This window comes from Brevibacterium antiquum CNRZ 918 (assembly GCF_900169145.1).
GTDB classification, from domain to species: Bacteria; Actinomycetota; Actinomycetes; order Actinomycetales; family Brevibacteriaceae; genus Brevibacterium; species Brevibacterium koreense.
Window position 1 is genome coordinate 1 of sequence record NZ_FXZD01000002.1, and the last position, 115,343, is coordinate 115,343.

The following is a 115,343-nucleotide window of genomic DNA, read 5'->3' on the forward strand; positions in this document are numbered from 1 at the left end:
CGTGTCTCAGTCCCAGTGTGGCCGGTCGCCCTCTCAGGCCGGCTACCCGTCGTCGTCTTGGTGAGCCATTACCTCACCAACAAACTGATAGGCCGCGAGCCCATCCCCAACCGAAAAAACTTTCCACAACCAAAGATGCCTTCGGTCGTCATATCCGGTATTAGACCCAGTTTCCCGGGCTTATCCCGAAGTCGGGGGCAGGTTACTCACGTGTTACTCACCCGTTCGCCACTCATCCACCCCGGTGCAAGCACCAGGGCTTCAGCGTTCGACTTGCATGTGTTAAGCACGCAGCCAGCGTTCGTCCTGAGCCAGGATCAAACTCTCCATAAAAAAATTATGTTACGAATGAATCCCAGCAAGACAGCCAACCAACGATCACGGGGTGACCGAGGCTGACCAATTAATCATGTCCACACATGCTGGCGTGACCACCCGGCGAGGGGAGGCCACAAATGTGTGAACATGTGATTGTCTTACCAGAAATAGTTAATGTTTCTGGCATCACTATTTGTTCAAACAAACACGCTATTGGATTCTCAAACCACAAACACTCACCCATCACCACAGACCCAATTATTGGGGCGTGTTCACTGGGGGTGTCAGTTTCAATTGTTGGCTGCCACCAGCTTTTCCGTGTGGACCAGATCCAAACTGTGTTTGTGCTGGTCACACCCGGTGAAAACTGTTCTCGAAGAGTTCGTTTTCTGCGGGGCAACGAGATACAACTCTAGACCAGGCCAGCCTCTGCGTGCAACTCGAAACCGGAAATCTGATCGTGACGCCCACCACACCCCTTGGATTGGCCGAAATTCCCCCGCCCGGACCCCTCTATTCCGCAGGGCTCCGGCCCTTGGATCCGCAGGCCGGTCTCGTTGCTAGACGTTGAACCCTCCGAGCCATAGGAGTTGCCCAGTATCCGGTGGCTCTGCCGGTGCGACCCTCTCGTTGTGGGACTGCCTCAGTGTGCCGCTGCGTCCCTCTTATTGCAGACCTCTCTGCACCGGCTCATGGCGCAACACTGTGCACTGGGCTAGGTAGGTTCGGCCAAGTCAGGGCCGTCCACTAGCCTTGGTCTCATGACTTCGGCTCCCACAACCTCTCCGCTCGACGTCCTCCATGATGTCTTCGGCTATGACGAATTCCGGGGCCAGCAGCAAGCGGTCGTCGATCAGATCGTCGGTGGTGGAGACGCGGTCGTCCTCATGCCCACCGGTGGAGGAAAGTCCCTCTGCTATCAGATTCCAAGTCTCGTCAGGCCCGGGACAGGCGTCGTCATCTCACCACTCATCGCGCTCATGGCCGATCAGGTCGCCGCACTGGAGAATCTGGGTGTCAGGGCGGCATACCTCAACTCGACACTCGACTTCGAGGAGGCGCAGAACGTCGAACGCGCACTCCTGGCCGGCGAGCTGGATCTGCTCTACCTGGCACCGGAGCGCCTAGTCCTGCCGCGCACAATGTCTCTGCTCGAACGAGCCCAGGTCGCACTGTTCGCGATCGATGAGGCTCACTGCGTATCTCAGTGGGGCCATGATTTCCGCAGCGACTACCTCGGCCTGGGAGTGCTGGCCGAACGCTTCCCCGATGTGCCGCGCATTGCGTTGACTGCCACGGCCACACCTGCCACCCACGCAGAGCTCACTGATCGTCTTCACCTCGGCGAGGCCCAGCATTTCGTCGCCAGCTTCGACCGGCCCAACATCACCTACCGCATCGAACCGAAGCAATCCGGTCGCTCCCAGCTCATCAGCTTCATCACCACAGAACACCCCGGCGACTCCGGCATCGTCTACTGCCTGTCCCGCCGCGGTGTCGAACAGCTCGCCGACGCTCTCGTGGCCCGGGGGATCAACGCTCTGCCCTATCACGCGGGCCTGCCCTCTGAAGTGCGTGCCGAGCACCAGGCACGGTTCCTCCGCGAGGACGGTCTGGTCATGGTCGCGACGATCGCCTTCGGCATGGGCATCGACAAACCCGATGTCCGCTTCGTCGCCCACCTCGACCTGCCGCGCAGTGTGGAGGGCTACTACCAGGAGACCGGCCGTGCCGGACGTGACGGACTGCCCGCTGACGCGTGGATGGTCTACGGCCTCGGCGATGTCGTCTCCCAACGTCGCCTCATCGAATCCGGAGACGGCGATCGAACCTACCAACGCCGAGCGATGTCGCACCTTGATTCGATGCTGGCTCTGTGCGAAACCGTCGACTGCCGACGCGTGCAGCTCCTGCGCTACTTCGATGAGGAATCCGAACCCTGCGGCAACTGCGACACCTGCATCACTCCCCCGGTGACCTGGGACGCAACAGTGGCCGTGCAGAAACTGCTGTCGGCAGTCATCCGCCTCGACCGAGAACGCGGCCAGAAATTCGGCTCTGGACAGGTCATCGATGTGCTGCGCGGCAACGACAATGAGCGGTCCCGCTCCGCCGACCATGAGAGCCTCAGTGTTTGGGGCGTCGGCAGCGATCTCAGTGAAACCCAATGGAAGACCGTGGTTCGCCAGGTTCTTGCCCGCGGTCTGCTCGAATCGCATGGCGACTACGGTGTCCTCGTCGTCGGCGAGGCCGCCGGACCCGTCCTGCGCAGCGAGGTCGAGATCTCACTGCGCGTGGATCCCGTGAAGAAATCCGGATCGAAGAAGGCAGCGGCCAAGCGCCGAGGTGGCCCCGAGGTCGAACTCGGCACCGCAGACACAGCCCTGTTCGAGGCTCTGCGTGCTTGGCGTGCCGAGCAGGCGAAGGAACAAGGGGTCCCCGCCTATGTCGTGTTCCCCGATGCCACCTTGTACGGAATCGTCGAGGCCAAACCGAGCACCATCGGCGAGCTGGGCCAGGTCAGTGGCGTGGGTCTGAAGAAGCTCGACCGCTATGGTCCCGGCGTCCTCGAGGTCCTTGAGTCCAGCGCCGCCTGAACTTGACCCACTGATCGTGGGCCCAGTCGCTCATTCCTGACCTGCGGCGAATGCCTCGGGTCCTTGTTCCACTGCAGCGGGATCCATCCACATGAACTCGATGATGTTGCCGTCTGGGTCGGCCATGCTGATCGAGTACATGAATCCGAAGTCCTGCGGCTCTTTGTTCTCCGATCCGCCGGCGTCGAGAATCTTCGCTCGTGTTGCGTCAACGTCATCACGGGAATCCCGACTCAGAGCGGTGAGCACCTGTGCGGTCGAATGCGGATCGGCGATCGGCTTGTCGGTAAACGTCCCCAGGTACTCCCGCGTCAGAATCATGAAGAAGATGCCTTCGTCCCATTTGAGACAGGCGGCGTTCTCATCGGTGAACTCGGGAACAACCTCGGCGCCTAGATTGGCGTAGAACTCTTTTGATCGATTGAGATCGGTGGTCGGGTAGTTGACGAAGATCTGGGTCATGACTGCTCCCTCGCAGCTGGTGTCCAGCAATGGGCTCAATATCCTCGTCTTCGCTCACCGGCATGTCAATAGACCGACGAGACTCATCAGTTCGTCTTCGTCACGGTGACGTCGATGGGCGTCTGATTCGTGAAGATGTCGAAGACCGGGCAGTGAGCATCGACGGTCCTCTGCAGCTCCTGGTAGGCCTCGTCACTGTCTGGGCCCGTGATGTTCACGGTGACACGGACCGCGGAAAGCCCCGGTCGTACCGAATCGTCGGCACCGAAGAGTCCCCGAACGTCGAGGTCGCCCTCTGCGCTGACGTCGAGGTTCTCGATCGTCAGTCCCAGGTTGTGAGCATAGAGACGGTAGACGACGATCTGGCAGGAGATCAGGGCACCGAGCGCGTATTCCACGGGGTTCGGTGCAACATCGTCGCCGGCCAAAGGGGCCGGCTCGTCGACGGTGAAGGTGTGCTTGCCGGCAGTGATGACCGAAGAAACCGAGCCCTGGGCACTGCCCTTGGCAGAGAAGACCAGCTGCGCGTTCTTCACCGAGGCGACGATCCGGTCGTTCCATGCCTGCCCCGCCGAGGAGAGGCGTGCGGCGCGATCCTCGGCACTGATGGCAATGGTCGAACCAGCGTCGGTGGTGGATCCTGTGGTGGTTTCAGCTGTGGCGGTCATGAGCGTCTCCTCGGTGTGGGTGGTAATCGTCTGAGTGATCCCCAGACTAGGAACACAGGCCTCCCACGAGCGGGCTGCTCGTCAGATTCCGACGCGCTCCGTCACACTCACGAAATGCGCCGACGCATACCGACATAACCCAGTTGCCTGCTCGGCGAGGCTGACGCTCGTCAAAAGCTCGTTCCCGTGTCCCATCGGGGGAACCGAATCTCATACTTCTGACGGACAACACGCCTGATCAACGACTCATAGTGTTGAGGCATGAGCGAAGCCCCATCTCGAAGTCGACTCTCGACGATGACCCTTCTCATCGCGGCAGGAGCCGTCCTCGGCATCGCTGCTCTCGTCTTCGGAACTGCCGTCGTCATCGGGCTCACCGTTCCAGGTGTCCGGGCACATTTCGATAGCCTCATCGTCGCTGTGCTGCTCGTGCAGAGCGCAGGGACTCTATGGGCGCTGACGTTCATCCTGCGCCACCGCGGTCACCGACTCTCGGACATCGGCTTCGCCCGCCCCTCTCTGCGCCTCTTCCATCTGCTGTGGCAGATTCCCACAGCGGTGATCGTGGTGATCCTCACGCAGGCCCTCGTCTTCGCAATCACCGGCTCGGACCCTGTCAGCGACTCGTCGACCGATTCGCTGGCAGGAAACGCCGGCGCTGCCGGTGCGATCGTGATGTTCGCGGCCGTCGCAGTCATCACCCCGTCCTGGGAAGAGCTGTTCTTCCGCGGCCTGATCTTCGGCTACGTTCGTGGCCGCCTAGGCACAACATGCGCGGTTGTCATCAGCGCCGTCATCTTCGCGCTGTGTCATGGCGTGCCGATTCTCCTGCCCTACATGCTTGCGCTCGGCCTCTGCCTAGCACTGCTGCGGGTGTTCCACGGCAATCTGTGGGGTTCACTGGGTCTGCACATCACGATCAATTCGACGGCGTCGCTGGTTCTGCTGCAAGCCGTCTTCGCGTGAGGAAGCTCAGGCGGGCCGTCTTCGCCTGAGTTCCTTTCGGCATGGCCGTCCTCTCACTCACGGGCGGTGATGTCCGAACACCAGACTGGTCTGCGTGTGGGCGATCATCGGATCCGAGAGGTGCTCGTCGATGAAGTCGTTGAGTCCCGTCGGATGGGCGGCGGCGATGTGCACGAGCAGGTCCCGCTCCCCCGACACCTGGAAGACATCAAGGGTCTCAGGTGCCCGGAGCAGCCCCGCGATGACATCGCTCATCTTTGACCTCCCCACCGGTGACATCCGCACGGAGATCATGCCGAACACGTGCAGGCCGAGCGCTTCGAAATCGATGTCGGCATGAAATCCCTTGATGATGCCGCGCGATCTCAGTGCACTGACTCTGCCCGAGCAGGTCGACGGGGCAAGCCCCACCCGACCGGCGAGGTCCTTGTTGGAGATCCGAGCATCGGAACCGAGCTCACGCAGGATCGCCAGGTCCACCTCGGCGAGGTGGACATTGTTCGATTCAGCATGATGATCGACGATCAATTCCGAATTCACCACAGAAATCACTTCCAATTCTCGCCATCTGTTCGGATTGCCTCGATGCTATCCGTGATCTGAATAGTCTGTGAGGTGAACCGGATCAACCGACCCAATGAAGGTGAGTCATGACGACCCTCGAGCGATCAGCCTGCGAACTCCTCGACCGCGACGATCCTCTGCGCAAGCTCAGAGACGAGTTCATCCTCCCCTCCGACACGATCTACCTCGACGGGAACTCGCTGGGTGCCCGAACAAAGGGCGCGGCCGAACGTGCCCAGGAGGTCATCGAGGACGAATGGGGCACCGGCCTCATCCGCTCCTGGAACACTGCCGGTTGGTTCGATCTGCCAGCGAAGCTGGGCGATAAGGTCGCCGGCGTCGTCGGTGGTGGGACCGGCAGCACCGTCGTCACGGACACCACCTCGATCAACCTGTTCAAAGCCGCATCGGCCGCACTGAAGATGCAGGCTGCCGATGCGCCGGGGCGTCGCGTCATCCTCACTCAACGGGAGAATTTCCCTTCCGACATCTACATGCTGCAGGGCCTGGCCGAGCAGCTCGACGACGGCTACGAGGTGCGCCTCGTCGATGACGCCGAGGTGACCGCTGGGTTCCCGAGCACAATGACCGACGAGGTGGCTCTCGTCGTCCTGACCCACGTGAACTACCGCACGGGCCGGCTCTTCGACATGACCACTACCACCTCGGCAGTCCATGACGGTGGGGCCATGGTGATCTGGGACCTGTGCCATTCGGCGGGTGCCCTGGAGATCGACCTGGCCGGGTCGGGTGCGGACATGGCCATCGGGTGCACGTACAAGTTCCTCAACGGAGGGCCAGGCTCTCCCGCTTTCATCTGGGTCTGTGAGGCACTGCAGAACCGTTTCACCCAGCCGCTCTCTGGCTGGTGGGGTCATGCGAAGCCCTTCGAGATGTCGCCGGACTATGCTCCGGCCGAAGGCATTCGCCGGTATCTGACCGGGACGCAGGGCGTCATCTCAATGTCGGTGGCCGAGCTGGGCCTCGACATCGCCAACAGGGTCGACATGGCCGCGGTGCGGCGGAAGTCCCTGCAGCTGTCCGATTTCTTCATCGAGCTCGTCGAATCTCGCCTGGCCGAGCACCCTGTCGAGCTCGTCACCCCACGTGAGCACTCCCATCGCGGCTCACAGGTCTCGATCACGCACCCCGAGGGCTTCGCGATCATGAGTGCGCTCATCGAACGTGGAATCATCGGCGACTACCGCGAGCCTGAAGTTCTGCGCTTCGGTCTAACCCCGCTCTACATCGGCTTCACCGATGTCTGGGACACCGTCGAGGCCCTGCGCGACATCCTCGACAACCGCATCTGGGATGCCCCTGCGCACAAGGTCCGCGGCGCGGTCACCTGAGCGTCGTGGCCCAAAGTCCTATTGCTGAGCACCCGGCAGGTTGCTCAGCACACCGCTGACGCTCACCCGAAGCGTCGCCCGCGTCCGGCTACCGCATATGCTCCGATTCCCACAGCACCGATCGCCAGGACCGTGCCGCCGATCGTCACGGCCTGCGGGATCGTCGCGATCGTGCCGAGCACGCCGACGGTGACACCGGAGAAGGTCTGCATGCCGGGGCCGAACGTCGCATAGGATCCGATGACCCGTCCGCGGATCTCGGAGGGCGCTTCAAGCTGAATGATCGCCATCTCCGTCGCCTCGGCGGTGATCTTGCAGACACCGGCGAGGACGAGCACGCTCAGCGCCAGCCACAGATGCGAGGTGAAGGCGAAGACGACAGAGCTCGCTCCCAAACCGGCCGCAGCGACCGCGGCCGCAGCAGGCGTTGGTCTGACCCACCCTGTGGCCTCGAGGAAGAACCCGCCGAGCACTCCGCCGGCGCCCAGCGCGAAGAGCAGCAACCCGTACGTGAAGTCGCTGTCGCCGCCGGGGCCGGTCAGCAGTCCTCCGAATACCGGCATCGCGGTCTGCAGGACTGCACCGATCGTGATCGAGGCGAGCGCTGCCAGCAGCAGCATGCCGATGATCGACTTGTTGTGGCGAACCTCGGCGAGGACCTTGAGCGACTGCACCAGTGTGGTCCTGGCCGTGCGGACGCCGCCGCTGCGCGTGTGGCCGGTGAATGGTGTGCGCATGAGGAAGATCGTCAGCGGCAGGTAGAAGACGATGTTGATGAAGATGCCCCATGTCGGGCCGAAGGCGAGCAGCAGTGCCGAACCGACGACTGGCCCGAACAGGATGCCGAGGCTGCGGAAGGTCGCATTCATCCGCACCGCGCTCGGCAGTTCTTCACGATCGACGAAGTCATGCAGCATCATCTGCTCGGCCGGACCCCACAGACATCCGGCCAGCCCATGGAGGACGAGCAGCACGCAGGCCTGCCACAGCTGCAGGGAATCGGTGAGGAAGAGGATGCCCCAGCACAGGGACACGAACATGAACAGAACCTGCCCGATCTGAATCAGGCGCCTGCAGTCGAAGCGCTCAGCCAGGGATCCAGCGTAGACCGAGAGCAGGAGGAACGGCAGCCAGTGGCTGATGAGCTGGAACCCGACAAGGGCCGGGGATTCGAACTTCTGCCACAGCACCCAATAGGTGATGACGTGTTCGATGTTGTCGCCCATCATCGCCATCCCGGACCCGACCAGGTACGGTGCCGTCGCCCAGCTGCGCAGCACGCCGAAGCGGCGTGGATTCGGGGAACTCTCCGCAGGTTCGTCTCGACGCTCACTCACCCGACCTATTCTGGCATCACCGGCACGAATTCGAGCCCGAAGCACCGAAACGTGGAACCCGTTATCGCCGAGGTGGCACTGCCGTTCGGTGCGCAGGTTGCCTTGATCCTGTCCGAACGGGTTCCCAGACTGCTGTCTGAACAAGTCATCTGGCTCTTGCCTTGCCACGTCGCTTGGGATGAGGATTGAGATGATCGAGGAGGATCAGATGTCAACGAGCACATCCACCGCAGAAACGTCCTTTGCAAGTGCCCCGCGGCCAGCACTCGCCGCCGAACGAGAGAACACCGCGCTCATCGTCGTCGACGTCCAGAACGGCGTCTTCGCCGAGTCCTGGCATGCCGGCGAGGTGATCGCAACGATCTCCGATCTCGTTCAGCGCGCCCGCGACACAGAGACCGTAGTCATCTGGGTCAGACACTCTTCAGGGGAACTGCCACCGGATTCGCCGCAATGGCAGATCGTCGACGCGCTCACGCCGCAGGACGGTGAGGCGATTGTCGAGAAGACCCATGGCAGCACCTTCGAGGACACGGACTTCGAGGAGGTCCTCGCGGCCAAGGACATCGGGCACCTCGTTGTCACCGGTGCGCAGTCCGACGCGTGCATCCGTTCGACGATCCACGGCGGATTCGCCCGCGGCTATGACGTCACCCTGGTCTCGGACGCCCACACGACCGAAGATCTCAGTGACTGGGGTGCCCCGACGCCGGACAAGGTCGTCTCGCACACGAATCTCTACTGGGGATTCGAATCCGGGCCCGGACGAAGCGCCCGAGTGCAGGAATCAGCAGAGGTCGACTTCGTCGCACCACGCTCGGATTCCTGACATCATGGGTCCATGAGCAAAGACACCCGCAGCATCGAACTGACCAGAATCGCAGAGAACCACTACCGAGCCACCGCGCCGAGCGGAGCGAGCATCGAATTCGGCCGCGGTGAGGGCCTGATGACTCCTGTCGAGCTGCTGCTCGCAGCCGTCGCAGGGTGTTCGTCCATTGACGTCGACACCGTAACCAGCAGGCACACCGAGCCGACGCGCTTCGATGTCTCGGCCACGGCCGACAAGATCGACGAGGACGGTGCTTCCCGAGTGGACAACGTCCACCTCGACTTCGACCTCGCCTTCCCCGATGACGAGGATGGTCGCAAGGCCGATGCCCGCATCGAGAAGCTCGTCGGGCTCTCCCACGACAAGTACTGCACGGTCTCCCGCACCGTCGAGCAGGAGACTAAGGTCGACTTCACCACCGGCCACGGCTGAACTCCACCGTCGCCGGGGCGGTAACTCAGCTTTCGGCCAGTCGTTCCCGTTCGATTTCGATGTCGAAGTCTGCGCCCGGCCACTGCGGGTCGATGGTCCGCAGCGCATTCAGCAGAAGTCGCTGGATCGCCAGACGCGCATACCATTTCCTGTTCCCGGGCACGACGTACCAGGGTGCGATCTCGGTCGAGGTGGCCTCGAACACCGCCTGATACGCCTTCATGTAGTCGGGCCACAGGAGGCGTTCGTCGACATCACTCGGGTTGTACTTCCAGTACTTGTCGGGGCGGTCCAAGCGCTCCATGAGCCTGTCCTTCTGCTCATCGGGGGAGATGTGGAGCATAACCTTGATGATGCGCACACCCGCCTCGGCGAGTTCTGCCTCGAAGGCGTTGATGGCTTTGCAACGACGTCCGATCTCTTTGCCGTCGGCAAGCCCGCGGACTTTAGCGATGAGCACATCTTCGTAGTGGGAGCGATCGAAGACGCCGATCATGCCGGGACCAGGCACGCGTGGCCGGATACGCCACAGGAAATCGTGGGCGAGCTCCTTCTTCGTCGGCGCTTTGAACGATGCGAGCTCAACACCCTGCGGATCGACGGAGCCGACGACGTGGCGCACGATTCCGCCCTTGCCCGCTGTGTCCATCGCTTGGAGGACGAGGAGGACCGCTGGCCCCGACTCCTCATCATGGTGGGCCGCGAACAGTCGCTCCTGGAGGTCAGCGAGCTCGGGAACGCTGGTTTTCAGGTCCTGACGTCCGGATTTCTTGTTGCCGTCGTAGCCAGGGGTCGACTTCGGATCAACATCGTCGAGTCGAAATCCTTCCCCTGCCCGCAGCAGCGGTTGAGGATCGTCGGTCCAACTCTGCGTTGTCTTTTCGCTCATGCGTACATCTTTGCAGGCAGGAGGGCCAGCGTCTATATCTTTGGTGGCCGCTGCAGGCTCTGCGTCCTCAGTCGGGCTTCCTGAACACGGACGGCAGCCTCTTCATCCTCTTCGGCGTCTCCCGGTACGACCACTGCCGCATCGGCTGCGGTACCCGCCACTGCAGCTTCCAGGCCAGCATGCGAAAGACGAATGCCAGTGCGGCGATGATCAGCGAGACCACTCCGCCCAGGAAGTTCGTCGCATCGGCGATGAGCGTGACTCCCGCTCCGAAGAGAGCGGGAATGAGGTAGAGGTCTGTACCGCGGAAGATCGCCGGATCCTCACTGGCCACGGCATCACGCATGAGGCCCCCGCCGCAGGCCGTGAGTGCACCCATGAGCAGCGCTGCAGGATAGTTCGCACCCGCACCGAGGGCGATCGTTGTGCCGGTGACGCTGAAGATGGCGAGCCCGATCGCATCGAAGGTGACAATCCAGATCCGAGCACGCGAAATGTGCTTGCCGATGAGGTAGATCAGCAGTGTGGCGATGAGCGGCGGCGCCAGATAGATCGGCTGACCGAGAGCGTTCGGAACTCGATCGAGGAGGACGTCGCGGATCATGCCTCCGCCGATGCCCGTCATCAGTCCAAGCACCAGACCACCGGTGATGTCGAAGCCCCGGCGAGCGGCCAAGAGGACGCCGGAGACCGCGAAGACGAAGGTGCCTGTGAGGTCGAGTGCGAGGAAGACTGCTTCCTGAACGACCACGACTGTTCCCCTTCCGGCCCATCAACGACTCGCCGCACACCACACGATGCCTGGTCAGCACTGCGGAGACCAGGCACGCACTCGGTGCGCGGTCACTGCTGCGGCAACGGTCACTACTGTTATATCAGGGCGCCGAGGCGGCGGCGAGCGCCGCGTTCAGCTGAGCTGGAAGTTGTCGGGGTTCTTGTAGTCCTCGATCTCGACAATCGGGCTGCCCTGCCCCTTGAGCAGCTTCGAGATGGGGCATCTGGCGTGAGCTCGGCCCGCGTATTTCTCCGCATCGTCGGCGGAGACGCCTTCGATGGAGATGTAGGCTCGGGGCTCGAAATAGAATCCCCCGGCGGCATCCCCGTGCAGGTCGACCTCGACGCGGACGCGGGACAGGGTTTCGACCTCATTGACGGACAGCACCACTTTGAGGGTCTCGCCGAGGCAGGTGCTCCACGCCATGGCGAGGAACTGCTCCGGGTTGTTCCCCCGATCAGCGTGTGAGGTGGGCGCCGTCGCGAGCGTCTTTCCGTCTTCGACTCGAACTTCGCCCGAGGTCCCGCCGAGGTTCTCGACCTTGGCCGTATAGATGGGGGCACTTGCACTTCTTGGTTCGTCCGAGTCTCCGCTTGGCGCCTGCGGCTCGGCGTATCCTGGGTTCTCAGTCATTGCACTATGCTACGTCAGCTTGATGACAAGTTCACTGGCAAATTCGTGAATACGATGAGGCGCAGGAGCGAATCTTCGCGCTCGGGCCACCCATCCGAATCGCCTCCTGCTCCGAATATCTGGCATGAGAAGACCATTTCGCGCCGCCCTTGCTGGGATCGTTGCCACCCTTGTCCTGTTCGGTGCCGCTGATCTGATTGCCCGCGCGTTCGGTCCGCAGTCGGCGCCTCTGCTGGCGCTGGGTCAGACGATCATTCCGCTCACCCCCACCGAAATCGTCAAACCTGTCATCGACCTCTTCGGCACCAATGACAAGCTCTTCCTCATCCTCACCACAGGTTTGGCAGCGTTGGTCCTCGGCGGGCTCATCGGCTGGCTGGCCTCCCACCGACCTCGCCTGGCAACCGTGCTCCTGTTCGCGGCCGGACTGGCTCCCATCCTCGCCATTCTCATCCGCCCCGAGTCCAGTGTCCTCGACATCATCCCGACGCTCATCGGACTCGTCCTGGGCATGGCCGTCTTCCGTGTCCTCATCAGCTCCGGAACGAGCCGGACTGTGACCGGAGCGGAGCCCGCAGCTGCCAGGAAGTTCCCTGCAGCGGCCCGTCCCGCTCGCTCGTCCGCACCCGGCCCCTCCCCGTCTGACACGACCGAGACGCCGACTGCAGAGCCATCTCGACGCCGCTTCTTCGTCATCACCGGCATCATCGGGGCGGCGGGGGCCGCTGCCGTAGCGGCAGGACAGACCGTTGCCTCATTGACTCTGGATGCCGGTGCGGCAGTGGCCAAACTGGTGCTGCCAACACCCGCCAAGAAGGCTCCACCGATTCCCGCCGCAGCACATCCTGACGTCGAGGGCTTGGCCCCCTTCGTCACGGATCCCAAGGACTTCTACCGCATCGACACGGCGCTGGCTCCCCCTGTCATCGACCCTCAGGAATGGTCTCTGCGGATCCACGGCATGGTCGAGTCGGAGGTGACTCTGACGATGGACGATCTGCTCGACCTTCCTCTCGACGAGCATCACATCACCCTCACCTGCGTCTCCAACCCGGTCGGGGGCGAGCTCGTCGGCAATGCCACTTGGTTGGGCTACCCGGTGCGTGAGCTGCTGCGCCAAGCACAACCCCACAAGGACGCAGACATGGTCCTCTCCCATTCCATCGACGGCTTCTCGGCCTCGACCCCGATCGAGGCCCTGACAGATGACCGCGATTCCCTGTTGGCCGTGGGAATGAACGGCAGCCCGCTTCCTCCCGCGCACGGCTTTCCAGCCCGTCTCGTCGTTCCCGGACTGTACGGATTCGTCTCAGCCACGAAATGGGTCACCGAACTCGAGGTCACCCGCTTCGATGAGAAGACCGCCTATTGGACCGATCGAGGGTGGGATGCCAAGGCACCCATCCTGGTCGCGTCCAGAGTCGAAGTGCCGAAGCCGCTGGCCAAGGTGCCTGCGGGCGATGTGGCCATCGCTGGCACTGCATGGGCACAGCAGAGCGGTATCAAGCGAGTTGATGTGAAACTCGACGATGGGGAGTGGACTTCGTCCGAACTCGGCGATGAGGTCAATATCGATACCTGGCGCCAGTGGAAGACGGGGTTCAGCGACGTCGATGCGGGATTGCACACCGTCACGGTCCGTGCGATCGACCAGGACGGAAACGTCCAGACCCCGGAGCGCAGGAAGTCCATTCCCAATTCCGCGACCGGTCACCACCACATCCAGTTCAGTGTCGAGTAGAGCGATCCCGGTTCCGGCCACAGGAGAAACGTTCTCGCCGCACTCGCGGCCAGGCAGAGGCCCCAGCACCGTGGCCCCAGACTCCCCATGTAGGCGGAGTCTGGGGCCGCTCCAGTCGAACCGGCCGACACTGTGAAAAGAATTTCGAAGAAAATCTGAGTTTCACCCATCCAGGACCACTGGGGCTGCGAATACCAGGTACACAGCGAGCAATGAAGGCAACTTCAGAGCTGTGCGCTGATACGCACCACCGTTGATGCACCACCTCAATTAGGAGAAGAACGATGAAAACGCTGCTTCGCAATCGCACCACCACCATCCTCGCCGCCGGCGCTATCGGCCTCATGGCTCTGAGCGGCTGCTCAGACATGGGCTCCGACTCCAAGTCCGGAGATACCGAGACCCAGTCCAGCGATACCGCCGAAAGCGGCGACGCACCTGAGGAGTCAGGCGACGCCGCCATGGCCGGCGGAGATCTCGTCGGACCCGATTGCGCGGCCTACGCCGAAGCCAATCCTGACGGCGGCGGATCTGTCGAGGGAATGGCCCAGGACCCGGTCGCCACAGCGGCATCGAACAACCCGATGCTCAAGACCCTGACCAAGGCTGTTTCGGGCGAGCTCAATCCCGATGTCGACCTGGTCGACACCCTCAACGGTGACGAGTTCACCGTCATCGCACCCACCGATGATGCCTTTGCCGACGTGCCCAAGGATGACCTGGACGCACTGGCCAAGGACTCGGACATGCTGACCAAGGTTCTGACGTACCACGTCATCCCAGGACAGCTGTCCCCCGACGAGATCGCCGGTGAGCACGAGACCGTCGAAGGCTCGAAGGTGACGATCTCCGGCGAGGGCGACGACCTCAAGTTCGACGATGCCGGCTTGGTCTGCGGCGGAGTCGCAACCTCGAACGCCACCGTGTACATGGTCGACAGCGTGATGATGCCCTCTAAGTGACATTGAGGCTTCACGGGGCAGTGGCCAAGGACCGACTCCGAGGACTCGGATCGGGCCTTGGCCACCACCTTTTTCATACGATGTATGGACAACTGAAGAATAGAAGCCGATCGAATGACATGATTGGTCAATGAGTTCAGATGATCCTTCGGCTCCAGGCCATGGACCCCCGGGAAATGATGCCCGAACATCAGACGGCATCGTCACCACAGCAGCAGACCCGAGCAGCGACCAGCTGCTCAGGATCGCCACCGGTGACAGGTCCGCTTTCGAAGAACTCTTCGTGGCACAATCCCGAATCCTCATGGCCGTGATCCTGCGGATCGTGAGAAGTCAGTCGCTCGCCGAGGAGGTGCTCCAGGAATGCTTCACCGAAGTGTGGACTCGGTGCTCCGGGTTCGACCCACAACTCGGGACAGGCAGGGCATGGCTGATCACACTGTGCCGCAGGAGGGCCATCGACTGCGTACGCAGTGTGCAGGCCCAGCAGAATCGCGACTACGCCGACGGCCTGAGATCGTCGGCGGAAGAGGGCGAGCAGGTCGAGCAGACTGTCATCGATCGATCCGAGTCGGACAGAACCGTCATGGCGTTGAAGATCCTTCACGAGGACCAGGCACAACCCATCGTCATGGCCTTCTACCAGGGCCTGACCCACGCTGAGATTTCACAGAATCTCAAGGTGCCCCTCGGTACCATCAAGTCACGAATCAGAGACGGAATGAAGAAGCTGCGAGAAGAGTTGGAGGCAAGTCGATGAACACCGATCGTGACTATCTTGCTGCCGGCCTGGCACTGGGCGGCCTCAGCGACTCGGAGCTGTCCGAGGCACAGACTCTCGCAGACACCGACGCCGATTTCCGGTCCGAGGTCGCCGCATATGCCGACACCATGGCACTCATGGCCGAATCCGACGCAACGGCGGCCGATATGTCGGCTGCGGATGCACCACAGCCCGTCAGCGCGGCTACCCGGGATGCCATCCTCGGCATCCCGAGCATGTATGCGCAGGAAGACACTACGCCCCAGCCGCACGCTGACTCAGTCGCTCATTTGCACAGCCGAGCACACGAAGAATCACCACCTCCTCCAGCTGACCTTGCTGAGCACCGCAGGAAGCGCCGCCCCTGGATTTCGATGGCCGCCGCCGCTGCCGCAGTCGTGGTCGCTGCCGGCGTCGGAGTGAATTCCTGGCAGAAGCAGAACGAGCTGGAAGACGATCTGGCGGCAACACAGCAGCAGCTCGATGAGACATCGAAGCTGATGCAGGCAAGCGATCTGCGCACTGACACTGCCGAACTTCCCGACGGCGGCTCAGTCACAGTGGTGTCGTCCGAGAGCGAGCAGCTCATCCACGTCAGCTCCACAGGCGTCGAGGCCGAGTCGGGCAAGTCCCTGCAGATGTGGGTGATCGGCGACGAGGGCCCCGAGAGCGCAGGACTGATGACCGAAGCTACGGCGAATATCGACGACCGACGCTTCGCTGCCGGCAACCTGTTCGGCATCACTGTCGAGCCGGAAGGCGGATCCGAACAGCCGACGAGCGACCCAGTGGTGGCCCTCGACCTGTAGAGACGTCCACTGCTGCTCTGCAAGGAATGACCGGCTCCAGGCAGACTGTCTGCCTGGAGCCGGTCACATCTCGGTACGCTCACGGTTCGTCCGCCCCCGGTCGGAGACATCACATCTTCCGCTCCCCACACGGACGGATGCCGAAGACCCGTCCGAGTGTCTAAGCTTGAGGAATGGCAGAGAAATCGGCATCGCTGAGACCCAGGCGCGGCGATGTGTATCTGGTGCTCGCGCTGGCCGGGGCTTCGATGGTCTTTGCGGTCCTGTACAACACGACGGGCTACTGGCCGTTCAAGGGTCCGCTGTGGCTGATCTGCCTGGCATCCGTGCTTGTCACCATGCCGCTGCTCTACCGACGACGCTATCCCAGCCAAGTCGCCTGGATTCAGGCCACTATCTTCGTCACTGCGCAGTTCTTGGCCATCATGGAGCCCGGGGTGACTCAGATCATCTTGTTCATGGGCCTCTATTCGATCGGCGCGTGGCAGAGCAATCGCAGAGCGGCATTCGTCTCTCGTCTCCTTCTGTGCGTGGGGATCTTCGTCTACCTGCTCATATCGATGGCCCTGCAGTTCGAGGCGATCGGAGACATGACCGTCCTGCAGTTCGCGGCGGCCTCTGCAGTCTCCTTCCTCATCAACGTCGCATTCTTCGGCGGCGCCTGGCTCTTCGGCAACCGCGCCTGGAACCAACGCCGGCTCATGGACGAGCTGCGCACCGCCAACGCCGAGGTCCGCTGCCAGGAACAGAAGCTGACCCGGCAGGCACTCGACCTCGAGCGGGTGCGCATCGCCCGCGAACTCCATGACGGCATCGCCCACCACATCACCGGCGTAGGCATCCATGCCGCCGCCGCTCGGCGCAGTCTTGAGAAGAATCCCGACAGGGCACGAGAGTCGCTGAAAACCATAGAATCCTCGACCCGAGAAACCGTCGACGAACTGCGCGCTCTCGTCTACACGCTTCGAGACACCGACGATTCGAGCACTGCCGAGCACAATGCAAAGGGCAACCCCAGCCTCGGCGACGTTCCCGAACTCGTCGATGTCTCACGTCGATCGGGGCAACGGATCGAAGTCCTCACAATCGGCCAGCCGCGCCCGCTGACACCGATTACGGAGATGTCGATCTACCGCGTGATCCAGGAATCCCTGACTAACTGTCGACGCTATGCGGGCTCGAACGCCGAGGTGGAGGTGCGTCTGCGTTACGGGGCGTCCGAACTCGAGATCGAGATCAGTGACTCCCGATCCCCCGGACCGCCTCGCAAGGAACCGCAGTTTGATCCCGAACCTCCAGCCGACTCAGCACCCGAGCCGGCCCTCGAGTCAGATGACGAGCGTTCTGGGGACATTCGAACCCCGAAACACACTGGCCTGGGCCTGGGAATCGTCGGCATGCGCGAACGGATGAGCGCCTTGGGCGGTACCCTCGACGCCGGCCCGAAATCCCGTGGCGGATGGCTCGTTCGGGCACAGATTCCATACCCTCAGAACATCGCAGACTCGGAGAGTGACGCTCTCCCCGGCGCTGACGCCGAAGCCGACAGCAGTACCGCTCCGAGTGCACCCACCACGCCAAGCACCACCGCTTACTCCGCCACCGAGTCCACAGCAAAGGCCTGAACAGTGATCCGAGTCCTCCTCGTCGACGACCAGTCGATGGTCCGCACAGGCTTTCGCACGATTCTCGAAAGCGAGGACGGGATCACCGTCGTCGGTGGGGCGGAGAACGGACAGGTCGCGATCGACCGTGCGCTCGATCTCGCCCCCGACGTCATCTGCATGGACGTTCAGATGCCCGTCATGGACGGACTCGAGGCCACTGCAGAGATCGTTCGCCGAGGTGCGGCCGGAGCGGTCCTCATGCTCACCACCTTCGACCGTGACGACTTCCTGTTCCAAGCGCTGGCAGCGGGCGCCAGCGGGTTCCTGCTCAAGACCGCCGAGGCGGAGCAGCTCATCGAGGCGGTCACCGCACTGGCGGGCGGCGACGGACTCCTCTCCCCCGAGGTGACCCGACGCGTCATCGAACGCTCCGTCCGCAGTCCCGAGACCACGACAGCCACAGCCCCCGCGCTCGAACTCCTCACCGACCGAGAACTCGAAGTCCTCCACCTCGTTGCAGCCGGGCTGAGCAATGCCGAGATCGCGGGCACGCTCTTCGTCGGCGAGGCCACCGTGAAGACTCATGTCTCCAATCTGCTGACCAAGCTCGACATCCGCGACCGCATCCACGTCGTCATCTTCGCCTACGAGAATGGGATCGTCGAGAAGTGAGCTGGCCAGCATCTCGGTTTGCCGAAAGCTCGCACGAACTAATGGCCAACTTTCAACACATTTCGAAAATTCCCTTACAACGGGTGTAGCCTATTTGCAGGCTGTGAGACGACCCCCGGTCTCACTGCCCGCTGCCCCACCCTCGTTGCACGTTCGATCCTCCAGCACTGCCGATTCAGCTATCGCGGGCACGTCCCGCCGCTGATTGAAAGGGTTGCGTCTGAATGCACAGCACAGAAGACCCCTCACCCACCCACCGTGAGTACGACCATCTCGTCCACCTGACGGCCACCCGTCGTCGCGAATCCCAACAGATCGTTGACTTCCTGCACACCGGAAGGTCCGTCATCGTCGTCTGTCTGACCGGCGATGGTGCCCTGGACTCCGCCAGGTCGCTGGCGACCACACTCGGACAACCACAGCACTCCATGCTGCGTGTGACCGCCCACACCACCGTTGCCGAGGTCGAGGAATTCACCGACCCTGCGAAACTGGACGGGGGGCCCCGCATCATCTGCGGTGCCCACCTGCTCCCGCCCGAGGCCGGACCGATCATCGACCATGCTCTTCACATCTCGCGAGTGCCCATCGCCTACCTCGTCGACGGCGACAGACTGCGCACCGTCAACCGAGACGGCAACGGACCACTGACTCAGATCGCGGCGAGTTGGAGCAGCGGTGAACTCGAGCGGGTCGACCTGGCACGATTGACCGGCAGTGAATCGCTGGCGCTGGTGACCGGACTGGCGGGCACCGTACCGTTGGATGGCCTTCAGCTGCGCATCCTGGCGGCGCTGTCCGCCGGGCGTCCACTGATTGCCGTCGATCTCGTTACGTGGGCAGCGGAGTCTCCGCACAAAGTCCCACAGCGTTATCCCCACGACAGCGTCGACACCCCGCCGTTCGGTCACCGAACACTGTCGCGGCTGGCGGCCCGGTATCCGCACATGCACACGGACACACTCGTCGCTGCTCGCCGGCTCGGTGCCATCAGCCCCCTGCCCGTGAACACCGCCAAGCTGCTCTTCGGCGACACGGTCATCGCTCGCCTCATCGACCTGAGACTGGCACGAGAGCTCGAAGTCACCGGCCAACCTTCGGTCGCGGTATCGCCGCTTCACGTCTCGGCGATCGACGGCGCGCGCCTCGGCGAAGCGAACGAAGAAGAGGACAGGAACTTTCGCGCCAAGCTGGAGACGATGTGGCGGGCGGGCTATCCCGTCGGTGAGGTCGCCGCCATCAGCCTGGCCCGAGACGTCATCAACGATGGTCGCGAGCTCAACTTGCCTCGAGTTCGACTGCTGCTCGCAGCGGCCCGATCGCTCAACCGCCTCGGCGATCCGATGGAAGCCGCGGTGATGCTCCTGACAGTCGAGGACGCGGTCGGGGACGATCCCACTTTGCTCATCGAGTGGGAGCTGCAATCGATCACGGTCCGACTGGTCAGCGGCGACCGTGAGGGCGCAGTGAAACTGATCCGGGCCGGCATCGACCACGGTCCCATGGGATGTGAACACAGACCGGACTACCTCGAGCTGCTCTTCGTCGCGGCCGCGGCACTCGCTTCGGACGTCGAACTCCCACAGTGGTGGACGGATTTCCTGCAGGACGTGATCGACCCGCTGATACCGGGAATTGCGAACCTCGTCTCCTCCTTCACCGGCAGCGTGATGACTCGAGTCGAGGACGTCGGATCGGTCCTCGAGTCTCCGCGGGCATCACCGGCACTTCGGCTGGCTGCTCTGGCAGCCATGTGTCAGCATCACCTGAAGAACGATGACGCCGACGGTCTGATCTCCGCCGCCGCGTCGGGATTCGACCTCATCACCGAGATCACCGCAAGCCGGTCATGGGCCCTGGATGACTTCACCTTCACAATGGCCTGGTACTTCACCGTCGGAGCCACCGTCAACTGCCTCCTCGCCGGAGTCGAACACGAACGATCTGAGCTCACCGTACGCCAGTTGCTGGACACGGCGTGTGGTGCATCGGCTCACAGCGGATGGCAGCTGACGGCCATGGCCGCCTGGTGCATCGGAATTCTGCGCTTGTTCGAAGGCGAGGTCGACAGTGCGGCACGTGATTACGAGGCATTTTCGGCAGCGGTCAATCCGGCGCTGTTGGCCGTCGGCTGGGGCTTGCGCGACACGGTCGGCCGGTGGCAGCGCAGTCGTGCCCCATATTTTCACCTGTCTGCCGACGACGACAGGTCAAGGGCACAGGGATACCGCCTCCACGATGGTCTGACGGCGTTCCTCCTCGGCCCGGGATCGACGTCCGCCGGCGAGTCACCAATATGGCTGCGCACCATCCTCACGCATGCTCGGCTCCTCGACGGCACCATCACCGCAGCAGAGGCGAGCGAGTCTCTGCGCGGGGATCCGGATATCGATCTTCCGGGACCACGAGCAGCCCGCAGGCATATTGACGCGGCGGCCGGGGAGGAGCCCGAGGCGCTCCTTGCTGCTGGCCGCGAACTGCAGCAGACCGGATACTTGGGAGCCGCTCGTCACGCCTTCAGACAGGCTCGTGCTCTGTTCCTCGGCGAGCGGATGAGCGCCCGCGCCAGAGTCGCCGGGGAGGCACTGGACGCCCTGCAGACCAGAGCCTCGATGACACCTGAGGACCCACGACCCACGACCGACCCATCGGTGACATCGACAGAGGCCTCGCCCGTCGTGACGCTGACGGAACGCGAGCTCGAGATCTGCCGGCTGGTTGCCGAGGGGCTGACGAACGTGCAGATCAGCCAGAGGCTCGTCCTGTCGGTGCGCACGGTCGAATCCCATGTCCTCCAGGCAAGGGCGAAGCTCGGGGCAGAACGCAGGCGCGACATCCCCATGAAGATGCTCAAGCTCCGCGATGCCGGCCGGATCAATGCCGCGCACCGCCCGAAGAGGTGAGTCTCACCGGTCTCCCGGACCACCACACGTAGACACCCGCTGCGATCAGCCCCGCTGCCATGATGACGATCCACCAGGGGAAGCCAGGAAGATCGGGTTCGGCTGTGCCGGACTCAAGATCGGCTGCCGGAGTCGGGAACACGCGTTCTGCTGTGATGAGGATGCGCTGCGAATTGATGCCCAACGGTGTGCAGGTGACGAGTGTGACGAGGTCCTTCCCTATGACCGGCTGCAGTGATTCGGTCTCATCGGGCTCGACGACCTGAGTGCGCACCACCTGGTAGGCGAGCACCTGCCCGAAGGTCGTCAACGTGAACATGTCGCCCTTGGTCACCTTGTCCAGGTGGGTGAACATGGTGGCATCCGCCAGGCCGCGGTGGCCGGTGATGACCGAATGGGTGTCTTCTCCCCCGACCGGCAGGCTTGTGCCCTCGAGGTGCCCCAGGCCCTTGAGCAGGGTCTCATCACTCGTGCCGTGGTAGACGGGCAGATCGAGTTTGATCGACTGAATCCGCAGCCGGGTCATGACTCCCGTGCTGCCGTCGTCGAGCACCTCATCGTAGGCCGGGGCGCCGTTGGACGCAGTGCCGCTGCCCGAGGGCAGGCGATGGTTCGATTCGAGCTGTGCTCCCGACTGCAGAGCGTCGTTGTACTCATGTGCGAGTTCGAGCTGTTCGGCGTCCTCGCCTCGATCGGGCTCAGCGACGCTCGCCGAGTCACCGATGATCCTCGACTGGTCCAGCTGGGAGAACCAGGCCGCGGCGCTGGGATAGGTCCAGATGCCCAGCCCTGTCAGGGCGATCAGCGCGATGACCAACGCGAACACGGGGACGCGCCAGCGGCGCCCGTCTGCCGACGGGCGCCGCGTGCGTTCAGGCGAGTGTGTCACACCTGGTTCTTGCGGCGGTTGGCCACAACGATGGCTGCACCACCGGCGATGAGCATCAGTCCGATGCCGGCGATCATCGCGAGCATCTTTCCATCAGCACCGGTCAGCGGCAGGTCCGGGTGACCCTGCTGAGTGTTCTCGAAGTCGAAGCCGACGGCTGCAGCGGTCGAACCTGCCTCGACGGTGACAGGGTTGACCGAATCGTCGAGGACGTAACCTGCAGGAGCCTTGGTCTCCTTGATCCAGTACTCCTGGGTCGTGTCGTCATTATTACCGACCCAGAGGGTGATCGAGGCGGTGCCGTCGGCCTCGGTCGTCAGATTTCCAACGAGTTTGGTGGCATCGGCATCCGAGTAGATCGCGAACTCCGCACCGGAAAGGGTGTTCGACTTGTCGCCCTTGGCAGACTTGTGGATCGTCAGCGAGCCCCAGTTCGAACTGACCGCTGGCGTCTCGGCACCGGAGTCGTTGACGTTGACCAGCGCCGTGTTCTCGATCGTTCCGTCACCCTGACTTGTCACCTTCGTGGTGATCGTGGCGACGACGTCGTTGCCTGCCTTGAGCTTCTTCAGCCCGGCGGCGGTGAAGGTGATCTTCACTGTGCCATTGGATTCGGTGACCTGGTAGTCAGTGTCAGGGGTGAAGCCGGCCAACGAAGCCGACTGGTATGTCAGTCGAGGGTCCAGCTTGTCTGTGATGACGAAGGACGTGTAGCGGTGGTTGGCACGAGGAACGGGTGCTGTGATCGTCCAGTCGACGATCGAGTCGAGCACGGGCGCTGACGGGTTCGCAACGGTCTTGGTGGGCGTCGTGTCGTTGACCGAGTTCTTCGGGTAGACGTTGACGTCGTAGATCCACTTGCCGTTGTCCTGCGAAAGCGGCAGGGTGACGAGGAACGGAGCGGTCGTCGAGGTGGCGTTGGCCGGCGGGCTCGACTCTGTGACGAGGTAGAGGCCCAGCGGCAGTCCGCCGAAGGTCGCCAGTCCGTTGCCGTCGGCCGTCTTCGTTGCCTTGTCAGCTGTGGTGAAGCCGCCATCGGTGATGTCCGAGGCCTGCAACCCGGAGATCGCGTCCCAGCCTTCGGGCGTGGTCAGGTCGATCGCCTGTCCGCCCTTCTCTGTGACCTGCTCGACCGTGAATCCGGCGCCGGCCAGCGGCTTGCCCAGTCCCGAGGTGTCGCTGATGACGGATCCGTCACCGCCGTCCGTTCCTTCGCTGCCATCGAACTTGTGGACGATGATCGATCCGGACTTGCTCGCATCGATGTTGCCCACGTTGTCAGTGGCCTGCGCCGTGCCGGCCACCCCAAGGAGGCTCAGTGCCGATACTGCCGCCACAGCGGTCAGACGCCGCCACAGACCCAGTTTCCTGCTTTTCATGTTTTCCCTTTCAGTTCTTCCGGTTCCTGCGGCGCAGGCCCTTGAGAAGTGCTCCCACACCACCTGCGGTCAGCAATGCTGCTCCGCCGACGATGAAAATCTGGCTTCCGGTTCCACCTGTGAGCGGCAATGCCACGGGCGGCTTCTGCTCATTGGTGAACGATCCGATCGACTGCCTGAGCTCATCGTCAGACCCCGACACGGTGAACGTGTGTGGTGTGTCGTCGAGGATGTAGCCAGCTGGTGCCGACTTCTCGACGAGCGTGTAGTCGCCCCATTTGAGACCGCTGACAGCGAACTTGCCCTCTGTCGGATCCTGGTCGGGGCCCGCGCATTTGTCCGCCGAGGCGGCCGTGCAGTCCTCGACCTCAACTGCTGTTCCGTCGGGGCCGGTCATCGTCCACACGGATCCCTTGAGTGCGTTTCCGCCTTCGTCGGTCTTCTTCCAGGTGACGTTTCCGGTCTTCGCGGTGTTGGTGATCGTGCAGGTCACCGAGTCACCGGCCTTGAGCGTCACCGAGTCGGCCTTGACCGTGTTCTTCGGTCCGCAGTCCCAATCCGAGGCTTTGTAGCCTTCCGGTCCATCGAGCTCCGAGAGCTTAAAGTCACCGGCCTTGACCTTGACGTCGGTGACGGCTTTAGTGCCGGTCTTGCCTGTGACGGTTTTGTCGCCGGTAGCCTTGTCGCCGACAGCCTTCAGTGTCCAGTCGGTGTCCTTTGCCGTACCGGCGGCTTCCTTGTTGTCGACCTTCTTGACCAGCGTCAGCGAGGTGTCCTCGACCTTGTTGAGGTAGGTGCAGTCGACGGCGTCACCAGGCTTGATGCCGGTGAGACTGCTTGCCTTGTCGCTGCTCAGGTTCTTCGTAGCTGTGGTTCCGTCGAGGCCGGTGATCTCACAAGAGCCGGAGGAGAATTCGAACCCGTCCTGCTGAGTCTCCGAGACTGCGATGGTGGCGCGGCCCGTGGTCTTATTGAACCTCAGGGCCCACTTGGCATCGCCGCTGGTGTTGGTCTTCTGCGTCGCTGCGGTGGGTGCCTGAGTGATGCTATCGGTCGTGGCTGTCGTCTTTGCGCCGACGGTCCAGTCCTCGCCCGGCTTGACGTTCTTGCCGTCTTCGTCGGCGACGTCCTTGTGGATGCTGACGTTGGCGGTCAAAGGCGAGTTCGTGATCGTACAGACGACCTCTTCGCCGGAGTTCGGGATGGTCACCGACCCTGAGGTGCCGGTTCCCGAAGTCCCGCTCATCGGCTTGTCATCAACCGTGCACGAGTAGGCACTGGCGTAGTCACCGAGGTCGGCCCCATTGGCTTCGGATTCGGAGAACTTGATAGCCGCTCCGCGCTTGGCCGGCTGCGGCCCGACGATCTCTTCCTGCACACCAGTGGCGCTGCCCGTTGTGGTGGCGGTTCCCAGGTCAGCGGTGCCCTGCTTGAGGGACAGCTCGAATTGGTCAGATGCCTTGGCGCGTCCGCCGACAACTTCCTTCTGGAGTGTGATGGTGGCCGGCGAAGAGCACGAAGCAAGGTCGCTGCTCGACCAATTGCCGGAGGCGAAATCTGCAGAGTTCGACCAATCAGGCATGTCATAGGTCTTGACCGTCGAACCGGTTCCCAGATAGGCACGCCCACTGGCGTCAAACGCCACGCCGTTGACATCGGTATTGGTCGTGAAGGTTCCCGAAGGAGAAGCCTTCATCTCTCCTCCGGTGCCTGCAGTCAGGTCTGCCTTCGTGACAGAGAAGACGGTGGTCGTATTGCCAGTACCGCGAACAACGTAGAGATTGCCTTGCGAATCGAATGCCATGTCCCCGTTGGCCGTTCCGCCTGGGCCCATACGGGTGTCGACCGAACCCTTGAACGAAGTGCTGTTCGAGCCTGGGTTGTAGACATAGACGTTGAACCTCGAACCGGAGTTGGTGAACCCGCCGAAGTAGTAGCGGCTGCTGTCGAGATCGACAGCTCCCCCGATGAATTGGATGCTGCTGTCTGAGCGTTCTGCACCCGTCGTGGACCATGTTCCCCGCGACACGTCGAACCGATAGATCTCGACGCTCCTGGCGCTGTTGGTACGTTCATAGGCGTAGATCGGAGAGCCCTCTTTACCGATCCCAAGACCGTTGAATGACTCCACACCGGTCTGACTACCAAACCAGCCTCGCTTGGTGGCCCGATCGCCGACTGGGGCTCCAGAGCCGTTCGTCACCTTCCGCATCTGTCCCGAACTCGACACCGAGTACACATTTCCCGGTTCACAGGTCATCGAGACAGGACCCGCGGCGGCACGTGCTGCTGCCGGAGCCTTCGTTTCAGGTGCCGAAGCGGCGGGGGCCTTTGTGGCGGGAGTCTTCGTTTCCGGTACCGAGGTAGCAGGTGCCGAGGTAGCAGGAGCCGAGGTAGCGGCATGCGCGGGCTCAGCCGGCAGCAGCACGATACCCATACCTGCCAGGACCATGACCAATGCGGTCAACGCAGCCCATACAGAGCGCACACGCAATCGTGCCAGCGGCATACATTCCTCATTCCGGTTCCAAACGATCTCGCTCGCGTTGCCTCACATTCCTGTCCGCACTCACGGCAGCATGCGGGCTGCAGACAGGCAGAGGAATTGAAGAGCAGAGCTTGACGAACTTCTCCAGATTAGAAAGTTGAATACGCAAAGACATTGCTGAGAACCGCCTCTTCAGCAATAGACCAGTAGTCGGGCACGGCTTCGACTACCCCGCCGCCTACTACTCAGTAATTGCTACTTCAACTACCGGGGTTTCCGGATACATACGTACGTTCTGCTGGCTGCGCTCGTCCGCCTCCTCCCCCACACCGCCGAGGCGGAAATCGCCCGAACGGCTGATCCGCATAGCCTCGGCACCGCATAGCGTTGAACCATGATCACCTTGGACTCAATTTCGCGCAGCTTCGGCGACAAACAGGTTCTCCACGACCTCAGCTTCAGCATCGGTGAGGGCCGGATGACAGGTTTCGTCGGCTCCAACGGTTCCGGCAAGACGACGACCATGCGCATCCTCCTCGGCGTCCTGGCCACGGACTCCGGTCGCATCACCGTCGACGGAGAAGACATCACACCTGCACACCGCAGTGCGATCGGGTACATGCCCGAAGAGCGCGGCCTCTACCCGAAGATGCCGATCATCGACCAGCTCATCTACCTTGCCCGCTTCCACGGCCTCAGCCGCCATTCGGCCCGTCGCCGCGGGCTCGAACTCCTTGACCAGCTCGATCTGGGCGGCAAACCCAGCGACAACCTCGAAGCCGTCAGCCTGGGCAATCAGCAGAAGGTGCAGATCGCGGCCGCACTCATCCACCGTCCGCGGGCCCTCGTCCTCGACGAACCCTTCTCCGGACTCGACCCGGTTGCCGTCGAACGCACCCTCGAGGTGCTCAAGGACTTCGCCGATACCGGGGCGCCCGTCCTCTTCTCCAGTCACCAGCTCGACCTGGTCGAACGCCTCGTCGACGACCTCGTCATCATCAAGGGCGGTCGGCTCGTGGCCAACGGCACCGCCGCTGAGCTGCGCAGTCAACGCAGCAGTCCCGAGTGGATTCTGGAGACCGACGCGGACATGGGTTGGGTGCGCAAGATCCCCGACATCACCGTCGTCGAGTTCGACGGCAACTGGGTGCGCTTCGCGGCACCGAACCCCGATATCGCCGAGGCTGTGCTGCACCAGGCCATCACCGTGTCCTCCGTGAAATCCTTCGCCCCGCACACCGTCGCTCTCAACCGACTCTTCCAGGAGGTCACGCAGGCATGAGCACCCAACAGGATTTGAACTCTCCCGACACGGACGCCCCGAAGAAGTCCGGGTTGGCAACGACTGCTCAGACACGGCGCGCGAGTTTCACCACGGCCATCGGTCTCGTCATCGAACGAGAGATCATGGTCCGCCTGAAGTCGAAGGCGTTCATGGTCTCGACGTTGCTGAGCATCGTCCTCTTCGGGGCGCTCGTGGCAGTGTCGGGGGCGTTGCCCTCACTGTTCTCCTCCACGGACGAGGTGGCGGTCACCTCGGCGGGGGCGAAGGCCGTTCAGGGAATCGACGGCATCGAACTCGTCTCCGTGGACAGCGTGGATGAGGCTAAGGCCCTGGTGACGTCCGAGGAGGTCGCGGCCGCAGTCGTCGACGACCCTCAGTCCCCGGTCGGTGTCACCGTCATCGCCGAACGCTCCGCACCCGATTCGCTGACGGGCGCGCTCAGCCAGGTGCCGACCGTTGAACTTCTCGACCCGGATGCCCCGGATCCGGGACTGACGTACCTCATCGGGCTGGGGCTCGGGCTCGTGTTCTTCATGTCGGCAGTGACCTTCGGGACAACCATCGCCTCTTCGGTGGTGGAGGAGAAGCAATCAAGGATCGTCGAGATCCTGCTCGCATCCACCTCGGCGAAGGTGCTGATGTTCGGCAAGGTTCTCGCGTGTTCGATCCTCGCCTTCGCACAGATCGGCCTGACCGCGCTGTCCGTCCTCATCGGTGCCGCCATCAGTGGAAACGACCTGGTCCTCGGCAAGGTCACGGAACCGATCGCCTGGTTCATCCCGCTCTTCATCGTCGGCTTCGTCATGATCGCCTCCCTCTACGCCGCGGCCGCCTCGATGGTCTCCAGGGCTGAGGATCTGGGCTCGACGAGCTCTCCGATCATGATGCTCATCTTCCTGCCCTATATGGCGGTCATCCTCTTCTCGTCCAACGAGACGGTGATGGCAGTGATGTCCTATATTCCGTTCTCCGCTGCGGTCGCGGTTCCGATGCGCGTCTTCCTCGGCACCATCGAATGGTGGGAGCCGTTGGTGTCGCTGCTCATTCTCGCGGTCACCACCGTTTTGGCGCTCCTGTTGGCCACCCGCATCTTCGAGCGCTCCATCCTGCGGTCAGGGCCGAAGTTGACGTGGAGGCAAGCACTGAGTCGCTCGAAGGGCTGAGGCCGCCCGCCACCGGCTAGCCGAAGAGTCACAGCCAGCCGTTGTCGCGGGCAATGCGCGCGGCATCGGCGCGGTTGCGGGCGTCGGTCTTGCCGATCGCTGCTGACAGCCGGTTACGCACGGTGCCCGTCGAGAGGAAGAGCGCGGAGGCGAGCTCCTCGACGCTGCCCCCGTCGGCTGCCGCTCGGAGGACGTCGGTCTCCCGCTCGGTCAGCGGGGACCGGCCGCGCACGGTTGATTCGACGACGAGTTCGGGGTCAATGTCATCGACTGCGGTGAGGTTGTCACCGTCGTTCCCGGCAGAAAGGCACACAGTGCCCCTTGCACACGTCCGTGACCCGTGATTGCGTTGTCCACATGAACCCGCAGGAGCTGTCTCTGCCGTTGACCACCGATCGCCTGCGCCTACGCACGTATCAAGAGTCCGACGCGCAGGCCCACCTTCCGATCCTCTCCCGCGAAGACGTCTCCCAGTTCCTCCTCGAGGATCCATGGACCGCCGAGGTGGCTCGGACCGAAATCGCCAAACGCATCCCCAGGACCGGGCTCGAGACCGAATCCCGCGCTTTGGCCCTGGTCATCGAGACCGCCGATGGGCTCGACTCGATCGCGGGATCACGAGTTCTCGGCGACATCGCACTCTGGTTCGACGGCGACAACGATTCGAAGGCCGAGATCGGCTGGATACTCGACCCCGCCGCCAGCGGGCATGGTTTCGCCACCGAAGCAGCCATCGCCGTGCTCAACGTCGCCTTCGACCATTACGGTCTGCACCGCGTCTTCGCGCAGATGGATGCCCGGAACACCGCCTCAGCGAAGATGGCCGTACGACTGGGCATGCGACAGGAAGCCCACCTGCGCCAAGACTGGTGGTCGAAGAACGAGTGGACGGACACACTCATCTTCGGAATGCTGCGCAGCGACCGTCAGCCGACCTGAACTACGGCGTCCTGCGTCGCAGCGTCAGGGAACCGACGACGACGGCGCAGACGATCCAGCAGCAGATGAAGAGTATCCGCAACCAGATGTACTCCGTGTCCTCGCCGCCCGTCGACACCGCAGTCAGAGCGTCGATGGCATGCGACAACGGCAACCAGTCACCAATCACCCCGAGTACGTTCGGCAGCTGGTCGCGGGGAAGGAAGATGCCGCCGAGCAGGATCTGCGGGAACACGAACACTGGCATGAACTGCACAACCTGGAACTCGGTGCGAGCGAAGGCACTGGCCAAAAGCCCCAGCGCTGTGCCGAGCAGCGCATCGGCAATGGCGACGACGAAGAGCAGCAGGATCGACTCTTCGATCTCAAGGCCACAGACCCACGTGGCGTAGCCCACCGCGATCGCGGTCTGGAGCACTGCCAGCAGGCCGAAGGCCAGGGTGTATCCGAGAATGAAGTCCCCGCGGCCCATCGGCATCGAGAGCAGCCGTTCCAGTGTGCCGCTGCGGCGCTCGCGCAGTGTCGCGATGCTCGTGACGAGGAACATCACGATGAATGGGAACAGTGCGAGCATTGCCGGACCGATCCTGTCGAAGACCGACGTTTCGTCGAAGATCCAGGCGACGAGACCGATGAGCAGGCTGGGTACGACGAGCAGCAGTGCGATGGTCCGGGGATCATTGCGGATCTGCATCAGCACCCGTGCCGCCGTTGCCAGTGTGCGCGTGGGAGTCATCTCGCGTCTATCGAATCGCCTCGACCTCGCGAGCGCGGCGAGGTCGACGTCAGTATCCTGTTCGCACCCGCCTTCGTCCGCTTGGCCGACCGCGGCTTCTTCGGTCCGTTCGTCGTCCTCGTCGAACGCGTCCGGGCGGTGTCAGACTCGATGATGCGCAAGAAGGCGTCCTCAGCGGAGGTGGCACCTGTGGTTGTGAGAAGCTCGTCCGGCGTGATGTCGGCGATCACCGCACCCTCACGCATGAGAAGCAGGCGGTCGCACCGCGTGGCCTCGTCCATGACGTGGCTCGAGACCAGCAGGGTAGTGCCATCATCGGCCAGCTGCCGGAAGATGCCCCACAGCTCGGCTCTCAGCACCGGGTCGAGACCGACTGTGGGCTCATCGAGGACCAGCAACTCCGGAGAACCGAGCATCGCGGCCGCCAGCGACACACGATTCGCTTGGCCGCCGGAGAGTGTACGGGCAAGCTGATCGGCCTGCCCGCCCAGGTCGGTGCGCTTGATGACTCCATCGACATCCGACCTCGGCACCCCTTGTACCCGTGCGAAGTAGGCCAGATTCGCGCGCACCGAAAGGTCGTCGTAGATGCTGGCCATCTGAGTCATGTAGCCGACCCGACGACGCAGAGGAGCGGAGCCTGCGGGCTCTCCGAGCACACTGATAGTGCCGCCACTGACGATCTGGACCCCGACGATCGCCCGCATGAGCGTCGTCTTCCCGCTTCCGCTGGGCCCGAGCAGCCCGACAATTGCGCCACGGCGCAGAGTCAGGTCGAGCCCGTCGATCACGGTCCTGCGCCCGCGGCGGATCGTCAGTCCCCGAGCCTCGATCGCATTGCCCGTCATATATGGAATGAGACGCCTGATCGCACAGTTCGTCAAGAGGTTCCCGAGCAAAGCCGCGGACAGCTCAGACGCCAAAGGTCTGGGAAACAATCCGAAAACCAGGCCAAAGGTTCACGAAACGGGCCTCTGTTTGGTCAGAACCCCCTCGGCGAGGGTCATAGCCTGGGTAGAGCAATCGTCGTAGTGAAAGGTTCACATGTACAGGCAGTCGTCGAAATTGGCCAACGTCCTCTATGACATTCGGGGACCCGTCCTCGAAGAGGCCGAGGCGATGGAAGCCAAGGGCCACACCATCCTCAAGCTCAACATCGGCAACCCTGCCCCCTTCGGATTCGAAGCGCCCGAGGCGATCGTCCACGACATGGTCAAGCAGCTTCCCGTCGCGCAGGGCTATTCCGATTCGCGCGGAATCCTGTCCGGGCGCCGGGCCGTGGTCCAGTATTACGAGACTTGTGGCATCCACAATCTGGACACCCCCGAGGTGTTCCTGGGCAACGGAGTCAGCGAACTCATCACCTTGTCCCTGCAGGCACTGTGCAATCCCGGCGACGAGATCCTCGTGCCCAGCCCGGACTACCCACTGTGGACGGCCTCGGTAGCCCTAGCTGGTGGCACGCCGAAACACTACGTCTGCGACGAAGCCACCGCCTGGCAGCCCGACCTCGACGATCTCGAGTCGAAGATCACCGAGAACACCCGCGGCATCGTCGTCATCAACCCGAACAATCCCACCGGGGCCGTCTATTCTCATGAGACCCTGAAGAAGATCGTCGACATCGCCCGTCGCCACGGCCTCATCATCTTCGCTGACGAGATCTACGAGAAGATCACCTACGACGACGTCGAGATGGTCAATATGGCCACGCTCACCGGCGATGATGTGCTGTGCCTGACCTACTCGGGCCTGTCGAAGGCCTACCGGATCGCCGGCTACCGCGCCGGCTGGCTGGCCATCACCGGACCGCTGACCGAGGCGAAGAGCTACCTCGAGGGCATCAAACTCCTGGCCAATATGCGCATGTGTGCGAACGTGCCCGCTCAGCACGCGATCCAAGCGGCCCTGGGAGGAAAGCAGTCGATCGAGGACCTTGTGCTTCCGCAGGGCCGACTGGGCGCCCAGATGGACGTCGCCCACAAGGGGCTGAACTCCATCGACGGTGTCTCCGCGCACCGGGCCAGCGGCGCGCTCTACATGTTCGCAAAGCTCGACATCGAAAAGTTCGGGATCACCGACGACGAACAGTTCGCGCTCGATCTGCTGCGCGAGCAGAAGATCCTCGTCTCCCACGGCTCGGCCTTCAACTGGTCACGCCCCGACCACTTCCGGCTCGTCACCCTGCCCTCAGTCGAGGTCTTGGACGAATCGATCAACCGCCTCGGCGAGTTCCTCTCCGGATACGAACAGAAGGCCAGCAGCACCTGCGAACTGCCGACCGTCAAGGAGATGTCCCCAGCAGCGGGGTGAGTCGGCAGTGGCCTGGTCGGGGCTGAGAAAGGACCTCATGACGGAACCGCCGAGGTGACCGAGAAGACCGCGGACTTCGACTACGGCGCCTGGCACCGGAACTGAACAGTTTCAACCACCGACCGATCGTCACCGCCACTGCGCGGTGACGGTCCGGACGTCGGCGACCACCTCGGCGATGGCGGCATGGTGGGCGGCGATGATCGGGTCGTGCCGAGAGACCTTGGCCCTCGACTCGGACGTACGCGAGCGGGACACGAGGAGCACATCGCGACGGCAGGCGTCCATCGGCATCGGAATGACCTCGACCGTCGGGTCTTCCGGGACCGAAGAATCGGGGATCACCGCGACTGCCAGCCCCGCGGCGATCATGCGAATGATCGCCGCATAGTCATCCATTCTCATCCCCACTCGTGGTTCGAAGCCGGCCGCGACACAGAACGACCTGACCACCTCATCGATGGCGTCACCGGGGTCGATGCTGAATGCCCAGGTCTGGGACACGAGTGCCGTCAGATCGGGCATGCCCTTCTCATCGAGGGTGACTGGACCAACGAACTTCGGCACGCAGAGGAAGAGCTGTTCCGAGTACAGGTGCTTCGCGGTCAAGGTCGAGGGAATCCAGGTTTTGTCGATATCGGTCGAGACGAGCAGCGCCAAGTCAAGATCCCCGGCTTCCAGCCTGGCGACGAGCTTCGCATGCTCATCCATGGTCACGTCAAGGGCCGCGGTGGTCATCTCCCCTGCCGCGGGATTCGCGGCGGCCATTTCGTCGTGGGCCTGCCAGCGCGGTCGCCTCTGCAGCTGATTGTGCAGCTTGGGGATCACCCTGGCACCGACCGTCGGCACGGCGCCGATCTTCACCGGCACCGCCTGAGCCTCGCGCCACAGAGCCACCTCGGCGCCGAGGCGGTCACAGAGGCCCAGGATCTCGATCGCTCGAGAGACGACGAGGCTGCCTACGACAGTTGGCTGCGAGCCCCGAGGGCTCTTCTCGACCAGGGTCGACCCCAGGGTCCTCTCCAGGTTGCGCAGGTGATGGTTGATCGTGGGCTGGCTCCAGCCCAGTGCGGTCGCCGCTGCTGCGACCGAACCGAATTCGGCAATCGCACGCAATGCCGAGAGTCCACGAGTATCCAGAACTTCCACTGTCCTCCAACCATCAGCTCAATAGTGTGTATTCAACAGTTTAGGAAACTTGGTGTTCTCTCGGCAAGGGTTCATTCCTTAATCTGAATCTATGACCGTGCACCAAGCCTCCTCCATGACCTCCGTCTCAGACCTTTCGGCATTCCCGGGGACCGTGACAACTCACGCGCCCTATGCCGATGCACTGCAGGCGGCGGCAGAACGTGACTCGCTGTTCCTGTCCACACCCGGACACGGCGGCACCACCACGGGTATCTCTGCAGGTCAGGCCGAATACTTCGGCGAGCACATCCTCTCCCTGGACATCCCCCCGCTCTTCGACGGCATCGACCTCGGCGTCGATACCCCGAAGGACGAAGCTCTGCAGTTGGCCGCCGAGGCCTGGGGCGCGCGGCGCACCTGGTTCCTCACCAACGGCTCCTCGCAGGGCAACCGCATGGCAGCACTGGCGATCGGCACCCTGGGCACGGGTGTCGTCACCCAGCGCAGCGCCCATTCGAGCTTCATCGACGGCATCGTGCTGGCCGGCCTCAACCCGGGCTTCGTCTACCCCAACGTCGACGAGGTCAACGGCATCGCCCACGGAGTCACCCCGGACTCCTTGCGTCATGCCATCGCCTCCCACCCGGAGAAGGTCACTGCCGTCTACCTTGTGACCCCCAGCTACTTCGGTGCCGTCGCCGATGTCAGGGCACTGGCCGATGTCGCCCACGAAGCCGGTGCAGCCCTCATCATCGATGCCGCATGGGGAGCCCACTTCGGCTTCCACCCCGATCTGCCGGAATCCCCGGTCACGCTGGGCGCCGACATCGTCATCATGAGCACACACAAGCTCGCCGGGTCATTCACCCAGTCGGCGCTGCTCCACCTCGGCGACACCGAATTCGCGAACCGTCTCGAACCCGCCCTGGCCCGCGCCTTCATGATGACGGCGTCGACGAGCGAGAACGCCCACCTCCTGGCATCGATCGACATCGCCCGCCGGGACCTCGTGAACTCACGCGACGCAATCTCTGACTCGCTGGAGAACATCCGCCAGATCCGGGCCCGCATCGAGGGGTCACAGCATTACCATCTGCTCTCCGGGGACTTCATGAACCACGCCGATGTCGTCGACATCGACCCCTTCCGCCTGCCCATCGACATCACCTCGACCGGGCTCGACGGTCACACCGTGCGTAAGCGCCTGACCGAGGATTTCGACATCTTCGCTGAGATGGCGACGGCCACCACGATCGTCGCCCTCATCGGCCTGGGCAAGTCCCCGGACCTCAGCGGGCTGTTCGAAGCGCTCGACCAGATGCGTCTCGAGAACGAGGATGCCGGCTCTGCCAGTTCCGGACCTGCCGAGGCGGTGACGGCTTCGGCAGGGATCCCGTCGCTGCCGAGCGCCGGGAAGCTGGTTGCCCTGCCGCGCGATGCGTATTTCGCGGACTCCGAGCTCGTTCCCGCCGCCGAGGCCATCGGCCGCACCAGCGTCAGCTCCCTGGCCGCGTACCCACCCGGCATCCCGAATGTCCTCCCCGGTGAGGAGATCACTGCGGAGACCGTTGAGTTCCTGCAGGCCGTGGCGGCGAGCCCCTCGGGCCATGTCCGGGGCGGCGTCGACCCGAAGCTGAGCGCCTTCTGGGTTCTCAAGGACTGACGCGCGACCTTCACCGCTGCTCAGATCGGCCTCTGGGTCATCATCCCCCTCTATCTGCTCAAAATGATCCAGGGCTTCTCCACCGGCGGCGAGTACGCTGGTGCGACCACTTACGTCTCCGAGTTCGCCCCAGACAAGTCCCGTGGATTCTGGGCCTCCTGGCTCGACGTCGGCTCCTACATCGGCTTCGCGGCCGGCGCGGGCACCGTCGCCATCACCACCGTCATCTCAACAAGCGTCGCAGGCGAGACTGCGATGGTCGACGGCGGCTGGAGGATCCCATTCCTCAGTGCCATCCCGCTCGGCGCGGTCGCCATCTGGTTCCGTTTGAAGATCCCAGAAACCCCCAGTTTCGAAGCTACCGTGGCCGAGGGACTCGACGTCAAGGTCAAGGACGACAAGTATGTCCCTCTGCCTACCGCTGATCGGCCGACTCTCCGACGAACTGGGCCGCAAGTTCGTCTTCCTGGTGGCGGCGGGAGCGACGATCGTCCTCATGGTCCCCGCCTTCGCAATCATGCAGATCGGCGAGATGTGGGCAGTCGTCCTTGCCCTGTTCATGGTTGCTGTGCCGGCTGGCTTCTACATCGCCTGCCTCGCATCGACACTGCCAGCGCTGTTCCCGACCGCGTCACGCTATGGAGCCATGGGCCTGACGTTCAACCTCGGCGTCTCACTGTTCGGCGGCACCACTCCGCTGTTCAGCCAGGCGCTCATCGACCTCACCGGCAACTCGTACATGCCGGCGTTCTACATCATGTTCTTCTCGATCATCGCCTTCGTGGCGGTGCTGTTCATGAAGGAGTCTGCCCACAGACCTCTCCTCGGCTCGTTCCCGACCGTCGGTTCGCGAGAGGAAGCCGTCGAACTCGTGCGCACCCAGGACGACAATCCCGACCTCGATCCGGACACCATGCCGATCCCGGTCGTGAGCCAGGTCTGATCCCGATTCCCGTTGCGGAACAGGCACAGTCCCGGCCGTGACCAGCAATGAGGCGGCCGCTCCCGATCCAGGAGCGGCCGCCTCATCATCTGCCTGCAGCAGGATGCCCTGTACGCCTAGTGATCGGCAGCGCGTTTGAAGTAGAAGAGGTTGTCGACGACGAGGGCACGCGCCTCGTCAGAGTGGCCAGCCTCGATGAGTCCGACGAGGTCGACGATCTGCTGCGCCGACTCACTGTCGACGACGGCCGCGATTGAATGCGCCGCGAAGACTCGCGACTGATCCCGCAGGCGCAGGCTGATCTCCGCAGCCCTCCTGCCGAGCCCGTATTCGAGAAGATGTTCGTGGAACAGACGGTCGGCAGTCATGAAGCCGATCGTGTCATCATTCGCGGCTGCGGCAAGAGCGTCCTCGGCATTCCTGCGCAGATCACCGAGCGCAGCCTCGGTTGAGGCCGGATCATCCGCGACTCTGGCACACAGAGCCTCAACCGCGGGACCGGCAAGCAGGGCTCTGATCCGGATGATCTCCTCCAGATCCTCTCTCGTCACCGGCACCAGACGGAAGCCGCGGTTCGGCACCGCTTCGACAGTGCCCTCAGTGACCAGAGACATCATGGCCTCCCTGACGGGGCTCAACGAGATTCCCAGCTGCTTCGCCAGTCCCGCCGCCGAGTAGATTGTGCCCTCGTCAAGGTCACCGGTCGTGATCGCATGGCGGATGACGAGGAGCGCATGCTCCCGCAGCGACGGAGCCGAATCGCGCCGGGCCGGTGCCTGTGTCGGGGTCGGTGCCTGTGTCGGGGTCGGTGCCTGTGTCGGTGCTGGTCGCTTCACAGCAGCTTCGGCTGACTCGTCACTGATCACGATTCTCCTTCGATGGCTATTGACAGCATAACCACGACCACCCACGATTGAGAGAAGTAATCGGTAATCGACTACCACTCTACGGGTGACGTCGATGCCACGGTGTGGTTCCTGCGAAGTGACCACCCTCGTTCCTGCGAAGAAGGAGGAACCATGTCCCACGATCCGCTGCTCCAACCGTTCACACTGGGGCCGGTCCAGCTCAAGAACCGCATCGTCTCCACTGCGCATGAGCCGGCCTACACCGAACTCGGCATGCCCAAGGACCGCTACCGTCTCTACCACCGGGAGAAGGCCCGCGGTGGTGTGGGACTGACGATGACGGCGGGCTCGGCCATCGTGTCCAAGGACTCCCCGGCCGCCTTCGGCAATGTCGACCTCTCCACCGACGAGGTGATTCCTTGGCTGTCCGCCATCGCCGAGGACTGCCATGCCGAGGGTGCCGCAGTGATGATCCAGCTGACCCACCTGGGCCCGCGCAATTCGAACTTCACCGCCGATTGGCTGCCCCTCATCTCCTCCGGTCGCCACCGTGAACCCACTCACCGGTCCTTCACGAAGGGCATGGAGGACTTCGACATCGAACGGGTGGTGAACGACTTCGCGGCGGCCACCGCACGGGTCAAGGCTGCCGGCTTCGACGGTCTGGAGTTCCTCCACACCGGCCACCTCATCGACTACTTCTTCGCCTCCCGCTTCAATGAGCGCACCGACGAGTACAACGGAGAGCTCGCGGCCCGCATGCGCTTCCCCCTGCAGATCATCGACGCGATGCGCAGTACCTCGGAGGGACTCGCCCTCGGCGTTCGCATGTCGGTGCTCGAACAGGTCGAGGATGGCATCACCGAGGACCTCGCCATCGATGCGCTGAGGGAATATGCCGCCCACGGAATCGACTTCCTCAACCTCAACGTCGGCAGCATCAGTTCAGACAAGGAGCTCGCCGAAGCGATCCCGGGCATGGGCACACCCTCGGCACCGTGGCTGGACACCTGCCGTCGGATTCGGAAGGCGATCGACATCCCCGTTCTCCACGCCGCCCGAATCGCCGACGCGCCCACCGCCCGCTTCGCCATCGAGGACGGCTGCGTCGACCTCGTGGGCATGACCAGGGCACAGCTGGCCGACCCCTACCTGGTGAAGAAGATCGTGGAGCACAGGGAGGACGACATCCGTCCGTGCGTGGGCGCGAACATGTGCCTCGACAGCATCTACACCTCCGGGGCGGCGACCTGCATCCACAATCCGGCAAGCGGCCGCGAGGCCGATCTCCCCCAGGAGGTCACCCGCGATGTCGGTGCCCGGCCCAAGCACGTCGTCATCGTCGGAGCCGGTCCTGCCGGCCTCGAAGCCGCCCGCGTGGCCGCAGTCCGCGGACACCGGGTGAGTCTGCTCGAAGCCGACTCCACGGTGGGCGGACAGGTGAGGATCGCCGCCCGCTCGCAGCGCCGCCGCGATCTCATCGGCATCATCGACTGGAGGCTGCAGCAGTGCAAGAAGCACAGGGTCGACATCAGGCTGGACACCTTCGCCGAGGCCGACGACATCCTCGCCCTTTCACCCGATGTCGTCATCGTCGCCACCGGAGGCGTCCCCGACGCCAGCTATCCCTTCCGTGAGGAGGGACCCTCCTTCGATGTCTGGGACGTCATGAATGACGCGCTGCGCAACAAGGCCAGGGTCCTTGTCTTCGACGACCACGGCTTCTATCCGGCCCTCGATGCCGTGGAGCACCTGGCCCGCAATGGTCAGGAGGTCACCTACGTCAGTCCCGAACGCACCATCGGCGTCGACGTCGGATCCATGAACTCCCCCGCCTATCTGCAGGTGTTCTCCGAATTCGGGGTCAAGGTCCACCTCGGCGAAAGGCTCGCAGCCAAACCCCAGCAGAAGGACACACTGGTCACCGCGCGCCTGCGCAATGACTATTCGGGCATCGAGACCGAGATCGAGACCGACGCCGTGGTCGTCGATTACGGGACGACACCCAACGACGAGGTCTACTTCGCACTCAAGCCGCATTCGAGCAACCTCGGCGAAATCGAACTCGAGGCCTGGATCCATGGACAGCCTCAGTCCGTCCAGAGCACCGCCGCCGAGGCGAGCGCCCCCTTCGCGCTCTACCGGATCGGTGATGCGGTCGCCTCGCGCAACGTCCATGCCGCCGTCCTCGAGGGACTGCGCGTCGGGATGGGGCTGTAGCCCGATGCCACTGGAAAAACGTGAGGTCACCACGGTCGACTACCACACGGCGGGGGAGCCGTTCAGGATTGTCGCCGCTCCCCCGATCCCGATCCCTGGGGCGACCGTCGCCGAGAAGCGGATGAATGCGATCGCAAGTGCGCAGATCGACGGTCTGCGCCGGCTTCTGTGCTTCGAACCGCGTGGCCATGCCGATATGTACGGCGGATTCATCACGCAGGCAGATGACGAAGGCGCCGACTTCGGCGTCCTGTTCTGGCACAAGGACGGCTTCTCGACAGCCTGCGGTCATGGGACGATCGCGCTGGGCACCTGGGCCGTCGAATCCGGCCTGGTGGCCCCCGCTGCCTCGGGGGTCACGAATGTCATCATCGACGTCCCTTCGGGCAGGGTGAGGGCAACTGTCCATACGGACTCGGAGGGTGGCGTCACCTCGGTCGACTTCGTCAATGTCCCGTGTCGTCTCATCGCCACAGACGTGGAGATCGACGACGATGCCTCCGTCGACCTGGTCTGGGGCGGGGCCATCTACGCCTGCGTCGACGCAGATCGATTCGGTCTCGCCATCACACCGGAGAATCTCAATGAGCTCATTGCCCTCGGACGGCAGGTGAAAGCGGCACTGGCCGAGCATCCGCTGACCAGACATCACGCCGACGACAGGCTGAGCGGCGTCTACGGGACCATCATCGTCAACCGGCTCGGTACCCTGCCCACCGGCGAACTCCACCAGCGCAACGTCACCGTCTTCGCCGATGGCCAGGTCGACCGCTCGCCGTGTGGGTCCGGGACGGCCGCACGCCTCGGTGCCCTGCACGCCACGGGCGAGTTGGGCGCCGGCCAGACGCTGGTCCACGAGTCGATCATCGGCACTCGGTTTCGAGCCCGCGTACTCGCCGAGGCTGACGAGGTCGGCAGTGTCATCCCGGTCATCGAATCGACGGCGCACAAGGTCGCCACCTGCACGTTCACCGTCGACCCCCGTGATGACCTGGTGCCGGGCTTCGTCTTACGCTGAACATGCCCGCTGGAGAGCAGAGCGAACTCGCTGTCACCGCTCGGTGTCGAGATCGTTCATCTTTCCACGACGAGGTCGGTCAGCGGGGTCGAGCAGCAGGGTAGGAACTTGCCGGCGGCAATCTCCTTGGGTCGGATGCCTCCGGCATGATTCATCTCGACTTCGCCGCTGACCAGCACGGACTTGCAGGTCCCGCACATTCCCTCTTCGCATGAGGAGGGGAAAACCATTCCTGCTTCGACGGCCGCGTCGAGGACCGTGGTCCCAGGATCGCAGTCGACGTGCCTGCCGCTGCTCGTGAACTCGATGCCAAAACTCTGCAGCGCCGCGCCGCCGCATACGGGCGCTGAAGCACTCGCCGCAGATGTGCCTGCTGTCTTAGCCACACGCCCCGTCCGCGCCAGACGCTCAGCCGGGGACGTCGCGAAGACGAAGGATTCCTCATGCACTCGGCTGCCCAGCACACCGAGCTCGTTCAGCATGAGCCGCACCGCGGCCATGTAGTCACCGGGACCGCAGACGAAGGTCTCGCGATCTGCCAGGTCGGGGACCACCTCGGCGAGGGTCTCGCGGGTGATGCGACCACGGTGTCCGGCCCACACCTCGCAGGCACTGTCGTGGGAGCACATCGTGACTACGCTCACGCCGGGGACCTCAGCCAGCTGCTCGAGCTCGGGCCGGAAGATGATGTCTGCCGGAGTGGCCGCATTGTGGATGAGCACGATATCGGTCGGGTTTCTGGCCGGTCGGGCCAGCAGGGACCTCACCATTGACATGATCGGGGAGATACCCGAGCCGCCGGAGACGAACAGGTGCTTGTCTGCCGGGTGGAAGCTGGTGCTGAACAGACCGTAGGGGCCGTCGACGTGAACGCGGAATCCGACCCGCAGCACATCGTGGAAGTAGGTCGAGACCGCCCCGCCGTCGACGCGTTTGACGGTGAGAGTGAACGTGTTCGTCCCGAACGGCGCCGAGGCGATCGAGTAGCAGCGTTCGAGTTCCAGCTCGGGGATGCGCACTGTGACGTACTGGCCAGGTTCGAAGTCGATCCGGGCCATCCAGGGGGCGAAGAGCTCGAAGCTCTTGACGTTGTGAGTGACCTCGGAGATGGACACGCATTCGACCATGCCGGTCAGTTCCGTATCGAGCTGAGCGAGGTCAGCGCCAGTGCCCGCGCCTCCCTGAGGCGAATCTGCTGCCGCGACGATTCCCACCCCTGCTTCGAGGTAGGTGTCGACTGTCTTCTGATCGATCGTCATCAGCGCTGCCCTCCCTGGTCAGCTCGTTGCTGGTCAGCCAGCGCCCGGTGGGCCTGCAGTCGTTCGATGTACCACGTGCAGAACTCTTCGAGGTGGCTCTCCGTGGGCGCGTAGGGGCCGGGCAGATAGGCAGGTGAGGAGATTCCGCGGTGGGCCTTCGCGCACAGTGCCGCATCCTGCTCGTTCGTCTTCACCCACACGGTCGTGAGGTGCTCGACGTCGTAGTCGACGCCTTCGACCGCGTCTTCGTGGACAAGCCAGGTCGAGCGCACCCGTGTGGTGTCGGGGCCCAGCGGGACGAGGGAGAAGGTGACCGCGTGGTCGCCCATGAAGTGGAACCAGGCGTTGGGCTGGGTGTGCATCGACAGTCGCCCCAGCTCCGGGGTATCGAGTTCACCGAGGAGCTTCGCCGAGGCGGCCGAACCGTCCATCGTGTACGACTCCCCCAAGCCATCGAGGGCGGCCCGTTCGATGCGGAACCCGGTGGGCCGACCGCTGAGCTCCTCGATGAGCTGTGTGGGCAGATGGTTGCGTTCGCTGTTGGTCCGCAGCCGCTCGTCGGCATCGAGGTAGCGCTGGTAGGCCGGCTTGAGACGCTTGGGAATGTCCTCCGGCGCGTAACCGTAGGTTGGGAAGAAGGTGCAGGTCAGCTCCGGGTGACCGGCCTCGCAGTGGTAGCACTCGCGGTTGTTCTCCATGACGAGCTTCCAGTTGGCGTGCTCGATGAGGTCGACCTGAGCGGCGACCTTGGTCTTGCCCAGGGCGTGCGGTTCGATATAGGGCGAGATCCGGTCGGCCACCTCGGCGAAGTCCTCCGGAGGATTCTGCGCCAGGCAGATGAAGACGAGTCCAGCGACAACTCGGACATTGACCGAGCGCAGGGAGAAGCAGGTCCGGTCGAAGCCGGGGGCCTGGACGCCCGCGGACATGAGGTTCCCCTCGGGCGAGTAGGTCCACTGGTGATAGCTGCAGACGATGTTGCCCACGGACCCGTTGGTCTCGGACAGGAGGCGAGCGCCGCGGTGGCGGCAGACATTGTGGTGGGCGCGAATCTCCTCATCGTCATCGCGGATGATGATGACCGAATAGTCGCCGATGTCGAAGGTGACGAAATCGCCGGGCTCGGGCACCTCGGCGGCTGCAGCGGCGAAGATCCACGTCGCAGCGAATACCGCGTCGATGTCCCTGCGATAGAACTCATCGGAGAGATAGAAGGGGGCCTGAAGACAGTAGCCGGGCCGGCGTTCGTCGATGAGTCGATCCGGGTCGTCTGCTCGAGTTCCGCCGGTGCTGACGGTGCTGCTGCCGACGCCGATGTCGGCGTGGGTGTTTCGGGGATCGACTTCGGGTGCCAAAGTCATCGGTGTCACCGCCTCGCTGCGATTGCTGTTGCCTAAGGCCAGTGTCCGCCGGAAGACCTGCGAAGAAAAGCGAATCTTTTTCCACTCGATCATGCAACAATATTGCATGATCGATCAGCGTCTCCAGGTGCTTCGAGTCCTCGCCGAGGTCGGGACTCTCACCGAGGCTGCGCACCGCCTCGGCTACACCCCTTCGGCCGTATCCCATCAATTGCGGTCTTTGTCCAAAGACCTCGGTCTGACCATCCTTGAACAGCGCGGCAGAGGCCTCATCCTCACTCCTGTGGGCCAGCTCCTGCTCGAACGAACACAGGAGCTCTTCACCAGGTGGGAGGAGATTCGCGGCGAACTCGCCGAGGCGGAAACAGGCAGTCCTCTGCGGCAGCGACGCCTGCGCCTGTGCGGCTTCTCGACGGCCGCGGCGGCGTTGCTGCCACCGACCGCGGAGAGGGTGAAGGAACTCTTCCCCGATTCGCGGGTCACCATCATCGAGGCCGAGCCGGAGGAGTGCTTCGAACTCCTCGTCACCGAACAGGCCGATATCGCCGTCGTCGTGGCCACAGACCCACTGCCGCCGCGCAGCGACATCCGATTTGAGCAGAATGCTCTGGTCAGCGACCGACTCGATCTCCTCGTCCGCAGTGATCACCGCCTAGCGACCCGCTCCGCGGTGTCGCTGAGTGAAGCTGCTGCGGAGAGCTGGATCCTCGACCGCCCGGGGTCGCCCTACTACCGGCTCGTGCGAACGGCGTGCGCGGCGGCCGGATTCTTCCCCGAGAACGCCCATCAGTCGCGGGAGTGGGAGACCGGGGCGGCCCTGGTCTCCGCCGGCTTGGGCGTGGCACTCATCCCCCGTCTGGCCAGACTGCCCGAGGGCTACGATGTGGCCCGCGTCCCGTTGCGCGGCGATCCGGTCCCTTCCCGGACGATCCTCACCGGGGTGCGCAGCGGATCTGCAGGCCAGCCGATCATCACCGCCGCGCTCAAGATCCTCCACGAGGTCGCAGCCTCGGTGGCTCAGCGCGATGTGTGAACCTCACCTGCACATGAACCTCACCTGGGCATCGGCCACCCCATGGCCGCGTGCCTGATGTGACGGCGCTTCTTTGCGGTGCGGACCGTGAGGACGATTCCCGTCACGAGGGCCGCCAGGGACACGACGCCCACGATGACTGCGGTGATGACGAAACCAGAGGCGAAGTCGTTGAAAGCATCGACGTTGCCGCCACCGCCGAACAGGAACAGCACGCCGGGGATCATGATGATTCCGATCGCCAGCAGCAGGCCGAGGGCTCCCGCCACGATGAGCAGGATCCCCGGCACCACCGAAGGCAGCCGCGGCATCGGGTGCTGCGGGGCAGCATTCGGCGGCATCGGGGGCTGCGGCATTCCGAAATTCTGCTGAGCCATCATCACATTCGCCCTTCGACCTCAACCGGCTGACCGCTAACCTCTGACTTTTGACCACTGTCGCTGTCCATCGTAGCCGCGCCTCGGCGCCGGACAGGCGTGCTCATATCACGGGACTGCGACGCGCTCACCCGGACTTTCGCAACCCGAAGAGCATTCACACGCCGACCGGAGGTGGCATAAGGTCGATTGCACGAGGCCAGTTCCCAGGCCGAATCACAAAGGATGTGCACACCAATGGACGAAGTGAAGAACCTCGATGCTGATGCTGTCTTCGCCGCACTCTCCCCCGCCGAGGCGGTCGCCGCCCTGCGTGCAGCGCTGGCAAGCGAATTCGATCCCGCCGACGACATCCCCCGCACGATCACCGACATCTCGGCCGGGAACATGATCTTCATGCCCTCGGAGATCGGTGATTGGGTCGGGGTCAAGCTCGCCGGCGTCTCCGTCGGCAACCCCGAACGCGGCCTCCCCCGGATCATGGCCCAGTACCTCATGTACGACAGCACGACCCTCGAGCTGCGCACCGTCATCGATGGTGCCGCGCTGACGACTCTGCGCACCCCGGCGGTCTCTGTCGCTGCGATCGAACCTGCACTGAACAGGTTCACTCAGCCGGTCAATGTCATGGTCTTCGGTGCCGGCCCGCAGGGTGTGGGCCATGCGGACACGATCGCCGATGTCCTCGATGTTGAGATCGCCGATGTCACCTTCGTCGTCCGCTTCCCCGATCAGGTCACCGCCGATGTCCGGGACCACGGCAGGGTGCTAGAAGCACAGACCGCCGAGGTGGAGGCAGCACTGCGCGCCGCCGACATCATCATCACCGCCACCACCGCGAGCGAACCGCTGTTCTCAGCAGACCTCGTCAGGCCTGGGGCCGTCGTCATGGCGTGCGGCTCCCACGATCGCCACTCCCGTGAGCTGCCAGCCGAGCTCTTCACCTCGGCGCTGGTCGTGGTCGAAGACCTCAGCACTGTGCTGAGGGAAGGCGGTGACGTCGTCCTCGCGATCTCCGACGGGACCCTGGACGCGGATTCGCTCGTGACGATGAAGCAATTCAGCAACGGCGAGGTCACCGCCGATGCGGACCAGACGGTCATCTTCAAGGGCTCAGGCATGTCATGGGAGGACCTGGCCGTGGCCACGAAGTTGGTCGGCAAAGTATGAGCTCGTCTGCTGCGGGAGGCTCTTCGACCACGGGAGCCTAGGAGCCGCAGGGGCAGCCGGCGAACTTCCCCACAGCATCGGACTGACCGAACTTGCCTCCATCGGTCTGGTGCTCATCGGGCCGGCAGCTGCAATCGGCGTATTCGGCACACTCGACGCGAATGCGGGTGGGGCGGTCGCGCTCGTCTATGTCGCGGCCACGATCGTCGTGTCGTTCACCGCGGTCAGCTCGATGCCGAGGTCGTGGGAGATTCCGCGGGCACTGACTCCAGGGGTCGGGCGTGACCGTATGCCGAGGACTGGCTCGGGGTCGGAATCACACGAGATGGTCGGACCTCGGCCGGGGAGAGTCGAGGTCAGTCCTGGAGTCGGGTTGTGCCATCAATCCCACCCGAAGTGTTGAGCTGCTTGGCATAGCAGTAGTCGGCGCCCAGACCGTGGGAAGAGCACCAGGACAGCGCCTGTTCTGGATCGTCATACCCGATACCCACAACAGTGACCCAGAAGTCGTCTTCTTTGAAGCTGGCGAAATCACCTGACCACACCAACTGCACGCGAGGGAACTCCTCCCGCAGCTCCTGGTGTTCGGCCAGGATGTCCTTTTCCTTCCAGGTCTTCCCTTCTGCTTCCAGACCCAGCTTCTTCGAGCTCAGCTGCGGCACCCATTTTCCGTTGAGGTCGGCCTTGACGCTGGGCCTGTCACTCTCGATCAGTTGGTCAAGGGCCTTGGCGGGGTCATCCGACAATGCTGGTGATTCCGAGGGGTCGGGGCTCTCTGAGGGGCCCTGGCTGGGCGAGGCCTCGCCTCCCGGACTCTTCGCCTCAGATGAGGTGGGTGCGGCGACGGTGTCACCGTCGGAATCCTTGCCGAACAGAGTAGCTGCACCCCACCCGATTCCGAGTGCGATGACCACGATGAGAACCACACCCATCGCGATAAGCCCCTTCCGGCTGCGGGGCTTCTCAGACGGTGTGACGGCGTAGGGGCCTTGCGCATATTGTGCATTGGCGTTCTGTGCCGGCACCTGCTGGTACTGGCCCTGCCCGCCCTGTGCCGAAGCGAACTCACTCTGTGGGCGCTTCGGCCTGGGGTACGGATGATCAGGTGGTGCAGGAGGCGCAGGAGGTTGAGGTGGCGCAGGAGGTTGAGGAGGAGGTGGGGGAGCCGCGGCAGACTCGCTGCCCCAGCCGGTGTTGGCCTGCTGACCTGGCTGGCCCCAGCCGGTGTTGGCCTGCTGATCCCACCCGGATTCCGACTGCTGATTCCACCCTGTGTTGGGTTGCTGTTCCGCAGGATTCGGTCCGTGGCCTTGCCAGCCGTTGCCGTTCCATTCAGGGTCGCGGCCACTCCCGGACGGAGGTGGGTTCTCACTCATCGGCGGCTCTCGATCCTTCTTTGCAAAATAAGTCCATGAGGACAACTTCGATGGTGTCACAAGCCTAATATAGGATTGTCACTACAGAATGAATATCCGGTCGCATATTGACTTATATCCAACTACAAATCCCTCGCCTGCATCGAAGCAGACCCACACAGATGAAGGACCACCCATGAGCGACTCATCTCACGACGCCAAAGACACCGGAGCCGCGGACGAGTCGAACAGCACTGCCGCTGAAGACCCGGAGAGCACAGAGACACCGCCCGTCCCGAAGAAACCCGAGTCCTCCCCTTCAGCAGCGCCTGGTTCAGCTGCCTCTTCCGCTGACTCGGGAGCCGAGGATCCGAACCCCACAGCGCGATTCGCACCCGGCTGGAACCAGGACAACCAGCCGCAGTCCCAGGTCTACGGTTCAGGACCACAGACCGGATCACCGCACCCGGGCCAGGCACCAAGCAATCCAGGACTGGGTTCAACCCACCCGAGCCAAGGCCCCCTGTCTCCGGGCCACGGCTCGCCATATCCCGCGTACGGATCTCGAATTGGACAGCAGAATTCGGGACAGCCGATTTCAAGGCCGAACGCGAATTACCCTCACGCGGGCAGTCAACCAGGTGAATATTCGGGCAGCCAGCCCAGCGGACATCTCGGCGGTCAGCCGCAGGGAATTCCCTATCCTCAGCCACCCCAGTCGCCCCAGGCGTCTCATCCTCCCCAGCCAACTCAGTATTCTCAGTCACAGATGTCGCCGTCCGCCGCAAAGTACTTGCCCGCCTTCGGCCAGGGAACTACGTGGCGCAGCGCCCTGATCCCGCCGGGACTAGCGCTTCTGGCCGGCATCATTGTCTCGATCATCGTTTCTGCCCTGCTCACCTCGATGGGAGACTTCACTTCTCTCGCTGAAAACACTGGCTTCAACACCGACGGAATCAGCTATGCGCTGCCCTTCGTTCTGCTGGCAATGTCTCTGTTCGGTTCGGCCGTGTTTCGGTTCAGCGTGCAGGCCGGAGACATGGGTCAGGCGTCCGGAAGCCTCTTCGCCTCCGGCGCTCCGCTGCTCATCACCATCATCGTCATCGGCGTGCTGTGGTGGTTCACGAAGCGCAGCGAGCTGAAATCACCGTCACCCAATCGCGGCGTCACCTGGATCCGCATCGGGATCACAACCTTGTCGATGGCCCTCGTTCTGCTTCTGCTCGAACTGATCTTTGCTGCGCGCTTCTCCATCACCGACAGCGGCGGCGTGGCCGATCTCGAGTTCTCCGCCGTGACCGTCCGTTCGTTCTTCCTGCCCTTGCTCGTCATCTTCGTCACCAGCATCTGTGCAAGGATCGCCGGGCACTTCAAGGGCAGCGAGGCCATCGGTGCACCCTTCCTGCGGTGGCTCGTCCCGTCTGTACTCGTGACATGGACCCACCTCGTCGTCACCACTCTTGCTTTGTCAGTCGTCGCGATCTTCCTGATTCCACTGTCCTTCGACATGCCCTGGCAGACGATTCCTGCGATCTTCATCAATGTGGGCCTGATCCTCACGATGCTCGTGCACTTCGGCGGGGTCAGCGCCTCGGCGCAGGGCGACATGATGGGATACGACTCGGGCGGCTTCTCGGAGTCGCTGACCATTTTCAGCCGGGAGGCGCCAGGGCAGCTGTGGATCGGGCTGCTTGCCGTCGTGGCCGCTGTTCTCGCTGCAACCCTGGTCGCCACCGTGACTCGCCGCCCGTACTGGACAGTCGTCGGCGAGGACAAGCAGCAATGGACCGCTGCGTGGAAGCTTCCGCTGGCGTTCTGCGCTGTCTGGGGTCTGCTGTCGGTGCTGGCTGTTCCTCTTCGCGTTCATCTGGAGGGTTCGGCCGCGGCGGCGTCGATGCTCGATGCCTTCGGCACCGCTCGTGCTGGTGTCGGCCCTCTGGCCTGGTCGTTCCTCATCTTTGCCCTCTGGGGCGCCGTCATCGAGGTGCTGTCGAGGACCCTCGGTCCGCGACTTGTCCTGACCGTTCCGGCCCTCGCAAAATTCTTCGCCGGACGAGCCGTTCACCCGCACTGGGGCCAAGCCCTGAGCATGAGCGAACCACACCATCCCCTCATCCATCCCGACGCCGTCACTGGCCGAGGTTCTGGTGCTGGTGTTGGTGCTGCTGGTGTTGCTGCTGGTGGTGCCGGCGCTGGTTCTGCGACCTACTCAAGCGACCCGCGATCAGACTCCCCCGCTCACGCAGAGCCTGGCGCGTACCCACCTGCGGGCGCTCCCTACCCGATGTCTGCTCCCCCAACCGGCGCCGATTCCGGAGCTGGCTCACCCCCACCTCCCGGGACAGCACCGGCCAAGCCCTTCGACAAAAAGAAAGCCACTCTGGTCGGTGTCATCAGCGGCTCGGCGATCCTCGCGATCGTTGCCGCACTCATCGTCGTCACCCAGGTCAACGGGCACATGTTCGGCCCCGAAGCCACCGTTGAGAAGTACTTCTCGGAACTCTCCGATGGGGACGCCGAGGATGCGCTGAAGATGGCCGATGTCGACGTGCCCTCCGAGCAGCGGCAGCTGCTGGCGAACGACATCCTCGGTGCCGCGAAGGCCCTGCCGAAAGACGTCACCGTCGAAGACGCCGAGATCAACGGCAACTCGGCGACAGTGTCCGCGACATACGACGTCGGCGGAAGCAAGAGCACGACGAGCTTCTCGTTGCACAAAGCGGGTAAGAAAGCGCTGTTCTTCGACGACTGGAAGCTGCAGGCGCCCGAACTCTTCTACCTCTCCGTCGAGACTCCCGGTTTGAGCAAGGTCAAGGTCAACGGCATCGATATCGACACAGTTGATTCCGGCCTCGCGCTTCCTGCATTCCCGGGAATGTATTCGATCGGGCTGGCGGAGGAGACCGACCTGGTATCCGCAGACGAGATCGAGACCCGAGCGTTCTTCGCCAACGATGCTGACATGGAAGGGTATGAGCCCGCTCTGCTCGCAGCCCAACCCACCGATGCCTTCCGTGCCGAGGTGAACAAGCAGGTCAAGACACTCATCGACAGCTGTGCGAAGAAGACCGTCGCTCAGCCAGATGGCTGCCCCTTCGGTTCCTACAGCGCCGAGAGCTACGACGCAACGAACATCAAATGGTCGATCTCCTCGTATCCGACAGCCAAGGTGGGTGATTCCTCAGGCGAAGGGTACTTCGATCCCGAGGATTCCACTGGGCCCAACGGCGGCCCCGCCTGGCCGATCTCGACGGAAACGACTGGTGAGGCGTTCGTGACCGGAAAATACGACTCGTTCTTCGATGAGTCGGACACCTTCGACGACACGGTGACGTTCTCGGTCGACGGCACCGCCGAGATCGTCGACGGCAAGGTCGTGATCAACATCGAGGGTGATCCGTACGGCTTCTGATCAGGAGCTGAGACTCGGCAGCAGGTCCAGCCCCTCGGCCACATAGAGTTCGCGATCCTCGGCAGGCACCATGGCCCCGCCCGTCACCCAGACCAGGTGTGTGGCATTGCCTGGGCACGGGCCCTCGCCGAGGTGGCCGATCGTTCGCCACGGAATGGTCAGTCCTGCAGTCGCCGAGGGCTCGACATCGAGGCCCTCGATCTGGTGAAGTACGCCGACGCCTGCCTTGATGACATCGTCGGAGACCGTGGCGAATCCTGAGATCAGCGGGCCGATCACCGGACCGATGAAACGCGAGGGTCGCGCTACGGCCAGACCGTCGGCGGCCGTGGCTCCGCTGAGACCGATGTCCTGGACAGAGATCGCGCTGTGCAGACCGGTGCGCACGCCGAGGAACATGGCAGGCGCCTGGCTCGGCTCAACGAAGATGCAGTGCACTGCGTCGCCGAAGACGCGTTTGAGTCCGTAGGTCACTCCGCCTGGTCCGCCGCCGATCCCGCACGGCAGGTACACGACGAGAGGGTGATCAGCGTCGATTGACACCTGGGCGGCCGCGAACTGTTCTCTGAGACGCAGCGCGGCCACCGAATAGCCGGCGAAGAGACTGCGCGAGTCTTCGTCATCGACGAAATGAGTGCGCGCTGCGCCCTCGGCTGAGGCTCTGCCGGCCGCTACTGCTGCGACGAAATCTCCAGAGTGCTCGATGACGTCGACACCGTGACTGCGCAAGAGCTCTTTCTTCCACTCGCGGGCGTCGGCCGACATGTGCACCGAGGCGGCGAAGCCGAGGGCCGCACTGAGGATGCCGATCGACAGCCCCAGATTTCCGGTGGAACCGACGACGATCCGGTGAGTTTCGGCGAGCGCGCGAAACTCCTCGGAACTAAAGGTGGCGAGGTCGCTCGGGCTCAGTCCGTGTTCGGCGGCGACCGCCTCGGCGTACTCCAGGACCTCGTGGAAACCTCCACGAGCCTTGATCGATCCGCTGATCGGAAGAGCATCATCGCGTTTGAGCCACAGCCTGCCGGGCAGTTCGTCGCCGAGGCGCTCGTTGAGATCCGCCCGCACTGCATCGGCAGGGGCGAGCGGAGACTCAATGATCCCCTGTGCCACGGCAGTCTCCGGGAAGTTTTCAGCGAACCACGGAGCGAATCGTTCGAAGCGCTCAGCCGCCCGATCCATGATGTCGGGATCCACACTGGCTTCGGGATCCACACTGGCCTCGGGGTTCGCGGCCATGTCCTGAAGCACTGAGTCGGTGGAATCGAGCTCGGATCGAAACCAGGAAGCTGCCAGGCCGGTCGCCAGAGACCGGATCACCGGGTCGTCTGCATCAAATTCGATCGCAGGCTGCGGTTGTGGCTGTGATTGAGCAGTCATGTGGGCAGACTCCGATTCTTAGCGGTGCCAAAGGACTCATCGTGATGATCCTAGCCGTGGAATTCGGCTGCGCTCCACAAGGCGCAAGCCGAAGCAGTTCTCGCCTCGGCGGCCTCAGTCCTTCTGGATGTCCTGCGCGCCCTCCAGCACATCCGCGAGTTCGCCGAGCCACTGAGTGTACCCGTCGTAGGTGTAGGCGCGCTTATCGTCCCAGGTCCCGAGCTGTTTGTGCTTGACCGGGAGCAGACTTGTGAAGATGGGGTTGTCCTCGTAGTCAGTCGAGGCGTCGTGGATGAGCATGACGTCTGCCGGGTAGTCGCTGATCTTCTCCCAGGAGACTTCGGCCCAACTTGTGTCCGCTCCTGACTCGGGGCCGACGAGGTTCAGTCCGTCATCGGTGAGCATCTTCGCAACTCCCAGTTCCTTGGCTGTGTAGTTGATCTCGGCGCTGAAGTTCGCGAGCAGCACGGTCAGCCAGTCCTTGTCGGCGGTGATGTCGCGAATTCTCTGCCGAGCGGCATCGAATGCTTTGCGCTGCTGTGCAATCTCTCCCGTCTTGGTGTCCTTGCCGAGCGCTTGTGCGACCGCGGCGTACTGGGCGAACATGTCGTCCGGCGTTCCTCCGGCGAGCTTGACTGGCACAAATGGAACGAGCGCGCTCACTTGGTCGCTGAGCTTGTCCTCCCACCACGTCCAGCCGTCGCCCTTGTCGTTGCCATAAGCGATGATGATGTCGGGATTCGTCGCCGCGAGGGCTTCGAGGTCCAACTCCATATCGGTGCCGACAACCTCCACTCCCGTCTGATCGAACGACTTCCCCGGGGACTCATTCTGACCGAAGCCGTAGACGGCCACCGGTTTGATTCCATACGGGGCGAGCGCCGCGGCGGAGTAGAAGTCCATCGCGATCCGTTCAACCGGACGGTCAAGTTCAATGGTGACTGCGTCATAACCGTCCGGACTGTAGGAGAAACCCTTTGTCCCGGTCGTCGTTACGGCTTCGCTCTCGGGGCTGCCGCATGCGGCAAGGGCGAATGGGGCGAGTACGGATAGTGCGAGCAGTTGACGGCGGCGCATGGATGACCTTCCGGTGTTCGTCTGTGTTGAGATCGTTGGAATCGAATGAGGCTTGGATCATGAGTCGTTCGGGCCGCTCACCGCCGGCACAGGCGCTGAGCAGAATCGCAGTTCGGTGACGGCACTGTTATGTGACACCTCTGCTGAGCGACGGCACGGTTGAGCGACGGCACGGTTGAACGACAGCACGATTGGGCGACGGCGCATGACCACGTGTTTCGGCCTCAGCCCGAAGCTGATCACTTCGCCTGACGCGCAGCTGATCGTCACCGAGCTGCGCCCCTGGCGCCTGTCGAGAACACCGTAGCACTATTTGGACAGGCTATCCTTACTAAGTTGACGTAGACTCGTCCGAGAACGTTGCACCACATCGCCTGCAGAGAGTATTTTTATGCAGCGACCGTACCGAGTTCCCCGTCACGACGAGGACACAAGGAGCACCTGTGTCACAAGCACCCATCACCGCCTTCGAAGCCACCGTCATCGGCATCGAAGATCTCAGTCCCATTTACCGTCGCGTCACCTTCGGCGGTGAGGGTCTCAGAGACTTCGGATGCAGCGGTCACCCGCGTGACCTGCGGTTCAAACTCATCATCCCCTCGGCCGGCGCCACGAAGCCGACGCTCGACCTGCTCCGCTTCCTTGATGAGCAGGACCCCGATTCCGGCATGTCCTGGTATCAGGCATGGCTGCAGCTCGATCCGGATGTGCGCGGTGAAATGCGCACCTACACTGTGCGCGAATGGCGAGACGCAGCCTGTGAGCTCGTCGTCGACATGGTTCTCCACACCGATGATCAGGGCCACTCGGGTCCAGCTGCTGCCTGGGCGCAGAACGCCGAGGTCGGCCACAGTCTGCACATCATCGGTCCATCACGTCATGCCGAAGGGCCAACTCCCGGCATCGAGTTCGCACCGGCGGACGCTGACACCATCCTTCTCGCCGGCGACGAGACCGCGGTGCCCGCGATCGCTTCGATTCTTGAGTCACTCAAGGGCGCCGAGGTGCAGGGCAAAGCGATTCTCGAGGTGCCGACCGCCGAGGATGTTCTTGAGCTGGACGCTCCCGCAGGGTTCGATATCCAGTGGCTGCCCCGTGGCAATGCTGACTATGGTCAACTGCTTGAGCCGGCCGTCCGTGACGCCGTCCGCGTCGAGAACCGGGCCCTCGCCGAGGTGGGCGCGGGTGGTCCAAGTGGCCGGCCCGTTGAGCTCGACGACGTCAACATCGACAAAGAGATCCTCTGGGACGTGCCGGCTGCACTGACACAGGCCGCACAGGGCAGTTCGAGTGGCACCGAAAGGAATGCCCGTCCGTTCTACGCATGGATCGCGGGTGAAGCTGGCCCGGTCAAACGCCTGCGTCGCTACCTCGTCCAGGAGGTCGGCGTCGATCGTCATCAGATCGCGTTCATGGGCTATTGGCGTCAGGGCAAAGCCGAGGGCTGAACACGTTCACCATGCGCCGGCTCACTGTTTCCGTGCAGAGCACAACGCCTGCGGGACATTGCCCTCGAATCGTCTAGTCGATTGCAGCAGCGCATCTCAGACCTGAAGGACAATCGAGTCGCCCCCCTGTCGATCGGATATTCCAGCACCGCAGGTAATCGTTGGGTGCCAGAGCTGGTCCTCTTCCTCGATCAGTCATCGAAGAGCGTGTCGATGACTTCTTGAGCCACGAATCTCGCGTGCAGTATCGGTCTTCTGGCTGGGTCGATAGATGCTGGAGGCACCCATGCAGGTCTTCCGTCTTTGAGCATCACTGTCTCCCAATCCGATCTGTCCAGCAAGTGGTGATGGGCGGAGCAACTGAGCATCATATTGTTGATGTCGGTCTTGCCCTGTTGCGCCCATTCGACAATATGGTGGGCATCGCACCACCCCGGCGGAGAATCACATCCAGGGAAGGTGCATCCCTGGTCACGGGCGGTGAGAATCGCGATCTGCTTTGCATTCGCGAACCGATTCTCTGTCGCTACCTGCATTGTCTTGGCCTTTTCGGATATGAGTTCAAAGAAGACTGCGCCGTTGAGACCATTTCGGGCAAGTTCGCTGATGGGGATCGGGTTTTCGCTGCCGGTTGAACCGGCGCCCGTCCCTTTCGCGAGGTCTTCGGCCTTCGCGGTGACGACCAGAGCATATTGAGAGCCTTGGCCGGTACGTGTCATGTCGATTCTGCCGATCAGAGTAGCGAAGCGTTCGTAGATCCACTCTTGGGCGGTCAGCTTCTGCCCCGTCATATCGACGAGGGTTCCGTCGTCGAGGACACCGAACTCGTTCGCGTCTGTTCCGTTGACAGAGGAAGGGTTCCCACCTTCACTCGAATCTGAGCTGCCAGTATCGTTCTTGACGATCTTGGTTCTCGCGGTCAATAGCCCGTTGAGCTGACCACCAGTAACCGGATCGAGCAGGCCGGCTATTTCCCAGTCTCCACTCTCACGAACATGCATATTGATTTTGTACATCGAGCGATCCGAGGGGTCGGTCGGAGGCTTTCCGTCCGGATCGATGTGGGCCAGAATGCGCGTGAAGATGGCGCGCAGGTCGTAGACCCTTACGCTCGGAGCTTTTTCGATGAGCGTCGTTTCGGCGTAATCACGATCTTTTTCACTGACCCAGGTCGGCAGCTTCTTCAAGCAGTCTTTGATGACTGTGGCCTGGTCGGCTGAGAGGCTGCCCTCGTTGAAGGCATCTGCGACCTTTGGGTACAGCGGTGGCTGCGCCTGCCCAGTGATCGTGACTCTGCCACCAAGATTCTTGGCCATATCGGTGCGACGGTTCGCTTCTCGGCTGGTGATGTTCAGCCTGTCCTGGATGAGTGCCTTCGTCGATTTCGCACCGTAGTCGGCGGGTGTTCCGATTCGTTCGCACACCGCCAGAGCCAAAGTGGATAGGGCCTCGTTGACTCTGCCAAGGGCTTCGAGTCCGTCGATGAGCTTGATCGCATCAGCTGGTCCCATCGCACGGTCGAAGGTTCGCAGTCCGTCTCGGAGCCCGCCCAACGCGGTGAGACTGTTCGTGACTTCGGGAGCGAATCGTGAAAGATCTGTCCACTCTTCATTCGACAGCAATGGATGAGGGCTGGGGCTACCGGAGCCGGAACCAGAGGGATCTGAGTCGTCGACCGAGGCATCGACAGCTGGAGCCGTACTGGCCGCAGCGGGGCCATCGCAGGCTTCCGGATCGCTGACTTCGCCGCCATCACTGGCCGCAGCAGGGCCATCACCGGCCTCCGACTCGACGCTGTCCCCCGACTCGCTCGGCTCGCCCGTCGGTACGGCCGCGAGGGATTCGAATTTCTCTGCAAGAGGGTGGCCGGTCAGGTCGAGGTTGGAGTCTTTGAGCTGGTCGAACAAGGAAGGCGGTGCGTCCGACGAAGACGAAGCACCTGAGCCCGTTGCGGCATCACTGGAACCGGGGCGTGGGTCACGCTCTTCCGAGTTCTCTGGGGTGCGGTCGGGGGTGAGAGTCATGGTAATGAAGTCCATTCGCCAACATCGTCGTTGCTCTTCTCTCAATTATACATTCATTTCACCTCTTTGCACCCTTAGTTTCGATTTCTGTTCGCTCATTCTTTCATTACCGTATCAATTGATCACTGAAATACTTGATGCTACCCACAACACCCCAGGTCAGAGAGTAGAACGACAATCGACCCCCGATAGCCGGTCCTCTCCGCGGGCCTAGCCGGACCCCCAGGAAGGCTGAGCACACGAAAACGAGCCGGGACATTGTGTGATCACAATGTCCCGGCTCCAAACCGAACGCAGAACCCCTCAGATCGCGCTGAGCATCTTCCCCGGGTTGAGGAGTCCCTGCGGGTCAAGGGCATTCTTCACAGCGATCTGGATTCGTCTCGAGCCCTCGTCGAGTTCGTTGTTCAGCCAATCGCGCTTGAGGTAGCCGACGCCATGTTCACCGGTGATCGTGCCGCCGAGCTCCAAGCCGATGCGCATGATCTCGCCGAAGATCTCCTGCGCCTGCGCGGTCTGCTCCGCATCGTTGGCGTCGAAGAACACCGAGGGGTGGGTATTGCCGTCGCCGGCATGGGCCACCAAGGCGATCATCAGGCCCGATGACTCCTGCAGCTCCTTCAGCCGGTCGCAGAACTCAGGCATCGCCACTCGTGGCAAACACACATCGTCGAGCAGCTGGCCGCCACCATGAGCATTGGCGAACTTCTCGTAGGCGGGCTGGATCATCCTCCTGGCGGTGATGAGTGCGGCCGAGTCGGTCGGGTCATCGGAGTACGCGACGTCGAGTGCACCGCAGGACTCGGCCACCTCGGCGAATTGGGCCATGATCGCTGCGGAATCTGCAGGATTCTGGTCGACCTGCATGATGAGCATCGAACCCGCATCACCATCGAGCCCGAAGTCGCCGAACTCGTTGAGCATCTTCAAGCTGGAGGAGTCGAGGAACTCCAACAGGCTGGGCGCGCCACCGGCGGCCATGAAGTCCGCGACGGTCTGGAGGCCCGAGCGTTCATCGGGGAAGGTCGCGACGGCGGTGAACGGATCCGGCAGCTTCGGGATCAAGCGCAGGGTCGCCTCGACGACGATGCCCAGCGTGCCCTCGGAACCGACGAACAGGTGGCGCATGTCGAGCCCGGCGACGCCCTTGGCCGTTTGTGGACCCAGCTTCGTGAGTGTGCCATCGGCCAAAACAACGGTCAGGCTGCGAACGTAGTCCCTGGTCACACCGTATTTCACGCAGCACAGGCCACCCGCGTTGGTAGCGATGTTGCCGCCGATCGATGATAGTCCGACCGATCCCGGATCGGGTGGGTAGGACAGACCGAAGGGTGCAAGATGATCCTTGAGGTCCTGATTGATGATGCCGGGCTGGACGGTGACGAGTCTTTCCGCCTCGTTGACCGAGATGACGTCCCTCATGCGCGAGACGTTGAGCAGGATCGCTCCGGGCGAGCCGTTCGCCCCACCTGAGATCCCCGACCGGGCACCCTGCGGGACGACGGGAACGCCGTGTTCCGAGGCGAACCGCATGACCTCCTGGACATCCGTCGCCGAGGTGGCCCTGACCAGAGCGATCGCTCCTTCGTGAGGGCAGAACAGAGCTTCGTCACGGGCGTGGGCTTCGATGACGTCGGGATCCGTCGTCAGCGCCCCTATACTCAACCGCGCCGCAAGCACATCGAGTTCGGCCGCACCCACTGTGGTCTGGTCCTGCACTGTCATGACAACCTTTCCGAACGCAACTGCCGGGGTGGTCACGACCGCCTCGGCGACTGTCTTTCTGCGACGATTCAACACGCATCCGCACCTACTTCGTCTCCTCCGGATTCACCTTATCGGGCGCGGGAGCGGCCTTGAGGATGAGGGTGACGATGCCGGCTGCGACCATCGCTGCGCCGACGACCCACATGCCCGCGTTCTGGGTTCCGGTGAGCTCGGCGAGCCCGCCGGTGATGTAGGGCGCGAAGAATCCAGCTGAGTTGCCCAGCGAATTGATCAGTGCGAGTCCGGCGGCGGCTCCGGCACCGGCGAGGAAGGTCTGCGGCAGGGGCCAGAAGGTCGGCAGGGCCGCGCAGATGGCCATGCAGGTGATGGTCACGGCGATCATCGTGGTGAAGGGCGAACTCAGGTACAGAGCGATCGGGATCGTCACACCACCGATGAAGAGTGGGATCGCGACGTGCCACACGCGTTCGTTGGTCTTATCCCCGTGCCGGGACCAGAAGTACATCGCGAACGCTCCGAAGACAAAGGGGATCGCTGTGATGAAGCCGATCTCGACGATCGAATATTCGACGCCGAAGGTCTCCTGGAAGCCCGAGATGATCGTCGGCAAGAAGAAACTCAGTGCATAGAGGCCGTAGACCATGCCGAAGTAGACGAAGGACAGGGCCCACACCCGCGGCTGCAGAAGAGTCCGGCGAACCGGGTAGTGGAAGGTGTCGGACTTGCCCTTCTCCTCCGCGTCCATCCGTGACTGCAGCCAGTTCCGCTCCTCCGGAGTCAGCCATTTGGCGTCGCGTGGGCGGTCGGTGAGGTAGAAGATGCACATGATGCCGAGCAGGATCGCGGGCACACCTTCGATGATGAACATAAAACGCCAGCCGGCGAAGTTGGCAAAGACCGAGTCACCGCTAGAGATCAGCCACGAGGACAGCGGCGAACCGATGACGCTGGAGAGTGGAATCGCGAGCATGAACAACGCGGTGGCCCGTGCCCGCATGGACGAGGGGAACCAGTACGTGAGGTAGAGGATGATGCCCGGGAAGAAGCCCGCCTCGGCGACACCCAGAAGGAACCGCAGCACATAGAGCCATCCGTGGCTGGGCACGAACGCCATCGCCGCGGCCACAATGCCCCAGCTGATGAGAATCCGGGCGAGCCAGATCCGGGCACCGAACTTGTGCAGCGCAAGGTTCGAGGGCACCTCGAGGAGGAGGTAGCCGAAGAAGAAGATGCCCGCTGCGAACCCGAACTGGGTGGCGGTCATCGCGAGGTCTTCGTTCATTCCACCCGGGCCCGCGATGCCGAGATTCGTGCGGTCGAGGTAGTTGATGAAGTACATCGCGATGATGAACGGGATCAGCCGGACGGTGACCTTCCTCAGGGTCCGTTTCTCCATTGCTGAATCGCTCGGCGGTTGCTGGCGCACAGGTGGGTTCACCTCGGATGACATGTGATCTCCCTCGATCAGATTGACGCCGCAGATGACGGCTCTCGGCACACTACGTCGAACACACTACGTCAGCGCTTGTTCAGGTTCCTAGAGATCGGCCCCGAAGTACCGAATACCAGGACTCAGGTGCTGACGGTGAGGCCCTCGCGCTGACGGGACCACACGGACAGAGCTACGAAGTGCTCTGACCGCCGAGGCGGACGCGCATTCTGCGGCTGGCGTTGTTGAGTCCCACAATCTCTACGTGCTTGCCGTAGTGCTCGTACTTGTCGGTCACGGAGTCCAGGGCTGCGATCGTGGAGGCGTCCCAGAGGTGGGATCGGTGCATGTCGATGATGACGTGCTCCGGGTCTTCGGCGTAGTCGAACATCGTGTACAGGTCATTGGAGGAGGCGAAGAACAGTTCACCGTCGACGGTGTAACAGGCACTCTCACGCCCGTCGGCCTCAACGATCTTCCGGTCGACGCTGACGAAGTGGGCCACGCGGTTGGCGAAGGCGATCATCGCGACAAGCACGCCGAGAATGACTCCGATGGCCAGGTTGTTCGTCCACACGGTCGCGATCACCGTGACCAGCATGACCGTGGTCTCCGACTTCGGCATCCTCGCCAGAGTACTGGGCCGGATGGAGTGCCAGTCGAATGTCGCCCAGGACACGAAGATCATGATCGCCACAAGCGCGGCCATGGGGATCAGCGCGACGATGTCGCCGAGTACGACGACGAGGATGAGCAGGAAGACGCCGGCGCAGAACGTCGAGATCCGCGTCCGAGCTCCGGAGGCACGCACGTTGATCATGGTCTGACCGATCATGGCGCAGCCGCCCATGCCGCCGAAGAAGCCGGTGACGATGTTGGCCACGCCCTGCGCCCAGGACTCTCGGGTCTTGTTCGAGTGGGTATCGGTGACATCGTCGACGAGTTTGGCCGTCATCAGGGATTCGAGCAGTCCGACGAGGGCCATCGCCAACGCATAGGGGGCGATGATCTGCAGCGTCTCAAGCGTCAGCGGCACCTGCGGAATGAGAAGCGTGGGCAGCGACTCGGGCAGTTGGCCCTTGTCGCCGACATTGGGCACATCCCAGGCGAAGAGGACGACGAGGAGCGTCAGCACGATGATGGCGACCAACGGTGCCGGCACGATGGAGGTGAACTTCGGGAGGACGAAGACGATGAGCAGGGCGAGCAGGCACAGTGGATACACCAGCCACGGGACGTCGAAGAGCTCGGGCACCTGCGCCATGAAGATGAGAATGGCCAGTGCATTGACGAAGCCGACCATGACCTGGCGCGGAATGAACCGCATGAGACGGGCGACTCCGACCAGTGCCAGAATCACCTGGAAGATGCCTGCCAGGATGACGGTGGCGATGAAATAGTCGGTGCCATGCGAGGCCACCAAGGGTGCGATGACGAGTGCAACCGCACCGGTCGCCGCGGAGATCATTGCTGGACGTCCACCAAGGAACGCCACAGTCACGGCCATCGTGAATGACGCGAAGAGCCCGACCCTCGGATCCACGCCGGCAATGACGGAGAAGGCAATCGCCTCTGGGATGAGCGCCAGCCCGACGACCAGCCCGCCCAGGATCTCGGTCTTGAGCCAGCGGGGCCGTTTCAGAGTCAGAAGCACACTCTGACGTTCTTCCGGTGTCGGAGAGCGCCGTGCACTGTCTGGAGGCAGGGTGGTTGACACAGGGGTCTCCTAGGAGCAGGAAGTGGGGTGGTGCCGTGAACCTTCACGGCATGTCAGAGTTCGTGATCAACATTAACGTTGCGTTAGGGTTGGTGCAAACCAGCCCACCAACCGGTCGGCAGCTGCGAGCAACGAAAGGGTGCCTGGCATGCACATCGGCGAGATGACGGAGAAGTCGGGCCTGTCCTCACGGACTCTGCGTCACTATGAAGACATCGGGCTCATTCCCGCCACGGGCAGGACCGAGGGCGGTTTCCGCGTCTACACCGACGAGGACTTCCGCCGCCTGATGACGATCCGCCGCATGAAGGCGCTCAGCTATTCCACCGCCGAGATGGGTGAACTGCTGGCCCACCTGGACATCCTGGAAAGCGACTCCCCCGCGGAGGAACGCGGCGAAGCCCGCCGCAAACTCCTGGCACTGCTCGACGACGCCGATTCCAGACGCGAGAAACTCGCCCGCCAGGTCGAGCGCGCCGATGAGTTCCTCGGCATCCTCCGCGACCGCCTCGGCTAGCTGCCGCCTCGCCTAGCGGCACCGACCACGCGGCCACCCCCACCACTTCCCAACTCACACCCCCACCACCCCTCAGCTCACGCCCACCCGACAACGAGCCGGGCCGCCTCGGCGGGGATCATCGGGTCCACCCCGGTCAGGTCGGCGAACCGGCGCAGACGGTTGGCCACGGTGTTGCGGTGGCAGAACAGCTCGGCGGCACTCGCTCCGATGCTGCCCGAGCGAAGATAGGTGTGCACGGCCTCGACGAGGCGCTCACGCTCGCCCGCCCCGCAGACGGCCAGCGCCCGCTCGACGTCGGTGACGATGGAGTTCCCCGCCGCGTTCAGCGCCTGAGCGGCCAGTCTGGCCCAGCCGCGCTCCCAGGTCATCGCGCCCACCTCGGCGGTTGTGAGCACCTGCGCCAGATCCCGAGCGGTCAGCGCTGACCTGCGCAGGGACCCGATTCCCGCGGCATTGACCAGACCCACCCGCGCCTCGGCGAGACGACGTTCGATCGTTGCCAGTCGTGGGCCGGAGAGCTCGGAGGATCGGGTGAAGGCAATGAGGACATCGCCGAGGTGGTGCGTGAACATGGTCCCGCCCGCGCGCTCATGGTCGGAGATGAGAACCCGCAGCGCCGAGGTGTCCTCACCGCGCGCGGCCACGACCAGCAGTGGACCTTCCGGATCGAGGCCCAGCGCCGAGGCGATCGTGGACAGGCGTTCGACCGTCGGATTGAGATCGTCGAACAGTCCCGCGATGAGCCCCTGCCGAACCGAGGACTCCTCTTCCCGCATCCGCTGCTGCTCAGCCGTGTAGGCCTGCTGGACCTGGGAGACGTATTCGTCGACGGTGGAGAGCACAATCCCGGTGTGCCGGATGACGAGTTCCGCGTCGTCCTGCGTAGCGACCCTGGTCAGGGCCTCCCACAACACATTGAAGTCGTGTCTGATCGCCGTCATCAATGCCTCGAGTGGGATCCCGGCGCGAGCGCGGGAGACTCCGACCTCGGTCGACACCGCGACCGGTCCGTCGAAGCCACCGGCTCGCAGACCCTCGACGAGGGACTGGAACGAAATGAGGCCTGTGCGCTGCAGCTCCGAGAGCGGGATCGGAGCGGGATCGTAGCCAGGCACCCTGACGACCCGGGATAGGAACCGGTCGGTGAGCTGGTCAAGATCGAGGGCGTCAAGAAGTTCTATCCAGCGCTGATGGTCACCCGGCAGCGGCTGATCCTTGAGCTGTCTCTCGTGCGTTGGCGGCATCGTCCTAGACTATGTGCAGAAAGCTGTGCAGATGCACAATCGGCGATGGAGATCCCGGGGCAAATGATGCTCGAAATCGTGCGATCTCACTCTGTAGTGTTTTACGTTGCAGGTTGAATGCCCTACCGACAATGCCCTACTGACCCAGTCCTGCACTCGATGGAGAGAAACATGAGCCAGAACGACCCCACAGCTGCGGCGGAATACTCCGCCACCCAGGAACTCAGCATCAAGGACGCCAACAAGGTTGCGATCGGAGCCCTCCTGGGCACCGCGCTCGAATGGTACGACTTCTTCCTCTTCAGTGCCGCAGCGGCACTGGTCTTCAACGTTCAGTACTTCACCAGCGAAAGCGCCACCGCCGCCGCGATGGCGTCCTTCGCCACCTTCGGCGTCGGCCTCGCAGCACGCCCGATCGGCGGACTCATCTTCGGTCGAATCGGAGACAAGGTCGGTCGACGCCAGGTCCTGATGGTCACGATCATCGGCATCGGCGTCGTCACGGGCCTCATCGGCGCACTGCCGACCTATGCGGCGATCGGCTTCGCAGCGCCGACCCTGCTGGTCCTGCTGCGCATCCTGCAGGGTCTGTTCGTCGGCGGCGAATGGTCGGGTGCGATGACCCTCGTCGTCGAGAACGCTCCACTGCACCTGCGCGCCCGCTACGCCGCGATCCCGCAGATCGGCTCGCCCATCGGCACGATCCTGTCCTCGGGCGGCTTCTTCATCATGACCTTGGTCCTGTCGCAGGACAGCTTCGCCGCCTGGGGCTGGCGCATCCCGTTCCTCGCCGCCATCCCACTCCTCCTCGTCGCCGTCTACATCCGCAGCCGTCTCGAAGAATCCCCGGTCTTCCGTCAGCTCGAAGAATCCGGCGAGATCGAGAAAAGTCCGATCCGCACCACCTTCCGCGACAGCTGGAAGCAGATCATCGTCGGCATGGCAGCAGCTCTCCTCGGCGTCGGCGGCTTCTACCTCGTCACCGCCTTCTGCGTCTGGTACGGCGTCAACATCCTCGGCTACGACGATTCACTCCTCCTGCTGGGCAGCATGATCGCGGCCTTCGTAGAGATCTTCGTCCTCATCTGGGGCGGAGCCCTGGGAACCAAATACGGGGCCAGCAAGGTCATCCTCTGGGGCGGAGTCGCCTCGGCGGTGGTCTCTGTTCCTGCCTTCCTCATGTTCACGTCCGGGAACCCGGTCCTCGTTGTGCTGGCCATGACCCTGGCGGTCGGCACACTGTCCCTGCCCTATGCCGCCTCGGGCACCGTGATGACCGGCCTGTTCCCGGCCAGCACTCGCTACACCGGTGTCGGCATGTCGCAGAACGCCGCAGGCATGCTCTCCGGCTTCATTCCGCTGCTGGCAACCGGTTTCGTCGCCGCCGCCGGAGACCACTGGTGGCCGGCCGCCGCGATGTTGGCCTTCCTGTCCCTGTTCACGGCCTTCGCCGGAGCGATCGCACCGCGTCTGAGCGTCGACCTGCCCGGCTTCAAGCACTGAGCGAAGCCCGCCGAATGAGCCGAGCCGGTTCAACCTGACACCGCCGAGGTGGTCCGTCTTGAATTCGACGGACCGCCCGCGTTCCAGTCTGCCCTCACACACCATCGCTCCATCATCGGAAGGACCCACCCCATGTCCCGCTCGGCCGGTCACCTCATCGTCAGCACCCTCGAGAACGCCGGAATCGAGAGGGTCTACGCCGTTCCCGGCGAGAGCTATCTCGACGTCCTCGACGGCCTCTACGACTCTCCCATCGAGACCGTGGTCTGCCGTCAGGAGGGCGGGGCCGGCTTCATGGCTCTGTCCGAATCGCGGCTGACCGGTCGTCCCGGAATCGCCATGGTCACCCGTGGGCCGGGAGCGGCGAATGCGATGATCTCGGTCCACACCGCGTACCAGGACGCCACTGCTCTCGTCCTCTTCGTCGGGCTCGTGCCCATCGCCGATCGCGCCCGAGAATCGTTCCAGGAATTCAGCCTCCCCGAATGGTTCTCCTCGACCGCGAAGAAGGTCATCGTCGTCGACGACGAGCACCGCGCCGGAGACCTGACCGCCGAGGCTCTGCGGATCGCAGCATCTGGTCGTCCCGGTCCCGTCGTCGTCGGCCTGCCCGAGGACGTCCTCGTCCGTTTGACCGACTCACCAGCACCGACACCCGCTCCGATCGCCGAGCCACAGCCCTCGGCCGTGGACCTCGAGTCGCTGACGGCACGGATCTCAGCGGCAAAGAAGCCGGCGTTCGTTCTCGGCGGGGATGGGTGGCACGAAGGGCACGGGGCAGCACTGGCCCAACTGGCCGCCTCGGCGGGGATTCCGGTCTTCTGCGACTGGCGCGCCTACGATGCGCTGCCACATTCGAGCCCCGCGTGGGCCGGATGGTTGGGCTACGGCCGGGCCGATGCGATCGCCGCCGGATTCGCTGAGGCGGACCTCCTGGTCTACGTCGGTGCCACCCGATCCGATGTGGCCAGTGACGGATATACGCGCGGCTTCGACGCGCAGACCATCGTCGTCGGCCTCGACCCTGAGGCCACCCAGCACGCCGGTCGCATCGACGCGCAGATACTGGCCTCACCGCGCAGTTTCGTCACTGCGCTGAACATGTTCACTGGCTCGCACCTCCGCGGTGACCGCGACGACACCTGGATGATCTCTCGCGCGAAGGTGCAGTCCCAGGTAGCCACGCACAGACCCGACGCCGAGGTGGCCGGAGCGATCCCCCGCACCGGCGTCGATCTCGGCGTGGCATTCGGGATCCTCGACGACCGCCTCGGCGGGGAAGCAATCCTCACATACGGGGCCGGCAATGCGACGATCTGGAGTCACCGATTCATCCGGCACCTTCAGCCTGCGAGCCTCGTTGGAGCCCGCAACGGCGCGATGGGGCTCGCCGTTCCCGGTGCGGTCGCGGCGTCACTGGCATTCCCCGAGCGGCGCACGGTCGCGGTCTGCGGCGACGGCGACTTCCTCATGAACGGACAGGAGTTGGCCACGGCCTTCGCTCACGGCGCGAAACCGCTGGTCATCGTCGTCGACAACGGCGTGTACGGCACGATCGTTTCGCACCAGGTCAACCACTATCCGGGCCGGCCCTCCGGTACCCGCATGGTCAACCCCGACTTCGCGGTATGGATGTCCTCCTTCGCCGGACACGGTGAACGCGTCGAAAAGACCGAGGACTTCGAGGCAGCACTCGACCGAGCCTTGGCAGCCGACGGTCCGGCGCTCATCCACGTCCTCATCGACTCCGAGCTCATGCCCCCGGCCGCCGACGAAATCGCGGTCTGAGACACGAACCAGGCCTGACCCTGCCGCACCCTGACCAGCCCTCAGCATCTCCGAAAAGGACGCACCATGACACAGACCCCTGCTTCGCAGACTCCAGCATCCTCGCCAGCGACAACGCAGTCCGACCGCGACGACGAGTTCCTCGCCGACTGGTCCGTGCATTCGCGCTTCGGAGCCGTCGAAGGCACGAACGGCGTCGACAGGCAGGCGGCGAGCACCGCCGACGGCCAGCAGCGCGCATGGTTTGCCGAACTGCTGGAGAGCCATGGGTTCAGCGTCCACCGGGATGCTATCGGCAACCAGTACGGGCTGCTCGAACTCGTTCCCGGCGCCCCCTATGTGCTGACCGGATCCCACATGGATTCGCAGCCCACGGCCGGACGCTTCGACGGCGCCTACGGAGTCATGTCCTCGGCCCACGCCTGCTTCGCGGTGGCCGATGAACTGCGCGCCGACCCGTCGAAAGCGAAATACAACCTCGCCGTCATCAACTGGTTCAACGAAGAGGGTTCCCGGTTCAAGCCCTCGATGATGGGCAGCAACGTCTTCACCGGCAAGGCCGAGCTCGAGGCGGCACTGGCCACGACCGACCCCCAGGGCGTCACCGTCGCCGAGGCGCTCGACGCCATCGGCGAGCGCGGTGACTTCACGGCGCCCGAGATCGCCGCCTATGCGGAGATCCACGTCCAACAGGGACGCAGCATGGAGGAAGACAGGGTGACGATCGGCCTCGTCAACGCCACGTGGGCGGCCCACAAGTTCGAGTTCCGGGTCACCGGGGAACAGGCTCACAGCGGTTCGACGCTGATGAGCGACAGGCGCGACGCCCTCCTCGGTGCGGCTCGTCTGGTCGTCGCCGCCCGTGAGCTCGTCGACGAATTCGAGTCCGGGGCGCTGCACACCGCGTGCGGCGAACTCAACGTCTACCCGAATTCCCCCGTCGTCGTCGCCAGCGAGGTTGGCCTGCTCCTCGACCTGCGCTCACCCAGCGCCGAGGTGATCGCCGCAGCCCACCAGTCCCTCATGTCCACGGTCGCCCAGGTCTCCGAGGCGGTCGGGGTCGAGATCGAGATCGTCGCCGAGCACAGCTGGGATCAGAACCCGTACTCCGAGGAAGGAGTCGAGCTGGCACGGTCAGCAGCAGATGACCTCGGCCTGACCTCGGCGCGGGTGATGACCGTGGCCGGCCACGACTCGACGAACATGAAAGACACCGTGCCCACGGTGATGCTCTTCATTCCCAGCGTCGGCGGGGTCTCCCACAGTCTGCAGGAATTCACGAAGGATGAGGACCTCGTCTCCGGCCTGCACCACCTCACCGAGGTTGTGCGACGCTTGACTGCCGGGGCACTGGGCTGAAGCCGGTTCGGCGCTTCAGTCGATGGCTGTGACGTCCTGGTTGTCGTCGACGAGCTGGGCTGCCAGCGGTTCCCATTTCGCGTATGCATCGGGGAAAGCCGAGGACTGCACGTCCTGCGCGGCGTCACCCGGGTCAATGTTCTCCCAGTTGTCGATCTGAGTGAGGCCCGGGTTGGGGATGTCGGGATTGACTCCATAGAACGACTTCGAGGCAAAGACAGGATCGGCCACCTGTGTGGCCGATCCCCAGCTCATCGAGGGACGCTGCTGGAACGCTCCGCCGGAGTCCCGATCCCCGCCGTCGAGATTCTGCAGGCTCGATTCCTGCAGTGCGGTCATCACGGCGATCTTCTGTGCCTTCTTCGACAGTTCAGCGCCCTTACCGACGCCGATGATGGTGCGGGCATTGTCGATCTGCTCAGAGCTGAGCTCGCTCGACTGATCGACCGACCCTGAGATCGGATCGGCTGAGGCCGAGGTCGCCGCCCCCAGGGAGAGACCTCCCGCGATGACGGCAGCGGACAGTGCAGTCACCGCAAATTTGCGCACACTTTTCATCAGTTCTCACTTTCTCGTTGGATCGGGCGAACGGCCCGGACGGCGTCCTGGTTGGACTCGGCACACGTCTGTCTCATGCTTTCGGCACAGTGGTGTTCCGGGAATCGCCTCACACCACACTGTCGGACGCAGGAAGACGGTTCAATGCAGAGAGGCTCATAGGTGGCTTAGTTTCGCCGCAACGAATCGGATAGGACTCGTGAGCATCAGCTCAGAATTCGATGGGTGCTCTGCGGCACCAAGCGCCGCACGCACGCGGCCGTGACCAGGGTCTCGGTCCACCCATCGGGTCACTGCCAGGTGCGGGTCAGACTCCCTCCAGGCAGCCGATGCCGCGGGTGCCCTCCGGTCTCCTACCTCACAACCTCGCGTGAGGTGTTGTCGATGCGGCGGGTCCAACCGCGACCATCAAGGTATTCGAGCAGGGGAATGACCACACGACGGGTCGTGCCCAGAGCCTGTCTGGCCGCGCTCGTCGTGAACGGCTGATCCAGTCCCGCAAGCAGCCGCATCGCCTGTGCGGGTGTCCGAGGGGAGACGACCACACCATCGCCGAGGCGCAGGAGTCGTCCCGCGGACTCGGCGACAGCAAGCTCCCGCACTCCCAAGCGAAGTTCTCGCAGGTCATCGGCCTCGGGCGCGGCGAAGGGATTAGCCGCCAAGCGTCGTTCCACCTCGGCGACGCCCGCCTCAGCAGGACCCAGATCCGCGGAATGCCCGGGCGGTCGGACCATGCCCTTGACCGTTTCGAGGCCGGCTCGGGAAGCGATCGCGGCGACGAGTTCGCGATTGGTCTCGCCCGGCAACGGAGGATCGACGCGGCGCAGCTCTTCGGCCAACGCCTTCTCCGGAACACCGGCTGCCAGGGGTTCTGCCGCCAGCTTCACCTTCACAATGGTCCTCGCGGCTTCGACCCAGTGTTCGAGAGTCGGCCGGTGGATAAGCCATCCACCCGACGCATCTGCCACATCGTCGGGCAATACCTCGGGCACGCTCAAGCCGAACCGGAGCAGCCGTGCACGTTCGACGGCTCCCCGGCGGGCCACCTCGGCGAGGATGTCTCCGGTCTCCGGACGATCAGCCAGCTCACTGGCTCGCCTGGCGCCTGCACCACGGCGGCCCAGTTCGGGCGGGTCGACGTCGATGACGACGACTCCGGCGAAGACGTTTCGGCTGCCGGGACTGCGCAGGACGATCCGGTCCGTGACCTGCAGCGGCAGGCCGCGGTCGAGGGTGAGTCGGGCGTGGTCGCCGTCGAAGGGCCGCATGTGGACTGGGACCGCGGCCGTGCCGATGTGGAGCATGAGCCCGTGGGCACCCTCGTCGAGTGGCTGACCCATGGTCCGGCGCACGTCGATGACCTCCACGACCGGCCACGCATCGTCGGTGATGAGAGCGTCACCACGGTGGATGACATCGGCACCGACGTCGCGCAGGTTCACGGCCACGCGGGCACTGGGGACGACCACCCCGGCGGCGGAATTTCGGCTCTGCAGGCCGCGGACCCCTGTTGCTTCGGTCGAGGTCTCCCCGACGAGACGCAGACGATCGCCGGTGCGCAGGGTTCCGGCCGTGAGTGTGCCGGTGACGACGGTTCCGGCGCCCTTGATCGTGAAGGCGCGGTCGACCCACAGCCGCAGGCGGGCGCCCGGATCGGGGGCGGGAGTGTCGGCTGTGACGGCGTCCAAGGTCGCGACGAGTTCTTCGAGACCCTCCCCCGAAGTCGCCGACACCGTGACGACGGGTGCGTTGGCGAGCGGAGTGCCCTGCAGCTGGACTCTGGCCTCGGCTTCGGTGGCGGCGAGCGCCTCCGGTGCGATGTCCGCACGGGTGATGACGACGAGGCCGCGGGTGATCCCGAGCGCGGTGATCGCGTCCCGGTGGTCACTCGACTGCGCCTGCCACCCTTTGTCTGCGGCGACGACGAGGCACACGATCGGGGCCGGGCCGACTCCTGCGAGCATGTTCGCGAGGAATTTCTCGTGGCCGGGCACGTCGACGAAGGCGAGTTCCCGACCGGAGGGCAGCGTGGTCCAGGCGAAGCCGAGGTCGATCGTCAGGCCCCGCTTCTTCTCTTCGGCCCAACGGTCCGGTTCCATCCCGGTCAGGGCGCTGACCAGGGTGGATTTGCCGTGATCAACATGTCCTGCGGTTGCGACGACGTACATCTCAGTCCTGCTCGCCGAGGCGTTCGTTCCGCTTGCCACCGTCGCCGAGGTGGCGTTTGAGGCGATCGAGGAGCCTGCCGTTTTCGCCCGGCTCGGCATTGACGAGGTCGACCCCTTGGATGCGAGCAATTGCGTCGACGATCCGGAAGTCCTCCGACTCTGGAACGCAGCGCAGGTCGATGAGGCATCGCCCCTGGTGGACTCGGGCGACAATGGCCGTCTCCCCAGTGCGAAGATCCGCCGCATAGCTCTCCGGCAGTTCGACGGCCCAACCAGGCAGCGGCACACCAGGAGCTCCCCCGCCGCCGACTCGTCCGTCGTGGGCGACAACGGTTCCAAAGGCAAGCTCTGCCAGGAACTCAGTGCGTTCTTTGAGTCTGTCGAGATTGATGTGAAGTGCTTCGTGGACCGGATTCTGCATGTTCGCAACCGTTGCCTCGATTGCGGCCAACGTGAGTTTGTCGGTGCGCATCGCCCTGGCCAGAGGGTGCTTTGCAATCCGCGCCACAGCCTCACGGCGTCCGAGGATGAGCCCGGCCTGCGGACCGCCGAGGAGTTTGTCCCCGCTGACGATGACGACATCGGCTCCCGCGGCCAGGGCACTGGCGATATCGGGCTCATCGGGCAGGTGAGGGTCGGGTTCGAAGAGTCCGCTGCCCAGATCGGCGATGAGTGGAAGTTCGTGCTCGTCGGCGAGTTCGCGCAGTTGTGAGATCTCCACCGCGGCGGTGAATCCTTCGACCCGAAAATTGCTGGTGTGGACCTTGAGCAGGCTCGCGGTATCGGTGCCGATCGCTTCTGCATAGTCGGCCAGATGAGTGCGGTTGGTCGTTCCGACTTCCTGCAGGCGTGCTCCGGTGGTGGTCATGAGATCCGGCAACCGGAAACCAGCACCGATCTCAACAAGCTCACCACGACTGACGATGATTTCGCGAGGATCTGCCTCACCGCCAGGGTTCGCACCAGCAGTGACTGCACGTCCGTGCGCACCGCGCGAGCCATCTGCTGTAGGGCCACCACGCAGAGCGGTCACCGCGAGCAGGAGTGCGGCGGCGCCGTTGTTGACGACCAAGGCGTCTTCCGCACCCGGACAGGCTCTCAGAAGTGCCTGCGTGGCACCGGTCCCCCGTTTGCTGCGACGACCGGTTTCCAAGTCCATTTCGACGTCGACGTAGCCGGCAGCATCGGCGACCGCCTCTCGCGCGGCCTGGGAGAGAGGCGCACGACCGAGGTTGGTGTGGACGATGATTCCGGTGGCGTTGAGCACCGGGGTCAAGGACGAAGCCGAGCGGGAACTCAGGTGTCGGACAATGGTGGCAGCCACCTCGGCGGTGGGAATCGAGCCAGCGCGAGCAGCACTCTGGGCATCTAAGATGATGGCTTTGATCGTAGCCTGACTTAACCGTTGACCTGCGTCGATGACTTCGGGAAGGCCAAGGAGGCTATCGGTGCGCGGGATGCTGCGCCGCGGATCCGTATCGGCCAAGGCTGTCTCCTCCTGACGGTCCCCGCGGGCCGGCCAGGAAGCGAACTCCGGGCTTTCGAGCGCGACGACGTCGACGATGCTGGTGGCGGAGGCGGACGGGAATCGAACCCGCCAGACCGAGATACTCGGTCGCACCGGTTTTGAAGACCGGGGAGCCCACCAGGACTCGGACGCCTCCGTCTGAGATCCTACCCTTCAGATCAGGAGTCGGACGCACCGCCGGGTGTCGAAGTCGTCGACGAGTGCGACTGCGTGCCTGCCTCGGCATTCACAGTCGTCAGTGAGGTGGCCGCCACATGGTGGTGACCACGTGGCCGGTGGCGGTTGTGATCTGATCACGGGGAATGAAGCCGACGCTTTCGTAGCGAGCATTATTGACCGAGTTGGACGACTCCAGATACGCAGGGGCTGCGAGAGCGTCGATATGGACAAGACTCTCGGCGAGCAGGCCCATGCCCAGTCCCTTACCGCGCTGGTCCTCACGCACGCCGAGCAGAGTGAGGTAGAAGCATGACTGTTGGGGATGCGCCTCGTCGAGCTGTTCGTAGACCTCCAGGATCGCCTTCGCCGCATCTGGGCCCGCGGTTTGCCTGAGCAGACCATCGAGGGCGTCCTCTTCCTGCGCTGTCAGTTCGGTTCCGCCCGGCGGAATCCACACGGCCGCGGCCTCTGCGTCAGGGGTGACGAATGTCCATGGGTAGCGAAGTGCGGAGGTGACATACAGTCGCCACATCACGGCGGCCTGCATGGCGCGTCGTCCTTCGTCTGGGAACGCCGGGCCCCACAAGGGATCGTGAAAGAACGCGCTGGTCATCGTGTCGACGATCGCCTCGGCATCGTTCAGTGAGGCAACCCGAGTGGGACCGCGCCGGCCGCTGTTGGTCATAAGCACACCTTAGCCTCGGTCCACCGATCTCTGGTGAGTTGCCGTTGCCGCGACTGTCGACAGGGCACCGGGCCACGGATCCCTCGTCCCATCAATCCGGGGTGCCGATCCTTTCGGTGGGCCGCGCCCATAGTCGGTAGCCGATGAACGAGGCGATCAACAGGGTGACGCCGGTGATGAGCACGGCACCGATGACACCCAAAGATCCCTCCGTCCAGTCCGAGACTGCCTCCGGGACCACCAACGTGACAGCTGCGACCGCGACAGCCAGGTAGGGCCAGGCGGTTGTCTTCAGGTATGCGGCTATACCGCCGACAGCCATGATGAGTGTGAGCAGGTATCCCAGCCCAGGGTGGTATGCCTCCATCACCGGCAGCTGAGCTCCGAGCAGCGCCGTCGCGACTCCGACCGAACGAGCCAAGGTGATCGCAGGGAAAGCGCCCGCCTCGGTGACCGCCAGCCACACAACACCCACAAGGAACATGGCGAAGGCCACGACGTTTGTCCAATGATTTTCGTAGCCGCTGGAGAAGCTCAGCACTGCCGTCAGCAAGCTGGCCAGCATACCCAGCATCCCCAGCGCGGTGGGTGCCAACCGGTGCCCGATCATAGACGTCAGCAGTCCCACAACCCCGCCGACTACGGCGGGCCAATAGATTCCCTCAAGAGTCGAATCCACCCAGTGATCAACGACAAGCCCGGCTGAGCAGGCCGCGGCGAGGGCTGCTCCGGTCAGCAGCGTGCCGGCAAGGCGACGCCGCGAGTCGTTGGCCGGTTCGTGGACGTCGACCGACTCGGAGGAGACCCGCACGATCACTGCCCCGGCCAGGCCGAGGACTGCACATACGACGGCGAGCATCGTCACGCGAGTGCCAAACCCCAGCCCGTACCATTCCTGGGCGAAGAACAGTCCGCCCGCGGCGAGCACGAAGGCACCGCCGAGATAGCTGAGGACCTCGACGAGTCTGGGCATCTTCGTGCGCCGCGAAGCGGCATCTGACGCCGGTCGTGTCGGCGTGCTGAGAGCAGCAGCAACGACGCTCAGGGAGCGTTCGCGGTCCGCGGGATCAACAAGGCGTTCGGTGATCAGCGCATCGACGACGATGTGTTCGAACGATGGGTTCATGCAGTGATAGTAGCCCAGACGTGATGAGCCCTACGCTGCGCTCAACCATGTCATGTGCGCACGGTGCTCAGAATGATTCATCAGCCGGTCTGACCTCGGTGGTAGAGTCGCGGGCATGGACACCCCTCAGCCTCGCCTGACCGAATTCGCCCACGGTGGAGGTTGCGCCTGCAAGATCCCGCCGGGCGAGCTCGAGGAAGCAGTCAAGGGGCTGACCGGTCAGTCCGGCCCCGATGTCCTCGTCGGCCTCGACGACGGCGATGACGCATCCGCCGTCCGTGTTCGCGATGACCTCGCAGTGCTCTCGACGGCCGACTTCTTCACCCCAGTCGTCGACGACGCCTACGACTGGGGTCGGATCGCGGCCGCGAACGCACTGTCTGACATCTACGCCATGGGCGGGACTCCAGTCACCGCGATCAACCTCGTCGGTTGGCCACGAGAGAAGCTGCCGATGGAGCTGCTCACCGAGGTGCTGCGCGGAGGGCTCGACGTTGCCGCCCAAGCCAACTGCCCTGTCGCCGGTGGGCATTCGATCGACGATCCCGAGCCCAAGTACGGCATGGCCGTCACCGGCATCGCCCACCCCGATGAGCTCATGCGCAATGATGCCGCCGAGGTGGGCCTGCCCTTGACCCTGACGAAACCGATCGGTGTGGGGATCCTCAACAATCGACACAAGCGCACCGGTGAGTACTTCGCCGAGGCGGTCGCGACGATGACCGAGCTCAATGCCGATGCCGCGCTGGCGGCACTGGCCGCAGGCGTACGGGCAGCCACCGATGTCACCGGTTTCGGACTGCTCGGCCACCTATTCAAGATGTGCCGTGCTTCAGGCGTGGGAGCAATCATCGACGCGGCTGCGGTGCCCCGCCTCGGCGGAGTCGATGAGTCGATTGCGGACGGCTGCGTCTCCGGGGGAACCCGCCGCAACCTGGACTGGGTTCGCCCCAATCTGACGACTGATGATTCCGTGACCGAGGACGAACTGTTCCTCCTCGCCGATGCGCAGACTTCCGGCGGCCTGCTCATCGTCGGCGAGATCCCGGGCCACCCGATCATCGGGGAGATCGTCGTCGGGTCTGGTGTGCACGTACGGTGACCCGTCACCGAGTCTGACCGTCACCAAGTCTGACAGACACCGAATCGGGTCATTCGCCGAATTTGGAGGGTGTGACATCCTCGTTGGCGAAGCGTCTGAATCCGCTGAGGAATATCCAGTAGAAAAACCCATTGACAGGCGCTACGAGCAGAGTTTCCCACCACGAAAACATCTCGTTGCCCCAGCCGATGAGATTCATTCCGAAATACACAAGGGGAAACAGGACAGCCACTATGGCGGCCTCTTTCAGGCTGCGCCGGTCGTTGAGCAGCTCCTTGATTGCGTCCTTCATAGGACCACCACGCTACTACTAGAGACGTTTTTCGCAACCTCTCTTGGTATTCGTGCGTCTCACACCCGGCGCGCCTCGCCGCCGGCTCCCCTCACCCGTAGTTTCTTCCACAACCCCTGCCAGGGTTGTTCATGAAGCCACCGGTGCCGAAAACAAGAGCAGACGTAGGACGCAGAAGTACCGGGAGGAGATGCGACTCCCCTTGAGGAACATTCGGTCGGACCTCAAACCCCGGTCGTGATCGAATCGTCGACGATTCCGCGGGCACGGCGTTCTTCGAGGCGAGCGCGCTGCGGCTCGACCACGTGGCGCGGGTCCTTCGTCGATTCGATGCCGGCCTCGAGCACACCGAAACGCGTGTACGCCGAGGCGGCCGCCAATGCCGCACCGCTGACAACCGAGACGGCGCGCAGTGCAGCTCGAGTCTTCCAGCTGCGTCTGCCCGCAGCCCCCGCGACCCGAACTGCGAGACCGGCAACACCAGTACTGCCCCCGCGACCCAGCTTCTCCGTGAACACCCGGGCCCCCACTTCGACAGCAGCAGTGCCGATCGCACCGGCGATGAGCAGCTTCTCCGCCCGGTGGAGTTTGCGGCCGGGCTCGCCGTCTTCGAGCGGGTCAACCTCGGCAGGATGCATGCCCTGCTTCATCCGATTCATCGCGAACGCCTCGCCGGCGGCACCAGCGAGCGCGAGCAGACGCGCTGGTCCGGTCTCCCGCACCGGAGCCAGAGCCATGGCCGCTCCCCCGGCAGCCACGGCCGCCGAGGACACAAAGACGTACGACAGGCCGTTTCGGCCGGCGGCGTTCCAGGTGGGGACCGCGGTGTCGCCGAGCAGCGCCCCGGTGTATGCGGCCAGCGGTGTCGCAAAGAGAGCTGATTCGAATGCCGCTGGCGTCTCCATCGCATGAAGCAGGCTGCGCAGCGGACCCAACGGCAGCCGCAGCCCGGTCAATCGATCCGCCTCGATCGCGGCCAGGACTCCTGAGCCGACTCCGAATCCAGACAGGATCCATGTGCCCAGGCTCATGGGCGAACTGACCTTGAAGACGCGCATCATGTTGAGGAAGCGTTCTGGCCGGCCGAGATCGGCCACGAGTGCCGCTCCCCCGACACCGGTCGCGGTGATCGCGGTCAGTCTGGTCGCAATCCGCAGCTGCGGACGGTCGCTGAACTGCGCACCGAGTCCCAGCAGCGAAGAGCCGCCGGCCAATCCGCCGAGGAACAGGTAAAGCGCGATCTCATCACCCCATGGTGGAGCCTTGACGATCGACCTGCCGTAGTAGGAGGAGAATTCGACATCCTCGACCATCGGCATCTCACGGTTGCCGTCGGCCCCACGGTTCTTCCAACCCTGACCGCCGCCACCGCCGCCGCCACGTCCGGCGCCGCCGTTACCGCCCGGACCGCTGCCGGGTCGACCACCTCGGCGACGCTTCTTTCGACCGCGATCGAGCTCAGGTGGGCGGTAGGAATCGTATTCGGAAGTGCTCATGGACGGCGGCTCCCCAGGAACGCGAGTCCGGCGGCAGCGACCATGCCGAGCGCGGCCATACCGGCTTTGGCATACATCTGCGGCAGGTCCTTCGTGGCCACCCGCGGGTCCGGTGGCAGGCCGTAGACCTCGGGCTCGTCGAGGATGAGGAAGACGGATCCGGTTCCCCCGACCCCATCGTTCGGGTTGGCTCCGTACAGGCGGGCCTCGGTCAGACCCTGCGAGTGAAGCTGGGCCACGCGGGCGTGGGCTTTGTCGACCATGTCATCGTGGTCGCCGAACTTGATGGACTCGGTGGGGCAGGTCTGCGCGCAGGCCGGTTCCTGACCATCGACGAGGCGGTCATAGCAGAGCGTGCATTTGTTTGCCGTGTTCTTGTCCGGCACATCCATATCCGCGGCGCTGCGGTCACGGTCGGTGGGGGTGTTGATCGTCCCGTCGTCGCGGCGTTCGATGACGCCGAAGGGGCAACCAGCCACGCAGGTTCCGCAGCCGTTGCAGACGTCATTCTGCACGACGACGGTGTCGAATTCAGTGCGGAAGAGTGCGCCGGTGGGGCAGACGTCGAGGCACCCGGCGTGGGTGCAGTGCTTGCACACGTCCGAGGACATCAGCCAGCGGAAGTCCGCGGTGTCCGGCGGCGTCGTGTCGAGCTTGGCGATGTCCTCCGGGTTGCTCGGGTCGAGAGCTCCAGGCGCCAGCAGGTCGATGCCCATCGGCGGTGTCGACGGCAGACCGCCACCCGAGGCGCCGGCACCATTGGAGCCGGACTCTGCCGCACCCAGTGCACCACCGAGTGGCTGAGCGCCCGCACTCTCATCGGTTCGGGGTCGGATCGAGGGCATGCCGAGGTTGACGAGTTTCCGCCCGGATTCGCGGGCGGCTTCGATCCGTTCGCCGTCCTGTTCGATGAAGGCGACATGGCGCCACGTGTTGGCTCCGAGGCTGCCCGTGTTGTCGTACGAGGAACCGAGAAGTTCGAAGGTCCCGTCCTGCGGGTTGTTGTTCCACTCCTTGCACGCGACCTCGCAGGCCTTACAGCCGATGCAGATCGACGTATCGGTGAAGAACCCTTTGCGCTCCTGCGCGGAACCGTGCCAGTGCCCGTCCGCAACAGCGTCGTTCTCGACAGTCGTCGACATCAGTCCTCCTCGTTTCCTCTATTGTCCACCGTATCCTCGCCGGTTGGCTCGCCTTCAGATGAAGGCGCTCCCTCGCCGAGGTTGCCCGTCTCTACGCTGTCCGCATCCGAACCGACATACCCTTGGTCCGGATCACCATCTGTCGGGTCACCGTCATCTGCCCGGTTGCCTGCGCCCTTCGCGGTTGGCTGCATGTCGATCCGACCAGTGCGATCATCGGCACTGTCCGTGAGGCTGGAATCTTCGGCCACCTCGGCGCCGGAGGGGTCCCCACCATCGCTCGACTCAGCACCATAGGTTCGACCGGGACTGACGCCCACTGCGGAGTCGCCACCACGGTGAGGGTGCCCGCCCTTGTGTGCTTCGGAGCCAGCCTCATGTGAAGCGGCCACGACATCATCGGAGACAGTGACGAGCTGGTTGCCCGATTCGGGGCCCAGCCCCGCCTCACGCTGGTACTTCTCGACGAAGTCGACGAGCTCGGGACCGCGCGGACGCCGGCCCGGCATGATCGTGCCGGCCACGTACTTGCTGTTCTGGATGAACACGTTGGGATCCATCGTCACGCCCAGCAGGTCGTTCGCGGAGTCGCCTTCGACCGTGGCGTCGCCACCCACGCCCCAGTGATAGGGCAGGCCGATCTGGTGGATGGTCTTCCCACCGATCGTCAGCGGCGTCATCCGGCGGGTCACGAGCACACGGGCCTCGATGGCCGCCCGCGGGGAGACCAAGGTCGCCCAGCCGTAGGGCTCAAGCCCCACCTCGGCGGCGAGCTCCGGTGAGATCTCGCAGAACATCTCCGGCTGCAGCTCGGACAGGTACGGCAGCCAGCGCGACATGCCGCCTGCGGTGTGGTGTTCGGTCAGTCGGTAGGTCGTGAACACGTACGGGTAGACCTCGGAGCCGGGGTTGCCGGCGCCGGGCGCGGACAGGTTGTCCTCACGGCGCATGACCAGACGGGTCGGTGAACTCTGCTGATCGTAGAGCGGGTTGGCAACCGTCGATTCCTGCGGTTCGTAGTGTGTGGGCATCGGTCCGTCGATCATGCCGCTGGGGGCGAACAGCCAGCCCTTGCCGTCGGCCTGCATGATGAATGGGTCGTCACCGTCGAGGTTGGCCGGACCGCCGTGGGCCTGATCCGAACGCGCCGAGGGTGCTCGGTCGATCGGGAAGTCAGGCACGTCCTTGCCCGTCCACTTGCCTGATTCCTCATCCCACCAGACGAATTTCTTCCGTTCCGACCATGGCGCGCCGTCCGGGGCCGCCGAGGCGCGGTTGTAGAGGATGCGACGGTTCGCCGGCCACGCCCACGCCCACTCGGCGGCGGTCTCGTCCTGCTCGTCACGCGGCTTGCGCCGGGCAGCCATGTTCTGCCCGCCCGCGTAGATGCCTGCGTAGATCCAGCAGCCACCGGCGGTGGTGCCGTCATCGGTCATCTGATTGAAGTTGTCGAGCGGGACTCCGTCCTTCTCGCCGCCGACGTAGTAGCCGTTGATCTCGGCCAGCACGGATTCGGGGTCAACCTCGCCCTCCTCGTCGACCGGGTAGTCCCATGTCATGTCGAGCAGCGGTCGATCACGAGGGTCCTCGGAGTTCTTGAGCTTTTCCCGGACCCGTTTGCCGAGTTCGAAGAAGAAATCGAGCTCGCTCTGCGCATCCCCGGGCGGGTTGACGGCCTTGTGGCGCCACTGAACGAGGCGCTGCGTCTGGGTGAAGGTGCCGGCCTTCTCCGTGTGGTTGGCGGCGGGCATGAAGAACATCTCGGTCTCGATGTCCTCGGTCTTGAGCTCACCGCTTTCGATCTCCGGGCCGTCCTTCCACCAGGTGGCGGATTCGATGAGCCGGAAGTCGCGAACGACCATCCATTTGAGGTGACTCATCGCCATGCGCTGCATCCGCCCATTGGCCGATCCCACCGCCGGGTTCTGCCCCAGCAGGAAGTAGCCGTCGACGCCGTCGTTGAGCATGCGTACCTGCGTCTGATAGGTGCCGTGAGCACCGTTGATCTTCGGCAGATAGTCGTAGGCGAAGTCGTTCTCCTTCGTCGCCGCATCGCCCCACCAGGCCTTGAGCAGGCTGGTGGCGTAGCTGCGGCCGTTGGCCCAATAACCCTTGTGGGTCTCTGGGGTGCCAACCGCACCGACATAGTCTTCGAAGGTCTCGTGAACCCCGGCGCTGGGCATCGGCAGGTAGCCAGGCAGCAGATTGAACAGGGTCGGAATGTCGGTCGAGCCCTGGATTGTGGCGTGTCCGCGAAGTGCCATGATGCCGCCGCCGGGACGACCCATGTTGCCCAGCAGGAGCTGGAGGATCGAGGCGGTGCGGATGAACTGGGCGCCCAGGGAGTGCTGGGTCCAGCCCACGGCGTAGGCGAAGCACGTGGTGCGTTCGCGCCCGGAGTTCTGGGTCACCGACTCGACCAAGTATTCGAAGTCGGCGGGTTTGATGCCGCAGTTCTCGGCCACCATCTCCGGCGTGTACCGGGAGTAGTGGCGCTTGAGGATCTGGAACACCGACCTGGGGTCGCTCAGGCTCTCATCCCTGACCGCACGACCTGCTTCGTCGGTCTGGTATGCCCAGGACGAGTTGTCGTAGGAGTTAGTGTCCGGATCGAATCCGGAGAAGAGTCCGTCGAGGTCCTCCGTGTCCTGATAGCTCTCGCTGATCAGGTTCGCAGCGTTCGTGTATGCGCGGACGTACTCGTCGAAGTGCAGACCGTCGCTTAGGACACGGTTGATGAGCGCACCGAGCAAGACGATGTCGGAGCCGGCCCGGATCGGGACGTGCTTATCGGCAATCGCGGTGGTGCGCGTGAAGCGAGGATCGACGTGGATGACGCGTGCACCCCGGGCCTTGGCCTCGGTCACCCATTGGAAGCCCACAGGATGGCACTCGGCCATATTGGAGCCCTGGATGATGATGCAGTCGGCATTCGCCATATCCTGGACGGGTTGTGTGGCGCCGCCTCGCCCAAACGAGGTTCCCAAACTGGGAACCGTGGCGGAGTGTCAAATACGCGCCTGGTTCTCGATCTGGATCGCGCCCGCAGCCGTGTAGAGCTTCTTCGCGAGGTAGTTCTCCTCGTTGTCGATGGTCGCCCCGCCGAGGCTGGCGATCCCCATCGTGCGACGCAGCGGGTGGCCCTTGTCGTCGAAGTCCTCCCAATGCTTGCGGCGGGCTTCGATGAAGCGATCGGCGACCATGTCGATCGCGGTATTCAGATCGAGTTTCTGCCAGTCCTTGGCCCTGGGGGCTCGGTAGAGGACCTCGGTGATGCGCCCGTTGGCGTTGACCAGCTGTTCGCTGGCGGCACCCTTGGGGCAAAGGCGTCCACGTGAGATCGGTGAGTCCGGGTCACCTTCGATCTGGATGACCTTGTCATCCTTGACGAAGACTTTTTGGCCGCAGCCGACGGCGCAGTATGGGCAGACCGACTGCACCACTTTGTCCGCCGTGGCGGTGCGTGGGGTGGTCTCCCGCGTTTTCTGGGACACCACTGATTCGCCGCGCCCCGACGCATCGGAGGAACGCAGCTGCCGGATCACCGGCCACTCGAGAGGACTGAACCTAGCCATGGCTCACATCCTAGCCCTTCTCGGTGGCCGATGGTGACCAATTCGGTCACGATCATCCGCAGTGTTTCACGAGGTGAGATGCGGTGGTCTCATTCGCCGAGGTGGTCCCCGGCTGACGCTGTCGTCAGTCGGTGATCCTGTGTGCCAGGAGCACGCTGTCGTCGAGCTCGGCCGGTTGACCGTCGGGCCCTTCGACCTCGCGGGTGCGCAGTTCGGCGAGTTCGATCTCCCACCGGGCGGGGCTGCCGCCGATGAGCAGGGCGAAATCGCCATTCGGGCTCACCGGCTCATGGTGATGACCCAGGCCATGACCCAGTTCCTCATCATGGTTCTCGGCCCACGGCGGCATCTGTGCGTGGGAGATGAGCAGCAGCCGGCCGTCGGGTGCGACGTGCTCGGCGACTCTCCCGACGAGCTCCTCACGGGTGTCAGGCAACCGGGTGTGGAGGAAGCAGCCGATGACGAGGTCATAGCCACCTCGGCGAGGATGCTCTTCGTCGGAATTCGAACCTGCGGGACCCCAGGAGGAGACGTCAGCGACCTGAAACGATGCGGTGACGCCCTTCGCCCCGGCCGCTTCCGCAGCCCGGTCGACCGCGGTCTGCGACAGGTCGATGCCGGTGACATCCCAGCCGTGTTCGGCCAGCCAGATCGCGTCGGCACCCTCGCCGCAGCCGACGTCAAGCACACTGCCTGCAGGGAGGCTGCCGACTGCGGCGACGAGTGCCTCGTTGGGGTTGCCCGACCAGATCGCATCGCCGGTTCCGGCGTAGCGCTCCTCCCAGGCCGCAACGGAGTCAGGAACTCCGTCATGGGCGGCCTGTTGGGGTTCGGTCACTGCTCCGTTCCGGATTCAGATGACGCCTCCAAGGTTTCAGTGGCCTCTGCGCCTTCGGCTGCGTCGACTTCGGCCTCCTGCTTGGCCAATTCCTCGCGGACCTCGTTCATGTCGAGCTCCTTGACCGCGGTGATGACCTGTTCGAGCTGAGGTGCGGCGAGCGCACCCGGCTGGGCGAAGACGACGATGCCCTCACGGAAGGCGACGAGGGTCGGGATAGAGGAGATCGCGAAGAGTCCCGCAAGTTCCTGCTGGGCCTCGGTGTCGACCTTGCCGAAGACCACGTCGGAGTACTGCTCGGAGGCCTCCTCGTACACGGGGGCGAACTGCTTGCAGGGGCCGCACCAGTCGGCCCAGAAGTCGAGGAGAAGGATCGAGCTGTCGGTGATGGTTGATTCGAAGTTGTCTTTGGTGATTTCGATCGTAGACATCCGGGCAGTCTAAACGCCGACTATGAACACTGTCTGGACATTTTCGCAATCTGGACACCAGGCCGGATCACGGCCTCGATTCTGCCTGAGTCAGTCGACAGCACCTGGGCCCGAACCTGCGGCGGTCAGTCGACGAGGTCGTCAATCGCCTGATCTGCGGTCACGATCGTGACCGGGAACGGATTGCATGTAGTCCAAAATATGAATTCTTCGAACCTTTTGTCACCGAGGGCCGATACACTCTGTTAGAGTTGAATTGTTCTCGTACGAAACTGTACTGAACGTGTGGTGCCGCGAGCGTAGGTAGATTCGCTTGGTACCGTGCTGTTGCCTGTTGGCGCGTGTCTACCGTCCGCGCCTCTCAAACTTTCTGAATTTTCAATCCAGCCGTCCATCGGCTTACGTCCAGCACCTTCGAGTGCATTACCGATACCGAGCTTTCCCGCTTTCGCCTGAGACTAGGATTTTTGACATCAGCACGAATTCCGGAACTTCGGTTTCTCCACAGTTTTTCGTAGGACCTGCGTTAATACGCAGACCATCCAACGAGAAGTCACACTTCCAGATCACCGAAAGGTCGATGTCATCGATCAGATCAGGTCTCTGACAGTGTGAACAGCCGGGCCCACAAAAGGGTCCGACCATCCAGATCGCTTCGGCGGTCACCAGTTTAAAATAAGGATACAAAGATTATGGCTACAGGTACCGTGAAATGGTTCAACTCGGAAAAAGGTTTCGGATTCATCCAGCCTGACGATGGTTCAGCAGACGTCTTCACTCACTTCTCCGCAATCGAATCGACCGGCTACCGCGAACTCGCCGAGGGCCAGAATGTCGAATTCGACTCGGAAATGGGTTCCAAGGGCCTCCAGGCCACAAGCGTTCGCCCCCTCTGAGACTTCCGTAACTTTCCGGTCCCGGCCGGATCGCGATTGATTCGTCAATCGCGAGCACCTGTCGGGAACGCAGTTGCACTGAGTTACACCAAAAGCGTGTGTTCGCGTTTGGAGTTTGTGTCTTCACTTGCTCCGAATGCGGTCACACGCTTTTCGGCGTTTCGAGACAATTTCGGAGCCCTGACGGGGCCGATTCTGCATCCTAGCGGCGAGGCCACAGGTCGTCATTGCGGTATTGGCGATGCGATTGGAAAGAAATGCGACTGCTGCGGAAGAACAGTCTGTAACGTGGGATCTCTGCAACTGATCTTCTCTCCAGGCGGGTGACGCAATGACTGGGACCCACGGCTCTCTGCCTCCATCGACGGTTGTCTTCGACCTTGGAAACGTTCTCATCGGGTGGGATCAAACGGGTCCGCTGGCCGATCGGATGAGCCGGGAGGAGTGGAACCAGTTCGCCGCTGAGGCGGATTTCACCTCCTTGAACACCGCGTCGGACAGCGGGGTGCCGGTCAAGGACATCATTGCTCGGGCTGCCCGGAACGATCCCCGTCACGGCGAGGTCATCGCCGCCTACTACGAACGATTCGACCTGTCCCTCACCGGCCCGATCGAAGGAATGGCGGAACTCGTCGCCGAACTCAAGGCATCGGGTCTCAGACTGCTGGGCCTCTCGAACTGGTCGGCAGAGACCTTCCACCATGCACCGACAGTCGCACCGGCGATCAATGAGCTCGAAGACGTCGTGGTCTCCGGGAGGGAGAAGCTGGTCAAACCCGACCCGGAGATCTTCCGTCTGCTGTGCCGACGCTTCCACCTTGTCCCCGAACAGACGGTCTTCGTCGACGACCTGGCGACGAACATCGACGCCGCGAAGAAACTGGGCTTCATCGGGTTGGTCTTCACAGATGCCCAGACGCTGCGCGAGGACCTCGTGTCGCTCGGAATCTTCGCCTCCTGAGAGACCGAGGCATGCACCCTGTCATCCGGGCCCAAGAAGGTCTTTTCAGCGCACCTGCCAGTCGCGTCAATGGATTCCTGGATCTCGGGATCGTCTCATTCTTTGACCCGAACGTCGCCGGGTCCTTGCACGGTCACTCCGCGTGTATCTGTTTCCCTGAAATCTGCTGTGCTCTGAATTCTGCTGTGCTCTGAATTCTGCGGTGGTCTGAAGGTCTGCTGTCGGACCGGAATCCCGCTCTTAGTCGTTCACACGTCCAAACTCGTCCTTCATCGTGGTCAGCGTCCTGTGGATGTTCAGTCGCTGGAAATCTGCGAAGCTGCTGCCGCCGGTGAGCACACGATCAATGATGGCCGCGGCCCAGTCGGGCCAGGTTGTGCGGTCGTCGTTCCAGGTCTCGGTGACCCGCGTGCGCCCGCCGACGTTCTCGAACTCGTAGACCCAGGTGGCGATGCCTCCGCTGATCGTCGGCGACTTCGCCCCGATCTTTCGAACCTGAAAAGCGAACAGTCGACCCGGTTCAGAGGCGGTGACGACACATTCGGTGACCCACCGTGCACGGTTGCGATGATTTTTTCCCTCGAAGACTTCGCCCATCTGCAATGGCCTGGCTTCACCAGGAGTCTGCGCACCCGTGTTCTCCGGGCTCCAGCGCCGCATCTGCTTCGGATCGGCCACCTGCTCCCATAGAGTGTTGGCATCGACATTGATGATCATGCTGTCGCTGACGTGGGCCGTGCGTTTCATCGGATTCCCTTCCTTGGTTTCGTCCAGCCTAGTGGTGCCGTTGAAGCGTAGTCTGAAGCCCATGCCTCCGAACCCGACGCCCCGCTTGAGTTTCCACGAGATGTCAACGGATGATCTCGACGATATGGCGGACCTTCTCGGCGATCCCCTGGTCATGGAGTACTACCCCCGCCCCAAGGACCGCAGGGAAGCCGCCGAGTGGATCGGCTGGAACCTTCGCAACTATGCAGAACACGGTCATGGGCTCTGGATCATCGAGACCCATGACGGCGAATTCATCGGCGACTGCGGTCTGACCTGGCAGACGGTCGATCAGTCTCTCGCCCTGGAGGTCGGATATCACGTGAAGACCTCGGCTCAGAGGCTCGGCTATGCCGCCGAGGCAGCCACCGCCTGTCGTGACTACGCGAGCTCACATGTGCTGGCGGTGCGAATCGTCTCGATCATCCATCTGGACGCGCCGACCTTCACTGCGCTCCGTGTCCGAGGAGTGCAGCTTCATGCGCGACCGCCTGGTCACGCAGCGCCTGGGCAACGGCGGCAACGGCGGGGCGACGCATCGAGTCGGGTCGCAGCACCATCCAGTAGGGCAGCCGTTCCGACAAAGACTCCGGCAGGAGTCGGACCAGATCGTCATGCAGATCCCCCATAAAACAGGGCAGGAATCCAATGCCCGCACCAGCGCGGGTGGCTTCCACATGGATGAACACATTGGTCGAGGACAGCCCGTCTTTCATCGTCGGGACCAAACGGCGCGGAGCGTCCAGGTCGTCGACTTGGAGCATCGAGTCAACGAAGTACACCAGTCGATGTTCGACCAGCTCCTCCACCGTTGCCGGGGTGCCGTGTTCAGACAGGTAGTCCCTTGAGGCGTACATCCCCAGCTCGTAGTCACCGAGCTTGAATGCCTCGGCCCGATGCACTTGAGGTTCGCCCACGACGACTTCGATATCGAGGCCAGAGCGCTGTTGCAGGGCCTGGCGGGTCACGGTCACGATCTCCACGCTCAGGCCCGGGTGCTGGCGCCGCAGCTTGGTCACAGCGGGTGCCGCCACGTAGGCACTGAAACCGTCGGTTGCCGTCATCCGAACCACTCCGGTGATGGGATCGGGTGCACGACCCGAGTCGCCGAGCCCGCGGACAGCATCTTCGACCTGCTCGGCCACCCGGACGGCTTCAGTACCCAGTTGCGTCAGCTCCCATCCGCCGGCTGCTCGGGACAGAACGCGTCCGCCGAGGGCCTTCTCCAAGGCGGCGATTCGGCGAGAGATCGTCGTGTGGTTCAGCCCCAGCGTGGCCGCTGCCGTAGTGAACTTGGCCGAGCGGGAAACGGTGAGCAGCACCAGGAGGTCGTTGGGTGTCGTGTCCATATCTGCGATATTACGCACGAACGTCGCCGTTTGTGTCTCGGGTTCGCGGATCGTGTGCGCAGATACTCATATGGACGGCCTCCATGCGATGCAGGCACAGTAGTGACATGGCCCAACTGGATCTGCCCTTCACACGTGCTCGATCTGAACGAATCCTTCTGCGAAAAGCTGTGTCGGTAGACCTCGATGCCTATGTCGAGATGTCTGCGGACCCCGAAGTCCGCCGCTACCTGGGTAGCCCGGTATCGGCTCAACGACTGCGCGCACGCATCGAGGCCCGCGGGATCGCATCTGTCACCGAGGACCCTGGAGCCTTCGTTATCACTGAACCGTCGACAGGCCAACTGATCGGAACCCTGATGCTCGAAAGGCGCTCCGTCCATCGTCGAGGCCATGTCGAACCGGACGCCGATGAACTGGAGGTGTCGTACCTGCTGCGAAGACGATCATGGGGACAGGGTCTGGCCACTGAAGCAGTATCTCTGCTCCTGCGTACGGCCGCCGCGCATCTTCCAGATCAGACTGTCCTCGCCGTCACGCAGAGCTCGAATCTGCCATCTCTCGCCCTCGCTCAGCGAATCGGTTTTGCCTACGCGGCCACCTTCACTGAGTTCGATGCGGAGCAATGGCTCGGTGCGGGGCAGCTCCACTCTCTCGGTGGCATTTCGAAGAGTTGAACTCGTTTGGGCCGCTTCGCCCACCATCGGTTCGGGTTGACCTGGCGGTAAGAATTCCGCACATTTGTCTCACTGGGGCTCTGTCTACGATGATTCGCCGCGGGACAACGATCCACATCTCGTCTATCTGCTCCTTGCCGAAGATACCGGTGCCGAAGTGGAAGGCGGCGGCGAATTGGCCGAATAGGAACCAGAAGGCCAGTATGAGTGGTCATGTCATCCTCGTCGATGGCGGATTCGACACACTGAAACGTGGCGAGGACATCTGGGAAACCGCCTAGGCAGGCGCATCTCGGGAGTACAGTCGATCACCCCTCGCCGACCGCTAACGCGGAACTTTCACCTCGAGAGTCGCGCCGCCGAACCCATTCTCGGTATCCCTGCCCTGGACGGTGACGACGTCGACGCCGTCGGGAATCTCAAGATCGCTCTGGGTACGCGTCACGGGCTGCTCGTCGGCGTGGTCATGACCCAGCGTGTGCTCACCAAGCTCGTTCCCCTCCGCATCCAGCACGCGCCAGCCGTTGGCGTACCGCTGCGGGCTGTCATACTCCGAGCTGAGCGTCACTTCCAGCGACCAGGCTCCATTGCCGTCGCTCTCAAGCACCGCACCGAGGACGTCGGGATACTCAGCGTCCTTTGTGTCCGCATCGATGTCCGCAGATGCGCTAGCGGAGACACTCGGCGGCGAGCTGTCCTCGGAACCGGACAAGTCTCCACCACAGCCGCCCAGCACCGAGATCAAGCCCAGCGTCGAGCCCACAGCTAGCGCGACTCGATGCGGCCTTTTCTGGCACGCCTTCACAGGTCGGGTCATGTCTGCATTATGCCAGCCAGCCGGTGACCACACCACTCAGGCAGACCCCCAGATCGCCGGTGACGTGCCTATTGCGGCATATTGACGAACCGTGACTTCGCGCCCTGGAAGGCTACGGAGATGTCAGCGGTCGGGCCCGCACGGTGCTTGGCGACGATGATGTCGGCCTCGCCGGCGCGCTCGTGTTCCTTGTCGTACATGTCGTCACGGTGGATGAGCAGAACCATATCGGCATCCTGCTCGATCGAACCGGACTCACGCAGGTCAGAGATCATCGGCCGCTTGTCCGTCCTCTGCTCACTGCCACGGTTGAGCTGGGAGAGTGCGATGACCGGGATCTCGAGCTCTTTGGCCAAAAGCTTGAGTGAACGGGAGAACTCGGAAACCTCCTGCTGACGCGACTCGACTCGTTTGCCGGAGCTCATCAGCTGCAGGTAGTCGACGCAGACCATCTTGAGGTCGTGCTGCTGCTTCAGTCGTCGGCACTTCGCGCGGATCTCGGTCAGCGCCATGTTCGGGGAATCGTCGACGAACAGCGGGGCATCGTTGATGCGCGATTCCGTCGCAGCCAGGGTCGTCCAGTCGTGAGGGGACAGTTCACCTCGGCGAAGGTTCTGGAGAGGAATCTCTGACTCTGCCGACAGCAGACGCATGACGAGTTCGTTCTTGCCCATCTCCAAGGAGAAGAAGACTGCGGCCTGTCCGTGGTGGATCGCCGCCGAGCGCATGAAGTCCAGCGCCAGAGTCGACTTGCCGACACCGGGACGAGCGGCGATGACGATCATCGTGCCCGGATGGAAGCCGTTGGTGAGCTGGTCGAATTCGGTGAAACCGGTCGGCACGCCCGCAGTCTGCCCATCGGTGTCGCCGTTGCGTTCGATCTCCTGAGCGACATCGCTGAGGATATCGGAGAGGATCACATAGTCCTCAGTGGTGTGACGCTCAGTGACCTGGTAGATCTCCGCCTGGGCCGAGTTCACGACCTCATCGGTGTCACCTTCCGCGTCATAGCCCATCTGCACGATGCGAGTGCCGGCTTCGACGAGGCGACGCAGGACTGCCTGCTCGCGCACGATCGCGGCGTAGTAGCCGGCGTTCGCGGCAGTCGGGACGGAAGAGATCAGCGTGTGCAGGTACGCCGCCCCACCGACTCGGGACAGGTCACCGGTCTTCGTGAGGTAGTTCGCCACGGTCACGGAGTCCGCGGGTTCACCGCGCGAATACAGGTCGAGGACGGCTTCGTAGATGGTCTCGTGAGCAGGCTTGTAGAAGTCATCGCCGGTCATGGATTCGACGCAGTCGGCGATCGCATCCTTGGACAGAAGCATCGCACCGAGGACGCTCTGCTCGGCCTCGACGTCCTGCGGCGGGGTCCTCATCCCGTCAAACCCCTGATTGTTGCTCAATCGTCTTCCTCTTCCTCGAACCTCGTCGGCGGACACCCGCTTTCAACGCCCTCCAACTGTACCTGGATCGGGAAGCCGCAGACCCACCTCGGCGGGGATATCCGGGTGTGAACACACGCTCACTCCGGCGTCCTCAGGCTCCGTCCTCATTCCTTCGAACGACCCGCTGTCGCGACGGTCACGAGAATAGGCTTCGCCAGCTGCAGTCCCGATCTGATGATGAGAATACCGGGAACAACTGACACGAGAATCGTCAGCACTGCGATCGGTTTGAACACGAGCTCCTGCTTAGGCCCCGGCGTTCACGGTGGTGACACTGCGCACGAGCGGACGGGTGAACTGCAGTCCCAGCCACACCATTGCCACGCCGCCGACGAGCACTGATGCGACAACCGCTATGGTCAGAGGATCGCCGAGGTCACCCGCTGACGCCATGAGAGCGGCCAGCATTCCGCCCAGCACCAGGGACATGAGGGTGACGAGGATGATGGGCGACATCACCGCGGTGACGGTGACCCGGTGCATCATCGTCTGTGTCATTCCCGCCGAATGCAGCTCCCGGTAGGTCGATGCCCGGTCGAGGATGTCTGCCGCCTGGTTGATCGTCGCGGAGATCACGATGAAGACGAATGCGATGGCCAGGGTGAGGATGAGTCCGGTGAAGATGTCGTCGGCCATGTACTGGTACGGGCCCATGATGGCCCTGTCCTCGGCGGTGAGATCGCCCTGATTCGCCCGCATCATCGCCGTTCCGGCGCCACCGACGACTGCGATGAAGGTGATCATCGCAAGACCGGCCACGCGCCGCCAGTACTGAGCGGGGGCATCGGCGATCATCGACGCCGCGATCATTGCCGTCGGCCCGCGGGCGATCCGGTGACTGAACCAGCCATGGATGCGCATGACGAGGACGCCGATGACGTTGATGAGCAGAAGCGAAATGCCGATCGTGATGATGCTTGCGACAACGAAGACCATCGTCGGCTGGTTCCGGTCGAGGGAGAAGACGAGGGCACCGATCATGCCTGCCACGAGCACGACGACGGCGATGACCCGAGCCACTGGGAATTTTCGCGCCAGTGATCTCGTGCGCACGCCCAGAGGCGAGACCGTGATCTTGCGCAGGCCGAGCAGTGCTGCGGACAGGCAGACGACGAGCAGTCCGATGACGACTGCAGCGAGCAGCCACCAGGGCATCAGGAGTGCGGAGTATCCCAGCGGTTCACCGGTGAAGACGAGGAAGCTGAGCGGGTAGGCCAGCATGAAGTAGCCGATGATTCCGGCGATGATGCCGACGGCTGCGGGGATGAACGGCTCGGCGACCGCGAGGAGTCGGACTGTGCCGGGCTTCGCGCCCAGCAGGGAGAGGGTGGACAGACGCTCGTCCTGGCGCCGGGCGCTCAACTTCGCCGAGGCGACTCCCAAGCTGATCGCGGGAACGATGAGGAAGACCGTGGCCAGGATGGCAAGCATGCGATAGAGGTCGCCCACCTCGGCGTATCCGGAGACCTCGGGACGGTCGTTGAACGCCCAGGCTCCGCCGGCGACGGTGAGGAAGAGGGTCGAGCAGGCGAAGAAGGCGATGGCGACGAGCTTCGAAGTCGTCGAGGTGAAGGACTGTTTGGTCAGGACTATGGGAAGGATATTCATGGTTCGCCTCACCGATTGTTCTCTGCGTACTGAGCGTTCTGCACGTGCTGTGCCGGTGCCTCATAGCGAGTTGGTTCCGGCTGCTGATACGACGGCTGCTGGTTCGACGAGTCGGAGACGACCCGACCATCGGCGAGGCGAACGATGCGCGAGCACCGGGCGGCAACGCTCTCGTCGTGGGTGACGACGACCAGAGTGGATCCTCGTCCGGTCTTGGAGGCGAGGAGCTCGGTGAGCACCTCGGTGGAGGTAGAGGAATCTAGGGCACCCGTGGGCTCATCGGCGAAGGTGATCACAGGCTGGGTGACCTGGGCACGAGCGATAGCCACGCGCTGGGCCTGGCCGCCGGAGAGCTGCCCGATGCGTTTGCTCAGGTGCTCGCCCAGTCCCAGGCGCTGGAGCCACGCTCGGGCATGTTCGGTGGCGTCGGGACGCTTCATGCCCGAGAGCATCGCGGCGAGCGCTACATTGTCTACGGCTGTCAGTTCGGGCAGGAGCAGCCCCTGTTGGAAGACGAATCCGAAGACTTCGCGACGCAGTGCAGTGCGGCCGGCTTCCTTCAGTGAGGTGATCTCTGCGGCGGCGCTGCGCTCGGTGGGCAGGAGTCGGATATGGCCCTCATCGGGACGGATGATGCCGGCCAAACAGTGCAGGAGAGTTGTCTTTCCCGAACCGGAGGGTCCCATGATGGCCAAAGATTCGCCGAGGCCGATGGTGAGATCGACTCCGGCGAGCGCATAGGTCTGGTTGTAGTGTTTGGTAATGTTCGACGACGTGATGATCGCAGGAAGTTGAGTGTTTGTCATGACTCCATATTTTCGCAATCAGCCTTGCACGACCATGAAGTCCTCCCGCCACCCCGGCGGGGAAAACCCGATATTTCGAGCGGGGGTTATGAACCCAGTGATGGACTGGACCTGACCATCCGCCTATCGTGATGGCGTAGCGGATGCTCTGAAGGCTTCACTCGAAGTGACCGCATAGCTCCGAGCGACCGCACCGCTATGGCGATCGAACACACGACTCAGACTGAGGAGACAACATGAAGGCACAGTGGATCAGCATTCCGGTCGATGATCAGGCTCGCGCATTGAAGTTCTACACGGACAGACTCGGCTTCATCCCGAAGGTCGACATTCCGGTCGGTGAGGAGTTCCGCTGGCTGACAGTTGTCTCACCCGAAGCCCCCGACGGGGCAGAAGTCGTCCTGGAGCCGAAAGGTCACCCTGCAGCGGACGCCTACACGAAGGCGCTGGCCGCCGATGGAATCCCCATCAACCAGTTCGCCGTGGCTGACGTCCAGGCAGAATACGACCGCCTCTCCGCGCTCGGGGTGATCTTCACCCAGGAACCGATGACGATGGGTCCTGTCACCACGGCTGTCCTCGACGACACGGTGGGCAACCTCGTACAGCTCGTCCATCAGGAAGAGAGCGAACCCGATATGGGCTGAGGTTCGACTTCCATCCGAGGTCGAACAGCCACGCAGGGTCTGCAGTGTTCGTCTGGCCAGAAGCTGCTATCCGGAAGCAGTTTTCCGGAAAGCGGCTATCGGGCGCCTCGAAGGGCAGATGCCACAAGGCGCTCCACATCGAGGGTCTCGAGTGGCACCTTGAGGACTAGCATCCGGTGATAGCAGGCTCCCCAAAGCTGGTCGATGATGATGTCAAGGTCGGCATCCTCGGGAAGCTGACCGATGCGCTGCGCGGACCGCAGCCTGTCGCGGGCCAGTTCGCGTCGTGGCAGAGAATACATGCGCGACCATTCCTCAGCCAGGTCCGGGTCCATCTGGGCTGCCCCGATGAGTTCGGAAATCGGCCGCCCCGCGCCCTCATCTGTCATCAGAGTGACAAAGGATGTCAGCTGCAAGACGAGGTCGGCGCGCAGATCACCGGTGTCGGGGAACTCCAGCTGAGGCCCGCTCTGCGTGAAGAACGCCTCGGCTGCCAACGCCCCCGATGACGGCCACCATCTATAAAGCGTGGTCTTGCTCGCACCAGATTCCTTCGCGATCCGCTCAAAAGTGGCCGCGCGGATACCCTCACGAACAAACACGTTGCCCGCTGTCGCCAATACCTCGGCGCGGACTTCTGCGGCCGGCCGTCGGCCCCGGCCTCTGCGTGTCGTCGCGGCCTCAGTCATCACCACTCCTCATGTGGACGGTTCGTTCATTATGATGCTACGCTCACTTATGAACGTAACGTTCACATCCTATCGTGGGGAGAAACCATGATCAGCACAACAAGTCGCGTCGCCATCGTCACCGGCGGGTCCGGGGGCATCGGGCGCATCAGTGCCGAACGGCTGGCAGCAGATGGGGCGGCAGTCATCGTCCACTACGCAGGCAACAAGGAACGAGCCGACAACACCGTCGCCGCCATCGTCTCTGCCGGCGGACGGGCCATCGCGCTCGGGGGCGACGTCGCTGACGAGCAGGACATGAGCAAAGTCTTCGATGCCGCCGAGGCAGAGTTCGGTGGTGTCGATGTGCTCGTCCACACCGCAGGGATCATGCCACTGTCCCCGATCGTGGATCTCGACCTTGAGGTCTTCGACCGCGTCCAGCGCACGAACGTGCGCGGTACGTTCGTCGTCGACCAGCTCGCCGCCCAGCGTCTGCGCGAAGGAGGCGCGATCATCAACTTCTCCACATCTGTCACTCGCTTGCAGATCCCCGGTTACGGGGCATATGCCGCTTCTAAGGGCGCAGTCGAGGCGATCACCCTCATTCTCGCGCGCGAGCTGCGCGGACGAAACATTACTGTCAACGCCGTCTCACCCGGGCCCACCGCCACCCCCTTGTTCTTCGAAGGCAAGAGCCAGGAGCAGATCGACGGCGTTGCCGCGATGAATCCGATGGGGCGTTTAGGCGCCCCGGAAGATATCTCCGAGATGGTGTCGTTTCTGGCTGGGCCCGCCCGCTGGGTCAATGGCCAAGTCCTCCATGTCAACGGCGGCGCCGCCTGAGAAAGTCAGGGCCATGTATCCACAAGGGTCGACACCGGCCCGACTATACCCGGACCAATCTGCGCGATTTCCACGATGAAGACAGCCGCCACGCCGACGACGGGCTTCAGCCAGGCAGCAGCACGATGATCGTGTGGATGAGAAGGCCGACCAGAGCGCCGATCACGGTTCCGTTGATGCGGATGTACTGCAGGTCCCGGCCGACGTAGAGTTCGATCCTCTCGGCGGCTTCCTTCGCATCCCAGCGTTCGATCGTGTCGGAAATGACGCTGGCGATCTCGGGACCGAAGCTCTCGGCCAGGTCTCCGGCCGTCGTGGCGATCCGGTCATCGATCTTGGCGGCGAACTCCGAGTCGTCCTGCAACCGCTGGGCGAACTCTCCGATGAGTTCAGAGATGCGTCCGCGCACCTCCCCGTTCGGGTCGATGATGGCCTGGCGCAAAAGCTGCTTGAGTGAAGTCCAGATCTCGAGCACCGAGTCGACGACTCCGGACTGGCTGAGCAGGTCGTTGATGATGACCTCGGCCTTCTCCGACAGCGGAGTGTCCGAGTTCAGATCGTCGGAGAGCTCGACGAGCCAGGCGTCAAGGGCCTGCCGGGCCTTGTGGTATTCGTTGTCGCGAACATCGGCCACCCAGCCCAGCACCTCTCGCTGCAGTCGGTTGGAGAGCTGCTCGTTGAGGAATTCAGGAATCCAGGAGGGGGCCCGGTTGTGGACGATCTCATCGATGACCTGCGGATTGTCACTCAACCAGGAATACGCCTCGGCGATGATGAGATCGACAAGTTTATGGTGCGCACCGTCGAGGACGATCTGGCGCAGCAGCTGCGCCAGCACCGGGGTCTTGCGGGTCGCGACCAGGCGCGGAATGATGACGTTCTTGGTCAGGGCCACGACGGCTTCGTCATCGATGCGAGCCAGCACGTATTCGAGCCCACCGGCAGCACGGTCGACGACAAGGTCACGGTTGGCGGACCTGCTCAGCCACTCACCGGCGCGATGGGACACCTGGGCGGATCGGATCTTCGTCGACACCGCCTCGGCGTGGAGGAAGTTCGCGGCGACGAACGCGGACAGACTCGCACCCAGGGTGTCCTTCTTGCGCGGGATGATCGCGGTGTGTGGGATCGGCAGGCCCAGCGGGTGGCGGAAGAGCGCGGTGACGGCGAACCAATCGGCGATCGCACCGATCATCGCGGCCTCAGAAGCGCGCGAGACGAAGCCCCAGACTCCCGTGTTGTCGGTGAAGATGTGGGTGCTGAGAAAGATGAGGGTGGCGAGGATCAGCAGCGACAGTGCCAGCGTCCGCATTTTGCGCAGACCCCGTGCCCGTTCCTGATCCTCCGGCGTCAGTTCGCTCGGACCGCCGAAGCGCGGCACGGATGGTGCTTTTTCGATCGACATCATTCCCCCTTGTCACTTGTCATCGACTTTAGCGAAGTCCCCGCCCAAGATGGGCATCGGCAGGCTGCGCCGATACTGGGAACCTGAGTCGTGGCCCCGCTACCTGCGCCGCGGTTCTGGTTCCTGAAGTCGCATCAGGAGCCGTGAGACTGGCCCATCCTGTCACCGACAGCCTCATCGTGCTTGGATGGGGAGAAGCACCATTCGACGATTTGAGGAGGATGACATGGCCGAGGGCTTTTCTGTCGGTGATCACGTGGGGTGGAATTCGGAGGCCGGCGAGGTCTCGGGCACGATCACGAAGGTCCACACCTCGGACTTCGAATACAAGGGCCACAATCGCCGTGCGTCGAAGGATGAGCCGCAGTACGAGATCAAGAGTGACAAGACCGATCAAATCGCCGCTCACAAGGGCACGGCGCTCCACCGAATCGACACGAAGTGACCGATCCCCGATTCCTCACCATCGGACATTCCAACCATTCCCTCGAAGAGTTCACTGACCTCCTGACCGAGAATTCCGCCGAGGTGGTCGTCGACGTCCGCAAACTGCCCGGATCGAATAAGAACCCCCAGTTCAACGCGGATACCCTTATCGATGACCTGGCCGAGGTGGGGGTGGAGCTGCGTCGGCTCGAAGGGCTGACCGGCAGACGCCCCGTGAACCACAACATCGAGTTCGAGGTCAATGGGTGGTGGAAGAATCGCAGCTTCCACAACTATGCCGATCACGCCCTGACCGAGGAGTTCCGCCACGATTTCGATCAGCTGCTCGAATGGGGCGCGAACGGCCGCTGCGCGCTCATGTGCTCGGAGGCGGTGTGGTGGCGCTGCCATCGGCGCATCATCGCCGACAATCTGCTCGCCCGCGACTTCCCTGTCACTCACATCATGGGCAAGAACCAGACCACGGCGGCCGAACTCAGTGCCGGAGCCGTCGTCGGTGCGAAGGCGACCGTCACCTATCCCGCGGACGAGACAGAGTGACTCACGGACATCTATCCCGTCGAGCTGGCCGAGCACATCCGTCTCTGACCACCCCACACCACCGGCTGAGACTCGTCGAGAGCATACGAAAACGTCGAGGGGACACTCTGTAGAGTGTCCCCTCGACGTTCAGCTGTGCTTTCGACAACGGATCCGCGGACCATCGGCCCGCCAGACTCGCTATGGAAGCATCAGGCCTTGCCGACGACCTCGAACTTGGCGTTCGCGGTGATCTCGTCGTTGACGCGCACGGTAGCGGTGTAGCTGCCGGAGGTCTTGACGTGAGCAGGCAGTGCGACCTGGCGACGATCGAAATCGTGTCCGGTTGCGGCGTGCAGCGCTTCGGCCACAAGCGCAGGGGTCACGGCGCCGAAGAGGCGGCCGTTCTTACCCGACTTGAGCTCGATGCGAGCGCTGGAGGATTCCAGCTGAGCCTTGACCTTGACTGCTTCATCGTGGTCGGCGATCTGCTTGGCCTGACGGGCCTTGCGGAGAGCATTGACATGCTTCTCTGCGCCGGCAGACCATGCGGATGCCCAGCCACGGGGCAGGAGAAGGTTACGTGCGTATCCGGCGCGAACCTCGACGATATCGCCGGCGGCTCCCAGACCATCAACTTCCTGGTTCAGAATAACTTTGCGATTAGGCATGTTCTCTCCCTCCGATCAGCGAGCAGTGCTCGAGTAGGGCAGAAGTGCCATCTCGCGGGCGTTCTTGACGGCCTTTGCGATGATGCGCTGTTCCTGCACGGTCACGCCGGTGACGCGACGAGCACGGATCTTGCCGCGGTCGGAAATGAACTTACGGAGCGTAGCGGTGTCCTTGTAGTGGATCTTCGCCGCTTCGCCCTTCTTGAGCGGATTAGCCTTCTTCTTGATAGGCTTCCGGATCTCTGGCTTGGCCATGAGTATCTCCTGATTTACGAAATGTCTTGAACGTGTTTAGAACGGTGGTTCATCGGCGCCCGGGTTGCCCCAACCGCCGTTTCCGCCCTGTGGACTCGATGATGCCCACGGGTCGTTTGCCGGTGCGTTGTTCCCCTGGCTGTAACCGCCCTGGCGCTGACCACCCTGCTGCGAGCCACCCTGTTGTGGGTTGGACTGCTGCGGGTTGTTGCCCCAGCCCGAGGACTGCTGCTGACCGAAGCCACCCTGCTGGGGGCCCCCGCCCTGCTGCTGCCCACCGGAGTTACCGCCGCCGGAGAATCCGCCTCCGCTGCGTTCGTTCTTCGTCACCTGAGCGGTGGCGCGTCGCAGGCTGGGGCCGACTTCGTCGACGTCCAGTTCCATAACGGTGCGCTTTTCGCCCTCTTTGGTTTCGAAGGACCGCGACTTGAGGCGGCCCTGAACGACGACCCGAGTACCGCGTTGCAAGGATTCGGCTACGTTTTCGCCCATCTCACGCCACACCGAGCAGCGAAGGAACAGGGTTTCCCCATCCTTGAACTCGTTGGACTGACGGTCGAACATACGCGGCGTCGAAGCCACGGTGAAGTTTGCGACCGCAGCACCGTTAGGTGTGAAGCGCAGTTCGGGATCACTTGTCAGGTTCCCGACAACCGTGATGACTGTTTCGCCTGCCATTGACTGCTCCTTGAAACGAGGTGCTTGACGCTATTACTTGGCGTCTGGGCGGAGGATCTTGGTGCGCAGGACGGACTCGTTGAGTCCGAGCTGGCGATCGAGTTCCTTGGTCGTTGCAGGCTCTGCGTGGAAATCAACCACGACGTAGAAGCCTTCGGACTTCTTCTGGATGTCGTAGGCAAAGCGCCTGCGTCCCCAGATGTCCACGTTGTCGATGATTCCGTTTTCAGCCGGGACAACCTTCATCAGCTTGTCCACGGTGTCAGCCAACGTCCGCTCTTCGGTTTCGTTGTCAAGAATGAGCATGAGCTCGTAATGACGCATCTGTCACCCACCTCCTCTGGTCTTTACGGCCATGGTCGTTCCATGGCAGGAGGGCATATGCATGTCTGCTCCGTCCCCCACGATTGTTGTGAAATGGGAACAGACCTACACAGTCTAGTGGACGCCCACCGGTGGTGTCATGTCGGATTCCCGTGCCCTTGGACACGGACCGTGGGATGGTCATCGTCGACTCTCCGAGGCGGTTCCGTCCTGAGCAGTCGACCGCGAATCCGTCGCCGGTACAGATTCTCTCCCGCGCAGATGACGACGGCGACGAGAGCGAGCAGCCGCAGGAGGGTCAAGAGAGCGACGAAGGTCGGTTCGAGGCCCTTGTCCGATTCAATCGCGGCAACGTCGCCGAGGTGGATGGCAATGGCGAAGACCGTCTCGGCCAGTGCCCAGATGATGAGCACCCACCAGCGACGGACTGTGAGTGCGAGGAATGGCAGGATCCATAAGCTGTCCCAGGGCATCATTCCGGGGGCCAGCAGCAGGCAGCCACCGATGAGGAGACAGGCGGCAACGGCTGGGTCGAGTCCTGTTCTGCGCACCATGTACAGCGAGATGGCGACTGCGGCGATGACACCCGCGCTGCCGATGATCCACACCGGTGCCCACACCTCGGCGGTTCCCAGGCGAGCCATGACCAGGATCGAGGCAAATGATCCGCCGTCGACGGCGTCGCTCATCCAGCCCATGATCCGTTCGATGGCGCTGCCGTCGAGGACGAGGATGAGCGCCGAGGTGATCGTGGCAGCCGCAAACATCATTCGCGGATCCCGGGGCCTCAGTCTTCCGGCCGGGCGCGGTCCAGCGAGGCTGAGGGCGAGAAGAACCAGCAGTGCCAGGGGGTTGATGAATGCGGCTAGCCCGAGGAGGACTCCGGACAGCCACGGGCGGGAAGTCACCGGCGATGAACCGACGAAGATGGCCATGGCCCAGACGCTCAGGGCCAATGCCACCGGGTCCAAGGTCGAACCCACGGTGAAGAGGATGACCGGCGAAGCGAAGGCTGTGACCAGCCAGGCCCGCTGCCTGGCGAGAACCAGCAGTGCGACGCCGAGAGCGGCGAAGGCGATCACATTGACGAGGAGGACGATCGCCATGAAGACGGAGACATCGTCGGTCATGAGTTTCAGCAGTTGAACGAAGCGCGCGTCGAGCGCGGACAGTCCCGCTATCCCACCGGTCGAACGTCCCAAAGCCTCTTCAGGATTGGTCTGTCCGAGGAAGGCCGCGGAAAGAGGCCCGGCACACATCCTCGCCGAGGCGGATGGGTGTTCGTAGCCTGAGCTCAAGCATGGGCCCTGCAAGGCGAGTGCGAGGAACGTCGTCACACCGAGGATGCCGGCGAAGATATAGGCCTGGCCACGTCGGAACTGCGCCCCCGCGGACGCGAGGTGAATGCCATCCGGACCGCCGAGCAGAGGCTCGGCGATCCGGGTGCTGGACTGAGAAGGCAAGACTAGAGGCTACTAGTCGTTGGTGTCTGGCGACTCCGGTGGTTTGATCGGCACGTCGATTGGCGAATCGTCTTCCTCTCCACCCTCATTTCCGGAACCTGCGCCGTCGCCGCCGCTCTCATCATCGGTGCCCTCGCCGCTATCGTCATCCGTCGAAGACCCATTGTCCTCGCGACCCTTATCGGAATCCTCCGAGTCCTCCGAACCGTCGGCCTCCTTCTCTTTGTCCTTATCCTTGCCCTTGTCCTTATCTTTGTCCTCGTCGTCCTTGGGCTTCTCGCTCGGCTTGTCGATCGGGGCCTTCTTCTCCGAGTCGTCGCCGTCGCTTCCGCTGTTGTTGCCACCGGGCGCCTTCGGCTGAGGTGGTGGCGCAGGAGCGTTGGTGTTCTTGGGCTTCGGCTTATCGGGCAGCTCTCCGCGCTCGGGGAACTGCACGACCTTGGTGCCTTCCAGCGCCTGCTGCATGTATTCGGTCCACACCTGAACTGGGAACGAACCACCGGTCACTTGGCCGCGGCCGCCGTAGGGGCCAATCGGAATCGGTTTGTTATCAACCTCACGGTAGAGGACCACCGAGGTCGCCAGGTTCGGCGTATAGCCAGTGAACCAAGCAGCTAGGTTTTTGTCAGTAGTGCCTGTTTTTCCAGCGGCTGGACGACCGAGGTTGGCAGCGTAGGCACCTGATCCGCTGTTGACCACCTGTTGCAGCGCATATGACGTCTCGGCCATTACGGCTTTGTCGAAGACTCGCTTGCCCTTGGTCTCGGGCTTGTACACCTCTTCATCATCGGTGCCCTGGGTGACCTTCTTGATCGCATGGGTCTCGTGATGAACGCCATTGGAGGCGAAGGTCGCATAAGCGTTGGCCATATCGATGGGCTTCACGCTGGGCGTGCCCAGAACGTTCGATTTATCCGGAGTCAGATCAATCGAACATTGGCCGGTGTCGCCCGAGGCCAACTGTTCCTCCGTGCAATTACCACTCAAGCCAGCTCGCTGAGCGACATCGACAGTCTTGTCAGGACCGACCTGCACATTGAGTGCTGCATATGCCGTATTGATCGATGACTGCGTCGCTTTGAGCAGGGTCACCGGCCCATAGTTCGCACCACCGAAATTTGTCACCGGCCACGGAGACCCGCCATTTGGGAATGTCGTCGCGCTCCCCGGGTACCGGTCCGTCAATCGCACGCCGTTCTCCAGTCCGGCGACGAGGGCGAAGGGTTTGAAGGTCGATCCGGCCTGCACATGACTCTGTGTCGAGGCGTTGAATGCCTGATCCAGGTAGTTCTTACCGCCGTAGAAGGCTTCGATGCCGCCGGAGTCCGGGTCGATCGAGACCAATCCTGCCTGGAGCCCCTCTGGCTGATCGGACGGCAAGTTCTTGATAGCCTTTTCGGCCGCCTTCATCCGATCCTTGTCGAAGGTGGTGGTGATGTTGTAGCCACCGCGATCGAGCTGAGCTTCATCGATGTCGAGCTTGTTCAGGGCCTCACGCCGGACAAAGTCCCACATGTAGCCTGTCTGGCCCTTGAGGGATGCTTCTTTGTCGGCTTTCTTCACCTCGGGCATCTTGACCTTAGCGGCCTGCTCCTCGGTGATGAAGCCTTCATCGGTCATCGACTTCACAACGTAGTCGAACCGGTCTTGATAGGCCTCAGGATTATCTGCCGGATCGGCTGCTCCAGGACGCTGGATCATCGCTGCCAGGAGTGCGGACTCACTGACGTCGAGGTCCTTCGCCGGCTTGTCGAAGTAGTTCTGGCTGGCGACCTCGATGCCGTATGACCGGCGGCCCAGGTAGATCGTGTTCAGGTAGTTGGCAAGGATCTCGTCCTTGCTCTGCTGCTGGTCGATCTTGAGGGAGATGAACATTTCCTTGACCTTGCGGTCCAGAGAGTGCTCATTGGTGAGGTAGAAGTTCTTCACGTACTGCTGTGTGATCGTCGAACCGCCGCCGGCGTATTGGTTCGTGACAACACCGACGACTGCGCGGGAGAGTCCCTTGATCGAGATTCCGCGGTTCTCGTAGAACGAGGTGTCCTCGGCCGCGATGGCTGCCTTGCGCATCGGTTCGGAGATTTCGTCGATCGGCACCGACTTGCGGTCCTCGACCTTGTACTGGCCGATGGGTGTCTTGCCGTCGTTGTAGTAGATGGTCGACGTCTGACCCGTGGCCTCGATGTTGGGCTCAGGGACGTCAGTGACGGCATAACCGATGGAGAACAACACGCACAGGGCGATGATGATGCTGAGTCCGCCCACAACGAGCAACCGGACGCTCGGCAGAAAACGCGTCCATCCGCTCACACCTGTGCGCGGATAGTTGAGAATGTTCTTTGTCTTCTTGCCTCTGGTTTTGGCTTGTTCTTGTCCCTTAGCCACCCAAGGTCCTCCAGGTCAGTTTGCCTGCCGCATTGCGTGGCGACGAGGTTCGATAAGGTCACACGTGAGCTTCAGTGTGGCACGCATTCTTTGGAACACAGTGAAAATACCCTGAATCCAGCGCCCTCTCACCCCGCTTGTTACCTATCAGCACGTATGAGTAGTGTGATGTATCCACTCTCACCAGGGATTTTACCGGCAGTCCGGGTTTTCAACCACGTCCAGTGCGGAATTGCTCACATTTAGCTACTTTTTCAACTATCAGCCGCCTGTCGGCCCCGCCGTGAGCACTCTCCTATGCAGTATCCGACAGGGAAAGGGCAGCCCAGTCCAGCCCGATTCGCTCTGGTTCAACGCTGAGTCAGGTATTTCGCGTCAAGGCAAGAGCGAAAAACCGACTCAGCGTTGGCCGAGAGCGATCACCCCTTGAGGTCGAAGTCGGTGTCTGCGTACTCTTTGCCCTCGACTACCGGCTCCCCGCTGAACGGGTGCAGCTGGTCCTCACGGGCGCGAAGTTCAACACGGCGGATCTTGCCGGAGATGGTCTTCGGCAACTCCGAGAACTCGAGCCGGCGGATCCGCTTATAAGGGGCCAGATGCTCACGGCAGTAGGCCAGGATCTCCCGGGCAGTATCCGCATTGGCCTCGAAACCGCCCGCCACGACGACATAGGCCTTGGGCACCGCGAGACGGACAGGATCCGGTGAGGGGACCACAGCCGCCTCGGCGACGGCCTCGTGCTCAATGAGCACGCTCTCGAGCTCGAACGGGGACAGCCGGTAGTCGCTGGCCTTGAACACGTCATCGGCTCGTCCGACGTAGGTGATGTAGCCGTTCTCGTCGCGTTCGGCCACGTCACCGGTGTGATAGACACCGTCAGCGAAGGCCTCGTCGGTCTTCTCCTGATTGGACCAGTAACCGCTGGTCAGCCCCAACGGGCGGGGGTCAAGACGGAGGCAGATCTCGCCCTCGTTGCCCTCTTCGCCGGTTGCAGGATCGATGAGGACCACGTCATAGCCAGGCAGCACCTTGCCCATGGAACCGTACTTGAGCTCCTGATCAGGGGAGTTGCCGACCTGCAGTGTCGTCTCCGTCTGACCATAGCCGTCACGGATGAGCACATCCCAGTCCTGCTTGACCCGATCGATGACCTCGGGGTTGAGCGGCTCACCGGCGCCGAGGGCGATCTTCGGCGGGTTCTTCAGGTGCTTCAGGTCAGCCTGGATGAGCATGCGCCACACAGTCGGCGGGGCGCAGAAGCTCGTGACTCCGACCCGGTCCATGGTCTCCATCAGGGCATTCGCGTCGAAGCGCGAATAGTTGTAGAGGAAGACGCAGGATTCGGCGATCCAGGGGGTGAAGATGTTCGACCACGCATGCTTAGCCCAGCCAGGCGAGGCGACATTGAGGTGGACGTCGCCGGGCCTCAGGCCCATCCAGTACATCGTGGACAGGTGACCGACGGGGTAGGACACGTGGGAGTGGGCGACCATCTTCGCCTTCGAGGTCGTGCCCGAGGTGAAGTAGAGGAGGAGCAGGTCATCGGCGCGGGAGGTGCCCTGCGGGTCGAAGCTGGTCTCCTCGTCGTCGGCGTCGGCGTAGCTGTAGTCCTGCTGGCGCTTGGCGTCGTCACCGACGATGAAGCGCACCACCTCGGCGTCGACATCGTCGAACTTCGCAGCGTCGTCGGCGCCGGCGATGACGAACTCGGCCTTGCCGCGCTCGACCCGATCACTTAAGTCGATGGGACCCAGTTGAGTGGTCGTCGGCAGGAGAACCGCACCGAGTTTGATGCCGGCGAGCATGGTCTCCCACAGCTCGACCTGGTTGTTGAGCATGATCATGACATGGTCGCCGCGCTTCACACCTGACCGGCGAAGGAAGTTGGCGACCTGGTTCGACCGGTGGGAGAGCTGGGCATAGCTCCACTTGCCCTCGGATCCGTCCTGCTCGACGATCCACAGGGCGGGACTGTCGTTGCCTTCGGCGACTTTGTCGAACCAGTCGATGCCGAAGTTGAAGTGATCGAAGCGCGGCCATTCAAAGCCGTCGCCGGCCGCCGCAGCATCGCTGCGCAATGCGATCAGCTTGTCTCTGGCTGCACGGAACTCTTCGGTCACAGTCATTGTGGTCTCCTCACCTCTTCGCCTGCGCCACACCATGTGACGACAAGCACAAACATACGCGAGTTACGAAGCTATCAGTTGGTGTGAGGATGACAACAGGCGGGGGTGGAGCCTAGGACTGCTCGCCGGACTCAACGTCGGCAGGCCCGTTCTCCGCCCACCACTGACGCAGGACCGCTTCGGCGCGCTCAGGCCCCAGCGGTCCGTGCTCCATCCTCTCCTCGAGCAGGTGCTTGTAGGCCTTGCCCACCAGCGGTGAGGGTGTGATGTCGAGGATGGCCATGATCTGCCGACCATCGAGGTCAGGACGGATCGCGGCGAGTTCCTCCTGTTCACTCAGCTTCTCGATCCGGTGCTCCAGGTCGTCGTAGGCAAACGCGAGCCGATCGGCCTTCTTCTTGTTCCGGGTGGTCACGTCTGCCCGGGTGAGGATGTGCAGGCGCGAGAGCAGCGGGCCGGCGTCGGTGACATAACGCCGCACCGCAGAATCTGTCCACCCGGCATCACCGTAGCCGTAGAAGCGCAGATGCAGCTCGACGAGGCGACCAACAGCCTTGGTGGTGTCCTTGTCGAAACGCAGCGCCTTCATCCGCTTCGCGGTCAGCTTCGCACCGACAGCATCGTGGTGATAGAAGGTGACAGCCCCACCGGGCAGGAATCTGCGGGTCGCGGGTTTGCCCACATCGTGCATGAGAGCCGCGAACCGGACGGCGAAATCCGGCACGACAAGATGGTTGGGATCATCAGAACTCAACCCGGCCTCACGCTGTTTGGCCGCATACTTCTCTTCGAGCTCCACAGCCTGGCGCAGCACAGTCAGCGAGTGCTGGTAGACGTCCTTGTGACGGTGGTGCTCATCGGTCTCCAGCCGCAGACCCGCGACTTCGGGCAGGACGTGGTCGGCAACATCGGTGCGCACCAGCAGATCGACGCCCGCGGCCGGGTCGATGCCGGTCATCAACTTGAACAGCTCCACCTGGATGCGTTCGGCCGAGATGATCGCAATCCGATCGGCCATGTCACGCATCGCCGCTTCGACCTCGGCGACGGGATCGAGACCCAGCTGAGCGGTGAAGCGAGCGGCGCGCATCATGCGCAGCGGATCATCGGAGAACGAATCGACGGCCGTTCCCGGGGTCCGGATGACACCCTCGACGAGGTCGGTGAAGCCCTCGAACGGGTCGACGAAGGTCATTGCCGGCAGGCGAATGGCCATCGCACCGATCGTGAAGTCACGTCGGATGAGGTCAGCGTCGAGATCTGTACCGAATTTCACCGTCGGTTTGCGCGATTCCGGGTCGTAGGACTCGGCGCGGTAGGTGGTGATCTCGATCTGCACACCGGACTTGATGGCGCCGATGGTCCCGAATTCCCGCCCGATGTCCCAGTGTGTGTCGACCCAGTCGGAGGTGAGGGTGAGGATGTCGTCGGGGCGCGCATCCGTGGTGAAGTCGAGATCGGGCATAGGACGGCCCAGCAGTGCGTCGCGAACGGAGCCGCCGACGAGCGCGAGTTCGAATCCGGCCGCGGCGAAGCGCTTGCCCAAGGGCCCGAGGATGTTCTCGAGCTCATCGAGCTTGTCGTACAGACGGGCGTGCGCGGTCTTCGGATCCACCGAGCTCCTTCGTGTTCTACCGTGGTCGTTCCGATTGGAGACGACTCATCTACAGCCGGGTCCAGCCTACCGGGAGCGCGCCCAACGACACTTCCAAGAATCGCCTACTAAGGTAGGAGAATGACCACACCGATGCCCAAGCCGGGACCACGAGCGTCTCGTCGCACCACGGTAGAGGAGATTTCCGCCGGGGGCATCGTCGTCGACTTCACACATCCGGAACTGACCGTGGCCGTGATCGCCCGGATCAACCGGGCAGGACGGATCGAATGGTGCCTTCCCAAGGGACACCTCGAAGGAACCGAGACCCCCGCTGAGGCGGCTCGACGAGAGGTGGAAGAGGAGACAGGCATCCGCGGGCAGATCGTCTGCCCCCTGGGCTCCGTCGACTACTGGTTCACTGTGACCGGAATCCGGGTTCACAAACTCGTCCACCACTTCCTGCTGCGTGCACGGTCGGGGGCGTTGACCGTGGATAATGATCCTGACCAGGAAGCGATCGACGCCGCGTGGATCCCCTTCAACGATCTGCGCTCCCGGCTCTCCTTCGCCAATGAACGTCGCATCGTTGCCGCCGCCCGCCCGATGGTCGCCCGATTGGAGCAGTGAAACCCATCAGTCATACGCGTTTCCTCCTCGCCCTGCTGAGCACGGTCCTGCTGCTCGCAGGGTCGGTTTTCGTGTTCCCGCTCATGGGAGCGAGCCCCGCAGCCGCCGCCGGTTCGGCCGCTGCCGATGGCACCTCACCGGACGGGAGCACGCCGAGTGAATCCGAGGTCTCCATCACTCTCGACGAGGTGACGCCCTGGGTCGATGAGAAGGGCACACTCACAATGCGCGGCATGATCACGAACTCCACAGATCAGGTGATCTCGAATCCTGAGCTGAGTCTGGCGATGTCCACGCAGAAGCTCGATTCCGGACGAAAGATCCAGAGCTGGAAGACCGACCAGTCCCAGAACCGCAGCATCGCCGACCTCGAGAACAACGGTCCCGCCGCCCGTAAAAAGGCCAAGAAAGCCCAGAAGTCAGCACAGGACACAAACGAGAAATCCGACCCGCGGACTGCAGTGGACACCACTTTCGACGATGAGATCGCGGCCGGATCCTCCTCGGAGTTCACGATCTCCGTCCCCGCAGAACAACTCGGGCTTCGGAAGTCCTCTCCGCTCTCGGCCTGGGGTCCGCGCGGTCTGAGCGTGCAGCTCGGCGATGCCACCGGGCGGCTCGACTCCGAAGTCGGGTTCTCCACCTGGTACCCGAGCCCGAAGTTCGACAAGACCAAGGTCAGCATCCTCGCCCCCGTGACGCTTCCGGCTCACACCGCTGACGGCATCATCGACCCCGACGACCTCGACAAGGCGATCGGCAAGGGCGGCTCCCTGACTGCGATCATGAACGTCCTCGACACTCCCGGTGTGGGCATCGCGCTGGACCCCCGGATCATCGCCTCCTTCGAATCTGCTGTAGCCGAACCATCAGGAGACGATGACGCATCAGAACCTGAGAAGAGTGGAGAACCCTCCCCACAGGACACAGAAACGGCGGCCAAGGGACCTGATGCCCAGAACATCGATCCCGGCGCAAACTCCAATGACCAAGGTGGCGCCGATGAACTCAGCGCCGACGAGGCGAAGGCCCAGGAAAAACAGCGCAAGCGCCTCGACACCTGGTATCACGACTTCCTCGACAAGGCGGAGACACACACCGTCATCGCTCTGCCCTATGGCGACCCCGACCAGGCGTCGCTGCTGGACAGCGACCTGAAGAGTCTGGGCACGTTCGCTCAGAAGCAGAGGAAGATCGTCAAGGATGTCCTACCGAAGGCCAAGACCGACATCGCCTGGCCCATCGCCGGCTCCGTGCAGCGCGATCAGCTGGCCGACCTCGCCGAGGCGGGTGACCAGACCGTGATCCTCAGCAATACCCAGCAACCGTCGCTGGCAGGCATCCACGACAATGCCCATTCGAAGACCCGCATCACGGCGGATGCACAGTCGTCGATCGACACCCTGATCACCGATTCGGCTCTGGCGCAGCAGAGCGCGGAGATCATCGGTTCCGATCATTCGGCCTCCGGCATCTCAGAATTGGTCGCGACAACTGCCGCGATCCAAGCGGAGACCCCCTACCGGACACGACACCTGCTGCTGCCCATGCCACGCACGGCAGCCTCGGCGGACTGGGAGAAGACGGTCAAGGCCATCGCGGATGCCCCCTGGATCGATCCGTCCGGTATCGATGATCTCCTCGACACCGACCCCGTGCCCCGCGGGCTGCTGCAATCAGGAGCGGACCCGAAGAAGATCGGAGCGAAGGCCATGCAGAGCCTCGCACAGACCCGGGCGACGCAGAAGAGGTTCAACAGTGTGTTCTCTGACACGGCGAGTGCGAATACACGGCTGGATCGGGAGCTGCTCAGCTGCACCTCGGTCGCGTGGGCCCTGGGCGGCAATGCGAAACACTGCGCCGATGGTGCCCAGGCTTCGAGTGAGAAGGTGAGGAACAGCCTCTACCTCGAGAAGGGATCCTCGGTGCTGCTGGTCACAGGGGAGGAGACGACCATCCCTGTGACGATAGTCAATGATTCACTCGCTGAGGCGACCATGAGCATCCGGATGAAGCCAAAGACCCCCCAGTTGCGGGCCGAGCCCACGGAGACCGTCGTCGTGCCCGCCCAGGAGACCATGCGCGTCGACGTTCCCGTCGAAGGCCTGGCCAACGCCGACGTGCCGACGACCATCGAGATGGTGGCCACCGATGACGTCGTCCTGCCGAAGAACGAGACACTGCTCGTCAGGGTTCGGGCCGACTGGGAGAACATCGGCACGGCCGTAGTCGGATTGGCATTGGCCGCTGTGTTCGTGATCGGCTTGATCAAGACGATCTCCCGCGGACGCAGGAAGATCCCCGAACAGCAGCTGGCCGATGCGATGGCCCGTGCGAAGAACGACGAATCGGAAACGAGGTAGGACTTGTCCAAGCTTTCATCATTGGCCAAATCCTCGGCCATCATGACCGCGGGGACCCTGACCTCGCGCATATTGGGCTTGGTCAAAGCTTCGCTGCTGGCTACCGCGCTCGGGATAACAGCTGTTCAGGCCGACGCCTTCGACGTCGCCAACAAGGTGCCCAACACCCTGTATATGCTCCTGGCCGGCGGTGTTGTCAACGCCGTTCTCGTCCCACAGCTTGTGCGGGCCTCGAAGAGGAAGGACGGGGGCCAGGACTACACGAACCGCCTGCTGACCCTGTCTTTCATGATCCTTGCGGCAGTGAGCATCATTGCGACAGCGGCCGCCCCGTTCCTCGTGTGGCTCTACTCTTCGGGGTGGGGTCCGGATCAGATGGCGTTGGCCACCTCATTCGCCTTCTGGTGCCTGCCTCAGCTGTTCTTCTACGGCCTCTACACGCTCCTGGGACAGGTGCTCAATTCCAAATCCTCCTTCGGTCCGTATATGTGGGCACCGGTGCTCAACAATGTCGTCGCCATCGTGGGGCTCCTTGTCTTCATCATCGTCTTCGGGACGGACAGTGCTTCCCCTCATGGGTTGAGCACCTGGACTCCATTCAAGATCGCTCTCATGGGCGGCTCGGCCACTCTGGGTGTCGCCGCCCAGGCACTCATCCTGATCTGGCCCCTGAAGCGCATCGGCTTCAAATACCGGCCGACCTTCGGCTTCCGCGGAGTCGGCCTGGCCACCGCCGGCAAGGTGGCGTTCTGGACCTTCGCCGCCATGCTCATCGGCCAGATCGGCTTCCTCATCATCTCCCGGGTTGCCGCCGAAGCATCGGTGCCGGGTGCGGGCAACGCCTCGAACGCCGCTTACACCAACGCCTATCTCGTGTTCATGCTGCCGCACTCGCTCATCGCGGTGTCGCTGGCCACGGCACTCTTCACCTCGCTGAGCAGGGACGCCGCCAACAATGACACGAAAGCGGTCGTCAACGACTTCTCCATGGGCGTGCGCATGGTCGGCCTGGTCAATTCCTTTGCCGTGGCGGCGCTCATCGTGCTCGCATCCCCGGTCGCGATGATCATCGCCGGCAGCGGTCGGGACCAAGCCATGGCTGTGGGGCTCGTGATCATCACCATGGTGTTCGGTCTCATTCCCTTCAGCGCCAACTACCTGGCACAGAGGGTCTTCTACGCCTATGAGGATGCGAAGACTCCGTTCCTCATCCAGCTCCCACAGGTGATCTTCCAATCCCTGGCAGTGTTGTCGGCCTCGATCTTCCCGAAATCGGTGACGGTGGCCATCATCGGCCTGACGATGAGCTTGGGATACCTCTTCGCAATGATCCTGTCGTTCTCGCTCCTGTCGAAGCGCCTGGGCGGGATTGACCTCCGCACAATCCTGGCCGCTCATATGAAGTTCTTGGTAGCAGCGTTGTTTGCCGGAATGGCCGGTTATGGACTTCTCTTCTTCTTCCCGGACTTCGCCCTGGCTGGTCGCTGGCAGGCGTTCGTTTCCGCCGCCGGCGTCGGCACGCTCATGCTCATTGTGTTCCTGGGAGCATGTTTTTTGCTGAAAGTCAGAGAGTTGCATTCGATTATTGGCGTCGTTGCTGGAAAACTAAGAAAATAGCCTGCGTATTGAATCCCCTCTGGAGGTGGTCACCCTGATCGATATCGAATCCGGCATGGTTGTTGCCGGTCGTTACGTCGTATCAACGGTCGACCGTCGGTGGCTCGAGGACAATCCGCAGGCTGGTGCTGTGTGCACGGCCCTCGATGCCATTCTCGATGAACCCGTACTCATCCACGTCGCCGATGCCGATGGTTCCACGGATGTGCTCGAAGCAGCACGACGGGTCTCCATCCTCGGCGATCATCGTATTGCCCCGACCTTGGATGTCGGTCATTCGAACGGACTCGACTATGTCGTGTCCAAACGCATTGCCGTCACGTCACTGGGCGAGATCCTGCCCAAGTCACCCCTGCCCATCGATGCCGCCCGCGCTCTCATCGGCGAAATCGGAACAGTTCTCGTCACAGCTGCCCGACGCGGCCTGTTCCACATGTTCCTGCGTCCGAATACGGTGGGGATCACGACCAAGGGCTCTGTCCTGGTCTCCGGCATCGGCATCGATGCCGCTCTGGCCTTGGGCACAGGAGTGATCCAGCCCGAGGACTACACACCGACGCAGGCATCTCGAGCGGATGCTCTGGGCCTCATCCGGCTGTACTATGCCGCGATCACCGGCTATTGGCCCGCTGCAGAGGCATTCAACGGGATACCGGCAGCAGGTCGTGAGAATTCCCGCATCGCGAGGGCCAAGTCCCTCAATCCTGAGATCTCCAATGAACTCGATGACTTCGTCAGCGGCATCCTCACCGGATCCGATCCGGGCCCGGGTTCCGTGGCCGAGGTGCTGGGCTACCTGGACGAGTGGGATGCGGAGCTGCTGCGTTACGTCAACCGTGCTCCGGTGCTCGACAACGACAGTGTATTCAACCAGTCGCCGCGCAGCTTCGACGAGGCGACGAGCCTGCCCACGTCACGATCGACGTCGCTGGGTTCGTCCACTGCGAACACAGCCAGCGATGACCAGGTCAAGGCAGCTCTGGTTCGCATCGGCATCACCCGTCCGGGAACTCGCGGACTGGCTGTGGGAGTCGTCGGCAAGACGACGGGACAGTATGCGGACCGTATGCAGATGCGCGAGGCCTCGAGCTTTCCGATCGGCAAGGATCAGCTCGACAATGCCGCCCAGGACTGGGAGGAGTGGGAGCCTGAACAGACCTATTCGCAGTACTCCGCATACGCCGACCATGAGTACGACGAGAATCTGACGTCTCCGATCATGAATCGTGACGCGCAGGACTCGGATCCCGACACCCAGGCTATCGAGATCGTCTCCGAGGACAGCATTGACGAGACCGAGGACGACAATGACACCCGCGTCATCATGGATGATGAGGATGACGGGTCGTGGTTCCTCGGTGGAATGTTCGAGACCAATGAGCAGCAGCGCGAGCATCAGCTGCGCGAATACGAACGCGAACGCCGTATTGCCCGGGCCAAGGAAGACGAAGCACGTCGGCGCCTCGCCGCGCTCGAGACAGCCTCGACGTCCAAGCGACAAGAGGCGAACGCCGCCACGCCACCCAAACAGGTGCGCAGGCTCTCGCCCACTTCCGTCGATGAGTCATACACCGATTCGTCTCGTTCAACTGCGCCCGTTCCTGCAGTCTCGCCCGAGCAGAAATCGGACGACACCTCTGGAGCTGGAGCGGCAGCCGGAACTGCCGGTATCGCGGGCGCGGCTGCTGTCGGGGCGGCTGGAGCAACGACTGACGGTTCGGTTACTGGTTCATCCGGCGGTGCGTCCGCCGGGGGATCTGCGAACAAAGGCGACGATTCGGATGACGACTCGTCGAATTCGCGCAAGCCGTTTGCCTGGCTGGTCCTTGCGCTGGTGGTCATCGCGGCCATCGTGATCTCGATCGCGGTCTTCAACTTCACATCCGGCGACGACGAGTCCGGACCGGTCGCCGAGACCTCGGCTCCGGCAAAGACCGATGACGGCAAGGACAAGAAGACAGAGAAGCCCAAGGCAGATCCGCCGAAGATCGACACAGTCTCGGTATTGGATCCCGAAGGCGACTATAAGGAGAACAACGACAAGGCTGAAGACGTCATCCCCAATACGGAGGGGTCATGGCAGACCGACCGCTACAATTCGGCAGCGTTCGGCAACCTGAAGTCCGGTGTCGGACTGCTGTTCGAACTCGAAGACACCACAATCGTGAAAGAGGTCGAAGTCAAGTCCTCAAACTCGGGCGGATCCTTCGAAATTCGCGACGGCTCCGACCCCGAAGATTCCAAGAAGGTGGGCGAAGGAGAATTCGACTCGGACGGCGTCACGATCAAGCTTGATGATGACGTCAAGACAGACACCCTGATTCTCTGGGTAACCGAGCTTCCCCAAGGCGAAGGCGGCTTCCGTGCCGTCATCAACACCGTCAACTTCAAGTAGAAACCCGATCCAGACGCATGTTCCTCGATTGCCCGGGGCAGACATCAGTGTGAGAGGCAGACACCGGGTGCGGGCAGATGCGACGAACTTCGCCTGAGACCAGATGCGGAATAGTCGCAAGCGCCGTACCGTTGTGCGTACGATAGGCAATCTGTGCCGCCATGGAGCGGGACACGAAGAACTCAGCGAGCAGGAACAGGGAATTTTCACATGACTGATACACAACTGGTGATCATCGGGTCGGGGCCGGCCGGATACACCGCAGCCGTTTATGCGGCTCGTGCGAACCTTTCGCCCGTGGTCATTGCAGGTTCTGTGACAGCAGGTGGTGAACTCATGAACACCACCGACGTTGAAAATTACCCCGGATTCCCCGCCGGCGTGCAGGGTCCAGAACTCATGGAGAGCATGCGCGAGCAGGCTGAGAAGTTCGGCGCCGAGGTGATCTACGATGACGTCGCGACCCTCAGGCTGGAGCCCGGCGCACATCAGATCGAAACAGCGTTGGGCGCCAAATACACGGCTCAGGCCGTCATCCTCGCGACAGGATCGGCCTACCGCGAACTCAACCTGCCCAATGAGAAAAGACTGTCCGGCCATGGTGTCAGCTGGTGTGCCACCTGCGACGGGTTCTTCTTCCGAAACCAGCACATCGCCGTTGTCGGCGGCGGCGACTCTGCTCTCGAAGAGGCGACATTCCTCACCCGTTTCGCCTCCAAAGTGACTCTCATCCACCGTCGTCAGGACCTTCGGGCTTCGCAGGCTATGCAAGATCGGGCAGCAGCCGATGAAAAGCTCGAATACCTCCTTGACAGCGAGGTCGCAGAAATTCAGGGCGAGGATTCGCTGACCGGGCTCACTGTCCGCAACACCGTGACAGGTGAGACGTCCGAGTTGCCGGTCACTGGCTTGTTCGTGGCCATCGGCTCGGATCCGCGCACCAGTCTCTTCGGCGACCAGCTCTCGCTGCGCGCCGACGGCTATCTCAATGTCGAAGGGCGGACCTCCAAGACCGCGGTCGAGGGCGTCTTCGCTGCGGGCGACGTCATCGATTCTGTCTACAGGCAGGCCATCACGGCTGCAGGATCAGGCTGCTCGGCAGCCCTCGACGCGGAGCACTACCTTGGAGACCTGGAAGCTGTGACAAAACAGGCCGAGGCCGTCACGGCTCACGCTTCACAGGCCACAGCACCGATCGGCTCCTGACAGATATCTGTCGGACGAAGTCAACGCCCACCACACACCGACTGCGCTTGACCGGACGAAGACCGACTGGCCATGTTGGGGAATGAAACCTGCGCAACGACTGTTTCCGCTAGAGAACATTGTTACGAGAAAGGCTGCTCATGTCGACAGAAGTCACTGATGCCACGTTCGAAGAAACCGTTTTGAAATCCGACAAGCCAGTGCTCGTCGATTTCTGGGCACCCTGGTGCGGCCCTTGCCGCATGGTCAGCCCGATTGTGGACCAGATCGCGGAAGAGAACACCGAGACGCTCAACGTCGTCAAGGTCAACACTGACGAGAACCTCGAGACGGCGAGCAAGTATGGAATCACCTCGATTCCTGCGCTCTACGTCTTCAAGGATGGTGAGGTAGCCAAGACCATCATCGGTGCACGGCCCAAACCGGCGCTTGAGGATGAGCTCTCCGACTTCATCTGATCATGTTCTAAGGCGCCTGTTGTACGATCAACAGGCGCCTTAGGTCTATCCAGATGGCAGACAGGAACACGTTCAGAACCTCGCACAGCAGATTGGCATGGCATTGACTCACAACCCACACCCGCAGTTTTCCCGCGGGGACAGCTCTGAGGTGTTGCCCAATATCAAATCTCAGATGGCTCGCCTGGGACTCAATGTCGGTCAGGCCGAATCTGTCGAATTCGACCGGGCCTTCGAACTCGGAGTCCGGCAATTCCAACAGGTGCGAGGGATCCTCTGTGACGGTGTGATGGGCACAGAGACCTTTTCGGAGCTCGAACGGGCTCGATATCAGCTAGGAGACAGAGTCCTCCGCTATGACCCCGTCAGAGTCCTTACGGGCGATGATGTACTCAGACTGCAGCGAACCCTCGCCGGCCTCGGGTTCTACGCGGGCCGCATGGACGCCGAGTATTCGGCAGTCACCGATGCAGCAGTCAAGGAGCTGCAGATGAGTCTCGGGACCAAGGCCGACGGTGTAGCCGGACCGCAGACACTGCGAGGACTCGACGCGATCGATCGCAAACAGGACACCGGCAATCTCTTCGCTCTCGAAGAGCGAGCGCGCGTTGCAGCATCCGGTACGTCACTCGCGGGTCGCACATTTGTCATCGAGGCAGCAACTACAGTTGTAGATTTTGAGACTCTGCCGATGACGCCAGCCCAATCTGAGACCGAACGACGCATCACTACGGA

At 63.0% G+C, this 115,343-nt stretch carries 95 protein-coding genes, 1 tRNA gene, 1 rRNA gene and 4 pseudogenes (1 of these 101 running past the window's edge); 45 read left to right on the forward strand and 56 right to left on the reverse strand.

The annotated features are described in order from the left end of the window. Positions 1 to 333 (reverse strand): 16S ribosomal RNA (locus tag BANT918_RS02690); the annotation flags it as partial. Positions 334 to 1,079: 746 nt separating this feature from the next. Between BANT918_RS02690 and recQ the strand changes: the two genes are divergently transcribed. Then, complete coding sequence (recQ, locus tag BANT918_RS02695) at positions 1,080 to 2,915, forward strand: DNA helicase RecQ (protein WP_069601107.1); 1,836 nt, start codon at positions 1,080 to 1,082, stop codon at positions 2,913 to 2,915. Positions 2,916 to 2,945: 30 nt separating this feature from the next. Here the strand turns inward: recQ and BANT918_RS02700 are convergent, their stop codons facing one another. Continuing rightward, on the reverse strand, positions 2,946 to 3,377 hold the full coding sequence (locus BANT918_RS02700) for a VOC family protein (RefSeq protein ID WP_096158901.1): 432 nt from the start codon (positions 3,375 to 3,377) through the stop codon (positions 2,946 to 2,948). A gap of 86 nt (positions 3,378 to 3,463) precedes the next feature. Beyond that, positions 3,464 to 4,045: an OsmC family protein gene (locus BANT918_RS02705; RefSeq protein ID WP_096157759.1), complete on the reverse strand. Its 582-nt coding sequence runs from the start codon at positions 4,043 to 4,045 to the stop codon at positions 3,464 to 3,466. 261 nt (positions 4,046 to 4,306) lie between these two features. Between BANT918_RS02705 and BANT918_RS02710 the strand changes: the two genes are divergently transcribed. Beyond that, complete coding sequence (locus BANT918_RS02710) at positions 4,307 to 5,011, forward strand: CPBP family intramembrane glutamic endopeptidase (protein ID WP_101618848.1); 705 nt, start codon at positions 4,307 to 4,309, stop codon at positions 5,009 to 5,011. Positions 5,012 to 5,068: 57 nt separating this feature from the next. Here the strand turns inward: BANT918_RS02710 and BANT918_RS02715 are convergent, their stop codons facing one another. Next, entirely contained in the window at positions 5,069 to 5,551 is a 483-nt protein-coding gene (locus tag BANT918_RS02715; protein WP_233430327.1) for an Lrp/AsnC family transcriptional regulator, read from the reverse strand. A gap of 110 nt (positions 5,552 to 5,661) precedes the next feature. On the opposite strand from BANT918_RS02715, the gene kynU reads away from it, so the two are divergent. Then, the gene (gene kynU / locus BANT918_RS02720; RefSeq protein WP_101618849.1) at positions 5,662 to 6,927 is read left to right on the forward strand and encodes a kynureninase; all 1,266 of its coding nucleotides are present in this window, start codon (positions 5,662 to 5,664) and stop codon (positions 6,925 to 6,927) included. A 62-nt stretch (positions 6,928 to 6,989) separates the two neighbouring features. On the opposite strand, the gene BANT918_RS02725 is transcribed toward kynU, so the two are convergent. Continuing rightward, positions 6,990 to 8,264, reverse strand: coding sequence for an MFS transporter (locus tag BANT918_RS02725; protein ID WP_101618850.1), 1,275 nt, complete (start codon positions 8,262 to 8,264; stop codon positions 6,990 to 6,992). A 208-nt stretch (positions 8,265 to 8,472) separates the two neighbouring features. Here BANT918_RS02725 and BANT918_RS02730 point away from each other — a divergent pair, with 208 nt between their 5' ends. After that, positions 8,473 to 9,093, forward strand: a complete 621-nt coding sequence (locus tag BANT918_RS02730) for an isochorismatase family protein (RefSeq protein WP_101619208.1) — start codon at positions 8,473 to 8,475, stop codon at positions 9,091 to 9,093. Between the two features lie 12 nt (positions 9,094 to 9,105). Further along, positions 9,106 to 9,528, forward strand: coding sequence for an OsmC family protein (locus BANT918_RS02735; RefSeq protein ID WP_101618851.1), 423 nt, complete (start codon positions 9,106 to 9,108; stop codon positions 9,526 to 9,528). A 25-nt stretch (positions 9,529 to 9,553) separates the two neighbouring features. On the opposite strand, the gene BANT918_RS02740 is transcribed toward BANT918_RS02735, so the two are convergent. The 3 genes from BANT918_RS02740 to BANT918_RS02750 form a co-directional block, all read right to left on the reverse strand. Next, positions 9,554 to 10,417: a PPK2 family polyphosphate kinase gene (locus BANT918_RS02740; protein WP_101618852.1), complete on the reverse strand. Its 864-nt coding sequence runs from the start codon at positions 10,415 to 10,417 to the stop codon at positions 9,554 to 9,556. A gap of 67 nt (positions 10,418 to 10,484) precedes the next feature. Beyond that, complete coding sequence (locus tag BANT918_RS02745) at positions 10,485 to 11,168, reverse strand: trimeric intracellular cation channel family protein (RefSeq protein WP_101618853.1); 684 nt, start codon at positions 11,166 to 11,168, stop codon at positions 10,485 to 10,487. Between the two features lie 156 nt (positions 11,169 to 11,324). Then, on the reverse strand, positions 11,325 to 11,825 hold the full coding sequence (locus tag BANT918_RS02750) for an OsmC family protein (RefSeq protein ID WP_101618854.1): 501 nt from the start codon (positions 11,823 to 11,825) through the stop codon (positions 11,325 to 11,327). A 124-nt stretch (positions 11,826 to 11,949) separates the two neighbouring features. Here BANT918_RS02750 and BANT918_RS02755 point away from each other — a divergent pair, with 124 nt between their 5' ends. The 7 genes from BANT918_RS02755 (at position 11,950) to BANT918_RS02785 (ending at position 21,282) form a co-directional block, all read left to right on the forward strand. Then, positions 11,950 to 13,566 (forward strand): molybdopterin-dependent oxidoreductase, encoded by a 1,617-nt coding sequence (locus BANT918_RS02755; protein ID WP_101618855.1) that lies wholly within the window; start codon positions 11,950 to 11,952, stop codon positions 13,564 to 13,566. A 284-nt stretch (positions 13,567 to 13,850) separates the two neighbouring features. Beyond that, the gene (locus BANT918_RS02760) at positions 13,851 to 14,528 is read left to right on the forward strand and encodes a fasciclin domain-containing protein (protein WP_101618856.1); all 678 of its coding nucleotides are present in this window, start codon (positions 13,851 to 13,853) and stop codon (positions 14,526 to 14,528) included. A 130-nt stretch (positions 14,529 to 14,658) separates the two neighbouring features. Then, positions 14,659 to 15,288, forward strand: a complete 630-nt coding sequence (locus BANT918_RS02765; RefSeq protein WP_101618857.1) for a sigma-70 family RNA polymerase sigma factor — start codon at positions 14,659 to 14,661, stop codon at positions 15,286 to 15,288. Continuing rightward, on the forward strand, positions 15,285 to 16,100 hold the full coding sequence (locus BANT918_RS02770; RefSeq protein WP_101618858.1) for an anti-sigma factor: 816 nt from the start codon (positions 15,285 to 15,287) through the stop codon (positions 16,098 to 16,100). The genes BANT918_RS02765 and BANT918_RS02770 overlap by 4 nt, the downstream gene beginning before the upstream one ends. Positions 16,101 to 16,273: 173 nt before the next feature. Next, on the forward strand, positions 16,274 to 17,725 hold the full coding sequence (locus BANT918_RS02775) for a histidine kinase (protein ID WP_101618859.1): 1,452 nt from the start codon (positions 16,274 to 16,276) through the stop codon (positions 17,723 to 17,725). Between the two features lie 3 nt (positions 17,726 to 17,728). Continuing rightward, positions 17,729 to 18,379, forward strand: a complete 651-nt coding sequence (locus BANT918_RS02780) for a response regulator (protein WP_101618860.1) — start codon at positions 17,729 to 17,731, stop codon at positions 18,377 to 18,379. A gap of 224 nt (positions 18,380 to 18,603) precedes the next feature. Beyond that, entirely contained in the window at positions 18,604 to 21,282 is a 2,679-nt protein-coding gene (locus tag BANT918_RS02785; protein WP_101618861.1) for a helix-turn-helix transcriptional regulator, read from the forward strand. On the opposite strand, the gene BANT918_RS02790 is transcribed toward BANT918_RS02785, so the two are convergent. The 3 genes from BANT918_RS02790 to BANT918_RS02800 are packed head-to-tail and all read right to left on the reverse strand — an operon-like array spanning position 21,254 to position 26,059. Then, positions 21,254 to 22,171, reverse strand: coding sequence for a class C sortase (locus BANT918_RS02790; RefSeq protein ID WP_101618862.1), 918 nt, complete (start codon positions 22,169 to 22,171; stop codon positions 21,254 to 21,256). The two genes, BANT918_RS02785 and BANT918_RS02790, sit on opposite strands and share 29 nt — an antisense overlap. Next, a complete protein-coding gene (locus BANT918_RS02795; RefSeq protein ID WP_101618863.1) occupies positions 22,168 to 23,550 on the reverse strand; it encodes a SpaH/EbpB family LPXTG-anchored major pilin in 1,383 nt (460 codons plus the stop codon). The genes BANT918_RS02790 and BANT918_RS02795 overlap by 4 nt, the downstream gene beginning before the upstream one ends. 10 nt (positions 23,551 to 23,560) lie before the next feature. Further along, positions 23,561 to 26,059 (reverse strand): SpaA isopeptide-forming pilin-related protein, encoded by a 2,499-nt coding sequence (locus BANT918_RS02800; protein ID WP_101618864.1) that lies wholly within the window; start codon positions 26,057 to 26,059, stop codon positions 23,561 to 23,563. 373 nt (positions 26,060 to 26,432) lie between these two features. Between BANT918_RS02800 and BANT918_RS02805 the strand changes: the two genes are divergently transcribed. Both BANT918_RS02805 and BANT918_RS02810 read left to right on the forward strand, forming a co-directional pair. Next, on the forward strand, positions 26,433 to 27,320 hold the full coding sequence (locus BANT918_RS02805; protein ID WP_101618865.1) for an ABC transporter ATP-binding protein: 888 nt from the start codon (positions 26,433 to 26,435) through the stop codon (positions 27,318 to 27,320). Next, positions 27,317 to 28,486: an ABC transporter permease gene (locus BANT918_RS02810; protein ID WP_101618866.1), complete on the forward strand. Its 1,170-nt coding sequence runs from the start codon at positions 27,317 to 27,319 to the stop codon at positions 28,484 to 28,486. The genes BANT918_RS02805 and BANT918_RS02810 overlap by 4 nt, the downstream gene beginning before the upstream one ends. 28 nt (positions 28,487 to 28,514) lie before the next feature. Here BANT918_RS02810 and BANT918_RS02815 read toward each other — a convergent pair. After that, positions 28,515 to 28,748: pseudogene (locus BANT918_RS02815) on the reverse strand (response regulator transcription factor); the annotation flags it as partial. Positions 28,749 to 28,843: 95 nt separating this feature from the next. Here BANT918_RS02815 and BANT918_RS02820 point away from each other — a divergent pair. Beyond that, positions 28,844 to 29,425, forward strand: a complete 582-nt coding sequence (locus BANT918_RS02820; RefSeq protein WP_101618868.1) for a GNAT family N-acetyltransferase — start codon at positions 28,844 to 28,846, stop codon at positions 29,423 to 29,425. 1 nt (position 29,426) lies between these two features. Here the strand turns inward: BANT918_RS02820 and BANT918_RS02825 are convergent, their stop codons facing one another. Together BANT918_RS02825 and BANT918_RS02830 are read right to left on the reverse strand one after the other, a co-directional pair. Continuing rightward, positions 29,427 to 30,161 (reverse strand): ABC transporter permease, encoded by a 735-nt coding sequence (locus tag BANT918_RS02825; protein WP_101618869.1) that lies wholly within the window; start codon positions 30,159 to 30,161, stop codon positions 29,427 to 29,429. After that, complete coding sequence (locus BANT918_RS02830; RefSeq protein ID WP_101618870.1) at positions 30,158 to 31,009, reverse strand: ABC transporter ATP-binding protein; 852 nt, start codon at positions 31,007 to 31,009, stop codon at positions 30,158 to 30,160. Before BANT918_RS02830 ends, BANT918_RS02825 begins: the two co-directional genes overlap by 4 nt. A gap of 196 nt (positions 31,010 to 31,205) precedes the next feature. Between BANT918_RS02830 and BANT918_RS02835 the strand changes: the two genes are divergently transcribed. Further along, positions 31,206 to 32,474 (forward strand): pyridoxal phosphate-dependent aminotransferase, encoded by a 1,269-nt coding sequence (locus BANT918_RS02835; RefSeq protein ID WP_101618871.1) that lies wholly within the window; start codon positions 31,206 to 31,208, stop codon positions 32,472 to 32,474. A 129-nt stretch (positions 32,475 to 32,603) separates the two neighbouring features. On the opposite strand, the gene BANT918_RS02840 is transcribed toward BANT918_RS02835, so the two are convergent. After that, positions 32,604 to 33,623 (reverse strand): LysR family transcriptional regulator, encoded by a 1,020-nt coding sequence (locus BANT918_RS02840; protein ID WP_101618872.1) that lies wholly within the window; start codon positions 33,621 to 33,623, stop codon positions 32,604 to 32,606. Positions 33,624 to 33,714: 91 nt separating this feature from the next. Here BANT918_RS02840 and BANT918_RS02845 point away from each other — a divergent pair, with 91 nt between their 5' ends. From BANT918_RS02845 to BANT918_RS17620, 3 genes and pseudogenes are all read left to right on the forward strand, one after another. Next, complete coding sequence (locus tag BANT918_RS02845; protein WP_324761543.1) at positions 33,715 to 35,268, forward strand: aminotransferase class I/II-fold pyridoxal phosphate-dependent enzyme; 1,554 nt, start codon at positions 33,715 to 33,717, stop codon at positions 35,266 to 35,268. 63 nt (positions 35,269 to 35,331) lie between these two features. Further along, a pseudogene (locus tag BANT918_RS17615) lies at positions 35,332 to 35,568 on the forward strand (MFS transporter); the annotation flags it as partial. 103 nt (positions 35,569 to 35,671) lie between these two features. Continuing rightward, positions 35,672 to 36,211, forward strand: a complete 540-nt coding sequence (locus BANT918_RS17620) for an MFS transporter (protein WP_233429345.1) — start codon at positions 35,672 to 35,674, stop codon at positions 36,209 to 36,211. 116 nt (positions 36,212 to 36,327) lie between these two features. On the opposite strand, the gene BANT918_RS02855 is transcribed toward BANT918_RS17620, so the two are convergent. Then, positions 36,328 to 37,077, reverse strand: a complete 750-nt coding sequence (locus BANT918_RS02855) for a GntR family transcriptional regulator (RefSeq protein ID WP_101618873.1) — start codon at positions 37,075 to 37,077, stop codon at positions 36,328 to 36,330. Between the two features lie 153 nt (positions 37,078 to 37,230). Between BANT918_RS02855 and BANT918_RS02860 the strand changes: the two genes are divergently transcribed. Together BANT918_RS02860 and BANT918_RS02865 are read left to right on the forward strand one after the other, a co-directional pair. Continuing rightward, positions 37,231 to 39,279: an FAD-dependent oxidoreductase gene (locus BANT918_RS02860; RefSeq protein ID WP_101618874.1), complete on the forward strand. Its 2,049-nt coding sequence runs from the start codon at positions 37,231 to 37,233 to the stop codon at positions 39,277 to 39,279. A 4-nt stretch (positions 39,280 to 39,283) separates the two neighbouring features. Then, a complete protein-coding gene (locus tag BANT918_RS02865; RefSeq protein WP_101618875.1) occupies positions 39,284 to 40,297 on the forward strand; it encodes a proline racemase family protein in 1,014 nt (337 codons plus the stop codon). Between the two features lie 56 nt (positions 40,298 to 40,353). Here the strand turns inward: BANT918_RS02865 and BANT918_RS02870 are convergent, their stop codons facing one another. Both BANT918_RS02870 and BANT918_RS02875 read right to left on the reverse strand, forming a co-directional pair. Beyond that, on the reverse strand, positions 40,354 to 41,556 hold the full coding sequence (locus tag BANT918_RS02870) for a hybrid-cluster NAD(P)-dependent oxidoreductase (RefSeq protein WP_101618876.1): 1,203 nt from the start codon (positions 41,554 to 41,556) through the stop codon (positions 40,354 to 40,356). Further along, complete coding sequence (locus BANT918_RS02875) at positions 41,556 to 42,917, reverse strand: aromatic ring-hydroxylating oxygenase subunit alpha (protein WP_208618015.1); 1,362 nt, start codon at positions 42,915 to 42,917, stop codon at positions 41,556 to 41,558. Before BANT918_RS02875 ends, BANT918_RS02870 begins: the two co-directional genes overlap by 1 nt. Before the next feature lie 106 nt (positions 42,918 to 43,023). On the opposite strand from BANT918_RS02875, the gene BANT918_RS02880 reads away from it, so the two are divergent. After that, positions 43,024 to 43,950 carry a LysR family transcriptional regulator gene (locus tag BANT918_RS02880; RefSeq protein WP_101618877.1) on the forward strand — a complete coding sequence of 309 codons (927 nt, stop codon included), beginning with the start codon at positions 43,024 to 43,026 and terminating at the stop codon, positions 43,948 to 43,950. 20 nt (positions 43,951 to 43,970) lie between these two features. On the opposite strand, the gene BANT918_RS02885 is transcribed toward BANT918_RS02880, so the two are convergent. Next, the gene (locus tag BANT918_RS02885; protein WP_145996923.1) at positions 43,971 to 44,306 is read right to left on the reverse strand and encodes a hypothetical protein; all 336 of its coding nucleotides are present in this window, start codon (positions 44,304 to 44,306) and stop codon (positions 43,971 to 43,973) included. Positions 44,307 to 44,564: 258 nt separating this feature from the next. Between BANT918_RS02885 and BANT918_RS02890 the strand changes: the two genes are divergently transcribed. Then, entirely contained in the window at positions 44,565 to 45,497 is a 933-nt protein-coding gene (locus tag BANT918_RS02890; protein WP_101618879.1) for an ornithine cyclodeaminase family protein, read from the forward strand. A 356-nt stretch (positions 45,498 to 45,853) separates the two neighbouring features. On the opposite strand, the gene BANT918_RS17625 is transcribed toward BANT918_RS02890, so the two are convergent. Beyond that, positions 45,854 to 46,873 (reverse strand): hypothetical protein, encoded by a 1,020-nt coding sequence (locus BANT918_RS17625; RefSeq protein ID WP_233430328.1) that lies wholly within the window; start codon positions 46,871 to 46,873, stop codon positions 45,854 to 45,856. 748 nt (positions 46,874 to 47,621) lie between these two features. On the opposite strand from BANT918_RS17625, the gene BANT918_RS02905 reads away from it, so the two are divergent. Further along, the gene (locus BANT918_RS02905) at positions 47,622 to 50,264 is read left to right on the forward strand and encodes a hypothetical protein (RefSeq protein ID WP_101619212.1); all 2,643 of its coding nucleotides are present in this window, start codon (positions 47,622 to 47,624) and stop codon (positions 50,262 to 50,264) included. Here BANT918_RS02905 and BANT918_RS02910 read toward each other — a convergent pair whose 3' ends face one another. Together BANT918_RS02910 and BANT918_RS02915 are read right to left on the reverse strand one after the other, a co-directional pair. Then, on the reverse strand, positions 50,265 to 51,644 hold the full coding sequence (locus BANT918_RS02910; RefSeq protein ID WP_101618880.1) for a D-serine ammonia-lyase: 1,380 nt from the start codon (positions 51,642 to 51,644) through the stop codon (positions 50,265 to 50,267). It lies immediately after the preceding gene. Positions 51,645 to 51,758: 114 nt separating this feature from the next. After that, positions 51,759 to 52,721 carry an ABC transporter substrate-binding protein gene (locus BANT918_RS02915; protein WP_101618881.1) on the reverse strand — a complete coding sequence of 321 codons (963 nt, stop codon included), beginning with the start codon at positions 52,719 to 52,721 and terminating at the stop codon, positions 51,759 to 51,761. A gap of 443 nt (positions 52,722 to 53,164) precedes the next feature. On the opposite strand from BANT918_RS02915, the gene BANT918_RS02920 reads away from it, so the two are divergent. Further along, entirely contained in the window at positions 53,165 to 54,169 is a 1,005-nt protein-coding gene (locus BANT918_RS02920; protein WP_101618882.1) for a siderophore-interacting protein, read from the forward strand. A gap of 191 nt (positions 54,170 to 54,360) precedes the next feature. On the opposite strand, the gene BANT918_RS02925 is transcribed toward BANT918_RS02920, so the two are convergent. The 4 genes from BANT918_RS02925 to BANT918_RS02940 all read right to left on the reverse strand — a co-directional run bounded on the left by BANT918_RS02925 (position 54,361) and on the right by BANT918_RS02940 (position 61,004). Further along, complete coding sequence (locus BANT918_RS02925; RefSeq protein ID WP_233430329.1) at positions 54,361 to 56,193, reverse strand: HNH endonuclease signature motif containing protein; 1,833 nt, start codon at positions 56,191 to 56,193, stop codon at positions 54,361 to 54,363. Positions 56,194 to 56,496: 303 nt separating this feature from the next. Next, the gene (locus BANT918_RS02930; protein ID WP_101619213.1) at positions 56,497 to 57,918 is read right to left on the reverse strand and encodes an FAD-binding oxidoreductase; all 1,422 of its coding nucleotides are present in this window, start codon (positions 57,916 to 57,918) and stop codon (positions 56,497 to 56,499) included. Between the two features lie 85 nt (positions 57,919 to 58,003). Next, on the reverse strand, positions 58,004 to 59,371 hold the full coding sequence (locus tag BANT918_RS02935) for an MFS transporter (RefSeq protein ID WP_233430330.1): 1,368 nt from the start codon (positions 59,369 to 59,371) through the stop codon (positions 58,004 to 58,006). Between the two features lie 172 nt (positions 59,372 to 59,543). Then, positions 59,544 to 61,004 (reverse strand): SulP family inorganic anion transporter, encoded by a 1,461-nt coding sequence (locus BANT918_RS02940; protein WP_233430331.1) that lies wholly within the window; start codon positions 61,002 to 61,004, stop codon positions 59,544 to 59,546. Between the two features lie 211 nt (positions 61,005 to 61,215). On the opposite strand from BANT918_RS02940, the gene BANT918_RS02945 reads away from it, so the two are divergent. Next, a complete protein-coding gene (locus BANT918_RS02945; protein WP_101618884.1) occupies positions 61,216 to 61,584 on the forward strand; it encodes a MerR family DNA-binding transcriptional regulator in 369 nt (122 codons plus the stop codon). A gap of 77 nt (positions 61,585 to 61,661) precedes the next feature. Here the strand turns inward: BANT918_RS02945 and BANT918_RS02950 are convergent, their stop codons facing one another. After that, positions 61,662 to 62,831: a PucR family transcriptional regulator gene (locus BANT918_RS02950; RefSeq protein ID WP_101618885.1), complete on the reverse strand. Its 1,170-nt coding sequence runs from the start codon at positions 62,829 to 62,831 to the stop codon at positions 61,662 to 61,664. A gap of 171 nt (positions 62,832 to 63,002) precedes the next feature. Here BANT918_RS02950 and BANT918_RS02955 point away from each other — a divergent pair, with 171 nt between their 5' ends. The 3 genes from BANT918_RS02955 to BANT918_RS02965 all read left to right on the forward strand — a co-directional run bounded on the left by BANT918_RS02955 (position 63,003) and on the right by BANT918_RS02965 (position 67,481). Beyond that, positions 63,003 to 64,334, forward strand: a complete 1,332-nt coding sequence (locus tag BANT918_RS02955) for an MFS transporter (RefSeq protein ID WP_101618886.1) — start codon at positions 63,003 to 63,005, stop codon at positions 64,332 to 64,334. Positions 64,335 to 64,466: 132 nt separating this feature from the next. Beyond that, positions 64,467 to 66,122, forward strand: a complete 1,656-nt coding sequence (locus BANT918_RS02960; protein WP_101619216.1) for a thiamine pyrophosphate-dependent enzyme — start codon at positions 64,467 to 64,469, stop codon at positions 66,120 to 66,122. A gap of 66 nt (positions 66,123 to 66,188) precedes the next feature. Further along, on the forward strand, positions 66,189 to 67,481 hold the full coding sequence (locus tag BANT918_RS02965) for a M20 family metallo-hydrolase (protein ID WP_101618887.1): 1,293 nt from the start codon (positions 66,189 to 66,191) through the stop codon (positions 67,479 to 67,481). Between the two features lie 15 nt (positions 67,482 to 67,496). On the opposite strand, the gene BANT918_RS02970 is transcribed toward BANT918_RS02965, so the two are convergent. The 6 genes from BANT918_RS02970 to BANT918_RS02995 form a co-directional block, all read right to left on the reverse strand. After that, complete coding sequence (locus tag BANT918_RS02970; protein ID WP_101618888.1) at positions 67,497 to 68,039, reverse strand: hypothetical protein; 543 nt, start codon at positions 68,037 to 68,039, stop codon at positions 67,497 to 67,499. Between the two features lie 353 nt (positions 68,040 to 68,392). Further along, positions 68,393 to 70,207, reverse strand: coding sequence for a selenocysteine-specific translation elongation factor (gene selB, locus BANT918_RS02975; RefSeq protein WP_101618889.1), 1,815 nt, complete (start codon positions 70,205 to 70,207; stop codon positions 68,393 to 68,395). A 1-nt stretch (position 70,208) separates the two neighbouring features. Further along, positions 70,209 to 71,693 (reverse strand): L-seryl-tRNA(Sec) selenium transferase, encoded by a 1,485-nt coding sequence (selA, locus tag BANT918_RS02980; protein ID WP_101618890.1) that lies wholly within the window; start codon positions 71,691 to 71,693, stop codon positions 70,209 to 70,211. An 83-nt stretch (positions 71,694 to 71,776) separates the two neighbouring features. Beyond that, positions 71,777 to 71,871: transfer RNA gene (locus tag BANT918_RS02985), tRNA-Sec, on the reverse strand. Between the two features lie 99 nt (positions 71,872 to 71,970). Continuing rightward, on the reverse strand, positions 71,971 to 72,579 hold the full coding sequence (locus BANT918_RS02990) for a GNAT family N-acetyltransferase (protein ID WP_101598064.1): 609 nt from the start codon (positions 72,577 to 72,579) through the stop codon (positions 71,971 to 71,973). A 91-nt stretch (positions 72,580 to 72,670) separates the two neighbouring features. Then, on the reverse strand, positions 72,671 to 73,705 hold the full coding sequence (locus BANT918_RS02995; protein WP_101618891.1) for a DUF2157 domain-containing protein: 1,035 nt from the start codon (positions 73,703 to 73,705) through the stop codon (positions 72,671 to 72,673). Positions 73,706 to 73,820: 115 nt separating this feature from the next. Here BANT918_RS02995 and selD point away from each other — a divergent pair, with 115 nt between their 5' ends. After that, entirely contained in the window at positions 73,821 to 74,807 is a 987-nt protein-coding gene (gene selD / locus BANT918_RS03000; RefSeq protein WP_101598061.1) for a selenide, water dikinase SelD, read from the forward strand. Positions 74,808 to 74,856: 49 nt separating this feature from the next. On the opposite strand, the gene BANT918_RS03005 is transcribed toward selD, so the two are convergent. From BANT918_RS03005 to trxA (BANT918_RS03035), 6 genes and pseudogenes are all read right to left on the reverse strand, one after another. Beyond that, positions 74,857 to 75,099, reverse strand: a complete 243-nt coding sequence (locus BANT918_RS03005; RefSeq protein WP_101598060.1) for a hypothetical protein — start codon at positions 75,097 to 75,099, stop codon at positions 74,857 to 74,859. 224 nt (positions 75,100 to 75,323) lie between these two features. Next, positions 75,324 to 76,595 (reverse strand): NrfD/PsrC family molybdoenzyme membrane anchor subunit, encoded by a 1,272-nt coding sequence (gene nrfD, locus BANT918_RS03010; protein WP_101618892.1) that lies wholly within the window; start codon positions 76,593 to 76,595, stop codon positions 75,324 to 75,326. Beyond that, positions 76,592 to 77,737 carry a 4Fe-4S dicluster domain-containing protein gene (locus BANT918_RS03015; RefSeq protein ID WP_009882810.1) on the reverse strand — a complete coding sequence of 382 codons (1,146 nt, stop codon included), beginning with the start codon at positions 77,735 to 77,737 and terminating at the stop codon, positions 76,592 to 76,594. The genes nrfD and BANT918_RS03015 overlap by 4 nt, the downstream gene beginning before the upstream one ends. 407 nt (positions 77,738 to 78,144) lie before the next feature. Next, positions 78,145 to 81,312 (reverse strand): annotated as a pseudogene (gene fdnG / locus BANT918_RS03020) (formate dehydrogenase-N subunit alpha); the annotation flags it as partial. A 124-nt stretch (positions 81,313 to 81,436) separates the two neighbouring features. Then, positions 81,437 to 82,150 (reverse strand): class I SAM-dependent methyltransferase, encoded by a 714-nt coding sequence (locus tag BANT918_RS03030; protein WP_101618895.1) that lies wholly within the window; start codon positions 82,148 to 82,150, stop codon positions 81,437 to 81,439. Beyond that, a complete protein-coding gene (gene trxA / locus BANT918_RS03035; RefSeq protein ID WP_101598054.1) occupies positions 82,147 to 82,581 on the reverse strand; it encodes a thioredoxin in 435 nt (144 codons plus the stop codon). Before trxA (BANT918_RS03035) ends, BANT918_RS03030 begins: the two co-directional genes overlap by 4 nt. A 692-nt stretch (positions 82,582 to 83,273) precedes the next feature. Here trxA (BANT918_RS03035) and BANT918_RS03040 point away from each other — a divergent pair. Next, on the forward strand, positions 83,274 to 83,477 hold the full coding sequence (locus tag BANT918_RS03040; RefSeq protein WP_009882802.1) for a cold-shock protein: 204 nt from the start codon (positions 83,274 to 83,276) through the stop codon (positions 83,475 to 83,477). Positions 83,478 to 83,808: 331 nt separating this feature from the next. Next, positions 83,809 to 84,438 (forward strand): HAD family hydrolase, encoded by a 630-nt coding sequence (locus BANT918_RS03045; RefSeq protein ID WP_101618896.1) that lies wholly within the window; start codon positions 83,809 to 83,811, stop codon positions 84,436 to 84,438. Between the two features lie 240 nt (positions 84,439 to 84,678). On the opposite strand, the gene BANT918_RS03050 is transcribed toward BANT918_RS03045, so the two are convergent. Further along, positions 84,679 to 85,185: an SRPBCC family protein gene (locus BANT918_RS03050; RefSeq protein WP_101618897.1), complete on the reverse strand. Its 507-nt coding sequence runs from the start codon at positions 85,183 to 85,185 to the stop codon at positions 84,679 to 84,681. Between the two features lie 124 nt (positions 85,186 to 85,309). Here BANT918_RS03050 and BANT918_RS17630 point away from each other — a divergent pair. Beyond that, positions 85,310 to 85,576, forward strand: a pseudogene (locus BANT918_RS17630) (GNAT family N-acetyltransferase); the annotation flags it as partial. Between the two features lie 76 nt (positions 85,577 to 85,652). Here BANT918_RS17630 and BANT918_RS03060 read toward each other — a convergent pair. After that, entirely contained in the window at positions 85,653 to 86,555 is a 903-nt protein-coding gene (locus tag BANT918_RS03060; protein ID WP_101618898.1) for a LysR family transcriptional regulator, read from the reverse strand. A 107-nt stretch (positions 86,556 to 86,662) separates the two neighbouring features. Between BANT918_RS03060 and BANT918_RS03065 the strand changes: the two genes are divergently transcribed. Next, positions 86,663 to 87,232 carry a GNAT family N-acetyltransferase gene (locus BANT918_RS03065; RefSeq protein WP_167389367.1) on the forward strand — a complete coding sequence of 190 codons (570 nt, stop codon included), beginning with the start codon at positions 86,663 to 86,665 and terminating at the stop codon, positions 87,230 to 87,232. Positions 87,233 to 87,557: 325 nt separating this feature from the next. Here BANT918_RS03065 and BANT918_RS03070 read toward each other — a convergent pair whose 3' ends face one another. The 5 genes from BANT918_RS03070 to BANT918_RS03085 form a co-directional block, all read right to left on the reverse strand. After that, on the reverse strand, positions 87,558 to 88,049 hold the full coding sequence (locus tag BANT918_RS03070) for a hypothetical protein (RefSeq protein WP_145996925.1): 492 nt from the start codon (positions 88,047 to 88,049) through the stop codon (positions 87,558 to 87,560). A gap of 68 nt (positions 88,050 to 88,117) precedes the next feature. After that, complete coding sequence (gene dnaB, locus BANT918_RS03075) at positions 88,118 to 89,428, reverse strand: replicative DNA helicase (protein WP_101618901.1); 1,311 nt, start codon at positions 89,426 to 89,428, stop codon at positions 88,118 to 88,120. 173 nt (positions 89,429 to 89,601) lie between these two features. Next, a complete protein-coding gene (locus BANT918_RS17915; protein WP_267892063.1) occupies positions 89,602 to 89,733 on the reverse strand; it encodes a hypothetical protein in 132 nt (43 codons plus the stop codon). A gap of 10 nt (positions 89,734 to 89,743) precedes the next feature. After that, complete coding sequence (locus tag BANT918_RS03080; RefSeq protein WP_101618902.1) at positions 89,744 to 91,105, reverse strand: FtsX-like permease family protein; 1,362 nt, start codon at positions 91,103 to 91,105, stop codon at positions 89,744 to 89,746. An 8-nt stretch (positions 91,106 to 91,113) separates the two neighbouring features. Further along, positions 91,114 to 91,911, reverse strand: coding sequence for an ABC transporter ATP-binding protein (locus BANT918_RS03085; protein ID WP_233430332.1), 798 nt, complete (start codon positions 91,909 to 91,911; stop codon positions 91,114 to 91,116). Positions 91,912 to 92,147: 236 nt separating this feature from the next. Between BANT918_RS03085 and BANT918_RS03090 the strand changes: the two genes are divergently transcribed. Continuing rightward, positions 92,148 to 92,558 carry a VOC family protein gene (locus BANT918_RS03090; protein ID WP_101618903.1) on the forward strand — a complete coding sequence of 137 codons (411 nt, stop codon included), beginning with the start codon at positions 92,148 to 92,150 and terminating at the stop codon, positions 92,556 to 92,558. 95 nt (positions 92,559 to 92,653) lie between these two features. Here BANT918_RS03090 and BANT918_RS03095 read toward each other — a convergent pair whose 3' ends face one another. Continuing rightward, positions 92,654 to 93,247 carry a TetR/AcrR family transcriptional regulator gene (locus BANT918_RS03095; protein ID WP_101618904.1) on the reverse strand — a complete coding sequence of 198 codons (594 nt, stop codon included), beginning with the start codon at positions 93,245 to 93,247 and terminating at the stop codon, positions 92,654 to 92,656. 87 nt (positions 93,248 to 93,334) lie between these two features. On the opposite strand from BANT918_RS03095, the gene BANT918_RS03100 reads away from it, so the two are divergent. Continuing rightward, positions 93,335 to 94,072, forward strand: a complete 738-nt coding sequence (locus BANT918_RS03100; protein WP_101618905.1) for an SDR family oxidoreductase — start codon at positions 93,335 to 93,337, stop codon at positions 94,070 to 94,072. Between the two features lie 106 nt (positions 94,073 to 94,178). On the opposite strand, the gene BANT918_RS03105 is transcribed toward BANT918_RS03100, so the two are convergent. Beyond that, positions 94,179 to 95,477, reverse strand: a complete 1,299-nt coding sequence (locus tag BANT918_RS03105) for a DUF445 domain-containing protein (protein ID WP_101619217.1) — start codon at positions 95,475 to 95,477, stop codon at positions 94,179 to 94,181. 226 nt (positions 95,478 to 95,703) lie between these two features. Here BANT918_RS03105 and BANT918_RS03110 point away from each other — a divergent pair, with 226 nt between their 5' ends. Both BANT918_RS03110 and BANT918_RS03115 read left to right on the forward strand, forming a co-directional pair. Next, positions 95,704 to 95,922, forward strand: coding sequence for a DUF2945 domain-containing protein (locus BANT918_RS03110; protein WP_101618906.1), 219 nt, complete (start codon positions 95,704 to 95,706; stop codon positions 95,920 to 95,922). After that, positions 95,919 to 96,464 carry a DUF488 family protein gene (locus tag BANT918_RS03115; protein WP_101618907.1) on the forward strand — a complete coding sequence of 182 codons (546 nt, stop codon included), beginning with the start codon at positions 95,919 to 95,921 and terminating at the stop codon, positions 96,462 to 96,464. The genes BANT918_RS03110 and BANT918_RS03115 overlap by 4 nt, the downstream gene beginning before the upstream one ends. 191 nt (positions 96,465 to 96,655) lie before the next feature. On the opposite strand, the gene rplI is transcribed toward BANT918_RS03115, so the two are convergent. The 8 genes from rplI to BANT918_RS03155 form a co-directional block, all read right to left on the reverse strand. Next, positions 96,656 to 97,114, reverse strand: a complete 459-nt coding sequence (gene rplI, locus BANT918_RS03120) for a 50S ribosomal protein L9 (RefSeq protein ID WP_101618908.1) — start codon at positions 97,112 to 97,114, stop codon at positions 96,656 to 96,658. A 15-nt stretch (positions 97,115 to 97,129) separates the two neighbouring features. Then, entirely contained in the window at positions 97,130 to 97,369 is a 240-nt protein-coding gene (rpsR, locus tag BANT918_RS03125) for a 30S ribosomal protein S18 (RefSeq protein ID WP_101572272.1), read from the reverse strand. A gap of 36 nt (positions 97,370 to 97,405) precedes the next feature. Next, positions 97,406 to 98,047, reverse strand: coding sequence for a single-stranded DNA-binding protein (locus BANT918_RS03130; RefSeq protein ID WP_101618909.1), 642 nt, complete (start codon positions 98,045 to 98,047; stop codon positions 97,406 to 97,408). A gap of 33 nt (positions 98,048 to 98,080) precedes the next feature. Next, positions 98,081 to 98,371, reverse strand: coding sequence for a 30S ribosomal protein S6 (gene rpsF / locus BANT918_RS03135; RefSeq protein ID WP_101618910.1), 291 nt, complete (start codon positions 98,369 to 98,371; stop codon positions 98,081 to 98,083). Between the two features lie 137 nt (positions 98,372 to 98,508). Continuing rightward, positions 98,509 to 99,834 (reverse strand): hypothetical protein, encoded by a 1,326-nt coding sequence (locus tag BANT918_RS03140; RefSeq protein ID WP_101618911.1) that lies wholly within the window; start codon positions 99,832 to 99,834, stop codon positions 98,509 to 98,511. Between the two features lie 12 nt (positions 99,835 to 99,846). Beyond that, positions 99,847 to 102,219 carry a transglycosylase domain-containing protein gene (locus BANT918_RS03145; RefSeq protein WP_233430333.1) on the reverse strand — a complete coding sequence of 791 codons (2,373 nt, stop codon included), beginning with the start codon at positions 102,217 to 102,219 and terminating at the stop codon, positions 99,847 to 99,849. A gap of 419 nt (positions 102,220 to 102,638) precedes the next feature. Continuing rightward, a complete protein-coding gene (locus tag BANT918_RS03150) occupies positions 102,639 to 104,345 on the reverse strand; it encodes an AMP-binding protein (RefSeq protein ID WP_101618912.1) in 1,707 nt (568 codons plus the stop codon). Between the two features lie 112 nt (positions 104,346 to 104,457). Beyond that, positions 104,458 to 105,960, reverse strand: a complete 1,503-nt coding sequence (locus tag BANT918_RS03155; RefSeq protein WP_101618913.1) for a CCA tRNA nucleotidyltransferase — start codon at positions 105,958 to 105,960, stop codon at positions 104,458 to 104,460. Between the two features lie 120 nt (positions 105,961 to 106,080). On the opposite strand from BANT918_RS03155, the gene BANT918_RS03160 reads away from it, so the two are divergent. From BANT918_RS03160 to BANT918_RS03190, 7 genes are all read left to right on the forward strand, one after another. Continuing rightward, on the forward strand, positions 106,081 to 106,569 hold the full coding sequence (locus tag BANT918_RS03160; RefSeq protein ID WP_101618914.1) for an NUDIX domain-containing protein: 489 nt from the start codon (positions 106,081 to 106,083) through the stop codon (positions 106,567 to 106,569). After that, on the forward strand, positions 106,566 to 108,932 hold the full coding sequence (locus BANT918_RS03165) for a DUF6049 family protein (protein WP_101618915.1): 2,367 nt from the start codon (positions 106,566 to 106,568) through the stop codon (positions 108,930 to 108,932). Before BANT918_RS03160 ends, BANT918_RS03165 begins: the two co-directional genes overlap by 4 nt. 3 nt (positions 108,933 to 108,935) lie before the next feature. After that, positions 108,936 to 110,549 (forward strand): murein biosynthesis integral membrane protein MurJ, encoded by a 1,614-nt coding sequence (gene murJ, locus BANT918_RS03170; protein WP_101618916.1) that lies wholly within the window; start codon positions 108,936 to 108,938, stop codon positions 110,547 to 110,549. A gap of 25 nt (positions 110,550 to 110,574) precedes the next feature. Beyond that, positions 110,575 to 112,944: a virulence factor MviN gene (locus BANT918_RS03175; RefSeq protein ID WP_101618917.1), complete on the forward strand. Its 2,370-nt coding sequence runs from the start codon at positions 110,575 to 110,577 to the stop codon at positions 112,942 to 112,944. 210 nt (positions 112,945 to 113,154) lie between these two features. Beyond that, on the forward strand, positions 113,155 to 114,150 hold the full coding sequence (gene trxB / locus BANT918_RS03180; RefSeq protein ID WP_101618918.1) for a thioredoxin-disulfide reductase: 996 nt from the start codon (positions 113,155 to 113,157) through the stop codon (positions 114,148 to 114,150). 140 nt (positions 114,151 to 114,290) lie between these two features. Beyond that, positions 114,291 to 114,608: a thioredoxin gene (gene trxA, locus BANT918_RS03185; RefSeq protein WP_101618919.1), complete on the forward strand. Its 318-nt coding sequence runs from the start codon at positions 114,291 to 114,293 to the stop codon at positions 114,606 to 114,608. Positions 114,609 to 114,705: 97 nt separating this feature from the next. Further along, on the forward strand, positions 114,706 to 115,343 hold the 5' portion of the coding sequence (locus BANT918_RS03190) for an N-acetylmuramoyl-L-alanine amidase (RefSeq protein WP_324761548.1). Its footprint extends 505 nt past the window's final position; only the first 638 of its 1,143 coding nucleotides appear in the window; it begins with the start codon at positions 114,706 to 114,708; its stop codon lies beyond the right edge, outside the window.

What these genes read in the sequence shown, in the direction of transcription:
- recQ (WP_069601107.1), top strand. Translation starts at nt 1,080, where the DNA reads ATGACTTCGGCTCCCACAACCTCTCCGCTCGACGTCCTCCATGATGTC.
- BANT918_RS02700 (WP_096158901.1), bottom strand. Translation starts at nt 3,377, where the DNA reads ATGACCCAGATCTTCGTCAACTACCCGACCACCGATCTCAATCGATCA.
- BANT918_RS02705 (WP_096157759.1), bottom strand. Translation starts at nt 4,045, where the DNA reads ATGACCGCCACAGCTGAAACCACCACAGGATCCACCACCGACGCTGGT.
- BANT918_RS02710 (WP_101618848.1), top strand. Translation starts at nt 4,307, where the DNA reads ATGAGCGAAGCCCCATCTCGAAGTCGACTCTCGACGATGACCCTTCTC.
- kynU (WP_101618849.1), top strand. Translation starts at nt 5,662, where the DNA reads ATGACGACCCTCGAGCGATCAGCCTGCGAACTCCTCGACCGCGACGAT.
- BANT918_RS02730 (WP_101619208.1), top strand. Translation starts at nt 8,473, where the DNA reads ATGTCAACGAGCACATCCACCGCAGAAACGTCCTTTGCAAGTGCCCCG.
- BANT918_RS02735 (WP_101618851.1), top strand. Translation starts at nt 9,106, where the DNA reads ATGAGCAAAGACACCCGCAGCATCGAACTGACCAGAATCGCAGAGAAC.
- BANT918_RS02740 (WP_101618852.1), bottom strand. Translation starts at nt 10,417, where the DNA reads ATGAGCGAAAAGACAACGCAGAGTTGGACCGACGATCCTCAACCGCTG.
- BANT918_RS02750 (WP_101618854.1), bottom strand. Translation starts at nt 11,825, where the DNA reads ATGACTGAGAACCCAGGATACGCCGAGCCGCAGGCGCCAAGCGGAGAC.
- BANT918_RS02755 (WP_101618855.1), top strand. Translation starts at nt 11,950, where the DNA reads ATGAGAAGACCATTTCGCGCCGCCCTTGCTGGGATCGTTGCCACCCTT.
- BANT918_RS02760 (WP_101618856.1), top strand. Translation starts at nt 13,851, where the DNA reads ATGAAAACGCTGCTTCGCAATCGCACCACCACCATCCTCGCCGCCGGC.
- BANT918_RS02765 (WP_101618857.1), top strand. Translation starts at nt 14,659, where the DNA reads ATGAGTTCAGATGATCCTTCGGCTCCAGGCCATGGACCCCCGGGAAAT.
- BANT918_RS02770 (WP_101618858.1), top strand. Translation starts at nt 15,285, where the DNA reads ATGAACACCGATCGTGACTATCTTGCTGCCGGCCTGGCACTGGGCGGC.
- BANT918_RS02775 (WP_101618859.1), top strand. Translation starts at nt 16,274, where the DNA reads ATGGCAGAGAAATCGGCATCGCTGAGACCCAGGCGCGGCGATGTGTAT.
- BANT918_RS02785 (WP_101618861.1), top strand. Translation starts at nt 18,604, where the DNA reads ATGCACAGCACAGAAGACCCCTCACCCACCCACCGTGAGTACGACCAT.
- BANT918_RS02795 (WP_101618863.1), bottom strand. Translation starts at nt 23,550, where the DNA reads ATGAAAAGCAGGAAACTGGGTCTGTGGCGGCGTCTGACCGCTGTGGCG.
- BANT918_RS02800 (WP_101618864.1), bottom strand. Translation starts at nt 26,059, where the DNA reads ATGCCGCTGGCACGATTGCGTGTGCGCTCTGTATGGGCTGCGTTGACC.
- BANT918_RS02805 (WP_101618865.1), top strand. Translation starts at nt 26,433, where the DNA reads ATGATCACCTTGGACTCAATTTCGCGCAGCTTCGGCGACAAACAGGTT.
- BANT918_RS02810 (WP_101618866.1), top strand. Translation starts at nt 27,317, where the DNA reads ATGAGCACCCAACAGGATTTGAACTCTCCCGACACGGACGCCCCGAAG.
- BANT918_RS02820 (WP_101618868.1), top strand. Translation starts at nt 28,844, where the DNA reads ATGAACCCGCAGGAGCTGTCTCTGCCGTTGACCACCGATCGCCTGCGC.
- BANT918_RS02825 (WP_101618869.1), bottom strand. Translation starts at nt 30,161, where the DNA reads ATGACTCCCACGCGCACACTGGCAACGGCGGCACGGGTGCTGATGCAG.
- BANT918_RS02830 (WP_101618870.1), bottom strand. Translation starts at nt 31,009, where the DNA reads ATGACGGGCAATGCGATCGAGGCTCGGGGACTGACGATCCGCCGCGGG.
- BANT918_RS02835 (WP_101618871.1), top strand. Translation starts at nt 31,206, where the DNA reads ATGTACAGGCAGTCGTCGAAATTGGCCAACGTCCTCTATGACATTCGG.
- BANT918_RS02845 (WP_324761543.1), top strand. Translation starts at nt 33,715, where the DNA reads ATGACCGTGCACCAAGCCTCCTCCATGACCTCCGTCTCAGACCTTTCG.
- BANT918_RS17620 (WP_233429345.1), top strand. Translation starts at nt 35,672, where the DNA reads ATGTCCCTCTGCCTACCGCTGATCGGCCGACTCTCCGACGAACTGGGC.
- BANT918_RS02860 (WP_101618874.1), top strand. Translation starts at nt 37,231, where the DNA reads ATGTCCCACGATCCGCTGCTCCAACCGTTCACACTGGGGCCGGTCCAG.
- BANT918_RS02865 (WP_101618875.1), top strand. Translation starts at nt 39,284, where the DNA reads ATGCCACTGGAAAAACGTGAGGTCACCACGGTCGACTACCACACGGCG.
- BANT918_RS02870 (WP_101618876.1), bottom strand. Translation starts at nt 41,556, where the DNA reads ATGACGATCGATCAGAAGACAGTCGACACCTACCTCGAAGCAGGGGTG.
- BANT918_RS02875 (WP_208618015.1), bottom strand. Translation starts at nt 42,917, where the DNA reads ATGACTTTGGCACCCGAAGTCGATCCCCGAAACACCCACGCCGACATC.
- BANT918_RS02880 (WP_101618877.1), top strand. Translation starts at nt 43,024, where the DNA reads ATGATCGATCAGCGTCTCCAGGTGCTTCGAGTCCTCGCCGAGGTCGGG.
- BANT918_RS02885 (WP_145996923.1), bottom strand. Translation starts at nt 44,306, where the DNA reads ATGCCGCAGCCCCCGATGCCGCCGAATGCTGCCCCGCAGCACCCGATG.
- BANT918_RS02890 (WP_101618879.1), top strand. Translation starts at nt 44,565, where the DNA reads ATGGACGAAGTGAAGAACCTCGATGCTGATGCTGTCTTCGCCGCACTC.
- BANT918_RS17625 (WP_233430328.1), bottom strand. Translation starts at nt 46,873, where the DNA reads ATGAGTGAGAACCCACCTCCGTCCGGGAGTGGCCGCGACCCTGAATGG.
- BANT918_RS02905 (WP_101619212.1), top strand. Translation starts at nt 47,622, where the DNA reads ATGTCGCCGTCCGCCGCAAAGTACTTGCCCGCCTTCGGCCAGGGAACT.
- BANT918_RS02910 (WP_101618880.1), bottom strand. Translation starts at nt 51,644, where the DNA reads ATGACTGCTCAATCACAGCCACAACCGCAGCCTGCGATCGAATTTGAT.
- BANT918_RS02915 (WP_101618881.1), bottom strand. Translation starts at nt 52,721, where the DNA reads ATGCGCCGCCGTCAACTGCTCGCACTATCCGTACTCGCCCCATTCGCC.
- BANT918_RS02925 (WP_233430329.1), bottom strand. Translation starts at nt 56,193, where the DNA reads ATGACTCTCACCCCCGACCGCACCCCAGAGAACTCGGAAGAGCGTGAC.
- BANT918_RS02930 (WP_101619213.1), bottom strand. Translation starts at nt 57,918, where the DNA reads ATGACAGTGCAGGACCAGACCACAGTGGGTGCGGCCGAACTCGATGTG.
- BANT918_RS02935 (WP_233430330.1), bottom strand. Translation starts at nt 59,371, where the DNA reads ATGTCATCCGAGGTGAACCCACCTGTGCGCCAGCAACCGCCGAGCGAT.
- BANT918_RS02945 (WP_101618884.1), top strand. Translation starts at nt 61,216, where the DNA reads ATGCACATCGGCGAGATGACGGAGAAGTCGGGCCTGTCCTCACGGACT.
- BANT918_RS02950 (WP_101618885.1), bottom strand. Translation starts at nt 62,831, where the DNA reads ATGCCGCCAACGCACGAGAGACAGCTCAAGGATCAGCCGCTGCCGGGT.
- BANT918_RS02955 (WP_101618886.1), top strand. Translation starts at nt 63,003, where the DNA reads ATGAGCCAGAACGACCCCACAGCTGCGGCGGAATACTCCGCCACCCAG.
- BANT918_RS02960 (WP_101619216.1), top strand. Translation starts at nt 64,467, where the DNA reads ATGTCCCGCTCGGCCGGTCACCTCATCGTCAGCACCCTCGAGAACGCC.
- BANT918_RS02965 (WP_101618887.1), top strand. Translation starts at nt 66,189, where the DNA reads ATGACACAGACCCCTGCTTCGCAGACTCCAGCATCCTCGCCAGCGACA.
- BANT918_RS02970 (WP_101618888.1), bottom strand. Translation starts at nt 68,039, where the DNA reads ATGAAAAGTGTGCGCAAATTTGCGGTGACTGCACTGTCCGCTGCCGTC.
- selB (WP_101618889.1), bottom strand. Translation starts at nt 70,207, where the DNA reads ATGTACGTCGTCGCAACCGCAGGACATGTTGATCACGGCAAATCCACC.
- BANT918_RS02990 (WP_101598064.1), bottom strand. Translation starts at nt 72,579, where the DNA reads ATGACCAACAGCGGCCGGCGCGGTCCCACTCGGGTTGCCTCACTGAAC.
- BANT918_RS02995 (WP_101618891.1), bottom strand. Translation starts at nt 73,705, where the DNA reads ATGAACCCATCGTTCGAACACATCGTCGTCGATGCGCTGATCACCGAA.
- selD (WP_101598061.1), top strand. Translation starts at nt 73,821, where the DNA reads ATGGACACCCCTCAGCCTCGCCTGACCGAATTCGCCCACGGTGGAGGT.
- BANT918_RS03005 (WP_101598060.1), bottom strand. Translation starts at nt 75,099, where the DNA reads ATGAAGGACGCAATCAAGGAGCTGCTCAACGACCGGCGCAGCCTGAAA.
- nrfD (WP_101618892.1), bottom strand. Translation starts at nt 76,595, where the DNA reads ATGAGCACTTCCGAATACGATTCCTACCGCCCACCTGAGCTCGATCGC.
- BANT918_RS03015 (WP_009882810.1), bottom strand. Translation starts at nt 77,737, where the DNA reads ATGTCGACGACTGTCGAGAACGACGCTGTTGCGGACGGGCACTGGCAC.
- trxA (WP_101598054.1), bottom strand. Translation starts at nt 82,581, where the DNA reads ATGTCTACGATCGAAATCACCAAAGACAACTTCGAATCAACCATCACC.
- BANT918_RS03040 (WP_009882802.1), top strand. Translation starts at nt 83,274, where the DNA reads ATGGCTACAGGTACCGTGAAATGGTTCAACTCGGAAAAAGGTTTCGGA.
- BANT918_RS03045 (WP_101618896.1), top strand. Translation starts at nt 83,809, where the DNA reads ATGACTGGGACCCACGGCTCTCTGCCTCCATCGACGGTTGTCTTCGAC.
- BANT918_RS03050 (WP_101618897.1), bottom strand. Translation starts at nt 85,185, where the DNA reads ATGAAACGCACGGCCCACGTCAGCGACAGCATGATCATCAATGTCGAT.
- BANT918_RS03060 (WP_101618898.1), bottom strand. Translation starts at nt 86,555, where the DNA reads ATGGACACGACACCCAACGACCTCCTGGTGCTGCTCACCGTTTCCCGC.
- BANT918_RS03065 (WP_167389367.1), top strand. Translation starts at nt 86,663, where the DNA reads ATGGCCCAACTGGATCTGCCCTTCACACGTGCTCGATCTGAACGAATC.
- BANT918_RS03070 (WP_145996925.1), bottom strand. Translation starts at nt 88,049, where the DNA reads ATGACCCGACCTGTGAAGGCGTGCCAGAAAAGGCCGCATCGAGTCGCG.
- dnaB (WP_101618901.1), bottom strand. Translation starts at nt 89,428, where the DNA reads ATGAGGACCCCGCCGCAGGACGTCGAGGCCGAGCAGAGCGTCCTCGGT.
- BANT918_RS03080 (WP_101618902.1), bottom strand. Translation starts at nt 91,105, where the DNA reads ATGAATATCCTTCCCATAGTCCTGACCAAACAGTCCTTCACCTCGACG.
- BANT918_RS03085 (WP_233430332.1), bottom strand. Translation starts at nt 91,911, where the DNA reads ATGACAAACACTCAACTTCCTGCGATCATCACGTCGTCGAACATTACC.
- BANT918_RS03090 (WP_101618903.1), top strand. Translation starts at nt 92,148, where the DNA reads ATGAAGGCACAGTGGATCAGCATTCCGGTCGATGATCAGGCTCGCGCA.
- BANT918_RS03095 (WP_101618904.1), bottom strand. Translation starts at nt 93,247, where the DNA reads ATGACTGAGGCCGCGACGACACGCAGAGGCCGGGGCCGACGGCCGGCC.
- BANT918_RS03100 (WP_101618905.1), top strand. Translation starts at nt 93,335, where the DNA reads ATGATCAGCACAACAAGTCGCGTCGCCATCGTCACCGGCGGGTCCGGG.
- BANT918_RS03105 (WP_101619217.1), bottom strand. Translation starts at nt 95,477, where the DNA reads ATGTCGATCGAAAAAGCACCATCCGTGCCGCGCTTCGGCGGTCCGAGC.
- BANT918_RS03110 (WP_101618906.1), top strand. Translation starts at nt 95,704, where the DNA reads ATGGCCGAGGGCTTTTCTGTCGGTGATCACGTGGGGTGGAATTCGGAG.
- rplI (WP_101618908.1), bottom strand. Translation starts at nt 97,114, where the DNA reads ATGCCTAATCGCAAAGTTATTCTGAACCAGGAAGTTGATGGTCTGGGA.
- rpsR (WP_101572272.1), bottom strand. Translation starts at nt 97,369, where the DNA reads ATGGCCAAGCCAGAGATCCGGAAGCCTATCAAGAAGAAGGCTAATCCG.
- BANT918_RS03130 (WP_101618909.1), bottom strand. Translation starts at nt 98,047, where the DNA reads ATGGCAGGCGAAACAGTCATCACGGTTGTCGGGAACCTGACAAGTGAT.
- rpsF (WP_101618910.1), bottom strand. Translation starts at nt 98,371, where the DNA reads ATGCGTCATTACGAGCTCATGCTCATTCTTGACAACGAAACCGAAGAG.
- BANT918_RS03150 (WP_101618912.1), bottom strand. Translation starts at nt 104,345, where the DNA reads ATGACTGTGACCGAAGAGTTCCGTGCAGCCAGAGACAAGCTGATCGCA.
- BANT918_RS03160 (WP_101618914.1), top strand. Translation starts at nt 106,081, where the DNA reads ATGACCACACCGATGCCCAAGCCGGGACCACGAGCGTCTCGTCGCACC.
- trxB (WP_101618918.1), top strand. Translation starts at nt 113,155, where the DNA reads ATGACTGATACACAACTGGTGATCATCGGGTCGGGGCCGGCCGGATAC.
- trxA (WP_101618919.1), top strand. Translation starts at nt 114,291, where the DNA reads ATGTCGACAGAAGTCACTGATGCCACGTTCGAAGAAACCGTTTTGAAA.